Raw genomic sequence first — 115,343 nt, 5'->3', positions numbered from 1 at the left:
GTTGATACTCGACTGCGGCTGCGGCGCCGACGCGATGGCGCGGGCGGCTTCGAGCGCCGGATTTTCGTGCATGCTGGCATACATCAGGCCGCCGCCTTCAGAGAGACGCTGCGCGGCAGAGCGATCAGACATTCGCCGTCGACCATCAACACGTCGACGCCGCAGGGCGGCGCGGCGTTCGCGGCGGCCAACGCGTGGACGGCCACGGTGTCCAGCGCGACGTGTGCGGTCGTCGTCCCGGCGATGCCCGGTCCGGTCAAGCCCACCGGGGCCGGCGCACCCGTCGCCGCGATCACCAGCGTCGCACCGTTTTCCGGCGTCAGGCGGCTGCCGCGGCGGGCCCGCGATATCGCGTCGGCGGCGGGGCCGTGCACCAGCACCCAGTCGGAATCCTCGATGTCGCCCTGCGCCGCACCGCACGTGCCCGCCACCGTCGCCGTGATGCCGTGCGCGGCCTCGCCGCCCGCGACGCCGAGTGCGAGCCCGCGATCGAGAAGGGCCAGCAGAACCGCTGCGGCAGCGTCGAGTTCGGCGACGGGGGTGATTCTCGGCCGGCTCGGCAGCTCGATCGGTGTGCCGGGGGCACACATCGCACGCATGCACGCCAGAAAGACCGACCGGCTGTCGTGCACCGGATCCCACGTCATGAGTTGTCCAGCCCGGTGGCGGCGACCAATCGGGCACGGGCGGCTGCCCGCGCCGCGCGATCGCGTTCGGCGGCTTCGCACAACTGCTCCACCCGGCCGGCCAGCGGCCCACCTCGGTGCGATTCGGCGTCGCACACCGCCGCCGCGACCGCGCCGGTCAGGTCATGGCCGGCGCGGATCCCGTCGCCACGCGTGCCGCCCAGCTCGACCGTGCACCGGGTGAGGGCGACATGGCCGAGGACGACGGTGGTCTCGGCACAGCCGGGCACCGCGACGCGCACGGGCGTGCTGATCGATTCCGGGCCCGCCGTCACCGAAATGTCGGCTCCGGTGGCCAGTATGGCGTCGGCAAGCTCCTCGAGCTCGGCGGCATCGGCGCCCGCGAGGGCCGCATAGCGTTGTTCGGCCGTCACAGCAGATCCACCGTGAACTGCACCCGCTCGCCGCGGAATCGGTGTTCCACGACCGCGACCGGGACACCGTCCTGATCGACGTTCAGCCCGCGCATCTCCAGCAGGGGCGCGCCTATGCGCACCTGAAGCTGTTCAGCTTCAAAGGGTTCGGCGAGACCGGCCGCGAACGTCCGGTACGCGCGTTGCATCCGCACGCCGTGACGTTCCAGCAGGAAGTCGAACAGCGAGGTGTCGCCGGCCCACTGCGCCACCAGATCCGGGAACCGGTCGGTGTGGATCGAGGTCATCGAGACCGACCACGGTTCGTCGTCGACGAGCCGCAATGTACGGCACACCAATACGCCGCCGGTCGTGTCGAGTTCGGCCTGCAATTCCGGTGTCTGCACGATGTCGGCCGACAGCAGCCGGATGCTCACCCGGTGCCCGAGCTCGCGCATGCTGCGGGTGAAGCTCGCGTCACGGCCCGCCGAGACGTCGTACCGGACCCGTGGCGCGGCGACGAACGACCCCTTGCCGTGGACGGTTTCGATCAGGCCGCGCTGGCTGAGTTCCTCGAGCGCACGCCGCACCGTGAGGCGATTGACGTCGAACTCGCGGGACAGCTCCGCCTCGCTCGGGAGCCGGTCACCCGGGCGGGCCTCCTCTGCCAACCGGGCTTCGAGGAGATCGCTGAGCTGACGGTAGATCGGCCGATCGGCGTAGCGGTTGATCATCTCCAGATCGTGACTCATCTTCCCCACCTCTCCCCCGAGACTTTCCCGAGAACACGCCGACGGATTGCCGCCGAGACCCGTTCGAACACGACGACGACACCGAGAATCGCCAGGATGATGGTGAGGGCCTCGTCGTAGCGCAGCAGCGTCATCGACGTCGCGAGTTCGATGCCGATGCCACCGGCACCGACCAGACCGAGCACCACCGACGACCGGGCCGACGATTCGAGCGCGAACATCGACGTGGTCACGAACGACGGCAGGCATGCCGGGATCACCCCGCCGAGCAGGACCCCGGCGTGTGACGCCCCCAGCGCGCGCAGCCCCTCGATGCGCCCGGGGTCGATGTCCTCGATGCTCTCGGCGAAGAACCGGCCGCAGAACCCCATCACGTCGACCGCAATCGCCAGCACGCCCGCCTCCGGGCCGAGACCGACTGCTATCACGAAGACCAGGCCCCATACGAGATCGGGAATCGTCCGGCTCACCGTGATGACGCCGCGGCTGGCCGCATACAGCGACCAGTGCGGTGTGGTGTTGCGGGCCGCTAGCACGGCGAGCGGCAGGCTCAGCGCAACCCCGATGATCGTTCCCAGCAGCGCCATCTCGACGGTGACCAGCAGCGCCTTGAGGATGGGGCCGATGCGTTGGACGTCGGGTGGGACCGCGTCCTGCGCGAACTCGCCGAGTCGGAACATCCCGGTCAGCAGGGAGTCCGGGCGCACGGCGGCACCCTGGGTCCAACCGTGCACCAGCAGTCCGCCGACGACCAGCACGATGACGAGCGTCAGCAGGCTGGGCCTGCGCACCCGCGGCGGCTGCGTCGGTGGATGCGGTGTCCGGGTCGCGGTGGACGTCACGAAACCGCCTCAGCGAATACCGGATTCAGTTGCGCGGCGTCGCATTCGGCTGCCGGACGGTCGAATTCCACGACGCCGTTGCGTAGCCCGACCACCCGGTCGGCGTAGCGCAGGGCCAAATCGATCTGATGCAGCGCCATGATGACGGTGACATCGCGCTCGGCGGCGATCGAGCGCATCAGTTCCATGACCGCTTGCGCCGACGCCGGATCGAGGCTCGCCACCGGTTCGTCCGCGAGGATGAGGCTGGGCCGCTGCATGAGCATGCGGGCGATGGCCACACGCTGCTGCTGGCCGCCGGAGAGGGTGTCGACCCGGCGATCCGCGAAGGCACTCAGCCCAACGCGCTCAAGCGAAGTCATCGCGTCGGCCCGGACCTCGCGGGGGCTCGTCAGGGTCCAGGCACACCGCGTACCACGGTGTCCCATCGCACCGTGGACGACGTTGTGGAAGGCGCTGAGCTGCGGGATCAGATGGAACCGTTGGAACACGAAGCCGACGTCGCGCCGGACCGCGCGTAGCCTGCCCCGCGACAGCGCTGTCACGTCGGTGCCGTGGATGACGACGGCTCCCTGCGTCGGTTCGATGAGGCGCACCAGGCACCGCAACAGGGTGGACTTGCCCGCGCCGTTGGTGCCGATCAATGCGACCGTCTGCCCCGGTGGGACTTTGAGGTCCACGCCGCGCAGGGCCTCGGCTCCGCCGCGCCCGTAGCGGACCCTGAGGTTGGCCACTTCGAGTGCCGTGGCGCTGGCGGTCACGGCGTGGGTGTCGGATAGTGCGGTGCCTGCGCCCATGTCAGTCGCCCAGGAATTCGGAGAAGTCGTCGACGCCGACCGCGCGGTACATCGACCGCACCTCGTCGTAATCGGCATCGGTGACCGAAACCAGTTTGGCGTTCTCGTACTTGGCGTTGTCCTTGCCTTCGAGCATCGCGGGCAGCAGGGTGTCGAAGTGCTCGTTGAAGGTGTCGCGAATCGTCGTGACGGTCTGTTCGTCCAGGCCGTCGCGGCCCATCAGGAGGTCGGGTGGCAGCGTGGGGCCCTCGGCGAGCATCCGATACTGCGCCGGGTCGTCGGTGCCCATGAATTCCTCGTAGTCGTGGTAGCCGATGCCGACGGCGGCGACGTCACCGCGTTTGAGTGACTCGTGCACGGCGTCGCCCACGGTGAGCACCTCGAGTTCGGAGGTCGGTTCGATTCCCGCGTCGACGAGCATCTGCGACGGTCCGAGGTGACCGCTCGTCGAGCCGACGTCGGACATGGCGACCTTCTTTCCGCGCAGCTGCCCGAGTTCGGTGATCCCGCTGTCGGCCTTGGTGTAGATGCACGAGTGGTAGCCGTCGCGTTCGATCGCGACGATCGGCTGGGCGCCGGTGCGCTCGTGGATCACGACGTATTCGGCGGGCCCGGTGAACACGACGTCGACACGGTCGGCCTCCAACGCGGCCGCGGCGGCCGTCCGGTCGGTGACGGCGAAGAACTCGAGGTTCAGCCCGGACTGCTTCTCGAACTCCTTCTCGAAGGCGCCGAACTCACGTTGGAGTTCCTCAAGGCCCTGAAGATCGGTCACCGCCATCCGGACGGTCCCGGGCTGTGCCGAGTCCGACGACGGACTGCTACAGCCGACCGTCAGCGCTGCCGCCGACAACAGCGCCACCGCACCTGTGACCATCTTGCGTGCAGACATCGGGCTTCCCATCTCTTCGCGTCGCCATTTGGTGTCTACATGTCTAGATAAGCATTGCGAACTGCAAGTAAACGGCGACCGACGCCTTCCGCAACCTCTCGTGGCGGGCGTGCCGCGCGCCGGCCCCGGCGCGCGGGCGGCCTGTTCGCGGTGTGCTCGTGGCCTGACGATAGGGTCGGCTGGCGATGGCACACCTGCTCGGGGGCGAAGCCCTGCATCTTGAGTACCCCACAGGGGTGGTTTTCGATTCGGTGACCGTCGGCGTCAGCGAAGGCGACCGGATCGGCATCGTCGGACGCAACGGTGACGGCAAGTCGACGCTGCTCGGTCTGCTGACCGGCCGCATCGCCCCGCATTCGGGCCGCGTCACGCGCCGTGGCGGTTTGCGCGTCGGCTCGCTCGACCAGACCGACACCCTCGATTCGGACAAGACGGTGGGCTGGTCGCTCGTGGGCGATCGGGCCGAACACGAATGGGCAGGCGACCCGCGGGTGCGCGACGTGATCGGCGGGCTCGTGGCCGACATCCCGTTCGACACCCGCGTCGGGACGCTGTCGGGCGGTCAGCGGCGCCGGGTGCAACTGGCCGCGCTGTTGATCGGCGACTGGGACGTGGTCGCGCTCGACGAACCCACCAACCACCTTGACATTCAAGGCATCACCTGGCTGGCCGAGCATCTCAAGCAGCGCTGGGCGCGCGGCGCGGGCGGACTGTTGCTGATCACCCACGATCGGTGGTTCCTCGACGAGGTGGCCACAGCGACGTGGGAGGTACACGACCGGATCGTCGAGCCGTTCGAGGGCGGTTACGCCGCCTACGTACTGCAGCGCGTGGAGCGTGACCGTCAGGCCGCCGCCGCGGAAGCCAAGCGGCAGAACCTGATGCGCAAGGAACTGGCCTGGCTGCGCCGAGGGCCACCGGCCCGAACCTCCAAACCCAAGTTCCGCATCGACGCGGCCAACGCGCTCATCTCGGATGTGCCGCCACTGCGCAACACCGTCGAGCTGTCCCGGGCCGCGATGGCCCGGCTCGGTAAGGACGTCATCGACCTGCTGGATGTCTCGGTCGCCTATGACGGCCGAGAAGTGTTGCGCGACATCGAATGGCGCATCGCCCCTGGCGAGCGCACCGGCATCCTCGGCGCCAACGGGGCAGGCAAATCGACCCTGCTCGGTTTGATCTCCGGAACGGTGACACCGACGTCGGGCCGGGTCAAACGCGGCAAGACGGTGCGGCTGGCGATCCTCGATCAGCAGTCGCGCGAGCTCGAGGCCGTCGCGGGCGACATGGTCCGTGAAGTCGTGGGGCGGTTGCAGACCAGCTACCAGATCGATGGCAAGGAGCTCACACCGGCGCAGCTGCTGGAGCGGTTGGGCTTTGCGCGCGAACAACTCTCGGCGCGCGTGGGCGAACTGTCCGGCGGTCAGCGGCGGCGGCTGCAGCTCATGCTCGTGTTGTTGTCCGAGCCCAACGTGCTGGTGCTCGACGAGCCGACCAACGACGTGGACACCGACATGCTCACCGCGACCGAGGATCTGCTCGATTCCTGGCCGGGAACCCTGATCGTGGTGTCGCATGACCGGTATCTGCTCGAGCGTGTCACCGACCAGCAGTACGCGATCCTCGACGGCCGCCTTCGCCATCTCCCCGGCGGGGTCGACGAATACCTGCGACTGTCGGCGCAGCGTCCCGACACGCCTTCAGCACGGCCGGAAACAACTGCCACACAAGGGTTGTCCGGTGCCGAGCTGCGCAGCATCGAGAAGGAGATCGCCTCGATCGACCGGTCACTGGCCAAGCTCTCCGACCGGATCACCGCCAAGCACGATGAGCTCGCCGCACACGATCAGTCCGACCACGTGGGCCTCGGCCGGCTCACCGGGGAACTGCGCGAACTCGAGAAGCAGGTGGCCGAGTTCGAGGCTCGCTGGCTGGAGCTGTCGGAGCAGCTGGAATAGCGCTAGACCACGCGGCGAAGGAAGGCCAGCTGATCGGTGACGACCCGGTCCCGGACATCGCGGGTGTAGAAGTCGAAGTGCGCGACGGGGTATTCGAGCAGCTCGCCGCGCGGCGCCGCCGCGGCCAGCGCGGCTGCCATCTCGGGCGTCGTCTCGGCGTCCTCGGTTCCGATGCACACCAACAACGGGCACGCCACCCGCGTCGCGAAATCTCCAGGGCGGTAACGCATCATCTCGATCAGCCCGCGGGGCGCCACCTCGTTGCGCCACGTCGGACTCGTCATGCCGGCGATGGCGCGCTGGGCCCCGGCGCCGGTCATCACCGCGAGCTCGCCCGGTCCCCCGACAGCCCGAATGTAGTGCGGCGGCAGGCCCAGCCTGCCGCGCAGCCAGTCACCGGCCATGACCCCGAGCAGTTTCAAGGTCGACAGCGTCGAGCGGCCCTCGACCTTCTTGGGAAACCCGTTGAACGGAATCTGGGCGATCACCGCCGCGACGGCGGGATCGCGGGCCGCCGACGTGACCACGTGCCCGCCGCCGAGCGAGGTTCCCCACAGCACCACGCGGTTGCGGTCGACGTGGTCGAGGCCGCGCGCGCAGCTGACCGCGGCCGCGATATCGGCCAGTTGACCTTCGATGCCGACGACTTGGCGTGGCTGCCCACCGCTTTCGCCGAAATTGCGGTAGTCGAACGTCATGGCGTGAAATCCGGCCGCCGCGAATGCCTCGGCGGTTGCCACGACCGACGGGGTGTCCTGAGTTCCACCGAACCCGGTACACAGCACGACGCATGGACCCGTTCGGCCGCCGGCACGTCGCAGGTATCCGACGCAGTCGGATCCTCCGGATTGGAACACCACCCGTTCGGCCATGCCTGCCACTGTACGTACGGGCCTATCGGCGCAGCCGGATCCGCAACTCCGCCATCGACTCCCGGACCACCCCGAGCTGTTTGGCGACCTGGATCGGCGCAGTCCCACCGCGCGCGTTGCGAGCGTTCACCGACCCCTCGACGGTGAGCACCTCGCGAACCTGCGGGGTGAGCGCGACGTTGATCGAGGCGAACTCGTCGTCGGTGAGTTCGTCGAGCCCCACCCCGCGTCCCTCGGCCGCCTGCACCGCGGCGCCCGCGGCCTCGTGCGCGACCCGGAACGGAACACCTTGGCGGACAAGCCATTCGGCGATATCGGTGGCCAGGGTGTAACCGGCGGGCGCCAGCTCGGCCATGCGGGCCTCGTCGAACGTCAACGTGGCGACCAAGCCCGCCATCGCCGGCAGCAACAGTTCGAGTTGCGCAACCGAATCGAAGACCGGCTCCTTGTCCTCTTGCAGATCGCGGTTGTAGGCCAACGGCTGCGCCTTGAGCGTGGCCAGCAGACCGGTCAGGTTGCCGATCAGTCGCCCGGACTTGCCGCGCGCGAGCTCGGCGATGTCGGGGTTCTTCTTCTGCGGCATGATCGAGCTGCCCGTCGACCACGAGTCGTGCAGGGTGACGTAGCCGAATTCGGTTGTGCTCCAGAGGATGATGTCCTCGGCGAGCCGCGACAGATCCACCCCGATCTGCGCGAAGATGAACGCCGCCTCCGCGGCGAAATCCCGTGCCGCGGTGGCGTCGACGGAGTTGTCGGCCGCCGCGGCGAACCCGAGGTCGTCGGCGATGGCGTCGGGGTCCAGGCCGAGCGATGAGCCGGCGAGCGCACCCGAGCCGTACGGTGACACGGCGGTGCGGTCGTCGAAGTCGGCGATGCGGTCGACGTCGCGCAGCAGCGGATGCGCGTGCGCGAGCAGATGATGGGCGAGCAGGATGGGCTGAGCCGCCTGCAGATGCGTCTTGCCGGGCATGATCGCGGTCGGATGCGCGGCGGCCTGGACGGCGAGGGCGTTGACCACCTCGAGCACTCCGTCGGCGACGCGGCGCACCGCGTCGCGCAACCACATCCGAAACAGCGTGGCCACCTGGTCGTTGCGCGACCGCCCGGCCCGCAGCCGGCCGCCGAGATCCGGCCCGACGCGGTCGATCAGGCCGCGCTCGAGTGCGCCGTGCACGTCCTCGTCGCTGACGAGCGGCTCGAAGCTGCCGTCCGCGACGTCTGAACCCAGGCTGTCGAGACCGGCGAGCAGGCCGTCGCGCTGTTCGTCGGTGAGCAGCCCGGCCCGGTGCAGCACGCGCGCGTGTGCCTTGGACGCCGTGATGTCGTAGGGCGCCAGGACCCAGTCGAAATGCGTCGATTTGCTCAGCGCCGCAAGGGCATCCGACGGTCCGTCGGCGAACCGGCCGCCCCACAGCGAACCCTCGTTGGTGGTTCCGTCGTTGGTGCTCATCTCATCCAGCTTCCTGCCGCGCGAGCGACCGTGTGGGTACGTCAAAATGCGGCGTGTCGCCGTACAAACACGGTCGCTCGCGGTGCGAAGTTCTCGCGGTCCGAAGTTACAGGCCCAGGTCGCGCTTGGCGGAGATCTTGGAGCTCAACCCGTGCACGTGCACGAAGCCCTTGGCCGAGGACTGGTCGAAGCTGTCGCCCTCGTCGTAGGTCGCGAGGTTGAAGTCGTAGAGGGACTCCGCGCTGCGCCGGCCGTTCACCGCGATGTGGCCGCCGTGCAGCACGAGCCGGATCTCGCCGCTGACGTGTTCCTGCGTGTGCTCGACGAAGGACTCCAGCGCGCGCTTGAGCGGCGAGTACCACAGGCCGTCATAGACCAGCTCGCCCCACTTCTGGTCGGTGGTGCGCTTGAACCGGCCGAGCTCCCGCTCAAGCGTGACGTGCTCGAGTTCGGTGTGGGCGGTGATGAGCACCATCGCGCCAGGCGCCTCGTAGATCTCGCGGCTCTTGATGCCCACGAGCCGGTCCTCGACCACGTCGAGCCGCCCGACACCCTGAGCGCCGGCGCGCCGGTTGAGCTCCTCGATGGCCTGCAGCACCGTGACGGGCCGACCGTCGATCGACACCGGAACGCCCTTCTCGAACCCGACGATGACCTCGTCGGGCGAGCTCCAGTTGACGGTCGGGTCCTCGGTGTAGTCGTAGACGTCCTTGGTCGGGGCGTTCCACAGATGCTCCAGGAAGCCGGTCTCGACCGCACGGCCCCACACGTTCTGGTCGATCGAGAACGGCGAGCGCTTGGTGACGTTGATCGGGATCGCGTTCTCCTCGGCGAACGCGATGGCCTTCTCCCGGGTCCAGGCATAGTCCCGGACCGGGGCCAGCACCTCCAGATCGGGGGCCAGCGAGGCGAAGCCGACCTCGAACCGCACCTGGTCGTTGCCCTTGCCGGTGCAGCCGTGGGCGACGATGCCGCCGCCGTGCTCGCGGGCCGCCTTGACCAGATGCTTGACGATCAGCGGGCGGCTGATCGCCGACACCAGCGGATAGCGGTCCATGTAGAGGGCGTTGGACTTGATGGTCGGCAGGCAGTACTCGTCGGCGAACTCATCGCGCGCGTCGACGACGACGGCTTCGACGGCCCCGCAGTCGAGCGCGCGTTGCCGGACCACTTCCATGTCCTCGCCGCCCTGGCCCAGATCGATGGCGACGGCGACGACCTCGCGGCCGGTCTCCTTGCCGATCCAGCTGATCGCCACCGAGGTGTCCAGACCTCCGGAGTACGCCAGGATGACGCGTTCGGACCCCGACGTTTGTGGCATGAGCAATCTCCTTCGGTTCAGCTCTGATTCAGGTTCTCGATGGTGCTGGCGAGCTCGGCACCGGTCATCGGCTCCCTTGCCACCACCAGGATGGTGTCGTCGCCGGCGATGGTGCCGACGACATACGGCAGGGCAGCACGGTCGATGGCGCTGGCCAGGTAGTGCGCGGCCCCGGGCGGGGTGCGCAGCACGGCAAGGTTAGCGCTGGCATCCGTGGACACCAGCAAGTCCCCCAGCAACCGGGCGACCCGTTCGGTGCCGCCCGACACCCCGCGCACCGGGCTGCCGTCCTCTGGCACCACGTACACGCCGACCCCGCCGTCGGCGCCGCGCAGCTTCACCGCGCCGAGCTCCTCCAGATCGCGCGACAGGGTGGCCTGCGTGACCTCGATGCCTTCCTCGGCGAGCATGGTGGCCAGCTCGCTCTGGCTGCGCACCGAGTGCGACGACAGCAGCGTGACGATGCGGGCCTGCCTGCCGGCCCGGGTTGCCGCCGTCATGTCCCTACCGCTGGCATGGTCACCGGTTCTCCAGCAACCACACCAGCAGCGCCTTCTGTGCGTGCAGACGGTTCTCGGCCTCGTCGAACACCGCACTCTGCGGTCCGTCGATCACGTCGTCGGTGATCTCGTGGCCGCGGTGGGCCGGAAGGCAGTGCAGCACAACGGCTGCCGGGTCGGCGAGCTTGAGCAGCTCGGCGTTGACCTGGAACGGCCGGAACGGGCGCACCCGGTCCAGTCCGTCGTTCTCCTGCCCCATCGAGGTCCAGGTGTCGGTCACGAGTACGTCGGCACCGTCGGCCGCGGCGTTCGGGTCGGCGGTGAGCGTGACCGACGCCCCGGTCTCGGCGGCGCGCCGCTGGGCGGCGTCGACGAACTGCGGGTCGGGCTCGAAGCCGGCCGGGGCGGCGATCGTGACATGGATGCCCGCGGTGACGCCGCCCAGCATGAGCGAGTGCGCCATGTTGTTGGCGCCGTCACCGAAGTAGGTCATGCGCAGACCGGCCAGCTTGCCCTTGCGTTCGGCGAGCGTCTGCAGATCGGCCAGCACCTGGCACGGGTGGAACTCATCGGACAGTGCGTTGACGATCGGGACGGTCGACCCGGACGCCATGGCCGTCAACCGCTCCTGTGCGAACGTCCGCCACACGATGGCGTCGACGTAGCGCGACAGCACCGCACCGGTGTCCTCGAGCGTCTCCTCCCGGCCCAGCTGGGTACTGCGCCCGTCAACGACGACCGCGTGGCCGCCGAGCTGGGCGATACCCATCTCGAACGAGAACCGCGTGCGCGTCGAGTTCTTCTCGAAGATGACCGCGACGCCGCGCGGACCCTCCAGCGGGCGCCGCGAGAACGGCGCCTTCTTGAGTTCGGCGGCCAACGCCAGCACGTCGGCCTGTTCGTCGGGCGACAGATCGTCGTCACGCAGGAAATGCCTGATCATGAAACCTCCACGGCGGTGTCGAGCACGGCGGGCAGTGCGGTGAGGAACGACTCGATCTGGCCGTCGGTGATCACCAGCGGCGGCGCGAGCCGAACGACGTCGGGCGCGGCCGCGTTCACGAGGAACCCGGCGTCGCGGGCCGCGCTCTCCACGGCCTTGGCCGATGGCGCGGTCAGCACGATGCCCTGCAGCAGGCCTTTGCCCCGGACCTGGCCGACCAGCGGATGGTCGAGCTCCTCGATGCCATGGCTCAACGTCTTGCCGAGCACCCCGGCGCGCGCGATCAAATCCTCATCGGCCAGCGCCTTGAGCACGCCGAGCGCCGCCGCGGTGCACACCGGGTTCCCGCCGAACGTGCTGCCGTGCAGGCCAGGGGTGAGCAGATCACCCGCGGGGCCGACGGCCAGGCACGCGCCGATCGGCAGGCCGCCGCCAAGGCCCTTCGCGAGGGTCACGATGTCAGGGGTGATGCCGTCGTGCTGATGGGCGTAGAAGGAGCCGGTGCGGCCGACACCGGTCTGCACCTCGTCGAGCACCAGCAGCGCGCCGTGTTCTGCGGTGATCTCGCGGGCCGCGACGAGGTAGCCGGCCGGCGGGACCACCACGCCGCCCTCGCCCATGATCGGCTCGAGGAACACCGCCGCGGTGTCCGAGTCGACTGCGGCCCGCAGTGCCGCCACGTCGCCGTACGGCACATGGGTGACATTGCCGGGCAGCGGTTCGAACGGGGCCTGCTTGGTGGGCTGGCCGGTCAGCGCGAGCGATCCCATCGTGCGACCGTGGAATGCGCCTTGTGCGGCAACGATGTTCGTCTTGCCGGTGAGCCGGGTGATCTTGAAGGCGACCTCGTTGGCCTCGGTCCCCGAGTTGCAGAAGAACACCCGGGCCGCGGTTCCGAGATACCCGACGAGCGCTTCCGCGAGCGCGATACCCGGTTCGGTGGCGTACAGGTTCGAGGTGTGCCCGAGCGTGTTGAGCTGAGCGGTGACGGCCTCGATGACCGCCGGATGCCGGTGGCCCAGCAGGTTGACCGCGATACCGCCGAGCAGGTCGAGGTAATCCTTGCCGTCCGCGTCGGTCACCACGGCGCCCTGACCGCTGACCAGCGCCAGCGGCGGAGTGCCGTAGTTGTTCATCATCACCGCTTCCCAGCGGTCCTGCAGTGTCATTTCACCACCTTCGTCCCGGTCCCCTCGTCGGTGAAAAGCTCGACCAGCACGCAGTGTTCGACGCGGCCGTCGATGACATGCGCGCTCGGCACCCCGCCCGTCACGGCCCGCAGGCAGGCCTCGATCTTGGGCACCATGCCGGATTCCAGTGACGGCAGCAGCTGCGTCAGGGCGCCCGTGTCGATCTCGCTGACGAGCGAGGTGCGGTCGGGCCAATTGGTGTACAGACCTTCGACATCGGTGAGCATGACCAGCTTCTCGGCGCCAAGCGCCTCTGCCAGCGCGGCCGCCGCGGTGTCGGCGTTGATGTTGTACACCACGCCGTCGGCATCGGGCGCGATGGTCGACACGACCGGGATACGGCCTGCGGCAATGAGATCCAACAGCGACCCGGCGTTTACGTGCTCGACGTCGCCGACCAGGCCGATGTCGGTGGCCACGCCGTCGACCGTCACACTGCGCCGCACCGCGGTGAACAGGTGGGCGTCCTCACCGGTGACGCCGACCGCGTACGGGCCGTGCGCGTTGATGAGCCCCACGAGTTCCCGGCCGACCTGGCCGAACAGCACCATCCGGGCGACGTCGAGCACCTCTGGTGTGGTGACCCGGAAGCCGCCTTTGAAATCGCCTGCGATACCGAGCTTTTTGAGCATCGCGCTGATCTGCGGGCCACCGCCGTGCACCACCACGGGGTGAATGCCGCAGTTGCGCAGGAACACCATGTCGGCCGCGAACGCCGCCTTGAGCGTGTCGTCGGTCATGGCGTTGCCGCCGTACTTGACGACGACGATCTTGCCGTGCAGCTGCTTGAGCCACGGCAGCGCCGCGGCGAGCACGTGAGCCTTGACCCCGCGCTCGATGGCCGGTGTGCTCATGAGCTGTACGCCGAATTCTCTTCGACGTAGCCGTGGGACAGATCCGTGGTCCGGATCGAGGCTCGACCCGAACCCGACGCGAGGTCGACGACGACGGCGATGTCCTCGCCCGACAGGTCTACATCCCGCGCTCCCGGCGCTCCGGTGCCGTCGACACACACCGGGAAACCGTTGAAGGACACGCTGATCCGCTCCGGGTCGAGCGTCACCGGGGCGATGCCGACCGCGGCCAGCACCCGCCCCCAGTTCGGGTCGGACCCGAACAGCGCGGTCTTGACCAGGCTGTCTCGCGCGATCGTGCGGGCCGCGACGAGTGCCTCGTCCTCGGAGGCCGCGCCGGTGACGGTGACCGTGACGCGCTTGGTGACGCCTTCGGCGTCGGCCTGCAACTGAGCGCACAGGTCGTCGCACACCCGCAGCACCGCCGCGTCGAGATCGTCTTGGCTCGGCGCGATCTCGCTCGCGCCGGACGCCAGCAGCAACACGGTGTCGTTGGTCGAACAACTGCCGTCGACGTCGAGCCGGTCGAAGGTGAGTGCGGTGGCGCGGCGCAGCGCGGTGTCGAGGGCGTCCGGGCTCGCGACGGCGTCGGTCGTGAGCACGCACAGCATGGTGGCCAGCGACGGCGCGAGCATGCCCGCGCCCTTGGCCATGCCGCCCATCGTCCAGTTCTCGCCCGATGCCACGGAATGGTGCAGCGCAACCTGTTTCGGCACGGTGTCGGTGGTCATGATGGCCCGTGCGGCGTCGTCACCGCCGCTGAGCCCGCCCGCGAGCTCGTGCACGATCTCGGTGACCCCGGCCAGTACCTTGTCCATCGGCAACCGATCACCGATCAGGCCCGTCGAGCACACCGCGACCTCGACCGCGCCGGTCTCGGTGCCCCAGTCGCTCAAAGCGGCTGCCACGGCCTCTGCGGTCGCATGCGTGTCCTGGAACCCGAGCGGGCCGGTGCAGGCGTTGGCACCACCGGAGTTCAGGATGACGGCGCGCAACCTGCCGGTGGTCAGCACCTGCTTGGTCCACAACACCGGTGCGGCCTTGACCTTGTTGCGCGTGAGCACACCCGCCGCGGCGTAGTCGGGCCCCTCGTTGAACACGAGCGCGAGGTCCGGCGCACCGGACGCTTTGATACCGGCGGCGATGCCCGCGGCACGGAATCCGGCCGGTGCCGTGACGCCCTGGGTGCGGATCAGCTTGGTGTCCGACGTCGCCTGCGAGCTCACGGTGCCACCCCCACGATCGACAGTCCCTCGGTCTCCGGCCAGCCCAGCGCAAGGTTCATCGACTGCACCGCGGCGCCACCGGTGCCCTTCACCAGATTGTCGATCGCGGCGATCGCGACGAGTGTCTGCGCGGCTTCATCTACGGCCACTGCCAGCTGCGCGGCGTTGCTGCCGATCACCGAACCGGTCTTCGGCAGCTGCCCCTCGGGCAGCAGATAAATGAACGGCTCTGCGTCATAAGCCTTTTCGTAGGCCGCTCGGATCTCCGATGTGGTGGCCGATGTCCGCGCCGTGCAGGTGGCCAGGATCCCCCGGGATGCCGGGATGAGCACCGGGGTGAACGACACGGTCACCTTTCTGCTCGTGACGGCCTGCAGGCCCTGCGCGATCTCGGGCGTATGCCGATGCTTGCCGCCGACGTTGTAGGCACGCGCGGAGCCGATGACCTCCGAACCGAGCAGGTCGACCTTGGCCGATCTGCCTGCGCCCGACGTGCCGCTGACGGCCACCACGGTGACCGCGGGCTCGACGAGGTCGGCGGCGACGGCGGGCAGCATGGCCAGCAGTGCGGCGGTCGGATAGCAACCAGGCACGGCGACCCGCTTCGTGCCGCGCAACCGCTCCCGCGCACCGGGTAGTTCGGGCAGCCCGTACGGCCAGCTTCCGGCGTGTGCCGAGCCGTAGAACCGTTCCCAATCGGCGGCGTCGGTGAGCCGGAAGTCTGCGCCGCAGTCCACGATGAGGGTGTCCGGACCGAGCTGCTCGGCCAGGGCCGCCGAGTGGCCGTGCGGCAGCGCCAGGAACACCACGTCATGGCCGGCGAGCACCGACACGTCGGTGTTCTCCAGCACGCGCGACGCCAACGGCAGCAGGTGCGGGTGGTGCTCGGCCAGACTGGTACCGGCACTCGAGGCCGCGGTCAGCGCCCCGATGGTCAATCGGCCGTCGGCATATGCGGGGTGACCGAGAAGCAGCCGTAGAATCTCGCCACCCGCATAACCGCTGGCACCCGCCACCGCTACAGACGTCATGCAGCGATTCTGCATTGTTATGCATGCGAACGCAAACTCATTAATACGGGCGCGAGCGTCACCCCAGTCGGATGTCCGGCACGAGCGCGTGCACCCCTTCTGCCGTCGCGCCCAGCGCCGTCGACAGCCGCCAGGCCACCTCGCGCACCCGGCAGCCGATCTCGGCCATCCGCTCCGGACTCATCCGCACCGCGGGAACCGACGCGCCGATCGCACCGACCACCTGCTGCGTGTGGTCGAACACGGGCGTGGCGACCGCGCAGATGCCAACGGTGCGTTGCCCATTCGATTCGGCATAGCCACGGGCCCGGGTTTCGGCGAGCTCACGTTCGATGGCGGCCGGATCGGTCACGGTACTCGGCGTCAGCCGATCGATCGGCTCGGCGAGATGGCGCGCCCGCTCATCGTCCCGCAGCGCACACAGAATCGCCTTGCCCGGCCCGCCGTACGCGAGCCTGATGGGCACGCCGATGTCGGTGTAGGTGCGGCGCAATTCCTGGTGACTCTCGACCTGGGCCGCGACGATGCGGTGTCCGGACTGCAGCAACTCATGCAGCCCGATGGTCTCGTCGAACTCGTCGCGAAGCTCGGTCATAAAGGGCAGGGCGGCCTCGCGCAGCGTGCGCGGCATGGCACCGGAGTTGGCGAGCTGCAGCAGGAATGGGCCGAGCCCGTAGCGCTTGGTTCCGGTCTGTCTGACCAGGTGGTTCTCCTGCATCGCGGCGAGCAGCCGATGCACCGTGCTGGTCGAGAGGCCGGTCGAGCGCGAGATCTCACTGATGCCGAGCTCGGGCCTGCGCCCGTCGAAACACCGCAGGATGGCGACCGCGCGGTCGATCGACTGCACGCCGTTGCGCCGCGATTCGGCGCGGGCGCCGCCCGTCTCCCCACCCGTGGTCACGCCCCTCATCTTCCACTCCTTCCCCGCGCCCCCGGGAGGGGCTCCGGCCTTCGGTCAGTGACTCGCATCGCACACCAGGGTTGACGTGACTTCAGTCACGGTCGTAACCTTTCCGCACAGCGCAAAACATATCCCACAATGCGGGAAGGATCAATGCGACCACTCAGCGGATTCCGAGTCCTCGACCTGACCAGATTTCTGTCGGGTCCCTACTGCACGATGGTTCTGGCCGAACTCGGCGCCGACGTCATCAAGATCGAGCAGCCCGGCACGGGCGACGACTCACGGCGTATGGCACCGAAGGTGAACGGCGAGAGCTACCCGTTCGCAATGCCCAACCGCAGCAAGCGGTCGGTGGCCCTCGACCTCAAGTCCGAACGCGGCCGGGAACTGTTCCTCGAGCTGGCGGCCGGCGCCGATCTCGTCATCGAGAACTTCCGGCCCGGAGTCGCACGGCGCCTCGGCATCGATTACGACGCCCTTCGCGCGCTGCGCGAGGACATCCTGTACTGCTCGATCAGCGGGTTCGGTCAGACCGGTCCGTACCGGGACCGGCCCGGTTTCGACATCATGGCCCAGGGCATCGGTGGCTTCCTGCGGATGACCGGTCACCCCGACGGCAAGCCGACCAAGGTCGGCATCGCGATCAACGACATCGCCGCGGGCGCCACCGCGATCTACTCGATCCTCGCCGCGGAGCTGAACCGGCGGCAGACCGGCTCGGGGCAGTACATCGACATCTCGCTCGTCGACGCCGGTCTCGCGTGGACGGTCTGGGAGTCCGGGGCCTACTTCGGTGACGGCGAGATGCCTGCCCAAACCGGCACCCGGCACCGTCGCTCCGCCCCGTACCAGGCCTACCGGACCGCCGACGGCTACGTCACGATCGGCGCCAACACCGATCGGCTGTGGCTGCGTCTCATCAACGACGTCCTCAAGCGCCCCGACTGGGCCGACGACCGGCGCTTCGTCGACCTGCCGGCCCGCATGGCACACCTCGACGAATTGGAAGCCGAGATCGAGGCCATCACCACCACGCTCCCGACGAGCGCCTGGGTCGACCGGCTCGACTCGGCCGGCGTACCGGGCGGACCGGTGCTGACGTACGACGAGACCCTCGACGACCCGCACGTGCAGGCGCGCGGCATGATCGTCGATCTCGAGCATCCGATCATCGGCCCGATGCGGACCATCGCACCGCCGACCCGGTTCTCCGACCTCGATTTCAGCGTGCGCTCCCCCGCGCCGTGGCTGGGTCAGCACACTGCATCCGTCCTCGCCGAACTCGGCATCGATCGCGACGAGATCGACCGCCTGTTCTCCGACGGCACTCTCTACGACGCCCACCCAGAACTCCAGGAAGGCCGATCCGCATGAGCGACAAGACCATTCGCGTCGAGCGCGACACCGAGACCCCGAGCATCGCGACCGTCGTACTGAGCAACCCCGACAGCCACAACGCGATCTCGCTCGGCATGTACCAGCGCATCCCGGAGGTCTTCGCCGAACTCGACGCCGATCCCGCGGTCAAGGTCGTGGTCGTGCGGGGTGAGGGCACCCGCAGCTTCGCGTCCGGCGCCGACATCAGCGAGTTCGAGCAGGTGCGCGGCAACAGTGAATCGGCCAAGGCCTACAACGAACAGGTCGCGGCCGCCGAGCACGCCGTCGAGGGCTGCTCCAAACCGACCATCGCGATGGTGCACGGCTACTGCATCGGCGGCGGCTGCGGGCTGGCACTGGCCTGTGACCTCCGCTTCGCCGACGAGCGGTCGCGCTTCGGGATCACGCCGGCCAAGCTCGGTCTGGTCTACAGCCTGGAATCCACCAAGCGCCTCGTCGACGTTGTCGGCCCGTCCCGCGCGAAGTGGATCCTGTTCTCCGGCCAGCACATCTATGCCGATGACTCGCTGCGGCTCGGCCTGATCGACGAACTCGTGCCTGCCGAGGATCTGGAGAAGCACACCTATGAGTTCGCGCGCCTCGTCACCACCCGCGCGCAGTTCAGCGTGCGGTCCTCGAAGCGGATCGTCGAACTCGTACTCGGCGGACAGAGCATCGACGACGACGTGACCGTCGACATCCGCAATTCGTCGTTCGACACCGACGACTACGCCGAAGGCGTCCGGTCGTTCCTGGAGAAGCGCCCGCCGAGGTTCAGCTGGTCATGACCACCACCGATCCACTGCGCACCACCGAGGATCCGGTCGCGGCCGCGCGCTACGCGGCCGAGGTCGCCGAGCCGAAGTTCGGTCAGTACTTCCTGATTCACTTCCTCGGCCTGTCGATCGACTACCTCGACGACGAGCACGCCTGCACGGTGCACCTGCCGTTCGGCCACCATCTGTGCAACGCAGGCGGCGGCGTGCACGGCGGCGTGCTGTCCACTGTGCTCGACATCTCGATGGGCCATGCGTGCAATCGCTACCTGTCCGCCGGCTCGACCATCGAGATGCAGATGAGGTTCCTGCGCCCGGTCACCTCTGACGTGAGCTGTACCGGGCGGATCGTCCACGGCGGACGCCGCGTCGTCCAGCTCGAATCCCGGATGCACGACGATGCCGGACGACTTGTCGCGACCGCCAACGGCTCCTGGTTCCGCCACCCCACCACTCAATGAGGAGAAACAACCATGCGACTGAAGAGCCTGAAGAGTAGGCCCAACATCATCTTCGCCGTGCTGGTCGCTGTCACCGCTCTGGTCCTGTCGGCCTGCAGCGGCGCCGGGGGCGGCGGCGAGTCCGCCGAGGCATATCCGTCCAAGAACCTCGACTGGACAATCGCATTCGGCCCGGGTGGCGGCAACGACCTCATGGCGCGCAAGCTCGTCCAGGTCATCCAGGAGGAGAAGCTCTACCCGGCCGACATCGCCGTCGAGAACCGCGAAGGCGGAAGCGGCGCGACCGGATGGGGTTACCTGCTGAGCAAGCGCGGAAGCGGCTACGACGTCTCGACCACCTCGGGTTCGTTCCTCACCACCCCGCTGCAGGCCAACCCGGGCTGGACCTACAAGGACTTCACCCATGTGGGTCTGCTGGCCACCGACGATGCGCTGCTGCTCGTCGACGGCAAGAGCGACATCAAGACCTTCGAGGACTGGGTCGGATACGCCAAGAACAAGGGCACCGTCGTCGTCGGCGGAATCGGCACGGTGAACGTCGACTTCATCCTGCAGTCGATCATCGCCGAACATGCCGGCTACGACATCGAATACGTGCCCTACAACGAGGAGGGCCAGGTCCAGACGTCGCTGCTGTCCGGTGCGCTCGACGCGATGATCTCCAACCCCGGTTCGATCCTGGGCCAGGTGGAGTCCGGTGACATGCGCCCGCTGCTGTTCACCGGGAAAGAGCGGCTCGCGGCACTGCCCGACGTTCCGACCGGTGAAGAGAAGGGCATGACCGACCTGCCGTCGATGCCGCGCGGCTTGATCCTTCCCCCGGACGCCCCCGACTACGCGCGGGACTGGTGGATCAAGACGATGCAGAAAGTGGTCAAGAGCGAGCAGTGGGGCAAGTTCCTCGCCGACAACCACCTCACCCGCGACGAACGTTGGGGTGCCGACTTCACCACCTATCTCGATCAGACCACGGCTGAATTCGAATCCACGCTGAAAGAGCAGGGCGCCCTATGACCGCGACGACCCCTGCCACCACACAGTTGAACGTGTCAGCACCGGCCGCCTCGACGTCCCGGCGCAAACGAGTGGTCAACTGGCCCAAGCTCGCGTTCCTCGGGGTGCTCCTGATCGGTTTCGCCTTCTACACCGAGATGGCGATGGGCATGGAATGGCGGACCGTGGCCGGCCGCATCGGCCCCGGGTTCTTTCCCCGCATCCTCGGCGGCATCGCGATGGTGATCACCGTGATCGCCCTGGCCCGGGAGTTTTTCGCCAGGCCGAGCGACAAGCCGTCGTCGGCGGCGGAGGCGGCCGAGGAGGCCGCCGAACCCGACCTCGGCAGGCACCCGCGTGCGCTCGTGGCGTTCGTCGTCGCCGCGGCGGTGTTCGTCGCGCTGTTCGGGATCCTCGGCGCCGCCGTGTCCGGTGTCCTGTTCCTCGGCGTCACGCTGTGGTTCCTGGACCGCGAACACCACGTGCGCGCCTTGATCATCGCCATCAGCGTCCCGGTCCTGCTGTACCTGGCATTCGAGACCGGGCTGAACGTCGGTCTGCCACAAGGCATCCTGCCGATCGGCTGAGGAGCAACATGAGTCAACTGCTGGACGGCATCGCCGCCATCCTGACAATGCAGAACCTGCTGCTGCTCGTGGGCGGCGTTCTGATCGGCATGATCGTCGGGGTCATCCCCGGGGTGGGGCCGTCCGCCGGCCTGGCGATCCTGCTCCCCGTCACCTTCGGACTCGATCCGACCGGGGCCATCGTGATGCTGGCCGCCGTCTACTACGGCTCGATGTACGGCGGCACCATCACCTCGGTGCTCATCAACACACCAGGCGAATCAGCCACCGTAGCAAGCACATTCGATGGTTATCCGCTCGCCAAACAGGGCCGGGCGGGCCCGGCGCTCGTGATGGCGGCGCTGGCGTCGTTCGTCGCGGGCACCATCGGCGCGGTGTTGCTGTCGTTCGCGGCACCCATCACCGCCGAGTTCGCCAAGACATTCGGCCCGCCCGAGTACTTCTTGATCGTTGTCGCGGGCCTGCTGACCGTGATCGTGATCCTGCGGGGCAACAAGCTGCTCGGGGCACTGTCGGCGCTGATCGGGTTCGCGATCGGAACCGTCGGCATCGACATCGGCGGGGGCGAACAGCGCTACACGTTCGGTTCGGTCAACCTCATCAACGGGGTCGACTTCATCCCCGTGGCGATCGGGCTGTTCGCGGTCGGCGAGGTGCTGCACACCCTGTGGCGCGGCGGGCATCTGGAGAAGCTCGACTTCTTCGGGGTGTCGGCGCGCCAGCGCGGATTCTGGCCGACCCGCAAGGACTACCGCGAGTCCGTCGGGCCGTCGCTGCGGGGTTCGTTCCTCGGGTTCGGCGTGGGCATCACGCCCGGTGCCGGTGCGACCGTCGCCTCGTTGATGGCCTACAACGTCGAGAAGTCGATCTCCCGTACCCCCGGGAAGTTCGGTAAGGGCGCGCTGCCCGGACTCGTCGGACCGGAGGCCGCCAACAACGCCGCGTCGTCGGGCGCCATGGTGCCCCTGCTGACGCTGGGCATTCCGGGCGGCGGCGCGACCGCGGTGCTGCTGGGCGGTTTCCTGATGTGGGGTCTGCAGCCGGGCCCGTTGCTCATGGAGCAGAATCCCGAGTTCGCGTGGGGCCTGATCGCGAGCATGTTCCTCGGCAACGTGATGCTGTTGCTGGTCAACGTGTTCTGCATCCCGGGCTTCGCGAGCATCGCCCGCGTGCCGTTCCGGATGCTCGGCCCGATCGTCATCGTGCTGTGCGTCCTCGGCACGTTCGCGGTCAACAAGAGCCTGCTCGACGTCCAGATCATGCTCGTGTGCGGCGTGCTCGGGTTCTTCATGCGGATCTACGGCCTGTCCCCCGCGGCGCTCGTCATCGCGCTGGTCCTCGGCCCGCTCGCCGAGGAGTCGCTGCGCCAGACCATGGTGATCTCGGGCGGCAACCTCGACGTGTTCCTGCAGCGCGGCACGTCACTGGCCATCCTGTGCTTCATCGTGTTCCTGTTCATGATCCCGCTGATCAAGGACCCGTTGCGGCGCGCCAGTCAGAGTGCACTGCAACTGGTTTCGGCTCGACGCCGAGCCGGCAGGGCCGAAGACGCACGTGATGACAACGAGCGGGAAAGCGTGTGATGAACCTCGGCACACTCCTGCTCACGGCGACGGCGGCCGTGGTGGGTGCGGCAGTGGCCACCCTGTTGCACCTGCCGGCCGCGCCGCTGCTCGGCGCCATGGTGGGAGTCGCACTCGTCAACATTCTGAGCACCTCGGCGTTCGAGATACCGGCCGCGGGCAAGTGGATCGTCTACGTCCTGCTCGGCTGGCTGCTCGGTACCGGCGTCACGCACGAGACGCTGACGCAGCTTCGTGCGGCCGTGGTGCCGATCGTCGTGACGGTCGTGGCGTTCCTGGTGTTCGGTTTGGTTGCGGCACTGCTGTTGTGGAAGTTCACGCCGTTCGACTCGATGACCGCACTACTGGCCACCGCACCGGGCGGCATCGCGCAGATGGGTGCGCTGTCGGCCGGTGCGGGTGCCAATGTTCCGATCGTGCTGACCGTGCACGTGCTGCGGATCACCTCGGTGATCGTGCTCATGTCGGTCGGCCTGAAACTGATGGGAGGACGCGGGTGACGAATCGTCGACCGCTTGCCGATATCCGGGTCGTGGATCTCAGCCGTGCGCTGGCCGGCCCCTACGCGACCATGATGATGGCCGACGCCGGTGCCGATGTGATCAAGGTCGAGCCACCGGGTGGTGACGACAGCCGCGGCTGGTTGCCCTACGTCGACCGCAACGGCCACCGGGAGTCGGCGTATTACATGAGCGCCAACCGCAACAAGCGGTCGGTGGTACTCGACCTCAAGTCGGCCGGGGACGCGGACCGGCTGCGCTGGCTCGTCTCGCAGGCCGACGTGCTCGTCGAGAACTACCGGCCCGGTGTGCTCGACCGGTTGGGGCTCGGGCTGGACGGCCTGCGCGAGCTCAACCCGCGGCTGGTCACGTTGTCCATCACCGGATTCGGCAAGGGCGGCCCCGACGGCAACCGGCCCGGCTTCGACCAGATCGTGCAGGCCGAGGGCGGCCTCATGACGCTCACCGGCCGGCCGGGCGGGCCGCCGCAGCGCGTCGGCATCCCGATCGCCGACCTGCTGGCCGGCCTGTTCGGCGCGTTCGGCGTGATGACGGCCCTGCGTGCCCGTGAACGGACGGGCCGCGGACAGCACGTCGAGACGTCGCTGCTGGCCGCGGTCGTCGGCGTGCACGTCTTCCATGGCGTCGGGTGGCTGGCCGCCGGCGTCGAACCGGTGCTCACCGGTAACCGTCATCCGTCCATCGCGCCGTACGGGGTGTTCGGCTGTGCCGATGCCGATATCGTGATCGCTGTCGGCTCAGAGGCCTTGTGGCGCAAATTCGCACCGATCGTCGGTCTCGACGCCGCCCGGCCGGACATCGCGACCAACGTCGACCGGGTCAGCCGGGCCGACGAACTGCAGAAGGAGATCGACACGCTGCTCGCCGACCGTCACGCCGACGACGTCCTCGCCGCGCTGGACGCCGCGGGCGTGCCTGCGGGTCGCATCCGCACCGTGCCCGAGGTCTACGACTGGGAGCAGGTCCGCGCGTCGATGGTCACGACGTTGACACACCCGACGCTGGGCGACCTCGACATGCCTGCGTCACCGCTCACGTTGTCCGACCATCGCGAGCCGCGCTGCGATGCCCCGCCGGCACTCGGTGCCGACCAGGATGAGGTGTTCGCCGGGTACGCACCAGCCGGAGGTGGCCGATGAGTCCGATACCGAAACGGGTTGCCGTGGTCGGCGGCGGCATCGTCGGGGCGGCCGTCGCCCGTGAACTCCTGCAGCGTCAGCCCGACGCTGAGGTCACGGTCTTCGAGAAGGAGGACCGGCTCGCATCGCATCAGACCGGCCGCAACAGCGGTGTCGTCCACGCCGGGCTGTACTACCAACCCGGTTCGGCGAAGGCACTGTTGTGCCGGCGTGGTGTCGGGCTGCTCGAGGAGTACTGCGCGCAGCGCGGAATCCGCCGGATCGCCTGCGGCAAGGTGCTTGTCGCGCTCGACGATGTGGAGCGTGCGCGGCTTGCCGACATCGAGGACCGAGCCCGGGCCAACGGGGTGCCCGGCATCCGCGTGATCGGCCCCGCCGAGCTGCGCGAACTCGAGCCCCACGTGCGGGGTGTCGCCGCCCTGCATTCGCCGTCCACATCGATCGTGGACTTCGCCGAGGTCACCCAGGCGCTCGCGGCGGACGCCGCCGGCGCCGGTGCGAAGATTCTGCTCGGCCACGAGGTCATCGGCATGCGGGCCACCGGTACCGAGGTGGTGATCACCGTCCGAACCGGAGGCGGCACCGATCACGCCGCATTCGACCAGGTGATCGCGTGCGGCGGGCTGCAGAGCGACCGGTTGGCCGAAATGGCGGGCGACGGGCCGGATCCGGTGATCATGCCGTTCCGCGGGGAGTACTACGCGCTCAAGCCGGAGCGCCGCGGGTTGGTCAACGGGCTCGTGTACCCGGTGCCCGATCCGCGCTATCCGTTCCTCGGGGTGCACGTGACCCCCCGCGTGGACGGCGAGGTGCTGATCGGCCCGAATGCCGTTCTCGCCCTTGCCCGTGAGGGCTACACGTGGAAGAACGTCTCGGTCTCGGACCTGGCCGGGGTCGCCCGCACGCCCGCGTTCTGGCGCTTCGCCCGCCGGCACTGGCGTACCGGTATCCGGGAGATGTACGGCTCGCTGAGCAAGCGGCGGTTCGTCGCCGCGGCCCGTGCCTACGTCCCCGAACTCGCCGACGACGACGTGGTGGCAGGCACCGCCGGTATCCGGGCCCAGGCGCTCGACGCCGACGGCGGCCTCGTCGACGACTTCCGCATCAGCATCCGCGACCGCATCGTGGTGCTGCGCAACGCCCCGTCCCCCGCGGCGACCTCGGCGCTCGCCATCGCCGAGCACGTCGTCGGCACACTGGAAAGCGAAACGTGAACACTGTTCTTGCTCATGGGCTCTGGGGCGTCCTGGCCACCCCGTTCGACGAGCATCTCGACATCGACCTCGAATCGTTGCGCAACGAGGTGGCATCGTTTTCCGGCGACGGCTGCGACGGGCTTGTCGCGCTCGGCGTGTTCGGTGAGGCGGCGTCGCTGGAACCGGCAGAGGCCGACGCGGTTGCCCAGACCGTCGCCACCGCAACCGACCTGCCCTACGTGCTCGGGCTGTCCGAACGCGATCCGGATGCCGTGGTGGCACAAGCACAGCGGTTGCTCGGCGCGGTGTCGCGTCCACCCGCCGCACTGATGGCTCAGATCGGTGACGCCAACCCGGCCGTGGCCGCGGAATCGCTGCGCCGCCTGCACGATGCGACGGGTATCGGTGTGCTGATTCAGGATTACCCCGTGGTGTCGGGGGTGAGTGTCACCGACGAGCAGGTGGTCGCCCTCGTGCGGGCGTGCCCGTTCGCGGTCGGCGTGAAATCCGAGACGCCGCCGACCTCGGCGGCGATCGCCCACCTCGCGCCCCGGCTCGATGTGCCGGTGTTCGGCGGCCTCGGCGGTGTCGGCCTACTCGACGAGCTCGCGGCCGGATCGGCGGGTGCGATGACCGGTTTCAGCCATCCGGCCGTACTGGCCGCGGTGTTGCGCGCGTACCGGGATGGCGGATTCGCCGCTGCGCGTGAGGTTTTCGCACCGTGGCTGCCCCTGGCGAACTTCGAGGGGCAACTGCGCGTCGGCCTTGCCATCCGCAAGGAGGTGCTGCGGCGGCGCGGGGTGATCGCCGGCAGCCGCGTGCGCCGCCCCGCGATGCCGCTACCGGCGTCGCTCGTCGGCCTCCTCGACCAACATCTCGCCACCCTGCCCCACCACGCATCGCGCTGAGGAGTATTCATGGATCTCGGGATCACCGGACGCACCGCGCTCGTGCTCGGCGCCAGCGGCGGGCTCGGCGGCGCCATCGCGGTGCGGCTCGCCGAGGAAGGCGCCAACGTCGCGGTTGCGGGACGTTCGGCCGACGCGCTCGCGGCCACCGCGGCCCGCATCGAGCAGGCGGGCGCCAAAGCCCTTCCGCTGGTGTGGGATCTGGGTGACCGCGACCGCATGGAGCCGGCCGTCTCGGAGGTCGAGCGCACGCTCGGCCCGGTCGACATCCTCGTCAACAACACCGGCGGCCCACCGCCGACCCCGGTCGCCGGCCAGGACTCCGGTACGTGGGTCGACAGCTTCGAGAAGATGGTGCTGGCCGTCATCGTGCTCACCGACCGGGTGGTCCCCGGGATGCGTGAACGTGGCTGGGGCCGCGTCTTGACCTCGACGTCGTCGGGTGCGCTGAGCCCGATTCCGAACCTCGGGCTGTCCAACACGCTGCGGGCCAGCCTGCACGCGTGGTCCAAGACGCTGGCCGACGAGGTCGGCCGCGACGGCGTCACGAGCAATGTCATCGTGCCGGGCCGGATCGCGACCGACCGCACGCGTTTCCTCGACGAACGCCGCGCCGAGCGTGAACAGCGCAGCGTGGAGGACGTGGCGCGGGACAGCGCCGCCACGATGGCGCTGGGCCGGTACGGCAGGCCCGACGAGTACGCCGACGCCGCGGCGTTCCTGTGCAGCGACCGGGCGTCCTACATCACCGGCGCGATTCTGCGCGTCGACGGCGGACTGATCCGCAGCGTCGTCTGAACTTTCGGTACCACAACAACTTTCATAGGAGTTTCATGCGTCTGCGCACTGTCCTACTCGATGACCACCCGATCGCATGCGTCGCACTGGCCGACGGTCGCCTCGCGCGCGTCGACAAAGTTCTGGCGGGCGCGCCCGCCGATCTGCTGGCGCTGCTGGCGGCCGACACCCTCGAAGCGCTGGCGGCCGCGGTTGCCGCCGGGGTCGCCGAGGACGCGTGCGTCGCGGGAGATACGCCGGTGCTCGCGCCATGGACCCGGCCGCGCAAGATCCTCGGCATCGGGCTCAATTACGGCGCGCACGCCGGTGATCTCGGCGAGCAGGCACCCCGCACATCGCCCGCGTCGTTCCTCAAAGGCGACCACACCATCGTCGGCCCGGGGGATCCGATCGTGGTGCCGCCGGGCATCGGGAAAGTGACCTCGGAAGCCGAACTCGGGCTCGTGATCGGAAAGCCGTGCTACCAGGTCAGCGTCGAGGACGCGATGTCATACGTCGCCGGTGTGGTGCCGGTTCTCGACCAGACCGCCGAGGGAATCCTGCTGGAGAACCCGCGCTACCTGACGCGGGTCAAGAACTATCCGTCGTTCTTCGCGTTCGGCCCGGACCTCATCACGCTCGACGAGGTGCTCGCGCACGGGCCGCTCGAAAAGCTCAGGGTCGCAACGATTCACAACGGTGCCGTGCATCGCGAGGACACCGTGTCGGGCATGACGTTCTCCCCCGCCGAGTTACTGAGCTTCCACAGTCAGGTGATGCCGTTCTATCCGGGCGACATCCTCTCGACCGGCACACCGGGTGCGGTCGGCATCGCGCCGGGCGACATCGTGCGCTGCGAGCTCGGCGACGGGCTGGCCTCGCTGACCAACCCGGTGAGTTAGCGGTCACCCCACACCCGCGAGCAGACGCTTGGGTACCCGAAATGTCGCAGTTTTGGGTACCTGCGCGTCTGCTCGCGCAGGAGAAGTCAGCCCCGCAGCACCGCACCGACACGGTCGGCCGCGGCGGCCACGGCCGCGTCGCGGGCAGCGCTGGCCTCGTCCTCGGTCAGCGTGCGATCGGCGGCGCGGAACCGCAGCGCGAGGGTGAGCGACTTGCGGCCCTCCCCGATCTGCGGGCCGGTGTAGACGTCGAAGAGCCGGACATCCTCGAGCAGCTCACCGGCTCCGTCGCGGACGGCGTCGACGACGGCCGCCGCCGCGACCCCATCCTCGACGATCATGCTGATGTCCTGGAAGACCGCGGGGAACGGCGAAACCGACGGCGCGGGCAGCGTTTCGGTGATGGGGATGGCATCGAGGTCGAGTTCGACGGCGCAGGTGCCCTTGGGCAGGCCGGCCCGCTCGACCACCGCCGGGTGCAGCTGGCCCGCGTAGCCGACGGGCGTGTCACCGACGAGCACCTCCGCGCACCGGCCCGGATGCCACGGCAATTCCTGGGCGGCACGCAGTGTGAGCTCGATGCCGGCGGCCCGGCCGATCACGCGCACGGCCTCGAACGCGTCGGCGGCCTCGACCGGACGGCCCGGCCCCCACGGGCCCGCGGGTTCGCGCAGGCCGGTGAGCACCGCGGCGACATGTTGCGGCTGGCGCGGCAATGACGCATCCAGTCCGGCGATCTCCTCGTCGGTCGGCCTGCGGTCGGTCGGGATGAGCTCGACGGCCCTGGTCTGTTCGGTCGGCTCGACCACCTGCGCGATCGCGAACAGCGCGACGTCTGCGGTGCCACGGGACACGTTGCGTCCCAACGCCTCAAGCAGGCCGGGCAGCAGCGTGGTGGCCAGCTGGGGGCGGTCGGCCTCCAGCGGGTTGAGCACGTTGGTGGTCGTGCGCCGCGGATCGTTGGCCGCCAGACCCCACGCGTCGAACACCCCGGCAGGCAGGAACGGCGTCGGGAGGATCTCGACGAATCCGGCCAGCGCGAGCGACTTTCCGATGGCGCGGCGGCGCTTCTGGACCGGCGTGAGGCCACGCCCGGCGGGAGCCGTCGGCAGCACCGACGGGATGACCTCCAAACCCTCGAGCCGCAGCACCTCCTCGACCAGGTCGGCGCGCTGGCGCAGATCGGGCCGCCAGCTCGGCGGGGTCACGGTCAGCGGATCGGTACCCGTGACGGCTGCACCGATCTGGGTCAGCCGCCGCGCGGTGGTACCCGCGGCGTACTCGACGCCTGCCGTGCGGTCGGGCAGGTCGGCGGGGATGTCGATGGCCGGATGTGACCAATCGGCACGGTCGCCGTCGCGCCAGTCGGTCAGCTTCGGCTGCACGGTGCCGCCGGCGATCTCGGCCAGCAGGGTCGCGCAACGATCCAGTGCCGCAACGGATATCGCCGGATCGACGGAACGTTCGTAGCGCCTGCCCGCCTCACTCGCCAGATGCAGGCGGCGTTGCGTGCGCGACACCGCGGCCGGATCCCACACCGCGGCCTCGAGCAGCACGTCGGTGGTGGTCTCGCGCACCTCGGTGGTGCCCGCACCCATCACCCCGCCGATCGCGGCGGTCGCGACGTCGTCGACGATCAGCACGTCGCCGGAGTTCAGCGTGCGCTCGACGTCGTCGAGGGTCACAACCTTCTCGCCGTCGCGGGCGAACCGCACGTCGAAGCCGCCGGTGATCAGGCTGCTGTCGTGGGCGTGCATCGGGTGGCCGAGTTCGAGCATGACGTAGTTGGTCACGTCGACCGCGGGCGAGATGGCCCGGATGCCGCTCAGCAGCAGTCGCCGCTGCATCCACCACGGCGACACCGCGGCCGGATCGATCCCGGTGACCGGACGCAAACCGAACCGCTGCACGCCCGTGCCGGGCTGAACGGTCAGCGGCCAGGCTTCACCCTCGACCGGCAGCGGCGCGACATCGGCCGGGTCGACATAGTCGAAGTCGTAGGCGCATGCGATTTCGCGGGCCAGACCGCGCACCGAAAGGCAGTAGCCACGGTCCGGGGTGATCGCGAGGTGGAACACGACGTCGTCGAGGCCGAGAACGCCCGCGGCGGGCGTGCCGGGTTCGGCGGTACCTGGCGGCAACACCAGGATGCCCGAGTGGTCGACGCCGAGGTTCATCTCGGCCGACGAGCAGATCATGCCGTCGGAGAGCCTGCCGTAGGTCTTGCGCGACCCGATGGTGAAGTCACCCGGCAACGTGGTTCCCGGCAGCGCCACCACAACGAGATCGCCGACCGCGAAGTTCGTTGCACCACAGACGATGTCGCGGAGTTCGGCTTCACCGACGTCGACCTTGCAGGCCCGTATCGGCTTCTTGAACTCGGTGAGCTCCTCGATCTCGGCCACCCGGCCGACGGTCAGCGGACCGCTCACCGGACCGATCGGGATGATCTCCTCGACCTCGTGGCCGATCCGGATGAACGTCTGCTCGAGTTCCTCGGGTGTGACGTCCCAGCCCGGCGCCCCGGCGCGGACGACGTCACGCAGCCAGCTGTAGGGAACGCGCATCAGGCGCCCACCCCGAACGGCAGCGAGAAGCGGACATCGCCCTCGACCATGTCACGCATGTCAGGAATCCCGTTGCGGAACTGCAGGGTTCGCTCCAATCCCATGCCGAACGCGAAGCCGGAGTAGACATCGGGGTCGATGCCGCACGCGCGCAACACATTCGGGTTCACCATGCCGCAGCCACCCCATTCGACCCAGCCCGGTCCGCCCTTCTTGTTGGGGAACCAGATGTCCACCTCCGCCGACGGTTCGGTGAACGGGAAGAAGTGCGGCCGGAACCGGGTGCGGCCCTCCGGGCCGAACTGGGCGCGCGCGAACGCATCGAGCGTGCCGCGCAGATGCGCCATCGTCAGGCCCTTGTCCACCGCAAGCCCCTCGACCTGGTGGAACACCGGCGTGTGGGTGGAGTCCAGTTCGTCGGTGCGGAACGTCCGGCCGATCGAGACGATGTAGACGGGCAGCTCACGCTCGAGCAGCGCGCGGATCTGCACCGGCGACGTGTGGGTACGCAACACCTGACGCGAGCCGTCGGGCGCGATCTGGAACGTGTCCTGCTCGCTGCGCGCCGGATGGTCGGGCGGGAAGTTCAGCGCGTCGAAGTTGAACTGCTCGGTCTCGACCTCGGGACCCTCGGCCAACTCCCAACCCATCGCCACGAAGGTGTCGGCGACGTTCTCGGCCAAGATCGTGATCGGGTGCCGGGCACCGATCGGCTGGCGCGTCGACGGCAGCGTGACGTCGATGCGCTCGGCGACGAGCACCGCGGCGTCACGCTCGGCACGCAGCACGGCCAGCCGCTCGTCGTATGCGCGCTGGGCTTCGCCGCGAGCAACGTTGACGCGTTTGCCGGCATCGGCGCGGTCGGCCTTGGGCAGCGTCGCCAGCGCCTGGCGGGCCAGTGCGATCGGCGCGCGGTCACCGAGGTGCTCGGTTTTGGCGCGCGCCAACGCGTCGAGGTCACCGGCCAGATCGAAGGCATGCCGGGCCGCGCTGACGGCTTTGGTCAGGGCTTCTTCGGAGAGATCACTGGGCTGCTCAGCCACCCGGCGATCATAGGCGATGCACTCACCGGCCTTCGAATGCGTTTCGACGCCGCCGAACGACTATGCGTCCGGCGCCCCGTTGTCGTCCCCGCCGGGCCGTTGCCTCGCGGTTCTGACGCGATACATCACGAGATCTTCCGGAACACCTTCCGGCCGCGCCGAGAACATCGGGCGCCGTTCGCGTTTGACGGTCACGCCCAATGCGGCGAGCTGCTCCTCGGAGATGCCCTCCAAGGTGGTGTGCGACACCACCAGGCCACCTTTCGGCGCACGTTCCATCACCCGTGCGGTGATGTTGACGTCGATGCCGAGCCAGTCGGACCCGAGGCGCTGCGGCCTGCCGGTGTGCATACCGACCCGCATGCGCGGCGTGTAGCCATCGACATCGACGACGGTCAGCGCATCCAGAGCGGTGAGCACCGCGCGCAGCGCGGTCCCTGGATCGGAGAACACCGCCATCATGCCGTCGCCCATACGTTTGACGATGTGGCCGCCCGACTCCAGCAACGGCGGCTCGACCACCTGGGCGACACGGCGCAGCAAACGCAGGGTGGCATCGTCGCCGACCTTCAACGACCACGTCGAAAACCCGACGAGATCGGTGAAGACGAGGGTCACCTCGGGGTTGGGCGGGACACCGGACACCCGCTCGGTGATCGCCTGCCACACCTGCAGCGCACCCAGACTCACCTCGCGCGACGCGGCGCCACGGTCGAGCAAACGGTCTGCCACGCGGGCGGCAGCACGCGGCCCGCCGTCGCCGGCCGCCGAGAGCGGATCGCCGAAGTCCGGGTCGCCGGGCAGGGCCCGGCGCACGCGCCGGACCATGTCGATCACGGCGGGGCTGTGATTGGTGCGCTGCAGCCAACCCAACGGGCCGGGCAGACCACGCGGCTGAACCGGGCGGCCCTGTGGCAGCTCTTCGATTTCCCCGACACGGCCGGATCGTTCATCGAACGATTCGCCATTCACAGCGCCAGCGTAAGTGGCTTTCGGACCGACCGGCAATGACGTGCGCGCAGGGTTTGCTCACACCCGCCGCAAGCCGGCAATGGGCGCTGGTCACGGCGCCGCAGCAACACAATTGCCGGGCGATAACACTGCGCCGCGCCACGCCGCGGCGTCGTAGACAACGACCGTTGTCATCACTATCGTTGGCCTCGACTGTGATACACGTCATGACGAGTCAACGAGGACGCGATGACCACGAGAGCGACAACCGACGACCGGGACGAACCGCTCGGGCCGGATTCTCTGACATGGAAGTACTTCGGCGATCTGCGCACCGGGATGCTCGGGGTGTGGATCGGCGCCATCCAGAACATGTATCCCGAACTGGGCGCCGGGGTCGAAGACCACTCGATTTTGCTGCGCGAACCGCTGCAGCGGGTGGCACGGTCGGTGTACCCGATCATGGGCGTGGTCTACGACGGCGATCGGGCGGCTCAGACCGGCGCGCAGATCAAGGGCTTTCACACCACCATCAAGGGCGTCGACGCCAAGGGCAGGCGCTACCACGCCCTGAACCCGGAGACGTTCTACTGGGCGCACGCGACGTTCTTCATGCTCATCATCAAGACGGCCGAATACTTCTGCGGAGGCCTCACCGAGGCCGAGAAACGCCAGCTGTTCGATGAACACGTGCAGTGGTACCGCATGTACGGCATGAGCATGCGCCCGGTTCCGGCGACCTGGGACGAATTCCAGGAGTACTGGGACGCCAAGTGCCGCGACGAACTGGAGATCAACCGCGCGACGCTCGACATCTTCAGCATCCGCATCCCCAAGCCGTGGTTCGTGCTGATGCCGACGCCGGTCTGGGACCAGTTGTTCAAACCCCTGGTGGGAGCGCAACGCTGGATCGCCGCCGGACTCTTCGACCCCGCGGTGCGCGAGAAGGCAGGCATGCGCTGGACGCCAGGGGACGAAGTGCTGCTGCGAATATTCGGCAAGATGGTCGAGCTCGCGTTCGTCGCGGTACCGGACGAGATCAGACTGCACCCGCGAGCCATCTCGGCGTACCGCAGGGCGGCCGGTCGGCTGCCGGCCGACGCGCCGCTGGTCGAGGCGCCCGGCTTCATGGCACCGCCGCGCGATCGGTGGGGGCTGCCGATGCACTATGTGCCGCAGCGCAAGACCCTGCTGGACCGGGCGGGATCACTGGTGCACACGACGTTCTCGCTGCCCGCGCTGCGGCCCGCCCGACGGCCCGCACCGCGCCGCAATTCCGCGGCATAAGGTAGCGGAATGCTTGATTGGTCAGACGTCGACATCGCCGTGCGCGACGCCGTACGCGAATTCGTGGACAAGGAAATCCGCCCGCACCTCGACGAGCTCGAGAGCGGTGACATGGAGCCCTACCCCATCGTCCGGAAGTTGTTCTCGGCCTTCGGAATCGACGCGATGGCCAAGGAGGCGCTCGACAAGCGGCTGGCCCGGCTGCGGGAGGGCGGCAAGCCGTCGTCGGGCGGCGGTGGGATGTTCGGCGGCGGCAGCGCGTCGGCCGGAATGGGTTTCGTGCTGATCAGCGAGCTGTGCCGGGTGTCGATGGGCCTGGTGACCGGCATGGGTGTCAGCCTCGGACTGACGGTGCCCACCATTCAGAGCCGCGGAACGCTGGCACAGCAAGAACGGTGGCTGCCCGGCCTGGTGACCTACGAGAAGATCGGCGCGTGGGCGATCACCGAGCCCGACTCCGGTTCGGACGCGTTCGGCGGCATGAAGTCCTACGTGGTCCGTGCCACCGATGGATCAGGCGATTACATCCTCAACGGCCAGAAGACATTCATCACCAACGGCCCCGACGCCGACGTCGTGGTGGTCTACGCAAAACTGGACGAGGGCGATGGCGCGGACAAGCGCGGCCGCAAGGTGCTCACGTTCGTCCTCGACAAGGGCATGGAGGGCTTCGTGCAGTCGAAGCCGTTCCGCAAGATGGGCATTCACAGTTCCCGCACCGGCGAGCTGTTCTTCAACAACGTCCGCCTGGGCCGCGACCGGCTGCTGGGCGAGACCGAGGACAACGAATCCGGCGACGGCCGCGAAAGCGCCAGGTCCAGCTTCTCCGCCGAACGCATCGGCGTGGCCGCCATGGCGCTCGGCGTCATCGAGGAGTGTCTGCGGTTGAGCGTGGACTACGCGAAGAGCCGCACGCTGTGGGGTCAGGAGATCGGCCAGTTCCAGCTGATCCAGCTCAAACTGGCCAACATGGAAGTGGCCCGGATGAACGTGCGCAACATGCTGTTCCGGGTCATCGAGTCAGCGCAGAGCGGTCAGCAGATCTCGTTGGCCGAGGCGTCGGCGATCAAGTGGTACTGCTCGCAGGCGGCAACCGACGTCGCGATGGATGCGGTGCAGTTGTTCGGTGGAAACGGCTACATGACCGAGTACCGGGTCGAGCAGCTGGCGCGCGACGCCAAATCGTTGATGATCTACGCCGGCAGCAACGAAGTTCAGATCACCCACGTGGCACGGGGTTTGCTGAGTTAGATCAGCGGCCGGTATGCGCCACCGGCACACCGTCAACCTCCGACGGACCGGTGCGCGCGGGCGCTCTGATACAGGCAGATCGACGCCGCCGATGCGATGTTGAGGCTCTCGGCACGGCCGGGCATCGGGATGTGCACGCGGTGGTCGGCCATCGCGGCGAGTTCGCCTGGCAGACCGTGAGCTTCGGGGCCGAACAACCACACGGTCGGCATGCTCAGGTCCGCATGGTCGAGATCCACCTCGCCGTCGACGGTGGTGGCGAGCACCTGTAATCCGGCCGCGCGCAGCCGCTGCACGGCGCCGGCCTCATCGGGTTCGCTGATCACCGGGATCGAGAAGATGCTGCCTGCCGAGGCGCGCAGGCACTTGCTGTTGTACGGGTCGACGCTGTTGCCCGCCAGCACGACTGCGGCGGCGCCCATCGCATCGGCGGCCCGGATCAGGGTGCCGGCGTTGCCCGGCTCGGAGATCTGCACGGGTACCGCGATCAACTGCGGCGCGGCGGCCAGAACCTCGTCGAGCGACACCTCTGGGAGCCGGCACACCGCGACGAGCCCGACGGGAGTCACGGTGTCCGACAACGCTTTCGCCGCGCGTTCGGTGACCAGCTCCACCGCGGCGCCGTCGAGCATCGCGCCGAACCGGTCGAGTGCGGATTCGGTGGCGAACACCTCGGAAACGAGTCCGCGCCGCAACGCTGCCTCGACGAGGTTGGGCCCCTCGGCAAGGAAACGTGCGGCGCGGCGGCGCCCGACGTGGCGGTGCAGCTTGACCGCAGCCGCCACCCGGGCAGAACGCTCGGTGAGCGTCAGGCGGCTTCTCCCGAAGGCGCGTTGACGTCCTCGGGCAGAGCGGCCTTGGCGGCCTCGACCAGCGCGGCGAACGCGGTCGGGTCGCTCACGGCGATCTCGGCGAGGTTCTTGCGATCCACCTCGATACCGGCGGCCTTGAGGCCCTGGATCAGGCGGTTGTAGGTGATGTCGTTCGCGCGGGCGGCGGCGTTGATCCGCGAGATCCACAGCTTGCGGAACTCGCCCTTACGGGCACGGCGGTCCCGGTAGGCGTAGGTCAGCGAATGTAGCTGCTGCTCTTTGGCTTTGCGGTACAGCCGGGACCGCTGGCCACGGTAGCCCTTGGAGGCCTTCAGTACTGTGCGCCGCTTCTTCTGGGCGTTGAGTGCGCGCTTCACGCGTGCCATGGAATGTTCCTATTCTCGTTCGTCGGATAGCGGGCGGTACTTAGCCGTTGAGCATCTTGTTGATACGGCCGTTGTCGTTGGTCGCGACGACCGTGCGACCGTCGAGACGGCGCGTGCGCTTGCTGGGCTTGTGCTCGAGCAGGTGGCGACGGTTGGCCTTCTGCCGCACGATCTTGCCGGTACCGGTGCGGCGGAACCGCTTGGAGGCACCGCTGTGGGTCTTCGCCTTGGGCATGAATCCTCAGTTCTCTTGTGAATCTAGTTCTGCGATACGTCTGGCTCTTCGGGGGTGGCCTGCTGCCCGACCGGGCGCTCGGCCTGCTCCGCCGCCTTGGCGCGAGTCTTCGCGCCGCGGTGCGGTGCCAGCACCATCGTCATGTTTCGGCCGTCCTGCTTGGCGGACGTCTCGATGAAGCCGTAATCGGCGACGTCGGCGCCCAGCCGCTGCAGGAGCCGGAAGCCCAGTTCGGGCCGCGACTGCTCGCGTCCGCGGAACATGATCGTCACCTTGACCTTCGACCCCGCCTCCAGGAAGCGGATCACGTGACCCTTCTTGGTCTCGTAATCGTGCGGGTCGATCTTGGGACGCAGCTTCTGTTCCTTGACGACGGTCTGCTGCTGGTTCTTGCGAGACTCGCGCGCCTTCTGTGCCGTCTCGTACTTGAACTTGCCGTAATCCATGATCTTGCACACGGGCGGCTTGGCGTCCGGGGCAACTTCGACAAGGTCGAGATCGGCATCCGCGGCGACGCGGAGGGCGTCTTCGATGCGCACGATGCCTACCTGCTCACCACCTGGTCCAATCAGGCGGACTTCGGGTACACGGATGCGCTCGTTGACGCGGGTCTCAGTGCTGATGGGGCCTCCTATAGTTGGTCTGTGTAGGAGACCTACCCCATCCGCACCTTCTGCCCATAGAACAGAAAAGCCCTGCTCAAAGCAGGGCCCAATGCCGACCGATCACGGCTGGCGCCGCCTGCGGGTGACCGCAGAACCAACATCGTGGATGTTGGTGACCGGACCGTTGAACCGGTGTGGTCAACGGTGGGAGTGGGACTCCACTTGCTGTCCCTGGCGTACGCCGGGACGGTCGCGCATGACAGTCTAGCAGGCGTGACCGATGCGAATAACATTCGTGACCTGGCCGATGTTCCCGCCGTCGAGGTGATCACCCGGGCGGCGGTCATGTTGATGAGCGCAGCGGCCGAGAAGATCGGGCTGTCCGCCGAGGATCCCGATGACAGCCCGCACCGAGATCTCGACGAAGCCCGCCGGCTGATCACCGCGCTCGCCGGTCTGGTTACCGCGTCGGCCGAATACCTGGGGCCACACGCTGGGCCGGTACGCGATGGACTCAAGAGCCTGCAACTGGCATTCCGGGAAGCCAGCGCCGCCCCGGACGAACCGGGTAAAGGCCCGGGCGAGAAGTACACCGGCCCCGTCTGGTAGCCGGTTGCCCGTCGGGCCGCGTGAGCTCCACCATTTTCCCGGGTTGAGCGCCTATTCTCCCGGCGTATGACCGTTACCAGCCGCGCCACCACGCGGCCGACATCCAGGTTCTCCTGGGTTCCCGCCGCAGCGGGCTGGACCGTCGGTGTCATCGCGACCCTCTCCTTGATCGCGAGCGTCTCGCCGCTGGTGCGCTGGATCATCAGGGTGCCGCGGGAGTTCGTCAACGACTACGTCTTCAACTTCCCCGACACGAGCTTCGCGTGGGCCTTCGTCCTGGCCTTGCTTGCCGCGGCCCTCGCGGCCCGCAAGCGCATCGCGTGGTGGATTCTCGTGCTCTACATGGTGGGCGCGGTCGGCTGGAACCTCGGCGACCTCGTCGGCGGCGGCAACACGGCCGCCGAAGACGTCGGCGAATCGATCGGCCTGGTGTTCCACGCCGCGGCGATCGCGTTCCTCGTGCTGGCCCGCAACCAGTTCTGGGCCAAAGTGCGCCGCGGCGCGCTGTTCAAATCGGCCGTGGTGCTCGTGGCCGGGATGGCGATCGGCATCCTGGCGGCGTGGGGCCTGCTCGAGCTGTTCCCCGGCACACTGGCGCCGGAATGGCGGCTGCCCTACGCGATCAACCGCGTCAGCGGTTTCGCGACCGTGCCGACCGAAGTGTTCGAGGGGTACTCGCACACGTTCCTCAACGACATCTTCGGCCTGTTCGGCGCGCTGGCGCTGATCGCCGCGGCGATCGTGCTGTTCCAGTCGCAGCGGGCCACCAACGCCCTCACCGGTGAGGACGAATCGGCCATCCGCGGCCTGCTGACGCTGTACGGGAAGAACGATTCGCTCGGCTACTTCGCGACCCGCCGCGACAAGTCCGTGGTGTTCGCACCGAACGGCCGGGCCGCCGTCACCTACCGCGTGGAGATCGGGGTCTGCCTCGCCAGCGGCGACCCCGTCGGCGATCCGAAAGCCTGGCCGCAGGCCATCGAAGCCTGGTTGCAGTTGTGCCAGACCTACGGTTGGGCACCGGGCGTGATGGGTGCGAGTTCGACGGCTGCCGAGGCGTTTCGTGCGGCGGGGCTCAACGCGCTGCAGCTCGGCGACGAGGCCATCCTGCATCCGGAGAACTTCCGGCTGTCCGGGCCCGATATGCGCGCGGTGCGCCAAGCCGTGACGCGCGCACGCCGGGCCGGCGCCTCGGTGCGGATCCGGCGCCACCGGGAACTGTCCGAGGCCGAGATGGCCGCGGTGATCGAACGCGCCGACGCCTGGCGCGACACCGAGACCGAACGCGGTTTCTCGATGGCGCTGGGCCGGCTGGGCGATCCCGCCGACGGCGACTGCCTGCTGGTCGAGGCCGTACAGAACGACGGGCACAAAGACGCTGTGGTCGCGATGCTGTCGCTGGTGCCGTGGGGTTCGAACGGCGTCTCGCTCGACGTCATGCGCCGCTCGCCACAATCCCCGAACGGCACCATCGAGCTCATGGTCAGCGAACTGTGCATGCAGTCCGAAGACATTGGGGTCAGCCGTATTTCGCTCAACTTCGCGATGTTCCGATCGGCCTTCGAGCAGGGTGCCCAGCTCGGTGCCGGGCCGGTGGCACGGATGTGGCGCGGGCTGCTGGTGTTCTTTTCGCGGTGGTGGCAGCTGGAGACGCTGTACCGCTCGAACATGAAATACCAGCCGGAATGGGTGCCGCGCTACGCGTGCTACGAGGACGCCCGCCTGGTCCCCCGGGTCGGAGTGGCGTCGGTGATCGCCGAAGGCTTTCTCGTGCTGCCGTTCTCCCGGCGCAACAAGCAGCACACCGGCGACCATGTCGCCGCACCGGCCGATCTCGTCCAGTCCGGACGGTTGCACCGCGACGGCAGCACGCCCGACATGGCCGGGATCGAAGCCGACACCACCGACGACACCGAGCCGCCACGGCTGCCCGAACAGGTGCGCGTACGCATGGCCAAGCTCAAGGCGTTGCAGGACAAGGGTGTCGATGCCTACCCGGTCGGCCAGGCTCCGAGCCACACCGTCGCGGCCGCGCTCGACACCGCCGACGGCGAGGCCCTGACGGTGGCGGGCCGCGTGCTGCGGGTACGCGACTACGGTGGCGTGCTGTTCGCGCAGTTGCGCGACTGGTCGGGTGAAGTGCAACTCCTGCTGGACAATTCGCAGCTGACCGATGGAAACACCGCCGACTTCACCGCGACCATCGATCTGGGCGACCTGGTCGAGGTGACCGGATCGATCGGTGTGAGCCGCAACGGCACCCGGTCGCTGATCGTGACCAGGTGGCGGCTGATCGGCAAATGCCTGCGCCCGCTGCCGGACAAATGGAAGGGCCTGACCGACCAGGAGGCGCGGGTGCGGGCCCGCTACGTGGACCTTGCCGTCAACACCGAGGCCCGTGATCTCATCCGGGCTCGCAGCGGTGCGCTGCATGCCATCCGGGAAACGCTGTACGCCAAGGGTTTTCTCGAAGTGGAGACCCCGATCCTGCAGCAGATCCACGGCGGCGCCAACGCCCGACCGTTCCTGACCCACATCAACGCCTACGACCTCGATCTGTATCTGCGGATCGCGCCGGAGCTCTACCTCAAGCGGTTGTGCGTGGGCGGGGTCGAGCGGGTTTTCGAGCTGGGGCGGGCATTCCGCAACGAGGGCGTGGACTTCAGCCACAACCCGGAGTTCACGCTGCTGGAGGCCTACCAGGCCCACGCCGATTACCACGTCTGGATCGACGGCTGCCGCGAACTCATCCAGAACGCGGCACAGGCCGCCAACGGGGCGCACGTCTTCCTGCGGCCGCGGGAAGACGGCGTGCTCGAACCTGTCGACATCTCGGGCGAGTGGGCCGTCAAGACCGTGCACGACGCGGTATCGGAGGCCATCGGCGAGCACATCACCGCCGAAACCGACCTGGCGACGCTGCGCCGGCTGTGCGATTCCGCAGGCATTCCGTATCTCACGCACTGGGACGCCGGTGCCGTGGTGCTGGAGATGTACGAGCACCTGGTCGAGGACCAGACCACCGAACCCACGTTCTACAAGGACTTCCCGACCTCGGTGTCGCCGCTGACCCGGCCGCATCGCAGCATCCCCGGAGTGGCCGAGCGGTGGGACCTGGTGGCCTGGGGTGTCGAGTTGGGCACGGCGTACAGCGAACTCACCGACCCGGTCGAGCAACGGCGCCGGCTCCAGGAGCAGTCACTGCTGGCCGCGGGCGGCGATCCGGAGGCCATGGAACTCGATGAGGATTTCCTGCAGGCCATGGAGTACGCGATGCCACCGACCGGCGGGCTCGGCATGGGAGTGGACCGCGTGGTCATGCTGATCACCGGGCGCAGCATCCGCGAAACCTTGCCGTTCCCGTTGGCCAAACCGCGGTGACAGCAAGCTCACAGCCGACCGCAAGGATCTGCGGCCACGATTAGCCGGTGACCTTCAACCACCATCTGTCGCTGATGCACGGCTGGGTCCCGACGACTGTGCAGGCCGTCACCGTCGCGGTCCTGATCGCCGCGATCGGCTGGCGCGCCTGGCGCTGGCAACGCGTCTGGCTTCCGGTGGCCGCCCTCGTCGGCGGTGTTCTCGCGGCAGGCACCTACTGGTACATCCAGAGCGAAGGACTGGCCGGTAACCCGGCGCCGCGGTCGCTGTGGGTGTGGGTCGCGGTGAGCGGGGCGGCCGTCGTGGTTCTGGTCGCGGGTTGGCGCGGTAGCCGGTGGTGGCGGCGCGGCGCCTCGGCACTGGCGATCCCGCTCAGCGTGTTGTGTGCGGCGCTGGCCCTGAACCTGTGGGTGGGCTATTTCCCGTGGGTTCAGACCGCGTGGAACCAGTTGACGGCGGGGCCACTGCCCGACGAGACCGATCTGGTCACCGTCGCCGCCATGCAGCAGGAGGGCTCGATCCCGGTCAAAGGCACCGTCGTCCCTGTCGAAATCCCCAATACGGCATCGGGTTTCCGGCATCGGGGCGAGTACGTCTATCTACCGCCGGCGTGGTTCGGGACCAATCCCCCGCCCAAGCTCCCGACGGTCATGATGATCGGTGGCGAGTTCAATACGCCTGCGGACTGGATGCGGGCGGGCAACGTCATCAAGACGATGGACGAATTCGCCGGCGCCCACCACGGTTACGCGCCGGTGCTCGTGTTCGTCGACCCGGGCGGCGCGTTCAACAACGACACCGAATGCGTCAACGGCATCCGGGGCAATGCCGCCGATCACCTCACCAAGGATGTCGTGCCGTACATGAATGCCCACTACGGGGTGAGCCCGGCCGCGGCCAATTGGGGCATCGTCGGCTGGTCGATGGGCGGCACGTGTGCGGTCGATCTGGCGGTCATGCACCCCGATCTCTTCAGCGCGTTCGTCGACATCGCGGGTGACCTCGGACCGAATTCGGGTACCAAGGCCCAGACCATCGAGCGGCTGTTCGGTGGCAACGCCGCCGCCTGGGACGCGTTCGATCCGACCACGGTCATCAACCGGCACGGCCAGTACCAGGGCGTGGCGGGCTGGTTCGACGTCAACGACTCGCAGGCGACCGTCAAACCCGCGGGCCGGTCCAACGACCAGGCCCGTGCCGCAGACTCGCTGTGCGCGTTGGGTTCTGCGCACGGCATCGCGTGCGCGGTGGTGAGTCAACCCGGCACCCACGACTGGCCGTTCGCCACCCGCGCGTTCTCGGCGGCCCTGCCCTGGCTGGCGGGTGCCATCGGGACGCCGCAGGTGCCCGCCATCGGACTGCCCGCTCAGCCCGCCTCGCCTGCGTACGTGCAGACGGCCGCCAAGTAGCAGCGCCTCAGTAATCGGATTCGGCGGCCAGGATCTCGGCCAGGTAGGCATCGTCTCGCGGTGCGGCGAGGCGAGCTCGGGCGAACGCCCGCACCCGGTCCCGGGTCTCGGCGGATTCGGTGGCGGCCGCGCCGATCCGGACGTCGGCTGACGACCAGTCCACGTTCCAGGCCTGGGTTTCGGTCAGCGCTTGACCATCAGAGCCGAACACCGGCAGCACCGCACGCCCGGCGTCGTCGAGCACCCCGGCGCCACGATGGTCGCCGCAGCGTACCTGCGCGCCGATACCCGCGGCGTGATTCGGACCCGACACCGCGACGTGCACAACGACATTCACGGTTCCGGGCGTGGCGACGACCGACCATTCGACCGTGCCCTCAGCCGCGTCGAAGACACCCGGCGGCACCGCCGACCAGTTGACGGTCGCGACGCCGACGGCGATCGCGTCCCGCGACGACGATCCGCCGGCCCCGGCCGCCAGGGCGTAGTCGTCCCGGCGCCGCACGTCGGCCATGTCGGCGACCCAGGTCACGCCGATCTCGGCGGCCAGCTCGCGGCAGTCGTCCACCATCGCGATTACCCGCGGGTCGCCTTGTGCGGCAAGGGCGTTCAGTGCCGGGATATGCGGCTGTAGCAGGCCGGCCACCTCGGCATCGAGGGTGTCGTCGGTGAAGTAGTCCTCGGCTGCCACGGTCAGCAGCGCGATCTCGGCGTCCAACACGGCCGGGTCGAGTGCCGCGATGCCGTCGCGAGCACTGGCCGGCCACCAACGCCGCAACCAGTGCCCGATGGCCAGTCTGCGGGCCGCGGCCACCGAGCCTGCCTGTACCGCGACGCCGGTCAGGTCGAATGGCTCTCCCGAGTGGCGGTACCGCAGGGCATCGACGACGGCGACGTGGCCGGCTTCCCCGAGCACGCGCCAAAGCCAGTCGGCCCGTAGCGGATCGGTGAACGCGATCACCGGCGGTTCGGCCGGATCGGCGTCCACCGTCCAGGACAGCACGGCCCCGCTGACCTCGAGGAGGGCGAGAAGCGGTGGCGGGTCGGGCAGCGATCCGGTGCTCCACAAGCCGGAGTCGATCCGCAGTGTCATCGAAGTCATCCGGCTACCTGCACTTCCAGCATCGCCTTGATGCGCTGCCGGTGGTCGAGACTCACCGATCTCGCCACGCCCTCCAGCACCGACCGCATGTCATCGACGTCCTCGCAGGATTCCTGCCAGACGTCGCGACCGTGCAACCGCGCCCACAGCCGGCTCAGGTACGGCCGGGCGAACGCGCCGAGATCGTCGACCACCTGCTGCTGGCGCGGGTGGATGGGACCGCCGTCGGCCAGATAGCGACGGGCGTGCAAGACGTAGGCCTCCTTGGCCAGTCGCGCCTGGATCCGCCCGGACAGCTCATATCGGGCCGATGTGTGCGGCGCCAACGGCCGCAGATCGACCGCGACCTCGATACCGGTGAGCAGGCCGGCCTGCTTGTCCTCGGCCAGCAGGCCCCACGGGGCGCAGGCCCGGTCGACCTCCTCGGCGCACAGCAGCGGAACGTCGGGCAACTCGTCGCGGTCGAGCGCGCGCCGCAGGGTTGCCCGCACCCGATCGACCACGCTGCGGTCCAGCGGCCGGTCCCCCTCGGTCTCCCCGTCGATCACCGGAGGCTGTTGCGGCGCAATCGAACACAGCCCGATGTCGACGAGCGACCACGGCAGCCCGACCGAACGGCGTGCCTTCGCGCCGAGGTTGTACGGGGTGGCGTCGGCGACCAGGGCCGACCACACGCGCTGGCGCGCCATCGCGGCGCGGTGGCTGTCGGCCGGGCCGAGCACCGTCGCGAGCCCGGCGAAGAACGGGCCGGTGATGGCGGGCGTCGGCTGTACATCGCTCCAGCTGCGATCGAGTTGGCGCCGCAGCTTCGCGAGCACCTGCGGGTCGCGCACGTACCGGTTGAGCACCTCGATCGCGGTTCGGTCGCGGCCTTCGTGGATGTCGGCGAGCACCGTGGCCGCGGTGCTCGACGCGTCTGCGGCCGGGGCGCCGTCGGTGACCGCGAGTTCGAAACACACTGGGAAATACAGTTCCTGCGCGTTGCCCGTCGTGATGCGCTGACGCCGTCGCTCCTGCTTGAGCAGGACGAACCATGCGGCGGCGGCACGCAACTGGGCTGTGTGCCCCACGATCGTGGCGTACATCGCGTCGGCCACTTCGGCGTCGAGCACGGCCGCCGAGTATTGCGTGTTGCTGCGCAGCCGCAGCACGAGCGGGTCGATGATCCGCTTGACGGTCCGCCGCAACGGGCCGCCGTCGTCGCCGCTGAGCACCTCGACCCCGGGGCCGATCGCGCGCCAGGCCCGGTCGATCACCGCACGGCGGGGTTGGGCGGTGTTCACCCGGTCCGTCGCGCCGGCGGACGCTGTGTCGGAACCGGTGCTCACCGGCACCAGGATAGAGCGGCCCAACTTGGGTTCGGTAGCTCGCACCCGGCCCGATGCTCATCGCATGACCGACGCCATGATGATCACCGCCCTGTGCTTGCTGTGCGGTGGGGCCGCCAGTGCCGTGCTCGCCGCTGCCCGCCGTACCCGCTGCGCTCGCCCCGACGACGAGGCCACCGAGCGACTGGCGACCATCGAGGAGCTCGTGGCCGAGTTCGACCTCATGCTGATCCGCAAAGGCTTGCTGACGAGCACGCAGCTCGCGTTGATACGCAACGGAATCCGGTCCCGCGGGATCGTCACCGGCATGCGTCCCACCGGCGCCATGCGGGAGGATTTTCGTGAGGTCGAGCTCGACCTCATGGTCAGCAGGCCCGGCGGCGGGCAGTTCCCGGCCCACCAGACGGCGTTGATACCGGCGTCGTCGTTGCGGAAGGTGACGCCGGGCAGCGTGATCGACACGTACTTCCGGCCCGGCGACGAGAGCGCCATCGCAGTGTGCGTATCGCCGGGGTGAGTGTCAGCGGGCGCCGTCGACCGCAAAGGTGGCGAGCGCTGCCCAGTACAGCGGGCTCGCGGTGGCGTCTCCGGCTCGCCAACGCCGCAACTGCGCACGTTGCCAGCGGTTCACCGCGACGCCCGCATCGTCCTCGCGATGCGCGAGGTCGACGCCCACGACGATGTCGGCCATCGGATCGACGGCGGAATCCGTTGGACGCGGTGCGAATTGACGGTAGCCCGCAGTCGTCGGCAGCGACCACAGGGTCGCGGTGACCAGCTGCGCACCGCCCAGGATCATCGCCGCGACCAGGCCGGTGGCCTCGTCGAACCGGTAGTCCCCGCCGGAGGCGCACGCCAGCAGCCCCACGCGCGGCGGGACGGGCAGCTGTACGGACATGACGTCGCCCGCGGTGAGCGGATGTTCCTCGGCCAGGTGCAGCGCGGCGCGGTCGGCGTGGCCGGCGTCATGCTCGGCGGCGCTGGCATGCCCGACGTAGAGCAGCCGCGCCGGGGCACGCGCACAGGCCTCGGCAAGCCAGCGCCGGTCGGTGTCGGTGCGGCGGAACAGTTCCACGGCATCCGCGACCGCAGGCAATGCCTGTTCACCGGTGAAACCGCTGAAGTGACGAGCCAGCGGCGTCTGCGGCGACGGCCGCCCCAGCACCGAACCCAACGCGGAATCCGGCCGCTGCCCGGGGATGCGCGGGTCGAGGACCAGGACCGCCGGGCCGTCGCGACGCTCGGCCCAGCGCGCCGGGCGCCGTGGCCCATGCACGATGTTCGGTGGCACCGCCATCAGCACGTCCACCAGCTCCATCAACCGGAATCCGTCCGGGCCCGGAACGGCCAACTGTCCCCACGGCACCCGGCCGAGCCGCGGGCTCGGTGTCACGAACAGCACGGCCCGCGGCGATGCGACGCAGTCGGCCAGCAGCTGCCAGCCGGCCACCCCGATCAGCTGGGCCCCGAGCGTACGGGCCAGATCCAGTTCGGCACCCGGGTCGGCGAAAGCCCCGGTCGCCACCGCGCGTTGAATGGCCTGTGCGGGCGTCTCGGAACCGCAGGGGTCGGGCAGCGCGTTGTCCAGCGCGTCGCAGGCCGCAGTCAGATACGGTTCCTCGACCACCCAGGTGACCGACCGCTGCGGGTCCCCCACCACCCGCAGGGTCGCGTATGTGGCGATGCCGACGTCGGCGAACCGCAGCACCAGGGTCTGTGTCACGGCCACGTCGTCCATTCGGTCTCTTGTGCCGTGACCTCGCGGCCGTAGCGCTGCATCGCGAGTTCGCGGTACCGGTTCAGGATCGGCGCGCTGTGCGGGTCCATCCGCAACGGCGGCAACGGTCCGAGTCGTGTGAGCACACTGCCGCCGACCGGCGCGGCGGCCGCGGCGATCGCGAGTTCGGGTGCCATCTCCGCTTCGACGGGAACCGCGGCGGTGGCGGTGGCGGTCCAGTCCCCGGCCTGCTGAGGTGCCGGCTCCGGGGTGAAAGTGCCGCGTGCGCTGTGATACTCGACCAGTTCACAGATCAGCTGGGTGTTGTCGGACTCCCAGGCGACTGCGAACGCACCGGCCAGCATCGGCGCGGATACGCTGCTCGCCCAACGCATGCGGGCCCCGGCATCGCCGATCGTGTAGCGCACCGAATCGACTGCGAGCGCCGCCGGCACTTTCAGATCGGCGGCCCGCTCGAGTTTGACCATGGCGCTGCGATACTCGGGACTGCCGGGCTCGCAGCTGAAGACGCCGGTCCCGGCGGCATGCCTGGCCTCGACCTGATGCCAGTCCTGCCCAGGCTCTCCGAGCCCGTCGAGTCCCATCTCCGCGAGCGCCTCGGCCCGCCAGATGTTGCCGAGGTGCGAATCGAGCCGGGCGTATTGCAGCCAACTGTGCCGGGGTGACGTGTCGAGCCATTTCCTGGCCTGGCCCACCAGGTCTCTGGCTTCGGCGAAGGCACCGCGAAAGATCGCGATCCAACTGCGCTGCAACAGTATTCGATGGATATGCAGGGGTTTGCCGAGTTCGCGCCAGTGCCGCTCGGCGTGCTCCCAGCACTGGTCGGCCTCCTGCAGTGCGCCGATACCCAAACGGATCAGCCCGAAGTACAGCCAGCTTCGCGATACGTCGTGTGCCCTGGCGTGATCGGCGATCACCGGGTACGCCTCGGTGACGAGCCGTTGGGTTTCGGCGTACTCACCCGTCGACCAGCACGCCGCGGCCCGTTCGAGCTTGCAACGCGCGGCGGCGAGCTGCCAGCCGCGGGCTTCTGCTCTCGCACCGGCGCGGCGCAGCCACGGCTCGGCCTCGTCGAGCCGGCCGGACTCGACGCAGAACCGCGCGTATCCCAGCGCCCCGGTGACGAACAGGTGATCGGTCTCGGCCGTGCCGTCGCCCGGCCGGTCGATGTCGTCGAGCACGGCGTCCCACAGCGGGACCGAGCGTGCGTACAGGTCGTCGTCGCACAACCCCGCCGCCACCAATGTGCGGCTGTGGCAGACCAGCCGTCGGTACTCGACGTCGAGATCCTCGAAACCTTCATCGGCATCGATCAGCGCGGCCAAATGCGTTGCGGCGCTGTCATGATCTCCCTGGGCGGCGGCGAGTCCGGCGTCCAGGAAGTCGGCCCGCCGCGCGTACCGGCGGATCATGTGATCGACCTCGGCGTCGGTCATCGTCACCTGATCCGCGGCTTCGGGCATGCGCCCGGCCCGGATCGCGGTGTAGATCGCCAGACAGTCGCGGATACGCCGGATGCTCTCGGCCACACCGTCATAGGCGCTGCGCACGAGGTAGATCTCACCCAGCTGGGCGAACACCTCCAGCGCGTAATCGTCGCGGTCGGCCCGTTCGATCCTCGGCAGGAGCCCGACCAGCAGGTCGCGCGCCGAGCCCTCGTCGCCGGCCAGCGCAAGGTGACGGGCGCGGTCCAACTCCCCGACGATCGTCACCGTCGCATCATAGGAAGCGGCGGGCACCCACCGGGTGCCCGCCGCCGTCGGGATGGGTCAGCTGCAGGTCACCGTGATGGTGAACGGCTTGTTTATCATCCCGGCCATCGGGTTCTTCATGTCGGCCCCGGAGGCCTCGCCGGTGATCGTGTAGGTGTCGCCGTCGACCTTGACCTCGGCTGAGCCGACCTTGACGCCCATGTTCTCGCTGACGGCCAGCGCGCTGCCGTCGTAGACCAGGCCGAGCGACTCGACCTTCGGTGTCGCCTCGTCGGTCATCACGACCCCGAGCCCCTGCTGACCACCGATCGCGGCGCTCGCGACGTTGATCTTGCCGCCCTGCTTGACGCAGGTCACCGAGTTGACGTCGAGTCCGGCCAGATCCTTGCCGTCCACCTTGACCTGGGTGTTGCCGCCCGTGCTGACCTCCGATGCACCAGCGGCCGCTGCGGGCTTGTCGCCCGAGGACACCGGCTCGGCCTTGTCGTCCGAGCAGCCCACCAGCACTGCGCCGGTCGCGAGCAGTCCCATGGCGCCTGCGATGACTCGATTCATCTTCGTCGTCCTTCCATTCGTGTTCCGCGTCGCCCCGATGGCTCCGTCGTGCCCTCAGTCAAGGCGGGCCGACCGGCTACCGATCCCAAGAAAAGTCGGTCGCCGCGGGTACGGTGAATTCATGACGGAGCAGCCCGAGCAGTCCGCGGAATCTGACGAAACCGTCGTCGAAGGCGAGGTCGTCCCACCCGCGACAGGCTCGATCCCCACGCCGACATCCCATTCGCCCGAGACCGGCTACACCCCGGCCGGTGTGCCGACGTTCGAGTCCGTGCGGGAGAAGATCGAAACCCGTTACGGCACCTCGATCGGGGCGTCGGAGCTGGCTGCCGACACCCCCGAAGGCCGCGCGGTCGAGGAGCAGTACGACGCCAGGCAACGGGCCGCGGCCGAGCGTCTCGAGCAGATCCGGCAGTCGATGCGGGACGACGACAGCGAGAAGTCCTGAGCGGTGCGCACTTTCACTGCCGCCGAGCGGCGGGCGCGGCTGGCTCGGCGCCATTTCCTGACCGCGCCTGCCGATTCCATCACCGGCACCGCCGCCGGCCTGGTCGGGCTGCATTCCACCGATCCGGCGACGCCGTACCTGTCGCTGTGGGCTCGGCTGCCCGGCTTCGCGATCGCCGACCTCGACACCGAACTGTACGAGCGCCGCTCGGTGATCAAGCACTTGGCGATGCGGCGCACCTTGTGGATGGTGCACACCGGCGACCTCGCCGCGATTCAGGCCGGTGCCAGTGACCGGGTCGCCGGCAACGAACTCCGCAAGCTCATCGGTGACGTCGAGAAAGCCGGGGTCGCACCGGACGGCGCACGTTGGGTGAGCGCGGCGTGCGCGGCCGTATTGCGACACCTCCGGCAGCACGGGCCGACCAGCGCGAAAGAGTTGCGCGCGGCGCTCCCCGAGTTGTCGGGCAGCCACGACCCCGCCCCGGGCAAGCGGTGGGGTGGTGAAATTCCGCTGGGTCCAAGGGTTTTGACTGTGCTCGGGGTGCAAGGCGAGATCGCGCGGGGACCCAACGACGGCGCGTGGACCGTTTCACGGCCCCGGTGGACCACCACCGCGGACTGGCTGGGCGCGAAACCGGAACCCATGTCGGAGGACGCGGCCCGCACCGAGTTGGTGCGCCGCTGGCTTGCCGCATTCGGTCCGGCCACCGTCACCGACATCAAATGGTGGTTCGGCAACACCCTGACGTGGGCCCGCACCGCGCTGCGCGACCTCGAGGCGGTCGAGGTCGATCTCGAAGGCATCCCGGGCTATGTGCTGCCCGATGATCTCGAGGTGGAGCCGGATCCTGGACCCTGGTGCGCCCTACTCCCCGGTTTGGACGTCACGACCATGGGATGGTTCGACCGCGACTGGTACGTCGGGCCACACCGCAGCCAGGTGTTCGACACCAACGGCAACGCCGGCCCGACGGTGTGGTGCAACGGCCGCATCGTCGGCGGCTGGCGGCAGGACGAGAACGGGCGCGTCGTGCTGTGCCTGCTGGAGGAGACGGGCAGCGCGATGAACCGCGCGTTGCAGCGCAAGGCCGACGAGCTCACGGAATGGCTGGCCGCGGCACGCGTCAACCCGCGCTTTCCGTCTCCGGTGTCTAAGCGCTGACCTTGCGCCGCTTGCGCCGCGGCGACGGCACATCAAGCAGTTCGGCCAGGAACTTGCCGGTGTAGCTGTCGGGGTTGGCCGCGACGTCCTCGGGGGTGCCCTGCGCCACCACGGTGCCGCCGCCTGCCCCGCCCTCGGGTCCCATGTCGACGATCCAGTCCGAGGTCTTGATGACGTCGAGGTTGTGCTCGATGACGATCACCGTATTGCCCTTGTCCACAAGGCCGTTAATGACCTTGAGCAGCTTGCGGATGTCTTCGAAGTGCAGGCCGGTCGTGGGCTCGTCGAGGATGTAGATCGTGCGGCCGGTCGACCGCTTCTGCAGCTCGGCGGCAAGCTTGACGCGTTGCGCCTCACCGCCCGACAGCGTCGGCGCCGGCTGCCCCAGCCGCACGTACCCCAGCCCGACGTCCACCAGGGTCTTGAGATAACGGTGGATCGAGCTGATCGGCTCGAAGAACTCCGTGGCGTCCTCGATGGACATGTCGAGCACCTCGGAGATCGTCTTGCCCTTGTAGTGCACCTCGAGCGTCTCGCGGTTGTAGCGCGCGCCGTGGCACACCTCGCACGGGACATACACGTCGGGCAGGAAGTTCATCTCGATCTTGATGGTGCCGTCACCCGAGCAGGCCTCACATCGGCCGCCCTTGACGTTGAACGAGAACCGGCCCGGTTGATAGCCGCGTACCTTGGCTTCGGTCGTGGCCGCGAACAGCGAACGGATCTTGTCGAACACGCCGGTGTAGGTGGCCGGGTTGGACCTGGGGGTACGGCCGATCGGCGACTGGTCGACGCGGACCAGCTTGTCGAGCTGGTCGAGCCCGTTGACCCGCGTGTGCCGGCCGGGCACCAGGCGGGCGCCGTTGAGCTTGTTGGCCAGCACCGATGCCAGGATGTCGTTCACGAGCGTCGACTTGCCCGAGCCCGAGACCCCCGTCACCGACGTGAGCACGCCGAGCGGGAACGCGACGTCGATCTCGCGGAGGTTGTTCTCCCGGGCTCCCACCACCGTGACCTGACGACGCCGGTCGGTCGGCCGCCGGATCGCCGGGACCTCGATGCTCTCCTTACCGGAAAGGTAAGCGCCGGTGAGCGATTCGGGGTTACGCAGCAGTTCGTCGTAGGGGCCGCTGTGCACGATCCGGCCGCCGTGCTCGCCGGCCGCGGGCCCGATGTCGACGACCCAGTCGGCGTGCGCGATGGTGTCGAGGTCGTGTTCGACGACGATCAGCGTGTTGCCGAGGTCGCGCAGCCGCACCAGGGTGTCGATGAGCCTGCGGTTGTCGCGCTGATGCAGGCCGATGGACGGCTCGTCGAGCACGTAGAGCACGCCGACGAGCCCGGAGCCGATCTGGGTGGCGAGCCGGATGCGTTGTGCCTCACCGCCCGACAGGGTGGCCGCGGCCCGAGACAGTGACAGGTAGTCCAGGCCGACGTCGAGCAGGAACCCGAGCCGGGACTGGATCTCCTTGAGCACCTGACCGGCGATGGCCTGCTCACGATGCCCGAGTGTCAGGGCGTTGAGGAAGTCGGCACAGTCGGCGATGGAGAGTTCGGCCACCTGCGCGATGGACTTGTCGCCGTACTCGCCTGCGGCCAGCGTCACCGCCAGGATCTCGGGCTTGAGCCGGGTGCCGTCGCATTCCGGGCACGGGATGTCGCGCATGAAGCCCTCGTAGCGTTCCTTCATCTGCTCCGAATCGGTCTGCTCCATGCGCCGCTGCAGGAAGGCCATGACGCCTTCGAAGTCGGCGTAGTACGACCTGGTACGGCCGTACCGGTTCTTGTACCGGACGTGAACCTGATGGTCGGAGCCTTCCAGGATGGCCTTGCGCGCCTTGGCCGTCAGCTTCTTCCACGGGGTGTCGATGTCGAAGCCCATCTGGTCACCCAGGCCCGACAGCATGCGGGTGAAGTACTCGGCACTCTGCCCCACCGCCCACGGCGCGATGGCCCCCTCGGCCAGCGTGAGCTCCGGATCGGGGACCACCAGATCGGGGTCGACCTCTTTGCGGATACCGAGGCCTGTGCACTCGGGGCAGGCGCCGTAGGGCGAGTTGAACGAGAACGAGCGCGGTTCGAGGTCGTCGACTGCGAGATGGTGGCCGTTCGGGCACGCCAGCTTCTCGGAGAACCGCTGCTCGCGATGGGGATGGTCGTCCTCACGGTCGACGAACTCGAGCACCACGATGCCGTCGGCGAGGTTCAGCGCCGTCTCCACCGAATCGGTGAGCCGCTGCTTGGCGGTGGCCTTGACCGTCAACCGGTCGATGACCACCTCGATGTCGTGCTTCTCCTGCTTCTTGAGCTTCGGCGGATCCGTCAGCGGGTGCACGACGCCGTCGACCCGGACGCGGCTGTAGCCCTGGGTGTTGAGCTTGTCGAACAGATCGACGAACTCACCCTTACGGGTCCGCACGACCGGCGCCAGCACCTGGAACCGGAGCCCCTCGTCCATCGCCAGCACCTGGTCGACGATCTGCTGCGGGGTCTGCCGGGCGATCCGCTCGCCACAGACCGGGCAGTGCGGCGTGCCCGCGCGGGCGTAGAGCAGGCGCAGGTAGTCGTACACCTCGGTGATGGTGCCGACCGTCGAACGCGGGTTGCGGTTCGTGGACTTCTGGTCGATCGAGACCGCCGGGGACAGCCCTTCGATGAAGTCGACGTCGGGCTTGTCCATCTGGCCGAGGAACTGCCGCGCGTACGCCGAAAGCGACTCGACGTAGCGGCGCTGCCCCTCGGCGAAGATCGTGTCGAAGGCCAGCGACGATTTGCCGGAGCCGGACAAGCCGGTGAACACGATCAAGGAGTCGCGGGGCAGGTCGAGGTCGACTCCGCGCAGGTTGTGTTCCCGCGCACCCTTGATGATCAGGCGTTCAGACACCCGGTTCCTTTCCACGAACAGACTTCACACCCATGCTATGTGCGGGTACCGACAAGCCCGATACGGTGGCGATATGACCCCAACCAACATCACGGTCGACGACACCTACACCGGTCACGTGGATCCGGGAACCGCGGCGCGGCGCACCCTCGCCAACGCCTCGATCATCAAGGTGTCGGTGGGTCCCATGGACAACAACTGCTACCTGGTGACCTGCACGTCAACCGGCGAAACACTGCTGATCGACGCGGCCAACGACGCCGACGTCCTGCTGGAACTCATCAAACAGTACGCGCCCGAGCTCGTGCTGATCGTGACGAGCCATCAGCATTTCGACCACTGGCAGGCGCTGGAGGCAGTGGCGAAGAGCACAGGCGTGCCCACCGCGGCGCACCAACTCGACGCCGAGCCGCTCCCGGTGACGCCGGACCGCATCCTCGCCGACGGCGACACCATCCGCGTCGGCGACCTGTCCCTCGACGTCATCCACCTGCGCGGGCATACGCCGGGTTCGGTGGCGCTCGCGCTGTCCGGCGCCGACGAGTCCGGAGCCACCCATTTGTTCACCGGCGACTGCCTGTTTCCCGGCGGGGTCGGCAAGACGTGGCAGCCGGGTGACTTCGAACGGCTCCTCGGGGATGTGACCACCAAGGTGTTCGACGTGTACGACGACAACACCGTCGTCTACCCCGGCCACGGCGACGACACGTCATTGGGTGCCGAGCGTCCCAGCCTGGCTGAATGGCGCGAACGCGGCTGGTAGAACGCCGCGCTAGCTGGTGTGCACGATGAGCACGTCGGTCTTCGACCGGCGGGCCACGTTCGCGGGTACCGACCCGAGCAAGCGGCCGGCGATCGTGCTCAGGCCCACGTTGCCGACGACCAACAGGTCGGCCTTGACGTCGTCGGCCAGTTCGACGAGCGCATCGACGGGTGCGCCGACGATCGGGCGCTCCTCGATGTCGGTGGCGCCTGCGGCCTTCGCCCGGTCGGTCGCCTCCCGCAGGATGGCGTAGATGGGAGCGTTGCCCGCCATCTTGTAGCCCTCGTCCTTGAGCACGTCGGCAGCGCGCTGGTCTTCGCTTTGAGGGAAGTACGCCGTCGCAATGATCAGCTTCGCGTTAGACCCGGCGGCAATCTGACCGGCACGGTCCACCGCACGCAGTGACGAATCAGACCCGTCCGTACCGACCACCACGGTTCGATAGGCGCTCATCCATATCCTCCCACTGTCAGTTCCAACGCCACCCGAGACAGTAACCCGTACCCGCTGGACAGGGGCGCGAATCACGACACCCGTACGTGCAGCTCACAAATCGGTCGGGTATCCGGCTCGGTGACGTTTATCGGCACTGATGTTAACCACAGCTTGCCGAAAATCGGTGCCGACCGTGACACAGGTGACGCCGCGCCGCGCCGAGTTGCCGGCAGCCACCGCCGGCGCAGAAGTGACCGGGCTCATGGTCGTGCGCCAAAATCACACCCGCAGAATGGTTTTCACGACCGAATGCGAGCCTGCGACCCGGCAGGAACTCCGCCGACCATGAGCCACGGTACGCCTGACGAACACCTCTTCACGCAGGCGACATGTCCGCGGGTTACGGTTTTGCCGTCTGGGGGGAGGTAAACGGCCATTCACGCAGAGCTCTCACTGAACACTGCGCGCGCCACCGGTCTCGGCGCGCGGCACCGCGCCGGCCGTTTCGACGCCATACCGGTCGCGATGTTCGCGATCGCGCTGAGTGCGGCCGGGGCGGCCAGGCCGTCCCTGTGGTTCGACGAGGCCGCCACGATCTCGGCGGCCACGCGGCCGGTGCCCGAACTCTGGGCGCTGATCGGCAATATCGATGCCGTACACGGCCTCTACTACCTGGCCATGCACGGGTGGTTCTCGGTTTTTCCGGTCACCGAGTTCTGGTCGCGGTTCTCGAGTTGCCTTGCGGTCGGCGGCGCAACGGCCGGTGTCGTGACGCTGGGTCGGCAATTCTCGAGCCGCACGCTATCGGTGTGCGCCGGAATACTGTTCGCGATCCTGCCGCGGGTCACCTGGGCAGGCATCGAAGCCCGCTCGTATGCGTGGACAATGTTGGCTGCGGTGTGGTTGACGGTGCTTCTCGTCGCCGCGATCCGGGCGCGCCGCGGCATGCTGTGGGCGGCATACGGTGCGGCGCTTGCCCTCTCGACGCTGCTGAACATCTTCGTCGTGTTGATCGTGCTGCCCCACGCCGTCGCCGTGATGCTGCTGTCGCGCCGTGCCGTTGGGCCGTGGCTCGCCGCGTCGGTTCCGGCGGTGTCGGCGGTGACACCGTTCATCTTGTGGTGCCGCTCGCAGAGTTTCCAGGTGGGCTGGATCTCGCCGTTGGGCTCCCACACGTTCGCCGAGGTGGCGCTCGAACAGTATTTCGACCACAGTGTGGCGTTCGCGCTGTTGGCCGCGGTGGCACTGGCCGCACCGCTGCTGGTGCGGCGAATCCGCCCGGCGGATACCGGAAGTCGGCAGTTGGCGGTGATCGCCGCGGTGTGGGTTGTCGCGCCCACCGCGGTTCTGCTCGCCTATTCACCTGTTGCGCAACCGCTTTACTATCCACGATATCTGTCCTTCACCGCTCCGGCGGCAGCCCTTCTGCTCGCGGTGTGCGTCGTCGCGGTTGCCCGGACCCGGGAATGGATCACCGCGGTGCTCGCGCTGTTCGCGCTCGCCGCCACGCCCAACTACCTGGTGGTGCAGCGCGGGCCGTATGCCAAGGAAGGCATGGACTTCAGCCAGGTCGCCGACGTCATCACCGCCCACTCCTCCCCCGGCGACTGCCTGATCCTCGACAACACCACGAGCTGGAAACCCGGGCCCATCCGGCCCATCACCGCGGCCCGCCCCACCGCCTATGCCCACCTCGTCGATCCCGGCCGCGGACGAACGGCCGTCGAGCGAAACCGGCTGTGGGACGCCCACCTCGGCATCTGGGGCGTTGCCGAACAGGTTCGCCGATGCACGGTGTTGTGGACGGTGTCCGAACGCGATCCGTCGGTGCCCGATCGGCAGAGCGGTGAAGCGCTCGATCCGGGGCCGCGCCTCGAGCGGGCACCGGCCTACCGCGTGCCGGAAGGGTTCGGCTTTCACATCGTCGAGCGGTGGCAGTTCAGCTTCGCCCAGGTGGTCAAATCGACCCGGTAGGCGTCAACCGCGCCGATCGCGGCCGAAGTAGATCTCCTGCGTTGCCGTGCACACGAGCTGCCCCGCCCGGTTGTACATCGTCCCGGTTGCCAGCCCACGCCCACCGATACCGCTGGGCGACACCTGATCCGACAACACCCAGTCGGACAGGTCGGCCGGACGGTGAAACCACACCGCGTGGTCGATGAGCGCCGAGAACGAGTCGATCTGCGTGGTGCGCCGCATCGTCACCGAGGTTTCGAGCATCGTGGTGCCGGTGACGTAGGTGAGCAGACAGCAGTTGACGAGCGGATCGTCGGTGACGGGTTCGGTTGGCCGCCACCACATCCGCGTGTGCTGCGGCGGGTCGGGCATATCCATGGCCAGCCGTGGCGGGGCATCGACATACCGGCGCGCGATCCACTGCGGGCGCACCCAGAACCCGTGGTGTTCGTCGGCGTAGGCACTCAGCTGATCCTCGACCGGGGCCAGCGCCTCGGGGGCGGGCACATCGGGCAACGGCTGGTGATAGTCCATCGCCTCGACCGGGGCGGTCAGCGAGACAAGGGCTTCCAACAACACCTCACCGCCCTGCTGAGCCCGCACCTGCCGCGTCGACAACGCACCGCCGTCCCGAAGGTTCACGACCTCCATGTCGACGGGGTAACGCGCGTCGCCGGCCCGCAACAGATACACGTGGACGCTGTGCGGTAGCCGTCCGGGTGCCGTGCGGCTTGCCGCCATCAACGCCTGCGCGGCGATGTGGCCGCCGACGATGTGGTGGTTGGCATTGTCGAGCTGAGTCGCGACGAACGTGTTGTCGCCGGAGCCGGCAAGGTCGAGTGTGGCCAGGATGTCGGCTAACTGCGGCAGGGGCACCGCAGCATTATGCGCGGTGCCCCTTTGCCCATGCCCAAGCGGTGAGTCGCCAACCATCGCCGCCTCGGCGCAGCGCAACCGTGAAGACGGAATCCCTTTGCATCACTTGTTGTCCTCGAAGGTCGAACGCCATCGTCGCGGGCACGACCACATAGGCGTAGTCGCCCGTCACGTCGACATGCGTTGGTTCGGCGAGCGTTATGTAGTACCCGGAGGCCCCCAAGTGCTCGCCTTCGGCAAGCACGTCTCGCCACCAGTCCTGGGCCGCTGTCGGGCCCTGCCACACATGCGGCGACATCCCGTCAAGAATCTGCATCGTGTCGTGACATGCGGCCTGCTGTTCCTCGGCGTCTCCATTGTTGAAAGCGTCGACGTAACGGCGCACCACAGCCATCGGATCAGTGCCAGTCACGCCGTGATGCTAACCAGCTTGACCACGTGATGCGGCGAATTGTCTACGCCGCCCGGTGCATACTTCCTTGTGCACGGGGCGGCGCAGACGTGCTGGAGCGAGTGACGGGATTCGAACCCGTGTAAACGGCTTTGCAGGCCGGTGCCTAGCCACTCAGCCACACCCGCATCAGGTCAGACTGTGCCAGGAGTGCGGACACCGGCCCAGGTTTTCAATCGTGGTGATTGCATTCGTCGGCGGGACCGGCAAGGGGCATGCCTGCCGCGATTCCGCCCTGCGGCCATCCGGCAGGCGAGTCCTCCCACGGCTCCTGGCGCCCATACGGCGTCAGATCGAGGAACGGATACCCCACGGACGAGTGGTCGAGACCGCGGGCGTACGCCGAGTACGTGTGGAACACCTCGTCGCCGCGCCGCAGGAAGACGCTCGCGCCCGGCCAGTCGCCGTGCAGGTCGTCATCGCTGAAGCCGGCGGCATGCAGGTCGTCGAGAGATTTGTAGTTGTACTCGATCGGCGCCCGGGCCGGATCGAGGGTCACGTGGTAGTCGTACGTGAAGTCGCTGTCGCGCGACGAGTACCACGGGAAGGTCCAGCCGTGCTGGTCGCGATAGCGCGCAATGCTGGAATACGGCGCGCGCGACACACACGCGAAGGTGACGTCCTTGGCGTTCAGCAGGGCTCGGTCTTTCTCGGTGAACGTGAGATCGGCCGCGGCCGTGCAACTCGGGCAGCCGGCATCGTTGGCATCGATCCACATGAAGTGGTGGATGTAGAGCTGGCTGCGTCCCTCGAACATGTCGAGCAACCGGACTTCGCCGTCCGGACCTTCGAACACGTAGTCCTTTTCGACCTTCACCATCGGCAACCGGCGTCGTTCGGCGTTGACGGCATCGCGCAGGTGGGTGACTTCGCGCTCGCGGGCCAGCAGTTTCTTGCGGGCGGCAAGCCAGTCGTCACGCGTGGCGACGTCGGGATATGCGGTGGGCTGTGCAGACATGAGCATCACTCCTCGTCGGAAAATCGCCTCGCTGGTATGGACTCGCTCAGCACCCGAAAGTCATCGCATCCGCGCTAATTTGTTCGGCATGGATCTCTGGCTGGCCGACCCGCCGTTCTTCGGCGGACCGGGGCAAGGCACGCGACAGTTGATCGAGTTGTTCGTCGCGTTCGGGCTGACCGCGTTGATCGGCCTCGAACGGGAGGTCCAGGGCAAGAGCGCGGGCCTGCGCACGCAGACGATCGTCGGTACCGCAGCCGCGCTGATCCTGCTCGTGAGCAAGTACGGGTTCAGCGACGTGCTGGCCGAAGGCACCGTGGTGGTCGACCCATCTCGTGTCGCCGCCCAGATCGTCTCCGGCATAGGTTTTCTCGGGGCAGGCATCATCATCTTCCGCCGCGGCTCGGTGCACGGGCTGACGACCGCGGCCGCAGTATGGGAATCGGCGGCGATCGGCATGGCCGCCGGCGCCGGGCTGCTGTTGCTGGCGTGCACCGTGACCGTGATGCATTTTGTGATCGTCCTCGGGTTCATGCCACTGGCCCGGCGGCTGGCCGCGCGCCTCAGCGGGTCGGTCCGCATGCACGTCACCTACGAGGAAGGACGTGGCGTGATGCGCGAACTCCTCCAGGCGTGCGACCGCCGGCAATGGCAGCTGACCGACCTGGCCACCGACGCACCGGGCGAGCCGCTCGGCGCCGACGGCCGCTCCGGTGTGGTCCTGACGTTGTCGGGCAGCGGCATCCTCAACGCACCGGCGGTCCTCGCCGCGATCGATGGCGTCACCGCGATCCACCAACTCGACGAAGACCCCGACTGAGAGACGCCCATGGTCACGTATCGCAACCCCGGTCCGATCTCATTCGACGCGGTGATCGAAAAGCCCGACCGCCCAGGCGCTTACGTCGAGTTTCCGTTCAGTTCAGTTGAACTGTTCGGCGTCCGCGCACGGGTGCCGGTTCACGTGCGTTTCGACGACACGGTCGACTACACCGGATCGCTGGCCCCCTACGGCGGCAGGCACATCCTCGGCGTGCGCAAGGAGATCCAAGACACGCTCGGGAAGTCGCACGGCGACACCGTGCACGTCGAATTGTCGCTCGACACCGATCGTGCCGAGGTCGCCGAGGACTGACTCATGCTGGCCGGCAGTCTGTTTCAGGCTTCACGCGGACGAGCGTCCGCAAAATGCCGCCAATTCACGGCGTGTCGCCGTACAGACACGGTCGCTCGCGGTGCTAGCGAGGACGTCCAGAGCGGAACGACGCGATTGCGCCGGCAGTGGCGAGCACGGCGAACGCGCCGAAGAGCCAGCGGGCCGCCGATGCGTCGCCGGTGTCGGTGAGGTTGACGACGACCCCGGCCAATCCGGCCCCGAAGGCCCCGCAGATGAGCTGGACGGTGTTGATTGCCGCCGCCGCGGCGGGTCCTTCTGCGGGATCGTCGACACTGCTCATCGCCCACGCGGACAAATGCGGCCACGCGATACCGATGCCAGCGCCGGTCACGAGCAGGCCCAGCGCCCACAGCACGACGAGCCAGACCGGCATGCCGTTGCGAATCAGGATGGCGCCGGCCGTCAGGCCGACCGCCATCACGAGCGGTGCGATCGCGACAGTCCGCACGATCACCCGGCGGTTCTGCACCGATGCGCTGGCGATCTCGCCCACGGTCCAGCCGACTGACAGCACCGCGCCGAAGAACCCGGCCACCACGGGCGTCAGATGCGCAAGCCGTTGCCCGAACAACGGCACGTACATGTCGACCATGGTGGCGGCCATCAGCACACCCAGCGTGAGGTAGATCCACTTGAGTGGGCCGGCGCCGAATGTGCTGGGCGGCAGGACCGATGCCTTCGCGCGCCGGTCGACGACCACGAAGGCGACCACAAGCGCGATGCCCAGCGTCAGCAGCGCAGCGGTGGCTCGCGCATCGTGCGGTATGCCGGCCACACTGACGGCCATGGCCGCCGAACCCAGCAGTGCAAGGGAGGCCACCGGTATGCCGGGCGCTCCGGCCGTTTCGTCGCCGCGCCCCGGCAGTGCGATGGGAACCAGCACGGCCATAGCAAACGTGAGGATCACGAGCACACCGAACGCCCACCGCCAATGCCCGTACTGGGCGAACAGTCCCCCGGCGGCCGGGCCGACGAGGGTGCCGACCCCCCACATCGCCGATACGAGGGCAGAGGCCTTGGTCCACAACGTATTCGGCAGCGCGGTGTTGATGACGGCATAGCCGAGCCCGGCCAACAATCCCCCCGCGAACCCCTGGACCGTGCGGCCGGTGAGCAGGATCTGCATGCTCGGTGCGAGCGCACAACCCAGGCTGCCCGCGCCGAACACCGTGAGCGCCGACAGGTACGCAAACCGCGGGCCCATCCGCATCAACACCGAGTGCACGGTCGTCGCGGCCATGACCGAGGCCACCAGATAGACGGCCGTCACCCACGCGTAGAAACGTTGGCCCCCGATATCGGCGACCGCGCTGGGCAGCAGACTGATGGTCAGAAACTCGTTGGTGGCGTACAACAACACGCCGCCGGCGAGCACGGTCGACGCACCGAGGTTCCGGGGACCCAGCAGCTGACGCCAAGTTCCGGTCGCTCCGTTTGTCGCGGTCGTCGCGGTGTCGGTCACGCCGCTGACGCTAGATCCTCAACCGCCGTTGAGGTCAAGGCCGGCTTATTTGAGCCCCGCCGCGTCCATGCCGCGCAGTTCCTTCTTGAGATCGGCGATCTCGTCACGGATGCGGGCGGCCAACTCGAACTGCAGATCTCGCGCCGCTGTCATCATCTGTTCGGTCAGATCCTTGATGAGGTCGGCCAATTCGGCCCGAGGCATGTTGGTGGTGTCGCGCCCCTCGACAATCCCGCCACTGACCGCCCGGCCCGGTGCACCCTGGGCACGACGTCCGCGCGAGGCGTTCCGCCCGGAACCGCCGATCTCGACGGTCTCGCTGTCGTCGGCCTCCCGGTAGACCTGGTCGAGGATGTCGGCGATCTTCTTGCGCAACGGTTTCGGATCGATGCCGTTGGCTTTGTTGTACGCGATCTGCTTCGCGCGGCGCCGTTCGGTCTCGTCGATCGCCTCACGCATCGAATCGGTGATCTTGTCGGCGTACATGTGGACCTCACCCGACACGTTGCGCGCGGCTCGGCCCGTGGTCTGGATCAAGCTGCGGGCATCGCGCAAAAAGCCCTCCTTGTCGGCGTCGAGGATCGACACCAGCGACACCTCGGGCAGGTCGAGACCCTCACGCAGCAGGTTGATGCCGACCAGCACGTCGTATTCACCGAGGCGCAGTTGGCGCAGCAACTCGACCCGGCGCAGGGTGTCGACCTCCGAATGCAGGTACCGCACCTTGATACCGAGCTCCAGGAGGTAATCGGTGAGGTCCTCGGCCATCTTCTTGGTCAGCGTCGTGACCAGGACCCGCTCGTCGGCTTCGGCCCGCTTGCGGATTTCCCCGATCAGGTCGTCGATCTGGCCCTTGGTCGGCTTGACGACGATCTTCGGGTCGACCAGGCCGGTCGGGCGGATGACCTGTTCGACGAACTCACCGCCGGTCTGCGCGAGCTCGTAGCGCCCGGGAGTCGCCGACAGGTACACCGTCTGTCCGATCCGATCCGCGAACTCCTCCCAGGTCAGCGGTCGGTTGTCGACCGCTGACGGCAGCCGGAAACCGAAGTCGACCAGGTTGCGCTTGCGGGACATGTCGCCCTCGTACATGCCACCGATCTGCGGGACGGTGACGTGCGACTCATCGATGACGAGCAGGAAGTCCTCGGGGAAGTAGTCCAGCAGCGTCGCCGGCGCCGAACCCGCAGGCCGGCCGTCGATGTGGCGCGAGTAGTTCTCGATGCCCGAGCAGAAGCCGACCTGGCGCATCATCTCGATGTCGTAGTTGGTGCGCATACGCAACCGCTGAGCCTCCAGGAGCTTGCCCTGGCCCTCGAGTTCGGCCAGCCGCTCCTCCAGTTCCTGCTCGATGGTCGAGATCGCGTGGGCCATGCGCTCCGGACCGGCCACGTAGTGGGTCGCCGGGAAGATCCGCAGCGAATCGACCTGGCGGACCACGTCACCGGTCAGCGGATGCAGATAGTAGAGCGCCTCGATCTCGTCGCCGAAGAACTCGATCCGTACCGCGAGCTCCTCGTAGGACGGGATGATCTCGACGGTATCGCCCCGGACCCGGAACGTGCCGCGCGTGAACGCGGTGTCGTTGCGGTTGTACTGGACGTCCACCAGCAGCCGGAGCAGACCGTCGCGCGGCACCTCGTCACCGACGTTGAGCTCGACCGAGCGGTCCAGGTAGGACTGCGGCGTGCCGAGGCCGTAGATGCACGACACCGATGCGACCACGACGACATCGCGCCGCGACAGCAGACTCGACGTGGCCGAGTGGCGCAGCCGCTCGACATCGTCGTTGATCGAGCTGTCCTTCTCGATGTAGGTGTCGGTCTGCGCGATGTACGCCTCGGGCTGGTAGTAGTCGTAGTACGACACGAAGTACTCAACGGCGTTGTTCGGCAACATCTCCCGCAACTCATTGGCCAGCTGCGCGGCGAGCGTCTTGTTGGGCGCCATCAACAGCGTGGGCCGTTGCAGCCGCTCGATGAGCCAGGCCGTGGTGGCCGACTTGCCGGTGCCGGTGGCGCCCAGCAGCACCACATCCCGCTCCCCCGCCTTGATCCGGCGTTCGAGCTCGTCGATGGCCGCGGGCTGATCGCCGGCCGGCTGGTATTGGCTGACCACCTCGAACCGGCCGCCGGCACGGACCAGGCCGTCCACGGCGTCGACCGCCGGCCGGTACTCCGAATGCGCGAGCACGGGATGTTCGGTAGCGAAAGCCATGTTCACCAGGGTAGAGCTGTGCACCGACAAGTTCCGGGTGTGTTCGCCGACCGCGTAGGCTGACGCCATCCACGCACCCAAGCACGAGACATTTGACCTGGTCGACCGCACGAATACGGATCCGAAGGGGATCGTGCGGGCCGTTGACGTCTACACGGTCGAACCATGGGGTCTGTACATGGCGCGGCCGACACCGGGGCGGGCTCAGTTCCACTATCTGGAATCCTGGTTGCTCCCGTCGCTCGGGCTGCGGGCCAGCATCTTCCATTTCAACCCTGGCCACGAGCGAGACCAGGACTATTACCTCGACGTCGGCCGGTTCACCGCGGGGCCCCGGTCCTGGCACTCCGAGGATCACTACCTTGACCTGGTCCTTCGCACCGGAATCGGCGTGGAACTCTGCGACGTCGACGAGCTGCTCACGGCGGTCCGGCACGGCTTGTTGACGCCCGAACTCGCCGAAGACGCCGTCCAGACCGCCGCGGCGACGATCGACGGCCTCGCGCGGCACGGCTACGACCTCGACCGGTGGCTTGCTGGCAACGGCATGGCCCTCACGTGGCAAGGGTTGTAAGGTCAAGATTCATGAGGTCAACTAAGTACGCGTGCGCGGTGGCTGCTGTGCTGGCAGGCCTGCTGTCCGGCGCGCAGTTGGTGCCCCCCACAGCGCTGGCCGAGCCTGAGATGCCACCTCAGCCCGAGGTCGAGCCCCAACCGGATCAGCAACTGCACAACGTCACGTACAAGGCGAGAATCGACGGCGTTTCCCGCAACGCGCAGATCACCTACAAGATCGACGACAGCCAGGTCAACACCGCCGATCCGACGATGCTGCCGGGCCGGACGTTCGAGGCCACCGGCGTCGTGTCGGACCCGCAGTTGGCGGGCATGACCGTGCGCATCGACTGGCCGTACTCGGCCAATCTGCATTGCGAGATCCTCGTGGACGACCAGATCGTCGCCCAGGCCGACACCTGGGTCGCGCCGCGGCTGACGCGGCCGAACAACGATCCCGGCTACGGGAGCCTGCCCTGCGGCGCCAGCGTGGACGTCCTCGGCACCGCGCCGGTCGTCCCGGCGGCGCCCGTCGATCCCGCCGTGCCGGCACCGCCTGCCGCTTAGAACACCGACCAGCCGGCCAACCGCGCGAACTCCTCGATCGCGGTGACTCCCCCTGCGGAGTTGCCGTCCCCGTCGAGCGGTGGGCTCCACACGCACACTGTGCCGCGCCCGGGCATCACCGCGAGCACGCCACCGCCGATACCGCTCTTGGCCGGCAAACCGATGCGATATGCGATGTCGCCTGCCGCGCCGTACATACCCGAGGTCAGCAGCACCGCGTTGACCCGGCGCACCGTCGCCGCATCGAGCACAACATGCCCGGCGGTGCGATCGGCCAGGAACAAGCCGGCCCGCGCGATGGTCTGCACCGAAGCCGTGATCGCGCATTGCGCGAAGTATTGCGGCAGGATCCGATCGATGTCGTTGATCAGCCGCCCATGCTCGGCCAGCACGTGGGCGATGGCCGAATTGCGGTGATCCGCAACCATTTCCGACTGCGCCACTAGTGGGTCCGAGTACACCGGCGCCCCGGGATGGCCGCAGCGGATCAGCTCGATCGTGGCATTGACGGCATCGCCGGTATGCGTCAGGAGCCGGTCGGTCACCACGAGCGCCCCGGGGTTGACGAACGGGTTGCGCGGGCGCCAGTGGTTGCGCTCCAGATCGGCGACCGAGCCGTAGCCGGCGTCGGTCGGGCCCCACCCCACATCGGTCCAGGCGTCGGGATCGTGCCGCAGCAACGCGCACAACGCGAAGAGCTTGGACACGCTCTGATGGAAAACCCCGTGTCGGAGTCACCGATATGGGCATGGGCACCGTCGACGGTCGCGACCGCCATCGCGAACCTCGTTGCCGCGACGTCGGCAAGTGCGGGCACCTGCCGGGATACGTGGCCGGTTCGGGCGGCTTCGCGTCCTCTTTCCTGCGCTGCCAGCAGGTAGTCGCGCAGCCGCGCACCCGCCATCGAGTCACCAGACAACCGCGTGCCGGGCATCGTCACCCTCCCATGAGGCTCGTCCGGCCAATCAGAAGACAATTGGCCAAAATCACCAGTCTTTAGACCAAAACAGTTCCACGCTCAAAACTGTTCGTGTAAACGTTATGTCACGCGCGACCCTATTAGGTCTATGGGCCTTGTCTTTAGACCTTTTCAATCCTAGGCTCGCGGCAACCGATTGAAAGGCAGGTGGCGATGGCAGTCGACTTCGACCAGGGAACGGGGGCGGCGCGATCCGCACCCAAGGGCGGCCCGGCCACCTTGAAGCGTGGCGCGATCGGGCTGGCCGGTGTGGTTTTCATGGTGGTCGCCTTCTCGGCTCCGATCACCGCGATGACCGGCAACCTCCCCGTCGCGGTGGGGTTCGGCAACGGGCTGGGGGCGCCCGGCGGATTCGTGATCGCGACCATCGTGCTGACGATCTTCAGCATCGGATTTGTCGCCCTGGCCCGCCATATCACCGCGGCAGGCGCCTTCTACACGTTCGTGTCGCGGGCCTGGTCGAGGATCCCGGGGCTCGCTGCGGGCGTGCTGCCCGCCTTCACCTACATGACGATGGAAGCCGGCCTCATCGGTATCTTCGCCGCCTTCGCCGATCAGGCCTTCACCGCGCAGTTCGGAATGGACCTGCCGTGGGAGGTCTATGCGGTGTTCGGTCTCGTCGCCATCGCCGCGTTGTCGCACTTCGACATCTCGGTGGCCGCCAAAGTTCTCGGCGTCGTGCTGGTATCCGAGATCGCCATGCTGTCGATCACCGCGATCGCCGGGCTGATCCACCATCCCGACGGCATGAGCTTCACGTCCCTGAGCCCGCTCACCGCGTTGAGCACCAACGGCGTCGCCGGTGGTGTCGTCGGACTTGGACTGTTGATGGCCTTCTGGTCATGGGTCGGATTCGAGTCGACTGCGATATACGGCGAAGAGTCCAAGAACCCCAAGCGGATCGTCCCGTTGGCCACCATGATCGCCGTGATCGGCATCGGTGTGTTCTACACGTTCATCTCCTGGGGCGTCGTCGTCGGCAATGGCCCGGCCAGAGCCGTGGAGCTGGCGTCCGGGCCGACGCCCTTCGACCTGCTGTACGCACCCACCGCACAGTACGTCGGCCAGTGGGGCGTAACGGTTTTCGAATGGCTCGTGGTCGGTGGCTCGTTCGCCTGCGCATTGGCGATCCACAATTCGGCGGCCCGCTACCTGTTCGCATTCGGTCGCGACGGCCTGCTGTGGCGTCGCCTGGGTGAGGCACATCCGAAGCATGCCTCACCGTGGGTGGCATCGCTGGCACAGAGTGTGTTCGCCGCACTTCTGGTGACGGTCTGCTCGGTCACGGGCTCGGATCCCTACGCAGACCTCTTCGTCCTGGTCGCGATCCTCGCGACGCTGCTGCTTCTGATCGTGCAGACGATGTGCTCGATCTCCACGGTCGTGTACTTCCACATCAAGAAGCAGCATCCGGAGACGGCGTCGTGGTGGCGCACCCTGCTGGCACCGATAGTCGGCGGCGCGGGAATGCTCTACGTCATCTACCTGATGGCGTCGAACATGCAGGCGGCCGCCGGAGCCGCCTCAGACACCTTGTTCTTCAAGGCCATTCCGTACCTTGTCGTGCTGCTCACGCTCGGATCGATCGCGCTCGCGCTGTACTGGCGCAACGCCAGGCCGGACCGGTACGCGCGCATCGGCAGCACGATCTTCGACGATCACGATCCCGTCCGCGAGCCCGCCGTCTGAGTTCGACGCGGACGCGCGCCCGGTGCGATCACGATTACCCCCCCGATGGGTCGCACCGGGCGCTTCCAAATCGAGGAAAGATCAACGCTTGAGCCAGGACTCGATCGTGTGCCGAGTGTCGTTGATGTGGGCCTCCATTCGGGCGGCGGCCAACTCGGGCTCCCGGTTCTCGATCGCTTCGAGGATCGACTCGTGGTAGTCGTTCGCGTTGGGCTCCAAGCGACCGAAGATCGCACCGACCGGAAGCCACATCCGCCGGCGAGCGTCGGCGACCGCATCGAGCAGGCGGTCGTTCTGCGCGGCCTGGGCGATGCCCAGGTGAAACGCCGAGTCCAGGGTCTGAAAATCGGTGGTGTGCTGGGCCGATTGGTCTTCGAGCGCCGTCTGGAGCGCCGAATCCATCCCGGTCAGCAGCTTGTGCAGCTCGGTGAGGTCGACCGCTCGGCGCCGGTCCGCGGCAAGCCGGGTGGCGCCGGTCTCGACGATGATGCGGTAGTCGAACGCATCGCGGATGGCCCGCTTGTTGCGGCGCATCTCGCGCCGCATCTCGACGGGGTCATACTCGGGCGCCTGCACGGTGAACCCACCACCACGCCCGCGACGCACCGCGATCAGGCCCTCGCGCTCCAACACGGCGACTGCCGTGCGGACCGTCGTCCTCGACACGTCGAGCATGTCCGACAGCTCGCGCTCGGTGGGCAGCCGGTCGCCCGGGCGGAACTGCCCGAGTTCCAGAGCCCGCCTCATCTGGTCGACGACCAGTTCATGGGCCGGGATCTGCCGGACCGGAACCAACGCTGGTTTCGCTGCTGACATGCCAGCCCCCCCTTCGGATGCCCACAGGTTACCGCATACCCGCTGATAACAGCGTTTGCCTTACCCAATAGACCAAACGAAAATTTAAAGTCCTAAAAACTTGACCTATAGCCCTTTAACGGCGAAACTCGGTGGAGTACAGGGCAGCTGAGCACAGATGAGGATCATCGATTGAGTAACAAAGTGATCGTGACGGGCGGAGCCGGCGTGATCGGCCAGGCGATCTGCCGCCGGCTGTTGCAGAGTGACTACGTCCCCGTGGCTGCCGACCTCAAACCAGCCGTCGACGCACTCGACCTCGAGCAGTCCGGCCTGCAGGGCACGGTGCCGGTGGCGATGGACGTCGCCGACCGCGAGAGCATCGAGAGCGCGGTGACATCGGTGGTCGACGACGGCGAGACCATCAGCGGCCTGGTCAACTGCGCTGGCATCCTGCGAGATTCGTTTCTCGGCGAACTCGACGAAGCCAAGCTCGAGTTGATGTTCCAGGTGAACATCGCCGGGATGGCACGGGTGACCGACGTGGTGGCACCCCGACTGACCCAGGGCAGCGCGATCGTCAACATCGGCTCGTTGACCGGGCATTTCGGTCGGTTCCGCGGCGCGTCGGTGTACGGCGCCACGAAAGCCGGAATCGCCGCCTACACCCGTTATCTCGCCGAGGAGTTGGCCCCCCGCGGCATCCGGGTCAACAACATCGCTCCCGGGGTCATCCGTGCGCCGATGAGCCCCTCGATGGCCAGGGTGTCGGGTGGCGAGGAGGTGAGCGCCGGTTACGCGATGCTGGGGCGCATCGGTGAGCCGGAGGAGGTCGCCGAGGCGGTCGAGTTCATGCTGTCACCACGTGCGTCGTTCATCACCGCGCAGACCCTGCTAGTCGACGGCGGAGTGGTGGCCTGGTGAGCACCCAACTCGACACCACCGTCCTCGACGTCGAGGCCGCCAACGCCGCGGCGTTCGCGCACCTCGACGAAGCCGATCCATGGGTCATCGACGTGGCGCCGGCCCGCGAGGTCCTGCCGGGCTTCCGCGACAACCTGGTCCTCACCTCAGGGGCGCCCATGCCGTGGTCGGCCTACACGGGTGGGCAGCGCGAAGCTCTCATCGGTGGCGCCCTGTTCGAAGGTCTCGCCGCCACCCGCGAGGAGGCGATCGCCGCTTTCGCGGACGGCCGCATCGAGGTGGGCGCATGCCACGATTTCTCCGCGGTCGGCTCGCTTGCCGGGATCTACACCGCGTCAATGCCGGTGTTCGTCGTGGTGAATCGCACACGCGGCAACCTGGGGTTCTGCAATTTCTACGAGGGTAAGGAACCCAGGCGGCTCAACTACGGCTGTTACGACGACGGCGTGCGCGACCGGCTGCGCCACGTCAACGACGTGCTGGCACCCGTGGTCGGGGAGGCGATCCGCCGTCAGGGTGGCATCGCGCTCAAACCCTTGATCGCCCGCGCACTGCGGATGGGCGACGAGGTACACAGCCGAAACGCCGCCGCCTCGATCCTGTTCAACCGCGAGATCCTGCCGGCGATCCTCGACATGGTCGACGCCAAGGTTCCCGGTGTGCGCGACACCCTGCTGCACCTGGCCGAGAACGACTACTTTTTCCTGCGGCTTTCGATGGCAGCCGCCAAGGCCTCGGCCGACGCGATGTCGGTACCGGGCTCGACCCTGGTGTCGGCGATGGCATTCTCCTGCCGCGGTTTTGCGATCAAACTGGCCGGGCTCGGCGACACCTGGTTCGAAGGTCCACCACCGATCCACCAGGGCAAGCTCTTCACCGGCCACACCGAGGACGAGATCACCTGGATGGGCGGCGAATCCCCGATCACCGAAACCGTCGGCCTCGGCGGCTTCGCGCAGGCATGCGCGCTGTCCCTGCAGGAGTACCAGGGCGGCTCACCCGAGATCATGATCGAACGCAACCGGGAGATGTATGCCATCACCCACGGCGAGAACAGCGCCTACCGCATCCCGCTGTTCGGCTTCCGCGGCACGCCGACCGGTATCGACGCCCGAAAGGTGCTTGAAACCGGAGTGCTGCCGGTCATGGATGTCGGACTGGCCGGCCGCGACGGCGGCCAGATCGGTGCGGGCGTGATCCGCGCACCACGAGAATGCTTCGTCGACGCCATGGCCGAGCATGCTCTCAGGTTCGGTCCGCGATGACGGCGCCGAAATCGCTCGCCTTGACGTTCAGCGGCGGTGACGCCGTGGTCACCGGCGCAGCATCCGGCATCGGGGCTGCCACAGCGCAGCAGCTGATGTCGGCAGGCATCCGGACGATCCGGCTCGATGTCCTTACCCCCCAACCGGATTCCTGCTACGGAGCCGACCTTCAGGTGTGCTGTGCAGCCGACGTGCGCGACGCCGACCTGTTGTCGGTGCTGCGAGATCAGAACGTGTCCACCGATGCGGTCAGCTACGTGGTCAACTGCGCGGGCGTCCTCGACAACACCGGATTCAGCGGCGTCGCGCGTGAACAGTGGTTGCGCTGCCTGGAGATCAACCTGGTCGGCGCCTATAACGTCGTCGACGCGCTCACACTGGCGTTGCGCCGCAACGCACCGGCCGCGATCGTCAACATCACCTCGATCGAGGCGTCGCGTGTCATCGCGCTTTCCGATCCCGACCCCACTCCGCAATACGCGGCGTCGAAGGCCGGACTGCACATGCTCACGCAGACCAGCGCCCGCGCCCTCGCATCCGATGGCATACGGGTCAACAGCATCTCCCCCGGTTTCGTCGCCACCCCGATGGCTGCCGCGCACGGCGACACCGGCCGCCTGCCACCGGCCCTGGCGCCACGGGTGCCGGCCGGAAGGTTCGCCGATCCGGACGAAATCGCCTCGGCCGTCGCCTATCTGCTCAGCGACCAGGCCGCCTATGTCACCGGGTCCGAGCTGCGCATCGACGGCGGGTTCGGGCTGACATGACACGCACCCACATGCCCGTGGTGGCATACGAACCGTCGTTGGGCCGCAATGCTCGTGTCGGCGACTGGGCCGAACTCGCCCGCGGGACGTTCCGCAGCGCGATCGAATGCGCGGAGCGTCACGACTGGGAAGCCGCCGCGCAACTGGTCGAGGTGTCGGTGCTCGAAGCCGATGAACTGCGCGACATCTACGACCGCTGGCCCGAGGCAACACTGCAGTGGATCCGCGCGCACGGCGCCGGCGGGGCCGACCTCGACAGCGCGGTGGCGCGGCTCGCCGGACTCGTCGGATCGCAAGCTGTGGCCGGTATCGGCCCCCGATGGCCCACCTATCTCGGCGCCGTCACGGACGCCGCCCGCGCGTGCCGCGATCAAGATCCGGAGGCGGCCGCGCTGATCGAAGCGGCACGGCTGGCGTGGCAACACATTCACGACCACGCCGTCGACCGGGTGGCCGGGATGATCGACATCGCGGTCAAACTCGTCGGTGAACAGTCCCTCGGTGCGCTGTGGGACTTCCTGATGAGCGACTGGTACGAGATCCATGCGCGCCGTTACGCATTGGACAACCAGCCCTGGACCGAATCGGCACATCAGTTGATGATCGCGATCGTCGACGGCTTCCACGCGCACCTCGCCGGCACCGCACGCCAAGGCGACATCGAGCTGATCTCAGAACCGGGCCGCACCGGATTCCGGTTCGCGCCATGCGGATCCGGCGGCCGCTCACTCGACGGCCGGATCACCGAAGGAACCCCCCGGTCCGGTGCACCGTACGGATTCGCCGTCACCACCGAGCCACACGACTGGGCGTGGAACACCGTCGGCATCTGCTCCTACTGTGTGCACTGCTGCCAACTCAACGAGGTCATGCCCATCGATCGGCTGGGCTACCCGACCCGCGTGATCGACCCACCGACGTGGACACCGACCGACCCGACGACCTCGTGCACATGGTGGGTCTACCACGATCCCGCCGACGTTCCCGACCACATCTACCACCGGGTCGGGCGCGACCCGGCCCGCCGACCGCGCCGAACGACGAGGAGCGATACGCATGGCTGACACCGTGGCGATGACACAGCTCGAAGTGGCCGACTACGACCTCGGCCTGCGCGGCAAGCTCGTGCGCTCGGCCAAGACGCGGGGCGGCACCCACCTGGCCTTCTGCACGATCGTCTACGGCTTGTCGCTGACGGACGATGTGACCGACACACCGTTCAGCAGCGCGGGCAACGGATACCCCGATGCCCTGCTGAAGCCCGATGAATCCACGCGTGTTCGGCTGCCGTGGCGCCCCGGCACCGACGCCGTGATCGCCGAGCTCGTCGACACCGACGACCGGCCGTTGGACCTCTCGCCCCGCGCCGTGCTCGGCACTCTGACCGACCGATATGCCGACCTGGATCTGGCCCCCGTGCTGGGCTTCGAATACGAGCTGTGGATCTTCTCCGCCGACCCGGCGCACACCCCCCACGGCCGCACCGAGAATGCCTACAGCCTCACCCGATGCGCCGAGATCAACAGTTTGGCAACCGAATTCGTCAACCGGATGGATCAGGTGGGCATCGAGGTCGAGATGTTCCACGCCGAACTGGGCCCGGGCTTCTTCGAGTTCACCCTGGCGCCCGCACCCGCCGTGCGAGCTGCGGACAACGCCGTGCGGGCCCGACAGTACCTGCGCGACCTGTGCGCCGAGCACGGACTGCACGCCAGCTTCATGGCAAAGCCGTTCGCCGACAAGTCCGGAGCCGGTGGCCACGTGCATTCGAGTCTGAACCGCGAAGGCGTCAATGTGTTCTCCGACGGATCGGGTGTGTTGTCAACCGAAGGCCGCCACTACCTCGCCGGATTGCTGGCGGGCATGGCGGACACGGTGCTGATGCTCAACCCGAATGTCAACTCTTACAAGCGCATCGACCCGGAGATGTTCACACCCGCGACGGCCAGTTGGGGTTACGACGACCGTGGCACCGCAGCGCGGGTCATCGTCACCGACCCCAAGTCCGCGCGCGTCGAGCACCGCAGGCCCGGTGCCGACGCCAGTCCCTACATCGTCGGGGCCGCACTGCTGGCGGCCGGTCTGCACGGACTGACCGAGGAACTGGCGCTGCCGGACCGTGCCGCCGAGCCCGCCGAGCTGCCCGGCGACCTGGGCGGCGCGCTCACGCAGTTCGAGAGCTCGACGTGGCTGGCCGACCTACTCGGTAAGCCGTTCACCACGTCGTTCGGCGCCACCCGCCGTGCCGAACTGCAACGCTATGAACGTTGGCTACGGAGCACCATCACCAGCTGGGAACTGCATCGACACCTGGAGCACCAATGAGCACCGCACCCGCACTGGACCTCGACCGATTCGAGGAGCTGGCCGCGGCCGGCGAGATCACCACCGTGGTCTGCGCCGCCCCCGACCCCTACGGACGGCTGGTCGGCAAACGGCTGACCATCCCAGCCTTTCGAAGCCTGGGGCTTGACGGCAGCGGCATCAACGCCAGCAGTTTCATCTTCGCGGTCGATCTTGAGATGAACCCGCTCGACCTGCCGGTGTCCAACGCGGCCAACGGCTGGGTGGACATCCGCCTGGTACCGGACCTGTCGACGTTGCGCCGCGTGCCGTGGGAGCCGACCGCCGCGCTGGTCATCTGCGACGCCTACCACATGGATTCCGACCAACCGTTGGCCGTGGCACCGCGCACGATCCTCCGGGCTCAGCTCGAACGGGCCGCGCAGCACGGTATGTCCTTCAAGTTCGCCTCGGAATTGGAGTTCTACCTGGCCGCCACACCGCCGCGCGAGGCGTGGGAGTTGGGGTACCAGAACTTGAAGATGCTCTCGGACTACCGATCTGACTACCAGATGATCCAGGCCGCGCGTGACGACTGGTTCATCGAGCGGATCCGCAATCAGATGCCCGAGTTCGGGGTGCCGATCGAATCGTCCAAACCCGAATGGGGCCTGGGACAGCAAGAGGTCACCCTCGACTACTGCGACACGCTCGAAATGGCCGATCGGCACGTGCTGTTCAAGTACGGCGTCAAACAGCTGGCCAACGCCGCCGATCTGACGGTGACGTTCATGGCGAAGCCGAAGATCGACGAGGTCGGGTCATCGTGCCACCTGCACGTCAGCATGTGGTCGGACGACAGCGGCGAATCGCTGTGCTGGTCGCCCGAGCACCACGGCATGTCCGACCGGTTCGGCTCCTTTGTGGCCGGCCAGCTCCATCACGCCGCCGACATCAGCCTGATGTTCGCACCGACCATCAACTCCTACAAGCGTTTTCAGCCCGACCAGTTCGCCGGAACGGCGATCGCCCTCGGCAACGACAACCGGTCGTGTGCATTCCGGCTGGTCGGCACCGGTCCGGCGTTCCGGGTGGAGAACCGGATACCCGGCGCCGACGTCAACCCGTACTACGCCTACGCGGCGACGATCGCGGCCGGGCTCGACGGCATCGAACGCGAGCTTCCCGCTCCCGGCATATTCGACGGAAATGCCTGGACGGGAAGCGGTGTCACGACTGTGCCCACTGCACTGCACCGATCGCTCGATCTGTTCGCCGAAAGCAAGATGGCCCGAACCGCGTTCGGCGACGAGGTGTTCGAGCACCTCTTGGCGTCCGCGCAGAGCGAACTCGAGGCCTTCGACTCCCACACCGTGACGGATTGGGAGTCCCGCCGCTACTACGAACGCGTCTGAAGGAGAAGCTCATGCCGATCGACCCCATCGCCCAGAAGATGCTCGACGACACCAAGGCGTCGGGCCGCCCCAACGCGCACCTGCTGCCGGTGCCGACCGCCCGGGAGAATTTCGAGAACACCTTCGCCGCACTGGCCAAACCAGAGGTCCACCGCGTCGTCGACGTCACGATCGAAACCCGCGACGGCACAGGCATTCCGGGCCGGCTCTATCTGCCCACCGGCGATGCGGACCTGCCACTGACCGTGTACTACCACGGCGGCGGCTGGCTGCTGGGCAGTGTCGACTCCCACGATGTGGCAACGCGACTGCTTGCCAACGCCTCCGGCGCGGCGGTGCTGTCGGTGGGATATCGGCGCGGTCCGGAGGCTCGGTTCCCGACCGCGGTCGACGACGCGATCGACGCGGTCGAGTGGGCGCGCAGACCATCCTCCGGGCTCGGCGTTGACGTCACCCGCCTCGCGGTGGCCGGTGACAGTGCCGGAGGTAACCTCGCGGCCGCCGTTGCGCTGCACTACCGCGATGCGGGCGATCCGGTGGTGCGTCATCAGCTACTGGTCTATCCGGTCACCACCACCGACCTGGGCCGCGGCATGGATTCGGCCTACGACGGCGTGATGCTGGAACGCGACGAATTGCAGTGGCACCAGGACAATTACCTGCCCAGCCCGGACGCCGCGGGCGATCGGCGGGTCAACGTGCTCGACGCCGATCACACCGGCTTGCCTGAGGCGACCATCATCCTCGCCGAGTGCGATCCCATTCGCCCGCAGGGAGAGCTGTATGAGCAGGCGCTGCGGGCGGCGGGCGTCGCGGTGCAGAGCCACTCGACGCCGGGCATGGTGCACGGATTCTTTGGCCTCGACGAGGTCTTTCCGACCGCAGGCGCGGCCATGACGTTCGCGGGCGAGCGCCTCGCCGCGGCCCTGTCCCGCACCGATGAGCCCGTCCGATGATCGCACTGGTCACCGGGGCAGGTGGCGGGATCGGTTCGGCCACCGTGCATCGCCTCGTCAAGGATGGTGTGGACGTCATCGCCACGGATGTAGGCGAGCGGGCACCAGGACTGCCCGCCGAGGCCGATTACGTACGCTTCGATCTGCTCGACGGCGATCCGGCCGAGCTGTTCGGCCGGTTGGATGGGCGGGGACTCGACTATCTCGTGAACGCCGCCGGGGTCGCGCTGTTCGACCGCGATGGGTCGACGCTCGACATCGACGAGTCCGTCTGGGATCTCACGCTGGGAGTGAATCTGCACGGCCTGCGAAGAGTAACCACAGCGGCTGTTGATCATCTGCGCCGTGGGAACGGTAAGAGCATCGTCAACGTCGCGAGCACCGCGGGCCTGAGGGGCATGGATTCCCCGCTGGACGCCTATCAGGTGAGCAAGGCGGCAGTGGTGTCACTGACGAGGGCGTTGGCCTTGCAACTCGCGCCGGAGGGAATCCGGGCCAACACCGTGTGCCCGGGCGCGATTCTCACCCCGATGATCGATTACCTGTACGTCGACAGTCCGGCCCGACGAGCCGACATGGAGAGCCGCACACCACTGCGACGTCTCGGGATGCCTGACGAAATCGCCAACGCCATAGCGTTTCTGCTGTCTGCGGACGCCTCGTTCGTCACGGCCACCGATCTCGTCGTCGACGGCGGCTGGACAGCTCAGATCAAGTAACAGCGAAACCCCCGGCATGGCCGGGGATGTTGACAATCCAATTTTTGGTCTAAACACGCGACCTATAGTTCTTTAGACGGGAGTCAGGATGAGCGGGCCAACGATGCCGCGAGTCGCCATCATAGGATCGGGTTTCAGCGGTATCGCCGCGGCGATCGCCCTGCGTAAGAAAGGCATCGAGGACTTCGTGATCTTCGAGCAGGCGCCCGCGCTCGGCGGCACCTGGTGGCACAACCGATACCCCGGCGCCGAAGTCGACCTCGAATCTCATATCTACTCGTTCTCGTTCGAGCGCTACGACTGGACCCGCACGCACGCGGGCTGGCGGGAATTGCAGGGCTATCTCAACCACGTCGCGAACAAGTGGGATCTCCCCCGCCGCATCCGGTTCAACGAAAAGGTTGACGACGTCGCCTGGTCCGACATCGACAAGACCTACACCGTCAGCACCGAATCCGGTGTCGACCACGGCCGGTTCACCGCTGTCATCAGCGCGGTCGGTTTTCTCAACATCCCGCTGATCCCGCCGTTCGCCCGCGAGCACAACGACTTCGGTGGCGCCATCTGCCACACGTCGCGCTGGATCGACGGACTCGACATGTCCGGCAAGAAGATCGGCGTGGTCGGTACCGGCTCCTCTGCCGTTCAGGTGGTCACCGAGGCCGAGCGGGTCGGTGCGGAAGTGAAGATCTTCCAGATCGAACCGAACTGGATACTGCCGAAAAACAGCCACGATTTCACGCCTGCCGAGCGCCGGCTCAATCGGCTCGCGCCGGTGTACGCCTGGCGACGGCTCAAGCTCTACCTCGGCTACGACCTTCGCCAGTACCGCTCCAGCCATGCCAGGTCCACCGGCTGGACGAACCGACGAAAGCACCGGGCCGCAGCCGAATACCTCCGCCGTGAGCTCGGCGACCGGCCCGATCTGCTCGAGCTCGCCACGCCGTCATTCCCGTTCGAGGGCAGGCGCACCGTCGTCAGCGACACCTACTACCGGTCGCTGCGCAACCCGAAGGTCACGCTCGTCCCGCATGCCGTCAAGGGTCTGTCGCGGACCGGCGCCGTCGACGCCAACGGTGACGAACACGAACTCGACATCATCGTGCTGGCAACAGGATTCGATGCCGCCAACTATCTCGGCAACTACGAGGTGCGCGGGCGCGGAGGCGCAGCACTGCACGAACAGTGGCAGGGCGAACCCGAAGCGTTTCTGGGCATGATGGTTCCGAAGTTCCCGAACTTCTTCATCATGTACGGCCCGAACACCAACTCGATTCCGCTGGTGTCCTTCTACGAGGCACAAGCCGGCTTCGCCGCCGGCCTGATCTCGCGAGCGGCCAACACCGGTGCGACCACGATCGAGGTGCGCCGCTCGGCATTCGTCATCTACAACGACTGGGTGCAGGCCGCCCTGTCGAAAACCGTTTGGGCCCAGGTCAACAACTACTTCCAGGCAGGCAGCGGCCGAATCGTGTCACAATGGCCGTTCGGCGCGACCCCCTACATCCTGGCCACCAAACTGCTCCGCAGGATCGCAGTCCGCCTGAGCTAGGGCCGCCAGCCCGTCTCGTCCGCCCACTCCCAGGCCCGCCGGTAGGCGTTGTCGAGGTCGGCACCCGGGTTGGCCCGCAACCAATCGGTGAACAGCAGCGCGTACTGCTGATTGGGCCAACCCGCCACCCGCAGGTGGACGTTCGTGGGCCTGCCGGGGTCTGCCGAGGCGTGCAGGCGGCTGCGCCACAGCGCAGCATCGTCGGAATGGTCGAACGCCGCGACCGTGCTGCGGGCATCCGACTCGACCGCGTCGATGCCGTCGGCGAGCGGGAGATAGCCGACGGCCCGCAGGGCACCGGACAGCTCATCGGCGACGTCGAGGGACTCCACGGTCACCTGGACGTCGATGACATCGGGCGCGTCCAGCCCAGGGACCGCCGTCAACCCGACATGGTCGACCCGCACAACGCGGTGACCACACGCCGTCTGCAGCCGCGCGACGATGCGGCGCGCCTCACCGGCCCAGCCCGCATCGAAGGAGACCGGCTGCAGCGGCGCCGCGACGGGTTCACCCGCCTGGATGTTGCGCGCGAACGGCAGGATGCGGTTGAACCACAGCTGTTTTGCTCGTTCCACGAGATCGGCCTGGCTGCCCGAGTTGTCCAGCCACACATCGGCAACGGCGCGCCGCTGCTCGTCGGTCGCCTGAGCGGCGATCCGTGCCCTGGCATCCGCCTCGGGCATGCCGCGATGCTCGACGAGGCGGCTCACCCGGGTTTCGACGTCGGCGTGCACGACGACGACCAACGGGAACAGGGGTGCCATCTGCGATTCGACGAGCAGCGGGATGTCCTCGACGATGACGGCGTCGTCGGGAGCCGCCTCGATCAACTCGGTGCGGCGCCGGCCGACCAACGGGTGCACGATGCCGTTGAGCACCGCCCGTTTCTCGTCGTCACTGAACGCCACCGCCGCGAGCGCGGGCCGGTTCAGCGCGCCGTCCGCCAGCAGGATCTCCGCACCGAACGCCTCGACGAGCCGCCCCAGGCCCTCGGTGCCGGGTTCGACGACCTCCCGGGCGATCACGTCGCCGTCGACGACGATCCCGCCGCACTCACTGAATGTGGCCGACACTGTTGACTTCCCGGCGCCGATACCGCCGGTTAATCCAATACGAAGCACCGCATCAGTCTCTCAGGACGCCAGCCCTTTACGCGAATGTGAAGGAAATGGCGAGGTTTTGGCGATTTCTCGCCATCGAGTTCACGTTCGGCGGGCGAAACGCCGAACGCCCCGGCACTTGCCGGGGCGTTCGGTTCGATCTCTGACTAGGCGCTGCCTGCGAGCTTCTCCCGCAGAGCGGCGAGCTGCGCGTCGCTGGCCAGCGTGCCACCACCGGTGGACTCCTCCGACCGCGAAGACCCGTTGGAAACCGGAGCGTTGGCGGCCTCTGCCTCGGCAGCGGCGAACTTCTCCATCTGCGCGGTGTGCATCTTGTGCCGGCGCTCGGCCTCGGCGTAGCGGCTCTCCCACTCTTCCCGCTGCTTGTCGAAGCCTTCGAGCCATTCGTTGGTCTCGGGATCGAAGCCCTCGGGGAAGATGTAGTTGCCCTGCTCGTCGTAGCTGTCGGCCATGCCGTACTTCGACGGGTCGAACTCGTCGGTGTAGTCCTCGTTGGCCTGCTTGAGGCTCAGCGAGATCCGGCGACGCTCCAGGTCGATGTCGATGACCTTGACCATCGCGTCGTCGCCGACCTGGACCACCTGGTCGGGAACCTCGACGTGGCGCTCGGACAGCTCCGAGATGTGCACCAGGCCCTCGATGCCCTCTTCGACGCGGACGAACGCACCGAACGGCACCAGCTTGGTGACCTTGCCCGGTACGATCTGGCCGATCGCGTGGGTGCGGGCGAAGTGGCGCCACGGGTCTTCCTGAGTCGCCTTGAGCGACAGCGAAACCCGCTCGCGGTCCATGTCGACGTCGAGGACCTCGACGGTGACCTCGTCGCCCACCTGGACAACCTCGGACGGGTGGTCGATGTGCTTCCAGGACAGCTCGGAGACGTGGACCAGACCGTCGACACCGCCGAGATCGACGAACGCGCCGAAGTTGACGATCGAGGACACGACACCCTTGCGGATGGCGCCCTTCTGCAGCTGGTTGAGGAACTCGCTGCGCACCTCGGACTGCGTCTGCTCCAGCCAGGCGCGGCGGCTCAGCACCACGTTGTTGCGGTTCTTGTCGAGCTCGATGATCTTGGCCTCGATCTCCTTGCCGATGTACGGCTGCAGATCGCGGACACGACGCATCTCGACCAGTGACGCGGGCAGGAAGCCGCGCAGGCCGATGTCGAGGATCAGGCCGCCCTTGACGACCTCGATGACGGTGCCCTTGACGGCCTCGTCCTTTTCCTTGAGCTCCTCGATGGTGCCCCAGGCGCGCTCGTACTGTGCGCGCTTCTTGGACAGGATCAGGCGGCCTTCCTTGTCCTCCTTGGTGAGAACGAGGGCCTCGACCTCATCGCCCACGGAAACGACCTCGTTGGGGTCGACGTCGTGCTTGATGGAGAGTTCGCGCGAAGGAATGACACCTTCGGTCTTGTAACCGATGTCGAGGAGGACCTCGTCACGGTCAACCTTGACGATGGTTCCCTCGACGATGTCGCCATCGTTGAAGTATTTGATGGTTTTGTCGATGGCGGCGAGAAAGTCCTCAGCCGAGCCGATGTCGTTGACGGCTACTTGCGGCGAGGTGACGGAGGGACTTGGCATGTGGTGGGTTGCTCCGGACAGGTTTGATCGTAGGGACAGAATTTTGTGTTGCTCCGGCGCGGACGCCGGGTTGTGCTGGTGTCGCCTGCGGCGCCGACGAGCTGTGCACACAGGTACGTACCGAGGGTACTCGACCCGGTACACGCAGGACAAACCGCCTGCCCGATAGGGCACCGCCGCTACCCTTCGATGGTGGCGTACTCCCCGATGCAACACCCGGCCCCACCACCGTGGTTCCCGGTGGCCGCACCGCTGCCCCGTCCGGTCCGCAAGGTCGGCGCCCCGCTGGCCGTGATCATCGTCCTCGGTGTCATCACCGGCGGCTTGATCCTGCTGTTCACAGCGCTCAACCCGGTCGGCGCGATCATCGGCTTCGTCCTGTCGAGCATCGCCATGACCGGCGTCGTGTTCGCCTACCTGTGGCTGGACCGCTTCGAGCCGGAACCGCCCCGGCTCCTGCTGCTGGCCTTCGGCTGGGGCGCATCGATCGCGGTCGTGCTGTCGGTCGTGCTGAGCCTGCTCGGCGACGCGCTGTTTCCCCCGAACCCGGCCCTGCCGGACGGGTTCGCCTCCACCGCGATCCGGGCGCCGCTGATCGAGGAGGCCGCCAAAGGGCTGTTTCTGCTGATCATGATGACCGGGCGGCGCCGCAACGAACTCAACTCGCTGACCGATTGTCTGGTCTATGCCGGCATGGTCGGCATCGGTTTCGCCTGGCTCGAAGACATCATGTACATCGCCAGCGCCGACTCGGTGGCCGGATCGCTGGTCACCGCGGCGATGCGGCTCATCATGGCGCCGTTCGCGCACTCGCTGTTCACGACGATGATCGCGATCGGCGTGTACTTCGCACTGCACCGACGCGGTTTCGTCGCCAAAGCCGGTTGCATCCTGCTCGGCTACCTCGCGGCGGCCTTCATCCACGGGTTGTGGAACGGCTCCTCGCTGGTGGGCATCGAGACCTACTTCGTCGTGTACGTGGTGTGGATGGTGCCGATCTTCGCGCTCGTGATCGGTCTGGCCATCTGGAGCCGCCGTCGCGAACAACGCATCGTCGCCACCAAACTGCCCGGCATGGTGTCCGCCGGCCTGATCACTCCCAACGAGGCCACCTGGCTCGGATCGCTGCGGGCCCGGCGCGCCGCGATCGATCAGGCGACCCGGGCAGGCGGGCGGCCCGCGGGCAAGGCGGTCGCGAGATTCGCCGCCGCCGTCGTCGAGCTGGCGTTCGTGCGGGACCGCATCGACCGCGGCTTCGGCGATGCCCGGGTGTACGCGCTGCAGAACGAGGAAGTCCACGCCGTCGCGGCCGCACGGTCGCACGCGCCGATCCTCGGATGGCTCGCCAACTACCGCGCGCCGCGCTGACGCGCCAGTGCGCGGCCCCGGCCGATGCGCCGCTAGTGTGCGGCGGCGGCCGATGCGCCGCTAGTGCGCGGCGGCGTCCCAGCTGCGGCCATACCCCACCGACACCTCCAACGGCACATCCAGCGGATAGGCCGCACCCATGTGCTCACGGACCAGTTTGTCCAAGGTGTCGCGCTCACCCTCGGCGACCTCGAACAACAGCTCGTCGTGCACCTGCAGCAGCATGCGTGACCGCAGGCCCGCGTCCTTGATCGCCTTGTCGACGTTGATCATCGCCACCTTGATGATGTCGGCCGCGCTGCCCTGGATCGGCGCGTTCAGCGCGGCGCGCTCGGCGGCCTCGCGCACCTGGCGGTTGCTGCTGTCGAGCTCGGGCAGGTAGCGGCGGCGACCGAGCACGGTCGAGGTGTAACCGTCCTTGCGGGCCTGATCGACCACGTCGCGCAGGTAGTCCCGCACCCCGCCGAACCGGTCGAAGTACTGCTCCATCTGCACCTTGGCCTCTTCGGTGGAGATCTTGAGCTGAGAGGCCAGGCCATAGGCCGACAGACCGTAGGCCAGGCCGTAGGACATCGCCTTGACGCGGCGCCGCAGTTCCGGCGTGACCTCGTCGATGGGCACCGAGAACGCCCGCGACGCCACGAACGAGTGCAGGTCCTCACCGGTGTTGAAAGCTTCGATGAGGCCTTCGTCGCGCGACAGGTGGGCCATGATCCGCATCTCGATCTGGCTGTAGTCGGCGGTCATGAGCTCGGCGTAGCCCTCGCCCACGACGAAACCGTCGCGGATCCGGCGACCGGCCTCGGTGCGGATCGGGATGTTCTGCAGGTTCGGCTCGGTGGACGACAGCCGCCCCGTCGCCGCGATCGTCTGGTTGAACGTCGTGTGGATCCGACCGTCCGAGGCGACCGAGTTCAGCAGGCCGTCGACGGTGACCTTGAGGCGCGTGGCGTCGCGGTGGGCGAGCAGATGCTGCAGGAACGGATGCCCGGTCTTGTCGAACAGTGACTGCAGCGCATCGGCGTCGGTGGTGTAGCCGGTCTTGGTGCGCTTGGTCTTGGGCATCTCCAGCTCGTCGAACAACACGACCTGCAACTGTTTGGGTGAGCCGAGGTTGATCTGCTTGCCGATCACGCCGTAGGCGGCTTCGGCGGCGTCGCGGATCTGGTCGGCGAATTCGCCCTGCAGTTCCTGCAGGTGGTCGAGGTCGACTGCGATGCCCGCGTGCTCCATCTCGGCCAGGACCTGCTGGACGGGCAGCTCCATGCGGCCCAGCAGCGACGACGAGTCGATACGGGCGAGTTCCTCGTCGAGGGCGTTGGCAAGATCGAGCACCGCACTGGCCCGCAGGATCACGGTCTGCACCGCCTGCTCGTCCACCCCATCGGAGTCGTCGAGCAGCGAAAGCTGTTGTTGCTCCGGCGTTTCCGCGCGAAGTTCCCGGCGCAGATAGCGCACCGACAGATCGTCGAGGGCAAAGCTGCGCTGACCGGGCCGCACCAGATACGCGGCAAGCGCGGTATCGGACGTGACGCCACGCAGCGTCCAGCCGCGCCCGGCGAGATCGTGCATCGCGAGCTTGGCCTCGTGCAGCGCCTTCGGCGGGCCGGGATCGGCAAGCCAGGACGCCAGCGCGGCCTCGTCCTCGGGTGTCAGCGTGGCGGTGTCGATGTAGCGGCCGTCGCCGTCGGCCGACACGATCGCCAACGCGGTGGCGTCGGCGTCGTAGGCCAGGTGCGTGCCCACGACCGCGAGTCCGAAGCGGTTACCCAGGCTGTGATCGGACAGCCACGCGGCCAGTTCACCGGGCTCCAGCGCGCGGCCGCGCACGTCGAATCCGTGCTCGACTTCGGGCTCGACCGCGACCAGCGTCTCGAACAGGCGGTCGCGCAGCACCCGGAACTCCAGGTCGTCGAACAGCCGGTGAATCTGATCGCGGTTCCACGGCTGAACCCGCAGGGTGTCGGGGGTCTGCGCGAGCGGCACATCCCGGACCAGATCGGTCAGCTCACGGTTGAGCACCACGCTGGACAGGTTGGCCCGCAGCGCGTCGCCGACCTTGCCCTTGACCTTGTCGACGTTGTCGACCAGCGCCTGCAACGACCCGTACTCGACGATCCACTTGGTGGCGGTCTTCTCCCCCACGCCCGGGATGCCGGGCAGGTTGTCGCTCGGGTCGCCGCGCAGCGCCGCGAAATCGGGATACTGCGCCGGGGTCAGGCCGTACTTCTGGAGCACCGCGTCGGGCGTGAACCGCGTCAGCTCACTGACACCCTTGCGCGGGTAGAGCACGGTGACGTCGTCGCTCACCAACTGCAGCGAGTCCCGGTCGCCGGTGACCACCAGCACGCGGTAGCCGCCCTCCTCGGCCTGGGTGGCCAGCGTGGCGATGATGTCGTCGGCCTCGAACCCCGGCTCGGCGAGCACGGTGATGCCCAGCGCGCCGAGCACTTCCTTGGTGATGTCGATCTGGCCGCGGAACTCGTCGGGCGTCGCCGAGCGGCCCTCTTTGTACTCGGGGTACTTCTCCTTGCGGAACGTCTGCCGCGATACGTCGAAAGCCGCCGCGACGTGGGTGGGCTGCTCGTCGCGCAGCAGGTTGATCAGCATGGCCGTGAACCCGTACACCGCGTTGGTGGTCAAACCGCCCTGCGTCTTGAAATTCTCCGCAGGTAACGCGTAGAACGCCCGGAACGCCAGCGAATTGCCGTCCAGCAGCATCAGTGTGGGCTTGTCGGTCGCTGTTTCGGTCTTGGCAGTCGCGGTTGGGCTCACGGCCATAACTCTATGCAGGCGCTCCGACAGCCAGTAACCGCCGCGCCATCTTCACCAACTCGCGGGCAGCCGGACTCATCGGCCCGCGCGACCGCCACGCCAGCACCAGCCGTCCGCGCATCGGCGGTTCGATCGTCAGCGCATGCAGTCCGGGCCGGGAGCGGGACACCGAACTCGGCAGGATCGCCACGCCCAATCCGCGCTCGGCCAGATCCGCGAGTGCCGGCGGCGTGCTGGCCTCGAACGCGATCCGCGGGGTGAAGCCCGCGGCTGCGCACGCGGCGTCGAGCTGCCTGCGAATGCCCGTGCCCGGCGGCAGTGAGATCAGCGGCCACTCCCGCAGGGCGGTCAACGAGACGACATCGTGTGCCGCGAGGTCGTCGCCGGCACCGACCGCGGCTTCGATCGCCTCGTCGGTGACCACCTCGGTCGCGATGTCATCGAGTTGTTCGTCCGGACCGATCGACACGATCGCCAGATCCAGCCGTCCGGTGCGGAGCCGCTCCAGCAGCACATCGGAATTGTCCGCGCCGAGCGTGATCTCGACGGCCGGGTGGGCGGTGTGGAACTGCGCCAACAGCGAAGGTATGTCGACGTCGTGGGCCGTCACCGTCGCGATGGCGACACTGCCGCGCACAAGGTCGGCGAGCTCGTCGACCGCGGTGCGGGCGCCCGCGACGGCCGCCAACGCCGCCCTGGCATACGGCAGCACCGCCGCCCCGGCCGCCGTCAGCCGGACGGCCCGGCGGGACCGGTCGAGCAACTCCTGACCGAGCTCACGTTCCAGCCGCTGGATCTGCGCGCTGACCGCGGGTTGCGCCACCCGCACACGTTGCGCGGCGCGCGTGAAGTTCGCTTCTTCGACCACCGCGACGAAGTACTCGAGCTGTCGCAATTCCATAAGCAATGATTATAGTTACGCAACTTAAGTGGTATTGGACTTATAACTGCCGGCGGCCGACGCTGGGGTCATGACCGAAATACTCATCGCAGGCGCCGGTATCGGCGGGCTGACCACTGCCCTTGCCCTGCGGGCCCGCGGCATCCCGGCGACCGTCATCGAACGCGCCCGCGACGTGCGGCCGCTCGGGGTCGGCATCAACCTGCTACCCCATGCGGTGCGCGAGCTGTGCGAACTCGGGCTCGGCGACGCGTTGGCGGACATCGCCGTGGCCCCGGCGGCGATCAGCTACTACGACGCCACCGGCACCTTGCTGTTTCGTGAACCGCGCGGCATCGACGGTGGCTACGGCCATCCGCAGTACTCGGTCCACCGGGGCGAACTGCAGATGCTGTTGCTTTCGGCACTCGGGCCGGACCGCGTCCGCACCGGCACACAACTGATCGGGTTCGACGACGACGGCGCGCACGTCACAGTTCGGACCTCGGCGGGCGACTTCGATGCCGCGGCGCTGGTCGGCGCCGACGGCATCCACTCGGCGGTGCGCGCACAACTGCATCCCGGCGCCGATCCGCTGCAGTGGTCGGGTGTGCGGATGTTCCGCGGCGCCGCGCCCGGCGAGCCGTTCCTCGACGGCCGGACCATGGCCATCGTGAAAGACGATGCGGCCGAACTCGTCGTCTATCGCATCGGCGGCGGGCTGACGAACTGGGTGGTCCTGCTGCCCGAGTCCGAACCGGGACCGCTGCCCGGTGACGCGCGGTGGAACCAGCCCGGCGACCGGTCGGAAGTGCTGGCCCACCTTGCCCGCTGGGACCTCGGCTGGCTTGATGTCGCCGACGTGATCGCGCGGACCGAAACGGTGCTCGAGTACCCGATGGTCGACCGCGACCCGCTCTCGTGGTGGGGCGCCGGACGCGTCACGTTGCTCGGCGACGCCGCCCATCCGATGTATCCCGTTGGAGCGAACGGCGGTTCGCAGGCCATCGTCGACGCCCGGGTGCTGGCCGACGAGCTCGCCCGCGACGTCGAAACGGGGCTGCGGCGCTACGAGGACATCCGCAGGCCCGAGACCGCCGACGTGGTCGCGGCCAACCGCGCGATGCACCACATCGGCACGTCCCGTCCCGAGGAACTCGCGCGCGTCACCGCCGACTATCGGCGCGACACGAACGCAGATCGGAGCCTCACATGACGACCTATGTGCTTGTTCCCGGCGCCTGCCACGGCAGGTGGTACTACGACGAGCTGGCCGCGCGACTGCGCGACCACGGGCACCGCGTGCTGGCCATCACGTTGACCGGGGTGGCCGAGCGCGCCCACCTCGCGCACGCGGGCGTCAACCTCGAGACCCACATCGCCGACGTGCTGGCCGAACTCGATGCGCAACAGGTGACCGACGCCGTGCTGGTCGGACACAGTTATGGCGGCATGGTCATCACGGCGGTGGCGGATCGTGTTGCCGCCCAGATTGATTCACTGGTGTACCTCGACGCGTTCGTGCCGGCCGACGGTGACTCGTGCTGGAATCTGGTGACCGACGACTTACGCGACTGGTATGCCGACGTCGACGCCACCGGATACGGCGTGCCTCCCCTGCCGTTCTTCGACGAGCGCGCCACCGCCCACCCGCTGGCATCGTTGATGCAGCCGATCCGGTTGACCGGAGATCTGTCGAGGTTTCGGCGCCGCGTGTACGTCTATGCCACTCAGTGGGACGGCGAGCCGCCGTTCGCGGCCCTGTTCGAGAGGCTGAACCAGGACCCGTCGTGGACCACACATGCGCTGGACAGCACGCACAACCTGCTGGCCGGCCATACCGACGAGGTGCTGCAGATCCTGCTCGATGTCGCCGGCCACCAAGGAATGAATGCGCCATAGACCTCGTTGACGGCCTCGGAGCCGACGAAGGGAAACGCATGCGGCGCTGGGAGATGGACAGCATCGGCCGGGATCAGTTGGCACTGCGGGAGGTGGCATCGCCTGAGCCCGGACCCGGACAGGTGCTGGTCGATGTGGCCGCGGTGTCGTTGAACTACCGCGACAAGATGGTGATCGAGACCGGACGCGGGCTGCCGCTGCAGTTTCCGTTCACGCCCGGATCCGACCTCGCGGGAACAGTCGTCGGCATCGGTGAGGGTGTCACGCGGCTTCAGATCGGCGATCGCGTCGTCTCGACGTTCACACCCGACTGGCGCGACGGCGCCCGTGGCGGGGACGCGCGCACACCGTCGTACCGCACGCTGGGAGGGTATTACCCCGGCGTGCTCGCCGATCAAGTCTGCTTTTCGGAGGAGTGGTTCGTGCGGGCGCCCGCGACGTTGTCGTCGGCCGAAGCCAGCACGCTCCCCTGCGCCGGGCTGACGGCGTGGTTCGCGCTCGTCGAACGCGGTCGGGTTCACGCCGGTGACACCGTGCTCGTGGAAGGTACCGGCGGCGTCTCGTTGTTCGGCATCCAGATCGCGAAGGCGCACGGAGCCCGGGTGATCGTCTCCGGTAGCACAGGAAAGCTGGACCGGGCTTTGGCGCTGGGAGCCGACGATGGCGTCGACCGACGGCGAGAGGACTGGGTGGAAGCCATCTACGAACTCACCGACGACCACGGCGCTGATCACGTTCTCGAAATCGTGGGCGGAGCGCATCTGGGCCAGGCCGTTCAGGTCACCGCCGTCGGCGGCACGATTCACCAGATAGGGGCCTTGGAAGGGTTCGAGATCAGCGCGCCCGTGGCGCCACTGCTGTTCAAGGACATCGTCATTCAGGGCATCGGCACCGGTCACCGGCGTGCGCTGGAAGACCTCGTCGCAGCCGTCGACCGCATCGCCCTGAAACCGGTCATCGACTCCCGCTACACACTTGCCGACCTTCCGAGCGCCTTGGATCGCCTCGACCGCGGGCCGTTCGGAAAGATCGTCATCGAATTCGACAGGTGAGTCCCGTCGGCACCGAGGCAGCCTCCCGGCAGTCGGGACAAAACTGCAACACGTTTCAGTTTCTGGGTGGATCTCGGCTAGTCTGACCGACGTGCCAGCAGCTTCTACGCAACCCGCAATCGAAGGGTGGTTCGCCGCCGACGATTCCGGCGCGACTCATCTGATCGGCGGCAAGTGCTCACAGTGCGCCACCTACGTGTTCCCGCCGCGCGAGAACAATTGCCCGAACCCGGCCTGCGACAGCGACGTGCTCGACCTCGTGCCACTGTCGCGGCGGGGAAAGGTGTGGAGCTACACCGAGAACCGCTATCCACCACCGGCGCCCTATCCGGCACCCGACCCGTTCGAGCCGTTCGCCATCGCCGCGGTGCAACTCGCCGACGAGGGGCTGATCGTGCTGGGCAAAGTCGTGGAGGGCACCCTTGCCGCCGACCTCAAGGTCGGAATGGACATGGAGCTCACCACGATGCCGCTCTACACCGATGCCGACGGCGTCGAGCGCACCACCTATGCCTGGAGGATCGCACCATGAGCACCCCCGAACCGCTTTACATCCTCGGCGCGGGCATGCACCCGTGGGGCAAATGGGGCCGTGACTTCACCGAGTACGGCGTCGTCGCGGCGCGCGCGGCGCTCGCCGAGGCCGGGCTGGACTGGCGCCAGATCCAGCTGGTGGCCGGCGCCGACACGATCCGCAACGGCTACCCCGGATTCATCGCGGGATCGACCTTCGCGCAGAAGCTGGGCTGGAACGGCGTCCCCGTGTCGTCTTCGTACGCGGCGTGCGCGTCGGGCTCGCAGGCACTGCAGAGCGCCCGCGCTCAGATCCTGGCCGGATTCTGCGATGTGGCACTCGTGATCGGCGCCGACACCACGCCGAAGGGCGCGTTCGCACCGGTCGGCGGTGAGCGCAAGAACGATCCCGACTGGCAGCGGTTCCATCTGATCGGGGCGATGAATCCCGTGTATTTCGCGCTGCTGGCCCGGCGCCGCATGGATCTCTACGGCGCGACGGCCGAGGACTTCGCGCAGGTCAAGGTGAAGAACTCGCGGCACGGTCTGCAGAACCCGAATGCCCGCTACCGCAAGGAATCCGCGGTCGAGGACGTGCTCGCGAGCCCCGTCGTCGCCGACCCGCTGCGCCAGCTCGACATCTGCGCGACCTCCGACGGCGCGGCCGCGCTGATCGTGGCCAGTGCGGACTTCGCCCGCAAGCACCTGGGATCGCTCGAGGGGGTGCCGTCGGTGCGCGCGATCAGCACCGTGACGCCGCGCTACCCGCAGCATCTTCCCGAATTGCCGGACATCGCAACGGATTCCACCGCGGTCGTCGAGGCGCCCGAGCGCGTGTTCAAAGATCAGATCCTCGACGCGGCATATGCCGAGGCCGGTATCGGCCCCGAGGACGTCAGCCTGGCCGAGGTGTACGACCTGTCCACCGCGCTCGAGCTGGACTGGTACGAGCATCTCGGACTGTGCGCGAAGGGCGAGGGTGAACAGCTCCTGCGCAGCGGCGCGACCACGATCGGTGGCCGGGTTCCGGTCAACCCGTCGGGCGGTCTCGCGTGCTTCGGTGAGGCCATCCCGGCCCAGGCCATCGCGCAGCTGTGCGAGCTGACCTGGCAGCTGAAAGGTCAAGCGACCGGCAGGCAGGTCGAAGGGGCCAAGGTCGGCGTGACGGCCAACCAGGGTCTGTTCGGCCACGGCTCGTCGGTCGTCGTCGCGCGCTAGAGCGAGGCGCCGAACGTGAACAACATGTCGAGTTTTCCTCGAAAGTTCGCACAGTTCTTCACGTTCGGCGAGGCATGATCACAGTCCGAGTCAAGCCCGGTAGTCGCAAAGGGCCTCTGGTCGAGGTCGCCGACGACGGCGCGCTGACCATCTACGTGCCTGAGCGCGCGGTCGACGGCAAGGCCAATGAGGCCGTCACGAAACTGCTTGCCGCACATCTCGGCGTGCCGCGCAGCCACGTCGAATTGGTCTCGGGTGCGACGGCGCGGGTGAAGCGTTTCCGCATCAGTTGACCGCCGCGAGCGACCCCAAAATGCCGCCCGAACACGGCGTGTCGCTGTACAAACACGGGCGCTCGGCGGGCCAGGGTTACCCGAGATTGCGGTTCCACTCCAGCCAGCCGACGCCGGTGCGCCCGTCGGCGGTGCGCACGGTCGCCCACGCGCGGGGGAACTGGCTGACCTTGCCGTCGGGTGAGGTCAGCAGGACGGGTGCGTGGCCTTGGATGTCGACGGTGACCTCGATGTCGCAGGGCTGCAGCGACAGTGTCGTCGTGACGGGGAGATCGTCGTCGCCGAGGGTGTGCTGTGCGGCCACGGATTGCAGTTCGACGAGCGGTTCACCCGCCCGCTGGGTATAGCCGATGCCGATCGGCGGCATGCCCGGTATCCGGATGTCGACGCCGTGCAGGTGGGTGCCGTCGTCGAGATGCACTGCGCTCCAGACCCATTCCATCGACCACCAGTCCCGCACACCCCACGAGTGGTCCCGCTGACCGGGCACGGCCTCGACGGTGTGGGTCTGGTCCCCTATCGTCACCGTGCCCGAGACGGTGCACGGCAGTTCGTAGCGGGGCGTGATGCGGTACTGGTACGGCGTCGCCGCGGTGGTCCAGGTGAGGTCCATCGTGACCGCCACGGGGCTTCCGGCCTCGCCGCGCAGCAGCGCCGCCGGATCGTCGTAGGACTGCCCACTGCCCGACGCCCTGATCCGGTAGGTCTGCAGTGGCTCGATCGGCAGCAACGCGAGCTCGACATCGGCACCCCGAACTTCGGCGATGTCAGCCGGCAGGGCGGCGTGAAAGTCGTTGAGCGCGATGGTCGGCAGTCCCGGGCCCGCCAGCAGCACGTTGATCCACGCGGTGTCCTGGTTGGGTATCAGCCCCAGGCGCACCCAGCCGCCGAAACCGGCTGACGTGTCGACGAAGTCGAAATACCAGCTCTCGTTCCACAACGCTTCGTCGGTGGGCTCGTGTGCGGCCTCGTCGGCGGCCGCAGGCACCAGCGGCTCCCGAATCTGCGGTGGGGCAAGGATTTCCAGCGCACCGGTGTCCAGCACGTGGCTGCAGTGGCGGTCCAGCATCGTCATGAACATCTGGTCGCCACGCTCGGTGCGTTCGACGAGCATCGAGGAGATGATCGCCATCATCACCCCGAAGAAACTCTGCCTGCGCACCCCGTCGCGGACCTGATCCAGGCTCAGCGCCGGGTCCGGTCCGAGCGCCGCGTGGTAGGTGCGCAACAACGCGTCATAGTGTTCGCGGCGCCGCTCGACGGGCAGCGCACAGCCGATGAAATACGCGACATCGGTCAGCGCCGGTCCCCAGGTGACGGTCTGCCAGTCGACCACGGTCAGCACTCGATCGGCGCCCGGATCGCCGAACAGCATGTTGTCCATGCGGTAATCGCCGTGCACCAGGCCGAGCGGGCGTCCCGGTTCGCCTTCGGCGGCGATGTAGGCGTCGAAGCTCTCCACGAGCCGCTCGCACACGCGGCGCTGTTCGGCGGTGATCATGCCGTCGTAGCGCTCGGCGAACGCCGCGTACAAGCCCGCGATCATCGCCTGGTTGACCGGCGCGTCGCGGTTGAGCCACTCGGCCCGGCCCAGCTCGGGGTCGGCCAGTATCGGGCCGTGCACGCGGCCGAGTTCGGCCAGCGCGGCAGTGGCCTGTTCGACTGTCGCACCGCGGATCTCGTCACCGACCGTGGCCGGGGCGGCATCGCCGAGCAGCAGGTCGAACGCCCCGCTCTGCGGGTCGAACGCGGCGTGATGGCACGGCGCCACCGGACCGGCGGGCAGGCCGGGCGCGATGTCGGTGTAGAACCGCACCTCACGTTCGTAGAGGCCAAGCGCGAGCCCGGTCTGGCGGCTGCTGGGATCGGTCGCGGCGACCTTGAGCACGACGGACGCCGGACCGGTCGCGCCGTCGCCGTATGTGAGTGACACGCGGTAGCACTCGCTCATCTGACCGGTGCAGATCCGTTCGAAACCGAATCCGGTGACGGGGCCCGCGCCGATCGCGGCGGTCAGCCAGTCGCAGGTCAGGTCGTCGGGACGCTCGAGCACGGCGTTCTGAGTCGGTTGCACACACGCAACTTAGCAGTGGCCGGGATCACACATGACAGGTGTCAACTAATGGTGTGCCGACCTCGCGTCGGTGTGGATGCAGGCGTCCGGCGGCGACGCGGGCACGTCCAGTGCCGGGTTACGGTCGAAGAAGCCGTACGGCTTGAGCCAGAAGGACACGACGTCGACGGGCATCACCGGCCAGTCCTCGGGCCGGGTGATGTGGTGGATGCCGAACACGTACCACAGCACCACGTCGGTGTTGTCGATCGATCGGTTGGCCTTGGTCCACACGCCCAGCCCAGTGTCCGCGGCGGATTGATTGACGAATTCTCCTGCGGGCCAACGTTCGTCGGGATGGTTCGGGGTCACCCACAGGGTGTGCCCGATGACGTTGGCGCGCTGCAGCACCGGTGAGGCCGGATCGAACATCGGCGGTATCGCGCCGGTGGGCACCAGTTTGTACGACGGGTGGGTGCCCAGTCCGTTGAGGACGTTGGTGTTGACCACCTTCCAGGCTCGCTGGGTCGCGAAGTCGACGTCCTGTTTGCCTTCGTCTTCGGTGCGCAGCGCCTCGTCGTGCACCACGAGCGACAGCCCGTACGGATTGTCGGGGCCGATCGGTTCGGCATACGACTCCGTCCGGTAGACCGTGTTGTCGGTGCCGTCGACATCGAGATCGAGCCGCGCGATCAGGAAATGCTGATGGAAGGGCGCATAGGTGCGCTCGTCGACGAGGGTGCCGTTCGGATTGGGTCGGCCCGGCGCCAGCGGTGTGGTGACCATGATGCCGGTCGCGCGGACCTCGCACTCGATGTTGCCGTCCTGGTAGAACCGCCAGTACACGAGGTACTCGTAGTTCGCGACGGTGACGTGAAACGACAGCGTCAGCCGGCGCATCCTGCGCACTTCGGCGCCCGCGTCGTGGTCGACGTGCTTCCACAGCACCGCGTTGTCTTCCTCGTGGATGCAGATCGCGTTGGTGATGGTGTAGGGCTCACCTTTGCTGTTGTGCAGAACGGCATCCAGATAACGGATCTCACCGAGGCAGTCGCAGCCCAGTTCGAGCGATGTGGTCATGAAACCCAGACCCCACTCGCCGATGTCGAACGCTGTGCGCCGGTAGTGATCGACCGACGGATCGCGGTAGGGCACCACCATCTCGGCGAACGACATCCGGTGCGCCACCGAGCGATTCACCTCTCCGTCGCGATACCGCACGGTGTGCAGGGTCATGCCTTCGCGGTGATTGAACCCGACCCGCAGCGACCAGTTCTGCCAGCGCAGCAGGTTGCCGTCGAGGGTGAACGACGGCCCGTCCGGCTGCGTGATGTGCAGCGGTGCGAGCGGCTCCCGGTTCCACGCCGACCGGATTCGCTGCGGGATGTGGCGTGGCACGTATTCGCCCATGACATCCGGCTTTTCGTTGCTCCCGTCGTCCTCGACACGGAGCAACTCCATGGTGTTGAGGTCGACGACGCAGTGCAGGCCGCTGACCGGGTGTGCGTACGGGTTGGCGCCCGACGCCGACTTGTACCAGGTGTCGGACCATCCGATGCGCCGGTTCCGGTACTCCGGTGGCGCGACGGCATCGCCGTAGGTCCAGGTGTCCATGAACACGTTGTCGATGTCGGTGATGCCGCGGTTGGCCAGTGCGGCGATCACATCCGGATGGTGGCGCAGCATCTGATCGCATTCGGCGAACTCGTCGACGGTGAAGTTGGCCTGCACCCCCGGGATGTGGTCGAACGCCTCGACGGCGTCACCCGTCAACGTTACGACGCCTTTGTACGTGGCGTTCTCGGCCCGGTCGAGGCAGATGACCGCGGCACGGCGCGGCGGCGCGGCGCCACCTCGTTCGAAGGCGGCCAGTTCGGATTTGGACGGTTCGGCCAGTTCCACCGACGCGATCCGCCACCCGTCTCCGACACCGTGTTCGCGCCGCAATATCGCTGCCACCGCGGTGAACTCGTCGGCCGACAGCGGATCGAGGGGATGGTCCACCCGATCACGCAATCACACCGGATGCGCCGCGCGCAGCCGATCGCCCAGAGTCAGCTCTCGGCGAGCGTGAAGCCCTCCCACGCGAGCCGGCGATCGGCATCCGGGTCGTACTCGACGCGCGGCGTGCGATCGAACACGTACACCGCACGCTTGTCCGCGTCATAGCCGGGCCAGCCCGCACCAGGCACGCCGGTGCGGCTGAACTCGCGCCACCGCGTCTGCACGTCACGGCTCACGAACCGGGCCGACTGCCGATCGGCGGCCGCCGTCAGCATCGCGCCGTATCGCGTTCGGTAGGTGTCGAATACGGCCAGCAGCTCCATGGCGTGGGTGGCGCCGAAGCCCGCCCAGCGCAGCGCCCTCGGCGTGTAGTCGTAGCGGTACACATAGGTGGGCGCATGACGGCTGTGGGCCTCGGCGATCTGCCAGGTGGCCGAGCCGAACGCGAAGTCGCCGCCCAGTCGCACACACGCCGACCTGCTGGGATAGCCGGGGTACGCCGCGACGATGCGCTCCCGGTGCTCGGGGGCGGCATCGGCGAACAGCTTTTCGATCATGGCCTCATTGGTCGGCAACAACGGCAGGAAGCGCGTGAACAGCCTGCCCTCGTCGGCGTTGTTGCCGACGATCAACGGCAGACGGTGCGCGGATCCGTCGGCCATGGCCGCCACCGGATCGGCGGGCAGAAACTCGGTGCCATACGTCGGACCGACCGGGAACGCGCCCGGCATGTCGGTCATGCCGCGGGAGATGAGTTGTTCGAGCGCCCTGCCCAGTTCGGCGGCGCGCGCGGTCTTGAGCGTCGCTGCCGCATCGCCGCCAGAACCGAGCAGGCCGGCGAACTGGCCGGCGAGCCGCGCCGCCGCGGCAGCCGAGCTGACCATACCGCTGGCCGGGCTCTCGGAGATGACCCGCGCGAACAGGCCCTTGGCCGCGGGCACCGCCAACAGTGTGGCGACGGCCTGCGCGCCTGCGCTCTCACCGAAGATCGTGACGTTGTCGGGGTCGCCGCCGAACGCGGCGATGTTGTCTTTGACCCACTGCAGGGCCAACACCAGGTCCCGCAGGAACAGGTTGTCGTCGATCGGATGCTCAGGCGTGGACAGCGACGACAATTCCATGCAGCCCAGCACGCCGAGGCGGTAGTTGACCGACACGTAGACACAGCCGCGGCGGGCCAGGGCGGCGCCGTCGTAGATCGGCGTCGCCGAACTGCCCAGAATGTAGCCGCCGCCGTGCACGAAGATCATCACCGGCAGTGGACCTTCGGGCGGGGATTGCGGCGCAACCACGTTGAGCGTCAGGCAGTCCTCGCTCATCGGCTGGTACTTGCCGACCCCGACCATGGTGTAACGGCGTTGTTGCGGCGCGCAGTACCCGAACCCGTGGCAGTAGCGCACGCCCGGCCAAGGCTCCGCGGGCTGCGGCGCACGCAGCCGCAAGGACCCGACCGGTGGCCGCGCGTAGGGAATGGAGCGCCAGCGGTGTACGCCGTCGCGCGTGAAGCCCTCGATGATCCCGGTGCTGATCTCTGCGCGGACGGTCCGTTCGTGCATCACTCGACGGTAGCGAACATCGCTCGCCCACGACGCGCCTGGTCGGCGCACGCGAACTCGACCGCTAGCCTGGCGGGATGCGCATTGCTGTGATCATCGCGGCGTCTGTGCTGTTGGCAGCGTGCTCGCCGGGTCGGGAAGCCGAACCGACGTCGCAACCCCGGTTGTCGGTGCCGACCGCCACGACGCATCCGAGCGCCAAACCGTCACCGACGACGACAACCTCGCCGCTGCCCACAACGGCTCCGGCCGCGGGAACACCGATGCCGCAGGTGATCAAGTGGGTTGAGGCAGGAAAGCCGGTCGACGCCGCGGGTTTCCACACCGCCACGCGCGACGGCGAAACCACCGATCTCGGTGACGACGTCGCGTTCGTCGCAGCGGGTACCCGCTGTGCGACCGACAAATTGGTCGGTGGCCAGCTGTCGTGCCTGGTCGACGCCGACGGGCTGCCGGACAAGCCGTCGGACGTCGAGGGCAACTGGGTCGCCGGCTGGGTCGACTTCGCCGGCCCGACGGTGGACATCGGCGCACTGCGCGGCGATCCGGGGCGGTTCACCTACGGCGACGGCGCCGAACTGCCTGCCGGGCAGGCACTCGGGTTCGGTGACTACCGGTGCCGCGCCGACGCCACCGCCCTGCTGTGCGTCAATTACGCACACCAGTCGGCCGTCCGGTTCAGCGCCACCGGTGTCGAGCCGCTCGGCTGCCTGCAGCCAGCCCCTCCGCCGGTCGGCGTGGGCAGGCAGTTCAGCTGCCCGCCGGACTAGGCGACGCCTTTGCGTCTGAGGATCGGCAGCACGCCTTCGGCAAACCAGTACGCCTCTTCCAGATGCGGGTAGCCGGACAGGATGAACTCGTCGAAGCCGAGTGAGTGGTACTCGTAGATGAGGTTGGCGACCTCCTCGTGGCTCCCGACCAGCGCGGTTCCCGCGCCGCCGCGGACCAGGCCGACACCGGCCCACAAGTTGGGGTAGATCTCGAGCTGGTCCACCCGGCCGCCGTGCAACGCCGTCATCCGGCGCTGCCCTTCCGACTCCGACTTGGCATGCAGCGCAGTCGCTTTGGCGATCTGCTCCGGGCTGAGCTCGGCCAGCAGCTCGTCGGCCACGGCCCACGCGGCGGCCGAGGTGTCGCGGGAGATCGTGTGCAGCCGGACGCCGAACTGTACGGTGCGGCCACGTTGTTCGGCCAGTTTGCGGACCTGTTCGACCTTGGCGGCGGCGGCCTGCGGCGGCTCACCCCAGGTGAGGTACACGTCGACGTGCTCGGCGGCGATCGGCAGTGCGGCCGCCGACGAGCCGCCGAAGTAGATCTGCGGCAACGGGTCCGGCGGCGCCGAAACCCGCGCGTCGGCCACCGAGTAGTACTCGCCCTTGTACGTCAGCGATTCGTCGGGCCCTTGGCGCCACAGCGAATTCACGATGTGGAGGAATTCCCCGGTACGCGCGTATCGCTCGTCGTGGCTCAGCCAGTCGCCGAACCGGCGTTGTTCGACGTTGTCGCCGCCGCTGACGATGTTGAGCAGCACGCGGCCCTCGGAGAACCGCTGCAGCGTCGCGGCCTGCTGCGCGGCGAGCGTCGGCGGAACCAGGCCGGGCCGAAACGCGACGAGGAACTTGAGCCGCTCGGTCTCGGCGAGCAGCGCCGACGCGGTCAGCCACGCATCCTCGCACCACGTCCCGGTCGGCGTCAGCACCCCTTCATAGCCCAGACGATCGGCCGCGCGCGCGATTTCGGCGAGGTAGCGACGGGTGGGTGCACGGTAGTTGTCCGGGATGGTGTGATGCGTCGAGGCGTGCGACGCCCCGACGATCGAGCGGCTGTCTCCATTGGTGGGCAGGAACCAGAAGAATCGAGCGGATGGCTGGACTGTCACGGACGTCCCCTTCCTAGTTGCGGTTGAGGTACAGGGGCTGCAGCTGATCGGCGAAGCGGCGGTCAACCCAGTTGGCGAACTCGGGTGCGGCGGCGATCTGGCCCGATTGGGCGAACAGGTCGGCCATTTCCTGTTCGGACGCGATCAACTGATCGGAGAGATCGGTGGGCAACCGCAGGCTGCGGCCCTGCGCAACGGTCGCCACCGCGGGGTCGAGCCCGACCTCGGCGGCGTAGCGCGACACCCACTGGTCGCGATGATCGTTGGCCCATCGGACCGCCTTCGCGTAACGCACCAGCAGATCGGCCAGCGCGGTGTTGCGTTTCGGATCGGCCAGCGCCGCATCGGACGCGACGCCGAATCCGGCGCCGTTGGTGACGCCCGTCGCGCGCGCGATGCTGCGCACCGGAAGCTCCTGCTCGGCCTGGGCGGTGTAGGGATCCCACACGGCCCAGACGTCGACCCGGCGCTGCGTGAAGGCCGACAACGCATCGGCGGGTTGCAGGAACACCAGCTTCACGTCGGTCGGGCTGAGCCCGGCACGGCTCAGCTGAACGAGCGTATGGCCGTGCGCTGAACTGCCTTTCGCGATCGCGATGCTCTTGCCGCGGAGATCGGCGACGGTCTGGATCGGCGAGTCGGCGTGGACGAGGATCTGATCGCCGAACCCGCCGCCGTCGTATGCGGAGACCACCTTGACCTTGGCGTTCGACGCCGCACCGAATATCGGTGGGGTGTTGCCGGTGATCGCGAAGTCGATCTTGCCCGCGGTGGCCGCCTCGATCTGCGGTGGGCCCGAGGTGAACGTCGAGAACGCCACCTTGTACGGCAGGTCGTCCAGCGCGCCCGCGGCGCGCAGCAACGCTTCGGTGCCGCCTTTCTGGTCACCGATCTGCAGCGTCACCCCCGCGAGCTCTGAGAGCGGCACCGTCGCGGGAGCCTGCTGAGGAGCCGAATTATCTTGCCGGGACACGCAACCCGTGAGCAATCCGGTGACAAGCAGCAGCGCCGCGAACATACGGCTGGATGCGGGCATACACGTTCTCCTCACGTCAGAGCGCGACGCCGAGGCTGTCGAGCAGCTCGGCCCGGTAGCGTTCGGTGTTGTCCGATGGATCGCCCGGTGATCGCCGGGCGTCGGTGATGTCGAGCGTGTGGACCACCCGGCCGGCCTCCAACACCAGGACACGGTCAGCCAGCGCAACCGCCTCGTCGACGTCGTGGGTGACCAGCAACACGCCGAACCCGTGTTCGCGCCACAGATCGAGCAGCAGCTTGCGCATGCTCAGCCGGGTCAGCGCGTCGAGCGCGCCGAACGGCTCGTCGAGCAGAAGCAGCTCGGGCTCGGCCACCAGGGCCCGCGCCAGCGAAACCCGTTGTGCCTGTCCGCCGGACAAGGTCAACGGCCAGGCGTCGGCGCGATCGGCCAACCCCACATCGGCCAGCGCCCGCTCGGCCCGGGCCAACGCCTGACCGCGCGAGAGCCGGCTGCGGGTAAGGCCGTAGGCCACGTTGGTGCGGACGTCGCGCCATGGGAACAACCTCGGTTCCTGGAAAGCCAACGCCGGTGCGCCGGACACCACTCGCTCCCCCGTGTGGTCGGTGGACAGCCCCGCCAACACGCGCAGGACCGTCGACTTGCCGGATCCACTGCGTCCGATCAATGCGACGATCTCACCGCCGCCGATACGCACCGACACGTCGCTGAGGACGTGATGTTCGCCGTACCACTTGTTCACGCCGCGCAGTTCACCGGCCAGCTTGGTCGTTCGATCCGATATCACGGTCATGTGCGGTACCTCAGGGCTCGACGTTCCAGCATGCGGACAATGGCATCGGTGCCGATACCCAACAGCGCATAGACGATCAGCCCGAAGATGATGATGTCGATGCGCAGGAAGTCACGGGCATTGTTGATCAGGAAGCCGATTCCCTTGTCGGCGTTGATCTGTTCGGCCACGATCAGGGTGAGCCAGGCGATCGCCAGCGACTGCCGGAATCCGACGAGTACCTGGGGTGCCGCACTCGGCACGATGATCGTGCGGAACCGCTGTCGGAACGAAAAGCCAAGCACCTGAGCGGTTTCGAACAGTTTCGGGTCGACCTGACGAATCGCCGAGAAGGTGTTCAGGTACAGCGGGAAGCTCACGCCCAACGCGACAAGCAGCACCTTCGGCAGCTCACCGATACCGAACCACAGGATGAACAACGGGATCAAGCCGAGGTGTGGCAGCGCCCGGATCATCTGCATCGGCGGATCGACCGTGGCCTCCAGCCAACGCGACAGCCCCACAGCGGTTCCCAGTGCGACGCCGACAACCCCGCCCAGCAGCAGGCCGACGACCACGCGGATCCCTGACACCTGCAGCGCGTCGGCGAGCTGGCCGTTGCGGATGAGTTCGATTCCGGCCTCGAGGATCAGCGACGGCGCGGGCAGGACGTCCTGCGATATCACCCCGACCGCGCTGCCCAACTGCCACAGCGCAAGCAGGACAACGGGCGAGATCAACCGGATGACGCCCCATTTTCGTTCGCTCGACCGGCGACTGGCGACGGTTGCCGCAGGGGCGGCCAATTCGGTGGGACTGGTCACGGTGATTCGACGTTACGCACCCCGCCCGCCACGGGTAAGAATTGAAATCGGACTGAGCGAAACCGGATGACACGGCGAAATCGCCGGAATGCCATGCCGCGGCAGCGGGTTACAGCGAACTATGAAGGCTATCGGTGTCTATGAATTCGGCGGCCCCGATGCGTTGGAGGTCATCGATCTACCCGAACCGCAGCCCGGTCCGGGTGAAGTCCGTATCCGGGTACACGCGGCTGCCGTCAATCCGACCGACGTGCTGCTTCGCACCGGTGGACACGCAGTCCGGATGCCCGACCGCCTGCCGCCGTTCGTGCCCGGTATGGATGCCGCGGGCGTGGTCGACAAGGTCGGTCCCGACACCGACGGCCGGCTCACCGTCGGTCAGCGCGTCATCGCCATGGTGCTCTTCACCGGTCCGCACGGCGGTAGCTACGCCGAGCAGGTCGTGGTGCCCGCCGCGTCGGTGGTGCCGGCACCCGCCGGCGTCGGGTTTCCCGCCGCATCGACTCTGCTCATGAACGCATTGACGGCCCGGGTCGCGTTGGACGCCTTGGGCTTGGCACGGGGCGGAACCGTCGCGGTGACCGGTGCGGCCGGTGCCGTCGGCGGATACGCGATCGAGTTGGCGAAGGACGACGGGTTGACCGTGATCGCCGATGCGGGGCCGGGCGACACCACGCTCGTTCGCGGTTTCGGCGCCGATCATGTCGTCGAACGCGGCGCCGGTGTCGCCGATCGAATTCGCGATGTCGTCCCCGAAGGTGTCTGCGGCCTCGTCGACGGCTCGATGCAGACCACCGACGTGATCCCGGCGATCGCCGACGGCGGCACATTGGCCGAGCTTCGAGGCTGGCCGGGGCCGGCACCGCGCGGCATCCGGGTGTGCCCGGTGATGGTGTCGGACCGCATCACCGATACCGCCGCGCTCGACACCCTGCGACGCCAGGCCGAGGCCGGTACGTTGACGCTGCGCGTCGCCGAGGTGTTCGCGGCCGATGACGCGGCCGCGGCGCACCGCATGCTGGAGGCCGGGGGCCTGCGGGGGCGGCCGGTATTGGACTTCTCCTGAACACGAAAATCCCCGCCGGATGCGTTCCGGCGGGGATTGGTAGGTGCGGCAACGCCGCTCAGCCGAAGCGCGTGTTCCCGGTCACGAGCGAGGCGACCACGTCGTGGCCGTTGATCTTCGAGGTGAACGTGCCGTTCTGCAGCCGCACCAACTGCTGGGCCTGCTGGAGCTTGCGCTTGTTGCGCACCTGGGACTGGAACTGCTGGGCGTTGAGCTGTTGGAGCTCAGCCTGTTCGAAGTCACGACCGCTGATGCCGCCGTTGAACTGCACACCGACCGCAGAGCCGTCGGGACGCACGACCCACGACGCGCGCACGCCCTCGTAGTCGGCGGTGTACATACCGGCCGGGTCTGCTACTGCCGCCGCGGTGAACTTGTAGTTCACGCCGTTCATCGTCAGGTCGCCCGTGGCGTCGGTGGCGGTGAAGTCCGCTTTGAGGGTGTCGCGGAACTTCGAGGTGATGTCGATGTTCCCGTCGGTCTGGTTCCCGAAGAACCAGGCCTCGTCGTCCACGCCGTTGCACGCGTAGGCGGTGACGTTGTTGCCGTCGACGGAAATGCCGATGGTCATCTTCTTGCCTTCGGATTCCATGTCGGCCATGTAGCGGACGGAGGCCGGAAGGGGGGCGGCGGCCGAGGTGGTGGTCGGAGCCGCCGATCCAGACGTTTCGGCCTCGGTCGACGATCCGCCAGAGCAGGCGGGGATGGCGCCGAGGGCGATGATCGCACTGACGCCCACAAGGAGGTTGCGCAGGTGTTTTCTCATGTCACCAGCATGTATGGCGACGTCGTTACGCACATGAAGAATGCATGGAGATTGCATGGAGAACCGAGGCGAACCACGGTCGTCAGCCCGCGAGGAATGCCTCGACCTCCGCGCAGAAGACGGGCCAGGCCGGCTCGGTGGCCGTCAGCAGGTGGTTGTTGCTCGCCAGGGCGACCAACCTGGAGTCGTCGATCAAACTGGCCAGCTCCTCGCCGAACTGCATCGGCACCCGGTGGTCGTCGCGGGAGTGCATGATCAGTGTCGGGCAACGGACTTCGCTGGCCGCGTCACGCACGTCGATGCGGGCGAACTCCTCCAGGAACCGCACCGCGTTCTCGGGCGAGGTGGTGCGCCGCTGCAGCTGATCGAACGCCGCCCAGTCGGCGCGGGTGCCGTCCGGTAGGAACTGCGCGGCGAACACCTGCCGGAACGCCGGATCGTCACGTCCCCAGCCGACGCGTGCCAAATCGAGATCCAGTGCGGCGGCGCGTTTTTCCTCATCGCCGACGGCGCGTACGGCGCGTCCCCGCGCGTACGCACCGCACAGCACCAGGCGGCTGACCCGCTCCGGGTGCCGCGCCGCGTACGCCACCGCGACCGCACCGCCTTGCGAGACCCCCAGCAGCGGAAAGTGTTCCAGCCCCAGGGCCTCGACGACCGACTCCAGATCGGCGACCCAGTCCTCGAAGGAGAAGTCGGTGGCTTCCCAGTCCGACAGGCCGCAGCCGCGTTCGTCGTAGCGAATGAACGTGTGGTTGCGGGACAGATCGCGTACCCAGTGGCTCCACACCGGGCTTTCGATGTCGTAGCCGAGATGGGTCATCCAGTTCGCCGCGCGGACGAGTGGCGGGCCCTCCCCCGCGACGGCGTACGCGAGCCGGACCCCGTCGGCGGCCCGACAGAACGCGATGTGCTGGCGCGGCGGCGGCTCCGGGTTGATCGGTTGCGGCGCGACGGGATGCGGCGCGGGCCGGTCCTGCGGTGCGGCGATGGTGCCGACGAACTGATAGCCCCGGCCGCGGACGGTACGGATGTAGCGCTGCGATTCCCCGTCGTCGCCAAGCGCGCGGCGCGCCGCCTTGATGCGGCTCGTCAACGCTGCTTCGCCGACGAACCGCCCGCCCCACACCGAGTCGAACAGTTCCTCTTTGCTGACGAATCGATCGTGATGACTGATCAGTTGGGTGAGCACGTCGAACACCTGGGGCTCGACCCGGATCACCTCGTCGTCACGGCGCAACTCATAGCGCCCGGTGTCGAGGACGAAGTCGTCGAATCGCCAGGTGCGGGGCGATTCGGTGCGTTCAGGATCGGATGTGGCGGCCACCGACGCAATCGTAGGGCCCCGCGCATGTGAGGAGCAGATCAGACCCCGCGCAGATCAGACCTATCGCCAGCCGTCAGCGGCCTTGGCCGCCTGCATCAACGCATCGCACAGCTGGCGGAGTTCGTCGGCCCCGGCGCCCTCGTCGACCGCCGTCGCGAGATCCTCGGCCGCACAGCGGACCTGATACACCCGATCCGACAGTTGCGATGCCTCGTCGGCACTCAGCACCACCGAATCCGGCGCGAGCGACGTGCCCTTGACCATTGCGCGTTGTTCGTAGGCGCGCTGCCGGCAGGACTGTCGGCAGTACTGGCGGCGGCGTCCCATCTGAGCGTCGGAGACTTCGCGCCCGCACCACCGACACGGCTGCGGACGGTGGCGTCTGCTGTTCCCGGTGGCCATGTGTCCTGACTGTAGACGGACCCTTGCCGCATCCGGCGTATCATGGACGGTCGAGTCGGGAACTTGGCAACGCCGTTGTGCGTTGTGTTATCCGGGCCAAATCGCGTGATGAGGAGTGTTTGACGATGGCTGATCGTGTCCTGAGAGGCAGTCGCCTCGGAGCCGTGAGCTACGAGACCGACCGCAACCATGACCTGGCGCCGCGTCAGGTCGCGCGCTACCGCACCGAGAACGGTGAAGAGTTCGACGTTCCGTTCGCCGACGACGCAGAGATCCCAGGTACCTGGCTGTGCCGCAACGGCCTGGAGGGCACTCTGATCGAGGGTGACGTGCCGGAGCCGAAGAAGGTCAAGCCGCCGCGCACCCACTGGGACATGCTGCTGGAGCGTCGTTCGGTCGAGGAACTCGAAGAATTGCTCAAGGAGCGTCTCGACCTGATCAAGACCAAGCGTCGCGGTAGCTGAACGACGTAGACAGAAAGAACCGCGAGCGTGTGTACGCTCGCGGTTCTTTTTGCGTCTGGGCAGGTGTGCGCTAGCGGACGACACCGCGGGCGCGGTCGAGGCGGCCGCGGATGCCCCACTCGGCGACCTTGAACATCGCCTCGCGGATGTTGGATCCGCTCATCTTCGACACGCCGAGCTCGCGCTCGGTGAACGTGATCGGGACCTCTACGACGGTGAAACCGTTGTTGATCGCGCGCCACGTGAGGTCGATTTGGAAGCAGTAGCCCTTGGAGTCCACCGCCGAAAGGTCGATCTTCTCCAGCACCTCGCGCCGGTATGCGCGATATCCGGCGGTGATGTCGTGGATGTCGACGCCGAGCAGGAACCGGGAGTAGGTGTTGGCGGTCTTGGACAGCGCCAGGCGCCGCCACGGCCAGTTGCGCACGGTGCCGCCGGGGACGTACCGCGATCCGATGGCCAGGTCGGCGCCCGCATCGACGGCGTCGAGCAGCCGGCTGAGCTCTTCCGGCGCGTGACTGCCGTCGGCGTCCATCTCGACCAGCACCGAGTAGCCGCGACCCAGGCCCCACTCGAACCCGGCCAGATAGGCCGCGCCGAGCCCGGCCTTGCTGGTGCGGTGCATGACGTGGACGCGATCGGGGTCGGCGAGTGCCAGCTCGTCGGCGAGCTTGCCGGTGCCGTCCGGGCTGCCGTCGTCGACGACCAGGATGTGAACCTCAGGGCAGGCGTGGTGCACGCGCCCGACGATCAGCGGCAGATTCTCCCGCTCGTTGTAGGTGGGGATGATCACCAGAGTGCGCTGACTCGGGCTCATGTTGCTCCTTCATCATCGCCGGCGTTTGCCGCCCGGCGCCGAAAACTTTTTGGCACGAACCTTCCATTGTGCATCATCGCGGTGAACAACGCGGTGACAGCTACCCAGAGGACAGCGCCGAAACCCGCGATGACCAGCACCGCCTGCACGATCGGACCCCACTGCGTCGCAGGCGTCAGGTCGGACTTCAGGCGAATCTGGCTGTCGAGGTACGCGGGCTCGAACCACTCGGTGCGGGCCAGCTCACGGCCGTCCGGGGCGATCACCGCGCTGATCCCGGTTGTCCCGGCAACCACCACGTAGCGGTTGTGCTCGACGGCGCGCAGTTTGCCGAACGCCAGCTGCTGGGAACTCATGGCCTCGTCGAACGTGGCGTTGTTGGTGGGCACTGTCAACACCTGGGCACCGTTGAGCACCGACTCCCGCGCCGCCCGGTCGAAGATGACCTCCCAGCACGTCGTGACCCCGATCGGGACTCCGGCCGCATGCACGACACCGGTGCCGTTCCCCGGGATGAAGTAGCCGGCCCGGTCGGCGTAGGACGACAGGTGCCGGAAGAACCCGCGCCACGGCAGGTACTCGCCGAACGGCTGCACGATCTGCTTGTCGTGTCGCTCGCCGGGGCCGTCGGTGGGGTTCCACACGATCACGGTGTTGTTGGCGACCGGATTGTCCGGGGTGTAGCCCGGCGCCTTGACCACACCGCCGACGAGGATCGGCGCGTCGATCGCCTCGGCCGCCGCGGTGATTTGCGCGGAGGCGTCGGCATTGGCGAGCGGATCGATGTCGGAGGAGTTCTCGGGCCACACGACGAACATCGGTTGTGCGGCACGGCCGGCCCGGACGTCGTCGGCCAGCCGCATCGTCTCTTTGACGTGGTTGTCGAGCACCGCGCGCCGCTGTGCGTTGAAATCGAGCCCGAGCCGCGGCACGTTGCCCTGCACCGCGGCCACTGTGACGGACGGATCGTCGCCTGCGCCCATGCCGGAGTGGCGCACACCCGGCCACAGCAGAGCGGTCGACAGCAGCACCACGGCGACCGACACGCCGGGCAGCAGAACAGCGGGGGCGGGCACCCCGGGCTTGTGTCCGTGATGCCACCACCGCACGATCTCGAGCGCCACCACAGTCAGGCTGAACCCGGCCAGCGCGACGGCGAACGACAGCAGTGGCGCGCCGCCCAGGCGTGCGATGGGCAGTAACGGACCGTCGGTCTGCCCGAATCCGACCACACCCCACGGGAATCCGCCGAACGGCACGGTCGACTTGAGCCATTCCTGGGCGGCCCACAGCGCGGCGAACCACACGGGCCAGCCCGGCAGCTGTCTGATCACAACAGCGAGCACACCGAACAAACCGCAGAACAGGGCCTGCGCCGTGGCCAGCGCCAGCCACGGCACCGCCCCGACCAGACCGCTGATCCATGGCAGTAGCGGCACGTAGAACGCCAGGCCGAACAACAGTCCGTACCCGAAACCACCCGCGCGCGTCGTCGACCGGAGGGTGAGAACCCAGGCCAGCAGGCCGAATCCGGCGAACGCGGCGAACCACCAGCCCACGGGCGGGAAACTCACCCACAGCGCGAGGCCGCCGCCGATCGTCGCGGTCAGTTGCGGCCATCGGTCCGCCACCGCGCGGCCGAACCGGCCGGCCCACGCAGATCGCTTGGCCTTCTCGTCCTTGGCGGCGTCTTTGTCTTTGTCGACGTCCTTGTCGAGGTCGTCGGGCAATGAATCGTGGTCGAAGTCGTCGGCAAGTTCGTCATCGACGGGTTCGTCGTCGCCGATCGCCGGTATCACCTCGGTGACCTCGTTGGGCCCCTCCCGGAGCCGGTCGAACCGGCTTCCCGAATGCCTCGGCCGGTCGCTAGCCATGGATGGTGACACCTCGGCGGACCGTTTGACGACAACGGGGCAGCGCAACGCCGGCAGCCAGTCGCGGCAGTGCCGGGACGCGGGAGCGCGGGTCGGTGGACCAGCGCTGCGCGGCGTTAGCGGGTGCGCTGACCTCGAGATCGTCGGCGTCCCATACAGCAAAGCTGGCGGCCGCACCGGCCACCAGTGTCCCGGTGACGCCGTCACGCACGCCGCCCGCGCGCCACCCGCCGCGGGTGGCGGCGGCGAATGCGGCGCGGGCCGACACCGCACTCGACGGGGTGCGGTGCTCGATCGCGGCCCGGACCGTCTCCCAGGGGTTCATGCTGGTGACCGGGGTATCGGAGCCGAAGGCGAGGGGCACGCCTTCGGATGCTAACAGCGCGAGGGGGTTGAGCCGATCGACTCGATCAGGGCCGAGACGCTGCGCATACATGCCGTCGCGACCACCCCACAAGGCGTCGAAGTTGGGTTGCATGCTCGCCGCGACACCCCACGTCCCGAGTTGGCGGGCCTGCTCGGGAGTGACCATCTCAAGGTGCTCCAGCCGGTGGCCACACCGCGCGACGGCCGGTGCCCCGAGCCGGTCGACGACGGTCGCCACGGCGTCGACGACGGCCGTCACGGCCGCGTCACCGATAACGTGGAACCCGGCCGGGATGCCGGCCTCGGTGCAGGCGTGCACGTGCGCCGCGATGGTTTCGGCGTCGAGGTAGCGGTTGCCGCACGTGTCGGGGGCATCGTGGTACGGGGCGTGCAACCAGGCCGTGCGCGAACCCAGTGCGCCGTCGACGAACAGGTCGCCGGCCAGCCCGGTGGCGCCGGTCTCGGCGATGAGCGCCCTGGCGTGCTCGGCGTCGTGTGCGGGTTCACCCCAGTAGCCGATCACCTCGACGCCGTGGTCGAGCTCACGCAGTTCCTGCCAGTCGACGAGGCCGCCGATCTGTGGCCCGGCGCATTCGTGCACGGCGACGATCCCGAGCGCGGCCGCGTGGTCGAGCGCCGCGACGCGCGCGTCGTGGCGTTGCCGTGTGGTCACGCGGTCCCGGGCCGCGGCGCGGACCAGGTGGTGGGCGTCGGCGCGGAGCGGCTGCTGCGGCGAATAGCCCTCGGCTGCGGCCAGTTCGGGGACCAGCCGACGCAGCGCCGATGTTGCGACCGCCGAGTGGACGTCGACCCTGGCCAGGTAGGCGGGCCGGTCGCCCAGCACCGCGTCGAGGTCATCGGTGGTCGGCGGGGTGCGCTCGGGCCAGCCGGATTCGTCCCACCCGTGGCCCCACAGCGGTCCGTCCGGATGCTTCGCGGCGTGGTCGCCGATCAACCGCAGACAGTGTTGTAGCGAGGTGGCCGTCCGCAGATCGAGGCCGTGGAGGTTCAGCCCGGTGGCGGTGACGTGGACGTGACTGTCGACGAACGCCGGTGCCACGAAACCGCCGTCGAGGTCGACGATGTCGGCGCCAGGGAATTGTGCGCGGCCGACGTCATCGCTGCCGAGCCACGCGACCACACCGTCGCGCACCGCCATGGCGGTCGCGTCGGGATGGCTCGGGCTGTGGATGTGCCCGTTGAGCAGCAGCGTCGTCACGCTCAAGAACGTACTTGGCGGCCGGTGAGGGCTCGTTATTCGGGCTGGGGCCTGATCGCCGGACGGGTTGGCGTCCAGGTGCCGGGTGCATCGTGGACGTCGATGACCTCGCCGTCGATGTAGTCGCGGCGCGGGGTGATGAACGTGACGTGCCGCGCGACGCCCCGCGCGGCCAGGCCCGCCGCCAAGGGACGCACCGCCGAGCGGGTGAGCGGGACGAGCATGAGCAGGCCCACTGCCGTGGTCACCAGGCCCGGGACGAACACCAGAACGGTGCCGAGCGCCACCAGGGCGCTGTCGGTGACCTGGGCACCGGGGTTGGTCGTGCCGCGGCGCAGCGTGGCGAGCTGCTTGCGCAGCTGCGAGCCGGCCAGCGCCAGCCCGACGACGAACGCGCCCACGAGGGCCAACAATGTCCAGCCGACGCCGATGGTGGCCGCGAGCGCGACGATCACCGCCATCTCCACGATCACGTAGAGCAAGAAGTACCGCATCAGCATGCAGTGACAACGGACGAGCGACGCCCAGGGTTCCGCCCGCGCTCAGATGTCGATGGCGGCGTGCGTTACGCCACGGCCCGGATTTCGAGCGCCACGTTGTTCTTCATGCCGCCGCGCAGCTTGGAGAAGAAGTTGAACGTCTTGCCGAGCAGCCCGTAGCGGCTGCCGATGGCGCGATAGGCGTCGCCCGTGCGGACTGCGTTGACCGCCGCGACCGCTTCCACCGGCTCGCTCTTGGGGTTGCCGCGCATGTCGCACTTGGCGATCGTGACGCGCGGGGTGTTGCGGATCCGCTTGACCTTCCAGGACTTTTCCTGCGTGATCACGATCAGGCCGTCGCCGTCCGGGGCGGCCCAGATCGGCGTCGGCTTCTCGCGGCCGTCCTTGGTGAACGTGGTGAGCAGGATGTATTCGGATCCCGCGACATCGGCGAAGGTGAGGGCCATGCCACGAACTTAGCGTGGGCTCACCCTTCGAGCTCGCCTTCGGTTTCCAGCAACACCTGTCGCAGCCCGTCGAGCGTGGCCTGCTCGGGTTGTGCCCACATGCCACGGCCCGCGGCCTCCAGCAGGCGCTCGGCCATGCCGTGCAGCGCCCACGGATTGGATTCGGCCATGAACTTGCGGTTCTCGTCGTCGAGCACGTACTCGGCCGACAGCCGTTCATACATCCAGTCGGCCATCACGTGGGCCGTGGCGTCGTAACCGAACAGGTAGTCGACGGTCGCGGCCATCTCGAAGGCACCCTTGTAGCCGTGGCGGCGCATCGCGTTGATCCAGCGGGGATTGACGACGCGCGCCCGGAACACCCGGTTGGTCTCCTCCGACAGCGTGCGCGTGCGCACCGCGTCGGGGCGGGTGTTGTCGCCGATGTAGGCCGCGGGCGCTTTGCCGGTCAGCGCGCGCACCGTGGCGACCATGCCGCCGTGGTACTGGAAATAGTCGTCGGAGTCGGCGATGTCGTGTTCGCGCGTGTCGGTGTTCTTGGCCGCCACGGCGATTCGGCGGTAGGCGCGGTTCATGTCGTCGGCGGCCGGTGCACCGTCGAGTCCCCGCCCGTACGCGAAGCCACCCCACGCGGTGTAGACCTGCGCGAGGTCGGCGTCGTCGCGCCAGTTGCGACTGTCGATCAGCTGCAACAGCCCGGCCCCGTACGTGCCGGGCTTGGAACCGAAAATGCGTGTGGTGGCGCGCCTTTCATCGCCGTGCTCGGCCAGGTCGGCTTGGGCGTGGGCGCGGACGTAGTTGTCGGCGGCGGGCTCGTCGAGACCGGCCACGAGCTTGACCGCGTCGTCGAGCATCGTGACGACGTGCGGGAACGCGTCGCGGAAGAACCCGGAGATACGCACCGTGACGTCGATGCGGGGCCGGCCGAGCTCGGCGAGCTCGATGGGCTCGAGGTTGACGACGCGCCGCGACGCGTCGTCCCACACCGGCCGAACGCCCAGCAGGGCAAGCACTTCGGCGATGTCGTCGCCCGCGGTGCGCATGGCCGATGTCCCCCACACCGAAAGCCCGACCGACTGCGGCCAGCGGCCGTGATCGGTGCGGTAGCGCTCGAGCAGCGAATCCGCCATGGCGACACCGGTTTCCCAGGCGAGCCGCGATGGCACGGCCTTGGGGTCCACCGAGTAGAAGTTGCGGCCGGTGGGCAGCACGTTGACCAGGCCGCGCAGCGGTGAGCCCGACGGCCCGGACGCGATGAAGCGGCCGTCGAGCGCCCGCAACACCTGGTCGATCTCGCGTTCGGTTCCGGCCAGCCGCGGGACGACTTCGGTCGCGGCGAACCGCAGGATGCGCGCGACCTCGGGGTTGTCCGTCAGCCGGTCGACAGCGCCTGGGTCCCAACCGCTTTCCTGCAGGGCGGCGACCAGCTCACGGGCCCCGGCCTCGGCCGCGTCGACCGCGGCGCGATCGTCGGAACCGTCCTCGGTCAGGCCCAGCGCCTGCCGCAGGCCCGGCACCGTCTGTTCACCGCCGAACAGCTGCCGGGCCCGCAGGATGGCCAGCACCAGGTCGAGTTCCCCTTCGCCGGTGGGTTTCTGGCCGAGTACATGCAGGCCGTCGCGGATCTGCACATCCTTGATCTCGCACAGCCAGCCGTCGACGTGCAGCAGCATGTCGTCGAACGAATCCTCGTCGGGACGGTCCTCGAGCCCCAGGTCGTGGTCCATCTTCGCGGCCCGCATGAGCGTCCAGATCTGCTGACGGATCGCAGGCAGCTTGCCGGGGTCGAGGGCGGAGACGTTGGCGTGCTCGTCGAGAAGCTGCTCCAGACGCGCGATGTCGCCGTAGGTCTCGGCGCGCGCCATCGGCGGGATCAGATGGTCGACGAGCGTCGCGTGGGCACGCCGCTTGGCCTGTGTGCCCTCCCCCGGATCGTTGACCAGGAACGGGTAGATCAACGGCAGGTCGCCGAGCGCGGCGTCAGTACCGCAAGCCGCGCTCATGCCAAGGGTCTTGCCGGGCAACCACTCCAGGTTGCCGTGCTTGCCGAGGTGCACGACGGCGTCGGCTTTGAAGTGGGGGTACGAGTCGCCGAATTGCCCGTCCAGCCAACGGTAGGCGGCCAGGTAGTGATGGCTGGGCGGCAGATCGGGGTCGTGGTAGATGGCCACCGGGTTCTCGCCGAAACCGCGCGGCGGTTGGACCACGATCACGACGTTGCCGGCCCGCATCGCCGCGATGACGATCTCGCCGTCGGGGTCACGGCTGCGGTCGACGAACAGCTCACCCGGCGGTGGACCCCAGTGCTCGACGATCGCGTCGGCCAGTTCGGCGGGCAGCGTCGCGAACCACGCGCGGTAATCCTTGGCGGACACGCGGATCGGGTTTCCGGCCAGTTGGCCATCGGTCAACCAATCCGGGTCCTGGCCGCCGCGCTCGATGAGTGCGTGCATCAGGGCATCACCGTCGCCGGACTCCAGACCGGGGATGTCGTCGGCCTCGCCCAGGTCGTATCCGGCCTCCCGCATCGCGCGCAGCAGCGCGAGCGCGCTCGCCGGGGTGTCGAGACCGACCGCGTTGCCGATTCTGGCGTGTTTGGTGGGGTACGCCGAAAACACTAGGGCGACATGCTTTTCGGCGGCCGGGACGGAACGCAGCCGGGCATGCCGCACGGCCAGTCCGGCCACCCGTGCGCAGCGTTCCTCGTCGGGCACGTAGGAGATCAGGCCCTCGTCGTCGATCTCCTTGAAGGAGAACGGGACGGTGATGATGCGGCCGTCGAACTCGGGCACCGCCACCTGGGTCGCGACGTCGAGCGGGGACAGGCCGTCGTCGTTACCCGACCACTGCTCACGCGAACTGGTCAGGCACAGCCCTTGCAGAATCGGAACGTCCAGTGCCGCGAGGTGAGCCACGTTCCACGAGTCGTCGGCTCCCCCGGCGCCGACCGTGGCCGGGGTCGACCCACCCGCGGCGAGCACTGTGGTGATCAAAGCGTCTGCGGTGCCGAGCAATTCGAGTAGTTCAGGTTCGGCGGTCCGCAGCGACGCGCAGAAGACCGGGAGCGGGCGCCCGCCGGCGTTGTCGATGGCGTCGCACAGCGCGTCGACATAGCCGGTATTTCCGGCCAGCTGCTGGGCGCGGTAGAACAGGACCGCGACGGTCGGGCCGTCGGCGGCGGTGTTCGCCCGTTCCAGCACGTCCCAGTTCGGCGTGCTGACCGGCGGCGCGAAGCCGAAGCCGGTCATGAGCAACGTGTCGGACAGGAACGCGTGCAGGTTGCGCAGATTCTCGACGCCGCCCTGGGCGAGATAGATGTGGGTTTGCAGGGCCGCACCCTGCGGCGCGGTCGAACGGCCCATCAGGTCGGCGTCGGGTGATTGTTCGCCGCTGACGACGACGGCCGGCACGCCACTGGCCACGACCGTGTCGATGCCGTCCTGCCAGGCGCGGTAGCCGCCGAGGATCCGCACGACGGCGACGTCGGCACCGGCGAGCAACTCCTCCAGCTCGCCGCCGACCAGCCTCGACGGATTGGCCCACCGGTACTCCGCGCCGCTGGCGCGGGCAGTGATCAGATCGGTGTCCGACGTCGACAACAGCAGGACGGTAGGAGCAGCGGACGCGGTCGGATCAGCCGGATCAAGTGGGTCAGACACTCACCATTCGTACCGCACCGGCTGCGGCAGTGGTGCAGTCGGTGCGGTACGCGCCGGTGTCAGCGCTGGATTTCGCCGAAGCGGTCGTGCCACGACTGCCGGTACGGCCGGCCCGTGGCGGCCACGAGCACCAGTACGAACGCGACGAAGACGCCAAAGGCAAGCATGGTCGCTCCTTTCTAGAACCGGTTTCAACTTGCGGTACCGGTGGTCCCGGGTACTTGCCGCAAACGTACGCCCAAAGCCGCCGAAAATCGTCGATCTGTAAGGGACGGAACAGCTTTCCAGTTCTGTGACGGATGTCACATCTGACGGTAGTTGGCCGCGGTCCAGCGCTGCTCACCGATGAACGGGCGCAGCGCCAGCAGGTACACGACACCCGCCACCAGTGGGGCGAGCAACGGCACCCACGGCACCGTCACAGGCAACGCGGCAGCCGCCAGCGCCAGCACGGTGAATCCGATGGCGGTGAGCATCGTGGGGCGCGTCGTCGTCACCACCTCCGGGGTGCCGACCGCGTACCTGATCACGAGATACGCCACTGCCGAAAGACCCGCGAGGGCCGCGAACACCGGCTCGGGTTCGGACAGCGCGAGTGCGGACGCGGCTGCGACGACAGCAGCCGTCGCGACGGGCCGCAGCAGCAGTGCGACAAGAACGCCCACGGCGGCGAGCGCCGCTGCCACCAACGCCGGACCGTCCGCCGGAGCCGCCGTGGCGGCAGCCATGAGCAACCCGAACACCGTCGAGAACGCACGCGGGGCCGGTTGCGCCGACATCGTCACAACCGCCGGTGCACGTGCCGGTGCCGGTCGGGTATCAGGCGCATCGCGTCCTGCAACGGGCCGTCGCTTCGCCAGTGCACGACGTCGACGCCGATCGTGCTCATGTCGCGGTACATCGCCGACCGCTGCAGCGCCCACATCCGCGCGATCAGCGGATCCAGTTCGCCGTCGAACGGCGCCCCCTCCAGCACGTCGACGGCGACGACGTGGTGGCCGCGCTTGGACAGTTCGATCAATGCCAGCGCGAATTCGGTGCTCAGCAGCGTCGAGAAGGCCACGACGATCGCACCGGGTGGCACGGCCGCGCGCGGGGCCAATGTGCCGGTCGTGGTTTCGAACCCGCTGCCGACGCCGAGCACGGCGTCGAGCACGCGGTAGAACTGCCTGCGCCCGATGTCGAGGCCGAGCCAGCGCGGCCGGCGACCGCCCAGCGCGACGATTCCCGCGCGATCGCCGTTGCGCAGCGCGCTCTGCACCACCTGGGCCGCGCCGCGGGCCGTACGTTCGGTGGCCTGCGTTGCCGGTCCGGGCGCCTGGTCGTGCGTGTCGATCAGCACGACGACGTCGGCCCCGCGGTCGGTGAGCCGTTCGGTGACATGCAACCGTCCCCGCCGCGCGCTCACGGGCCAGTTGACGGTGCGCAGATGGTCACCCGGCACATAGGGCCGCACGTCGGCGTACTCGACGCCGGGCCCGGTGTGCCGGGTCAGGTGGGTGCCGAGCCGATCGGGCAGTTCAGCGCGCGGGATCGGGGTGCCCTGCGGCGCGGCAAGCGGGAACACGTACAACTCGGCGGCCTCGACGGTCGCTTCCCCGACCATCAGCCCGCCGGGC

106 protein-coding genes, 1 tRNA gene and 1 pseudogene (2 of these 108 only partly in view) are annotated in these 115,343 nt (G+C 68.0%); 47 read left to right on the top strand and 61 right to left on the bottom strand.

Features of this window, described 5'->3' with window-relative positions:
- The 7 genes in view from AWC31_RS34045 to AWC31_RS34015 are tightly spaced (at most 1 nt apart) and all read right to left on the bottom strand, a layout consistent with a single transcriptional unit that may run on beyond the window.
- Positions 1-132 carry the beginning of a carbon-phosphorus lyase complex subunit PhnI gene (locus AWC31_RS34045; RefSeq protein WP_234817082.1) on the bottom strand. The gene continues 921 nt to the left of window position 1, outside the view, so the window shows 132 of its 1,053 coding nt (coding positions 1-132); the start codon lies at positions 130-132; its stop codon lies off the left edge, out of view.
- Positions 84-647 (bottom strand): phosphonate C-P lyase system protein PhnH, encoded by a 564-nt coding sequence (gene phnH, locus AWC31_RS34040; protein ID WP_085149839.1) that lies wholly within the window; start codon positions 645-647, stop codon positions 84-86. The genes AWC31_RS34045 and phnH overlap by 49 nt, the downstream gene beginning before the upstream one ends.
- Entirely contained in the window at positions 644-1,060 is a 417-nt protein-coding gene (locus AWC31_RS34035) for a phosphonate C-P lyase system protein PhnG (protein ID WP_067852671.1), read from the bottom strand. The genes phnH and AWC31_RS34035 overlap by 4 nt, the downstream gene beginning before the upstream one ends.
- Positions 1,057-1,791, bottom strand: coding sequence for a GntR family transcriptional regulator (locus AWC31_RS34030; RefSeq protein ID WP_085149988.1), 735 nt, complete (start codon positions 1,789-1,791; stop codon positions 1,057-1,059). The genes AWC31_RS34035 and AWC31_RS34030 overlap by 4 nt, the downstream gene beginning before the upstream one ends.
- Positions 1,788-2,633, bottom strand: a complete 846-nt coding sequence (gene phnE / locus AWC31_RS34025) for a phosphonate ABC transporter, permease protein PhnE (protein ID WP_067852673.1) — start codon at positions 2,631-2,633, stop codon at positions 1,788-1,790. Before phnE ends, AWC31_RS34030 begins: the two co-directional genes overlap by 4 nt.
- Positions 2,630-3,430, bottom strand: coding sequence for a phosphonate ABC transporter ATP-binding protein (gene phnC / locus AWC31_RS34020; protein WP_085149837.1), 801 nt, complete (start codon positions 3,428-3,430; stop codon positions 2,630-2,632). Before phnC ends, phnE begins: the two co-directional genes overlap by 4 nt.
- Position 3,431: 1 nt before the next feature.
- Positions 3,432-4,322: a phosphate/phosphite/phosphonate ABC transporter substrate-binding protein gene (locus AWC31_RS34015; RefSeq protein ID WP_067852675.1), complete on the bottom strand. Its 891-nt coding sequence runs from the start codon at positions 4,320-4,322 to the stop codon at positions 3,432-3,434.
- 185 nt (positions 4,323-4,507) lie between these two features.
- Here AWC31_RS34015 and AWC31_RS34010 point away from each other — a divergent pair, with 185 nt between their 5' ends.
- Positions 4,508-6,280, top strand: a complete 1,773-nt coding sequence (locus tag AWC31_RS34010; protein ID WP_085149835.1) for an ABC-F family ATP-binding cassette domain-containing protein — start codon at positions 4,508-4,510, stop codon at positions 6,278-6,280.
- Positions 6,281-6,282: 2 nt separating this feature from the next.
- On the opposite strand, the gene AWC31_RS34005 is transcribed toward AWC31_RS34010, so the two are convergent.
- The 10 genes from AWC31_RS34005 to AWC31_RS33960 form a co-directional block, all read right to left on the bottom strand.
- Positions 6,283-7,152 (bottom strand): alpha/beta hydrolase, encoded by an 870-nt coding sequence (locus tag AWC31_RS34005; protein ID WP_085149833.1) that lies wholly within the window; start codon positions 7,150-7,152, stop codon positions 6,283-6,285.
- A 22-nt stretch (positions 7,153-7,174) separates the two neighbouring features.
- Positions 7,175-8,602 carry an argininosuccinate lyase gene (gene argH, locus AWC31_RS34000; RefSeq protein ID WP_085149831.1) on the bottom strand — a complete coding sequence of 476 codons (1,428 nt, stop codon included), beginning with the start codon at positions 8,600-8,602 and terminating at the stop codon, positions 7,175-7,177.
- Positions 8,603-8,708: 106 nt separating this feature from the next.
- Positions 8,709-9,923, bottom strand: coding sequence for an argininosuccinate synthase (locus AWC31_RS33995; RefSeq protein WP_067852681.1), 1,215 nt, complete (start codon positions 9,921-9,923; stop codon positions 8,709-8,711).
- A 17-nt stretch (positions 9,924-9,940) separates the two neighbouring features.
- Positions 9,941-10,423, bottom strand: a complete 483-nt coding sequence (locus tag AWC31_RS33990) for an arginine repressor (RefSeq protein WP_067852683.1) — start codon at positions 10,421-10,423, stop codon at positions 9,941-9,943.
- A 19-nt stretch (positions 10,424-10,442) separates the two neighbouring features.
- Positions 10,443-11,366, bottom strand: a complete 924-nt coding sequence (gene argF, locus AWC31_RS33985; RefSeq protein ID WP_067852685.1) for an ornithine carbamoyltransferase — start codon at positions 11,364-11,366, stop codon at positions 10,443-10,445.
- Positions 11,363-12,535 (bottom strand): acetylornithine transaminase, encoded by a 1,173-nt coding sequence (locus AWC31_RS33980; RefSeq protein WP_085149829.1) that lies wholly within the window; start codon positions 12,533-12,535, stop codon positions 11,363-11,365. Before AWC31_RS33980 ends, argF begins: the two co-directional genes overlap by 4 nt.
- A complete protein-coding gene (argB, locus tag AWC31_RS33975) occupies positions 12,532-13,410 on the bottom strand; it encodes an acetylglutamate kinase (protein ID WP_085149827.1) in 879 nt (292 codons plus the stop codon). The genes AWC31_RS33980 and argB overlap by 4 nt, the downstream gene beginning before the upstream one ends.
- Positions 13,407-14,636: a bifunctional glutamate N-acetyltransferase/amino-acid acetyltransferase ArgJ gene (gene argJ, locus AWC31_RS33970; protein WP_085149825.1), complete on the bottom strand. Its 1,230-nt coding sequence runs from the start codon at positions 14,634-14,636 to the stop codon at positions 13,407-13,409. Before argJ ends, argB begins: the two co-directional genes overlap by 4 nt.
- On the bottom strand, positions 14,633-15,682 hold the full coding sequence (gene argC, locus AWC31_RS33965; protein ID WP_085149822.1) for an N-acetyl-gamma-glutamyl-phosphate reductase: 1,050 nt from the start codon (positions 15,680-15,682) through the stop codon (positions 14,633-14,635). The genes argJ and argC overlap by 4 nt, the downstream gene beginning before the upstream one ends.
- 43 nt (positions 15,683-15,725) lie before the next feature.
- A complete protein-coding gene (locus AWC31_RS33960; RefSeq protein WP_085149820.1) occupies positions 15,726-16,577 on the bottom strand; it encodes an IclR family transcriptional regulator in 852 nt (283 codons plus the stop codon).
- Between the two features lie 144 nt (positions 16,578-16,721).
- Here AWC31_RS33960 and AWC31_RS33955 point away from each other — a divergent pair, with 144 nt between their 5' ends.
- From AWC31_RS33955 to AWC31_RS33900, 12 genes are read left to right on the top strand one after another with little or no spacing between them, the layout of a single operon-like run.
- Positions 16,722-17,945, top strand: a complete 1,224-nt coding sequence (locus tag AWC31_RS33955; protein ID WP_084356810.1) for a CaiB/BaiF CoA transferase family protein — start codon at positions 16,722-16,724, stop codon at positions 17,943-17,945.
- Positions 17,942-18,736 (top strand): enoyl-CoA hydratase-related protein, encoded by a 795-nt coding sequence (locus AWC31_RS33950; protein WP_085149818.1) that lies wholly within the window; start codon positions 17,942-17,944, stop codon positions 18,734-18,736. Before AWC31_RS33955 ends, AWC31_RS33950 begins: the two co-directional genes overlap by 4 nt.
- Positions 18,733-19,185 (top strand): PaaI family thioesterase, encoded by a 453-nt coding sequence (locus AWC31_RS33945; protein ID WP_085149816.1) that lies wholly within the window; start codon positions 18,733-18,735, stop codon positions 19,183-19,185. The genes AWC31_RS33950 and AWC31_RS33945 overlap by 4 nt, the downstream gene beginning before the upstream one ends.
- A gap of 12 nt (positions 19,186-19,197) precedes the next feature.
- Positions 19,198-20,199, top strand: coding sequence for a tripartite tricarboxylate transporter substrate binding protein (locus AWC31_RS33940; RefSeq protein ID WP_085149814.1), 1,002 nt, complete (start codon positions 19,198-19,200; stop codon positions 20,197-20,199).
- A complete protein-coding gene (locus tag AWC31_RS33935; RefSeq protein ID WP_085149812.1) occupies positions 20,196-20,765 on the top strand; it encodes a tripartite tricarboxylate transporter TctB family protein in 570 nt (189 codons plus the stop codon). The genes AWC31_RS33940 and AWC31_RS33935 overlap by 4 nt, the downstream gene beginning before the upstream one ends.
- A gap of 8 nt (positions 20,766-20,773) precedes the next feature.
- A complete protein-coding gene (locus tag AWC31_RS33930) occupies positions 20,774-22,348 on the top strand; it encodes a tripartite tricarboxylate transporter permease (RefSeq protein WP_084356803.1) in 1,575 nt (524 codons plus the stop codon).
- Complete coding sequence (locus AWC31_RS33925; protein ID WP_067852706.1) at positions 22,348-22,848, top strand: AbrB family transcriptional regulator; 501 nt, start codon at positions 22,348-22,350, stop codon at positions 22,846-22,848. Before AWC31_RS33930 ends, AWC31_RS33925 begins: the two co-directional genes overlap by 1 nt.
- Positions 22,845-24,008 (top strand): CaiB/BaiF CoA transferase family protein, encoded by a 1,164-nt coding sequence (locus AWC31_RS33920; RefSeq protein ID WP_085149810.1) that lies wholly within the window; start codon positions 22,845-22,847, stop codon positions 24,006-24,008. Before AWC31_RS33925 ends, AWC31_RS33920 begins: the two co-directional genes overlap by 4 nt.
- 5 nt (positions 24,009-24,013) lie before the next feature.
- Positions 24,014-25,222, top strand: a complete 1,209-nt coding sequence (gene lhgO, locus AWC31_RS33915; protein ID WP_085149986.1) for an L-2-hydroxyglutarate dehydrogenase — start codon at positions 24,014-24,016, stop codon at positions 25,220-25,222.
- Positions 25,219-26,112, top strand: coding sequence for a dihydrodipicolinate synthase family protein (locus AWC31_RS33910; protein WP_067852710.1), 894 nt, complete (start codon positions 25,219-25,221; stop codon positions 26,110-26,112). Before lhgO ends, AWC31_RS33910 begins: the two co-directional genes overlap by 4 nt.
- 9 nt (positions 26,113-26,121) lie before the next feature.
- Entirely contained in the window at positions 26,122-26,910 is a 789-nt protein-coding gene (locus AWC31_RS33905; RefSeq protein ID WP_085149808.1) for an SDR family oxidoreductase, read from the top strand.
- 35 nt (positions 26,911-26,945) lie between these two features.
- Positions 26,946-27,791 carry a fumarylacetoacetate hydrolase family protein gene (locus AWC31_RS33900; protein ID WP_085149806.1) on the top strand — a complete coding sequence of 282 codons (846 nt, stop codon included), beginning with the start codon at positions 26,946-26,948 and terminating at the stop codon, positions 27,789-27,791.
- Positions 27,792-27,877: 86 nt separating this feature from the next.
- Here AWC31_RS33900 and pheT read toward each other — a convergent pair whose 3' ends face one another.
- Genes pheT through AWC31_RS33885 form a run of 3 tightly spaced genes read right to left on the bottom strand, consistent with a single transcriptional unit; the run spans position 27,878 to position 32,373 of the window.
- Entirely contained in the window at positions 27,878-30,358 is a 2,481-nt protein-coding gene (pheT, locus tag AWC31_RS33895; RefSeq protein ID WP_085149804.1) for a phenylalanine--tRNA ligase subunit beta, read from the bottom strand.
- Positions 30,358-31,401, bottom strand: a complete 1,044-nt coding sequence (pheS, locus tag AWC31_RS33890) for a phenylalanine--tRNA ligase subunit alpha (protein ID WP_067852718.1) — start codon at positions 31,399-31,401, stop codon at positions 30,358-30,360. The genes pheT and pheS overlap by 1 nt, the downstream gene beginning before the upstream one ends.
- 60 nt (positions 31,402-31,461) lie before the next feature.
- A complete protein-coding gene (locus tag AWC31_RS33885) occupies positions 31,462-32,373 on the bottom strand; it encodes an adenylate/guanylate cyclase domain-containing protein (protein ID WP_085149802.1) in 912 nt (303 codons plus the stop codon).
- A gap of 228 nt (positions 32,374-32,601) precedes the next feature.
- Here AWC31_RS33885 and AWC31_RS33880 point away from each other — a divergent pair, with 228 nt between their 5' ends.
- Together AWC31_RS33880 and AWC31_RS33875 are read left to right on the top strand one after the other, a co-directional pair.
- Positions 32,602-33,639 carry an oxygenase MpaB family protein gene (locus AWC31_RS33880; protein WP_085149800.1) on the top strand — a complete coding sequence of 346 codons (1,038 nt, stop codon included), beginning with the start codon at positions 32,602-32,604 and terminating at the stop codon, positions 33,637-33,639.
- Between the two features lie 9 nt (positions 33,640-33,648).
- A complete protein-coding gene (locus tag AWC31_RS33875; protein WP_085149798.1) occupies positions 33,649-34,890 on the top strand; it encodes an acyl-CoA dehydrogenase family protein in 1,242 nt (413 codons plus the stop codon).
- 32 nt (positions 34,891-34,922) lie between these two features.
- On the opposite strand, the gene AWC31_RS33870 is transcribed toward AWC31_RS33875, so the two are convergent.
- The 4 genes from AWC31_RS33870 to infC are packed head-to-tail and all read right to left on the bottom strand — an operon-like array spanning position 34,923 to position 36,958.
- Positions 34,923-35,675, bottom strand: coding sequence for a TrmH family RNA methyltransferase (locus tag AWC31_RS33870; RefSeq protein WP_085149796.1), 753 nt, complete (start codon positions 35,673-35,675; stop codon positions 34,923-34,925).
- Between the two features lie 23 nt (positions 35,676-35,698).
- Positions 35,699-36,088 (bottom strand): 50S ribosomal protein L20, encoded by a 390-nt coding sequence (gene rplT / locus AWC31_RS33865; RefSeq protein ID WP_067852728.1) that lies wholly within the window; start codon positions 36,086-36,088, stop codon positions 35,699-35,701.
- Between the two features lie 40 nt (positions 36,089-36,128).
- Positions 36,129-36,323, bottom strand: coding sequence for a 50S ribosomal protein L35 (rpmI, locus tag AWC31_RS33860; RefSeq protein ID WP_067852730.1), 195 nt, complete (start codon positions 36,321-36,323; stop codon positions 36,129-36,131).
- 23 nt (positions 36,324-36,346) lie between these two features.
- A complete protein-coding gene (infC, locus tag AWC31_RS33855; RefSeq protein ID WP_234790945.1) occupies positions 36,347-36,958 on the bottom strand; it encodes a translation initiation factor IF-3 in 612 nt (203 codons plus the stop codon).
- A gap of 243 nt (positions 36,959-37,201) precedes the next feature.
- On the opposite strand from infC, the gene AWC31_RS33850 reads away from it, so the two are divergent.
- The 3 genes from AWC31_RS33850 (at position 37,202) to AWC31_RS33840 (ending at position 42,327) form a co-directional block, all read left to right on the top strand.
- Positions 37,202-37,537, top strand: coding sequence for a DUF1844 domain-containing protein (locus AWC31_RS33850; protein ID WP_067852949.1), 336 nt, complete (start codon positions 37,202-37,204; stop codon positions 37,535-37,537).
- 66 nt (positions 37,538-37,603) lie between these two features.
- Positions 37,604-40,918, top strand: coding sequence for a bifunctional lysylphosphatidylglycerol synthetase/lysine--tRNA ligase LysX (gene lysX / locus AWC31_RS33845; RefSeq protein WP_085149794.1), 3,315 nt, complete (start codon positions 37,604-37,606; stop codon positions 40,916-40,918).
- Positions 40,919-40,992: 74 nt separating this feature from the next.
- Positions 40,993-42,327: an alpha/beta hydrolase gene (locus AWC31_RS33840; RefSeq protein ID WP_067852951.1), complete on the top strand. Its 1,335-nt coding sequence runs from the start codon at positions 40,993-40,995 to the stop codon at positions 42,325-42,327.
- A 7-nt stretch (positions 42,328-42,334) separates the two neighbouring features.
- Here the strand turns inward: AWC31_RS33840 and AWC31_RS33835 are convergent, their stop codons facing one another.
- Both AWC31_RS33835 and AWC31_RS33830 read right to left on the bottom strand, forming a co-directional pair.
- Positions 42,335-43,420, bottom strand: a complete 1,086-nt coding sequence (locus tag AWC31_RS33835; protein ID WP_110775405.1) for a hypothetical protein — start codon at positions 43,418-43,420, stop codon at positions 42,335-42,337.
- Between the two features lie 5 nt (positions 43,421-43,425).
- The gene (locus AWC31_RS33830) at positions 43,426-44,757 is read right to left on the bottom strand and encodes a hypothetical protein (RefSeq protein WP_207626472.1); all 1,332 of its coding nucleotides are present in this window, start codon (positions 44,755-44,757) and stop codon (positions 43,426-43,428) included.
- A gap of 76 nt (positions 44,758-44,833) precedes the next feature.
- On the opposite strand from AWC31_RS33830, the gene AWC31_RS33825 reads away from it, so the two are divergent.
- Complete coding sequence (locus tag AWC31_RS33825; protein WP_374214047.1) at positions 44,834-45,274, top strand: hypothetical protein; 441 nt, start codon at positions 44,834-44,836, stop codon at positions 45,272-45,274.
- Between the two features lie 3 nt (positions 45,275-45,277).
- Here AWC31_RS33825 and AWC31_RS33820 read toward each other — a convergent pair whose 3' ends face one another.
- The 3 genes from AWC31_RS33820 to AWC31_RS33810 are packed head-to-tail and all read right to left on the bottom strand — an operon-like array spanning position 45,278 to position 48,762.
- Positions 45,278-46,495: a CHAT domain-containing protein gene (locus AWC31_RS33820; protein WP_085149792.1), complete on the bottom strand. Its 1,218-nt coding sequence runs from the start codon at positions 46,493-46,495 to the stop codon at positions 45,278-45,280.
- Positions 46,477-48,207: a hypothetical protein gene (locus tag AWC31_RS33815; RefSeq protein WP_085149980.1), complete on the bottom strand. Its 1,731-nt coding sequence runs from the start codon at positions 48,205-48,207 to the stop codon at positions 46,477-46,479. Before AWC31_RS33815 ends, AWC31_RS33820 begins: the two co-directional genes overlap by 19 nt.
- Positions 48,208-48,264: 57 nt before the next feature.
- Positions 48,265-48,762: a lipoprotein LpqH gene (locus AWC31_RS33810; protein ID WP_085149790.1), complete on the bottom strand. Its 498-nt coding sequence runs from the start codon at positions 48,760-48,762 to the stop codon at positions 48,265-48,267.
- A gap of 121 nt (positions 48,763-48,883) precedes the next feature.
- On the opposite strand from AWC31_RS33810, the gene AWC31_RS33805 reads away from it, so the two are divergent.
- The gene (locus tag AWC31_RS33805) at positions 48,884-49,210 is read left to right on the top strand and encodes a hypothetical protein (protein ID WP_165766099.1); all 327 of its coding nucleotides are present in this window, start codon (positions 48,884-48,886) and stop codon (positions 49,208-49,210) included.
- A gap of 3 nt (positions 49,211-49,213) precedes the next feature.
- A complete protein-coding gene (locus tag AWC31_RS33800; RefSeq protein ID WP_085149788.1) occupies positions 49,214-50,374 on the top strand; it encodes a winged helix DNA-binding domain-containing protein in 1,161 nt (386 codons plus the stop codon).
- On the opposite strand, the gene uvrA is transcribed toward AWC31_RS33800, so the two are convergent.
- The gene (gene uvrA, locus AWC31_RS33795; protein ID WP_067852746.1) at positions 50,364-53,258 is read right to left on the bottom strand and encodes an excinuclease ABC subunit UvrA; all 2,895 of its coding nucleotides are present in this window, start codon (positions 53,256-53,258) and stop codon (positions 50,364-50,366) included. The two genes, AWC31_RS33800 and uvrA, sit on opposite strands and share 11 nt — an antisense overlap.
- A gap of 73 nt (positions 53,259-53,331) precedes the next feature.
- Between uvrA and AWC31_RS33790 the strand changes: the two genes are divergently transcribed.
- Complete coding sequence (locus tag AWC31_RS33790; protein WP_067852748.1) at positions 53,332-54,021, top strand: MBL fold metallo-hydrolase; 690 nt, start codon at positions 53,332-53,334, stop codon at positions 54,019-54,021.
- 9 nt (positions 54,022-54,030) lie between these two features.
- On the opposite strand, the gene AWC31_RS33785 is transcribed toward AWC31_RS33790, so the two are convergent.
- Positions 54,031-54,474: a universal stress protein gene (locus tag AWC31_RS33785; RefSeq protein WP_067852751.1), complete on the bottom strand. Its 444-nt coding sequence runs from the start codon at positions 54,472-54,474 to the stop codon at positions 54,031-54,033.
- Between the two features lie 507 nt (positions 54,475-54,981).
- On the opposite strand from AWC31_RS33785, the gene AWC31_RS33780 reads away from it, so the two are divergent.
- On the top strand, positions 54,982-56,430 hold the full coding sequence (locus AWC31_RS33780; protein WP_110775380.1) for a glycosyltransferase family 39 protein: 1,449 nt from the start codon (positions 54,982-54,984) through the stop codon (positions 56,428-56,430).
- 3 nt (positions 56,431-56,433) lie between these two features.
- Here the strand turns inward: AWC31_RS33780 and AWC31_RS33775 are convergent, their stop codons facing one another.
- The 4 genes from AWC31_RS33775 to AWC31_RS33760 all read right to left on the bottom strand — a co-directional run bounded on the left by AWC31_RS33775 (position 56,434) and on the right by AWC31_RS33760 (position 58,697).
- The gene (locus AWC31_RS33775) at positions 56,434-57,288 is read right to left on the bottom strand and encodes an acyl-CoA thioesterase (RefSeq protein WP_067852755.1); all 855 of its coding nucleotides are present in this window, start codon (positions 57,286-57,288) and stop codon (positions 56,434-56,436) included.
- 7 nt (positions 57,289-57,295) lie between these two features.
- Positions 57,296-57,700, bottom strand: a complete 405-nt coding sequence (locus AWC31_RS33770) for a YybH family protein (protein ID WP_234817081.1) — start codon at positions 57,698-57,700, stop codon at positions 57,296-57,298.
- A gap of 93 nt (positions 57,701-57,793) precedes the next feature.
- Positions 57,794-57,867, bottom strand: a tRNA-Cys gene (locus tag AWC31_RS33765).
- 44 nt (positions 57,868-57,911) lie between these two features.
- Positions 57,912-58,697 carry a DUF899 domain-containing protein gene (locus AWC31_RS33760; protein ID WP_085149978.1) on the bottom strand — a complete coding sequence of 262 codons (786 nt, stop codon included), beginning with the start codon at positions 58,695-58,697 and terminating at the stop codon, positions 57,912-57,914.
- 88 nt (positions 58,698-58,785) lie between these two features.
- On the opposite strand from AWC31_RS33760, the gene AWC31_RS33755 reads away from it, so the two are divergent.
- Together AWC31_RS33755 and AWC31_RS33750 are read left to right on the top strand one after the other, a co-directional pair.
- A complete protein-coding gene (locus tag AWC31_RS33755; protein ID WP_085149782.1) occupies positions 58,786-59,517 on the top strand; it encodes an MgtC/SapB family protein in 732 nt (243 codons plus the stop codon).
- A 9-nt stretch (positions 59,518-59,526) separates the two neighbouring features.
- Positions 59,527-59,832, top strand: coding sequence for a DUF1905 domain-containing protein (locus tag AWC31_RS33750; protein ID WP_067852759.1), 306 nt, complete (start codon positions 59,527-59,529; stop codon positions 59,830-59,832).
- A 103-nt stretch (positions 59,833-59,935) separates the two neighbouring features.
- Here the strand turns inward: AWC31_RS33750 and AWC31_RS33745 are convergent, their stop codons facing one another.
- Both AWC31_RS33745 and uvrB read right to left on the bottom strand, forming a co-directional pair.
- The gene (locus tag AWC31_RS33745; protein WP_085149780.1) at positions 59,936-61,336 is read right to left on the bottom strand and encodes an MFS transporter; all 1,401 of its coding nucleotides are present in this window, start codon (positions 61,334-61,336) and stop codon (positions 59,936-59,938) included.
- 45 nt (positions 61,337-61,381) lie between these two features.
- Positions 61,382-63,553, bottom strand: coding sequence for an excinuclease ABC subunit UvrB (gene uvrB / locus AWC31_RS33740; RefSeq protein ID WP_085149976.1), 2,172 nt, complete (start codon positions 63,551-63,553; stop codon positions 61,382-61,384).
- Positions 63,554-63,620: 67 nt separating this feature from the next.
- Between uvrB and AWC31_RS33735 the strand changes: the two genes are divergently transcribed.
- Both AWC31_RS33735 and AWC31_RS33730 read left to right on the top strand, forming a co-directional pair.
- Positions 63,621-64,127 carry a ribonuclease FAU-1 family protein gene (locus AWC31_RS33735; protein ID WP_198538943.1) on the top strand — a complete coding sequence of 169 codons (507 nt, stop codon included), beginning with the start codon at positions 63,621-63,623 and terminating at the stop codon, positions 64,125-64,127.
- Between the two features lie 11 nt (positions 64,128-64,138).
- A complete protein-coding gene (locus tag AWC31_RS33730) occupies positions 64,139-64,675 on the top strand; it encodes a hypothetical protein (RefSeq protein ID WP_207626471.1) in 537 nt (178 codons plus the stop codon).
- On the opposite strand, the pseudogene AWC31_RS33725 reads toward AWC31_RS33730, so the two are convergent.
- A pseudogene (locus tag AWC31_RS33725) lies at positions 64,672-65,453 on the bottom strand (glutaminase). The gene AWC31_RS33730 and the pseudogene AWC31_RS33725 overlap by 4 nt on opposite strands.
- Before the next feature lie 354 nt (positions 65,454-65,807).
- Between AWC31_RS33725 and AWC31_RS33720 the strand changes: the two are divergent.
- Entirely contained in the window at positions 65,808-67,343 is a 1,536-nt protein-coding gene (locus AWC31_RS33720) for an APC family permease (RefSeq protein WP_207626470.1), read from the top strand.
- A gap of 81 nt (positions 67,344-67,424) precedes the next feature.
- On the opposite strand, the gene AWC31_RS33715 is transcribed toward AWC31_RS33720, so the two are convergent.
- On the bottom strand, positions 67,425-68,159 hold the full coding sequence (locus AWC31_RS33715) for a FadR/GntR family transcriptional regulator (protein WP_067852768.1): 735 nt from the start codon (positions 68,157-68,159) through the stop codon (positions 67,425-67,427).
- A gap of 171 nt (positions 68,160-68,330) precedes the next feature.
- Between AWC31_RS33715 and AWC31_RS33710 the strand changes: the two genes are divergently transcribed.
- The 9 genes from AWC31_RS33710 to AWC31_RS33670 all read left to right on the top strand — a co-directional run bounded on the left by AWC31_RS33710 (position 68,331) and on the right by AWC31_RS33670 (position 78,019).
- Positions 68,331-69,062 (top strand): SDR family NAD(P)-dependent oxidoreductase, encoded by a 732-nt coding sequence (locus tag AWC31_RS33710; RefSeq protein WP_207626469.1) that lies wholly within the window; start codon positions 68,331-68,333, stop codon positions 69,060-69,062.
- Positions 69,059-70,327, top strand: a complete 1,269-nt coding sequence (locus AWC31_RS33705) for a YlbE family protein (protein WP_085149771.1) — start codon at positions 69,059-69,061, stop codon at positions 70,325-70,327. The genes AWC31_RS33710 and AWC31_RS33705 overlap by 4 nt, the downstream gene beginning before the upstream one ends.
- The gene (locus AWC31_RS33700; protein WP_085149769.1) at positions 70,324-71,094 is read left to right on the top strand and encodes an SDR family NAD(P)-dependent oxidoreductase; all 771 of its coding nucleotides are present in this window, start codon (positions 70,324-70,326) and stop codon (positions 71,092-71,094) included. The genes AWC31_RS33705 and AWC31_RS33700 overlap by 4 nt, the downstream gene beginning before the upstream one ends.
- Complete coding sequence (locus AWC31_RS33695; RefSeq protein ID WP_085149767.1) at positions 71,091-72,158, top strand: hypothetical protein; 1,068 nt, start codon at positions 71,091-71,093, stop codon at positions 72,156-72,158. Before AWC31_RS33700 ends, AWC31_RS33695 begins: the two co-directional genes overlap by 4 nt.
- On the top strand, positions 72,151-73,419 hold the full coding sequence (locus AWC31_RS33690) for a glutamine synthetase family protein (RefSeq protein WP_085149765.1): 1,269 nt from the start codon (positions 72,151-72,153) through the stop codon (positions 73,417-73,419). Before AWC31_RS33695 ends, AWC31_RS33690 begins: the two co-directional genes overlap by 8 nt.
- Complete coding sequence (locus tag AWC31_RS33685; RefSeq protein WP_085149763.1) at positions 73,416-74,792, top strand: glutamine synthetase family protein; 1,377 nt, start codon at positions 73,416-73,418, stop codon at positions 74,790-74,792. The genes AWC31_RS33690 and AWC31_RS33685 overlap by 4 nt, the downstream gene beginning before the upstream one ends.
- An 11-nt stretch (positions 74,793-74,803) precedes the next feature.
- Positions 74,804-75,748 carry an alpha/beta hydrolase gene (locus tag AWC31_RS33680; protein WP_085149761.1) on the top strand — a complete coding sequence of 315 codons (945 nt, stop codon included), beginning with the start codon at positions 74,804-74,806 and terminating at the stop codon, positions 75,746-75,748.
- On the top strand, positions 75,745-76,467 hold the full coding sequence (locus tag AWC31_RS33675; RefSeq protein ID WP_085149759.1) for an SDR family NAD(P)-dependent oxidoreductase: 723 nt from the start codon (positions 75,745-75,747) through the stop codon (positions 76,465-76,467). The genes AWC31_RS33680 and AWC31_RS33675 overlap by 4 nt, the downstream gene beginning before the upstream one ends.
- A gap of 88 nt (positions 76,468-76,555) precedes the next feature.
- On the top strand, positions 76,556-78,019 hold the full coding sequence (locus AWC31_RS33670; RefSeq protein ID WP_085149757.1) for a flavin-containing monooxygenase: 1,464 nt from the start codon (positions 76,556-76,558) through the stop codon (positions 78,017-78,019).
- Here AWC31_RS33670 and coaE read toward each other — a convergent pair.
- Positions 78,016-79,143, bottom strand: a complete 1,128-nt coding sequence (coaE, locus tag AWC31_RS33665) for a dephospho-CoA kinase (protein WP_085149755.1) — start codon at positions 79,141-79,143, stop codon at positions 78,016-78,018. The genes AWC31_RS33670 and coaE overlap by 4 nt on opposite strands.
- Before the next feature lie 146 nt (positions 79,144-79,289).
- A complete protein-coding gene (gene rpsA / locus AWC31_RS33660; RefSeq protein ID WP_067852789.1) occupies positions 79,290-80,732 on the bottom strand; it encodes a 30S ribosomal protein S1 in 1,443 nt (480 codons plus the stop codon).
- 207 nt (positions 80,733-80,939) lie between these two features.
- On the opposite strand from rpsA, the gene AWC31_RS33655 reads away from it, so the two are divergent.
- A complete protein-coding gene (locus tag AWC31_RS33655) occupies positions 80,940-82,100 on the top strand; it encodes a PrsW family intramembrane metalloprotease (protein ID WP_067852792.1) in 1,161 nt (386 codons plus the stop codon).
- Between the two features lie 60 nt (positions 82,101-82,160).
- On the opposite strand, the gene polA is transcribed toward AWC31_RS33655, so the two are convergent.
- Complete coding sequence (gene polA, locus AWC31_RS33650) at positions 82,161-84,875, bottom strand: DNA polymerase I (protein WP_085149974.1); 2,715 nt, start codon at positions 84,873-84,875, stop codon at positions 82,161-82,163.
- A 10-nt stretch (positions 84,876-84,885) separates the two neighbouring features.
- Positions 84,886-85,776, bottom strand: a complete 891-nt coding sequence (locus tag AWC31_RS33645; RefSeq protein WP_085149753.1) for a LysR family transcriptional regulator — start codon at positions 85,774-85,776, stop codon at positions 84,886-84,888.
- A 70-nt stretch (positions 85,777-85,846) separates the two neighbouring features.
- Here AWC31_RS33645 and AWC31_RS33640 point away from each other — a divergent pair, with 70 nt between their 5' ends.
- From AWC31_RS33640 to AWC31_RS33615, 6 genes are all read left to right on the top strand, one after another.
- Positions 85,847-86,971: an FAD-dependent monooxygenase gene (locus tag AWC31_RS33640; RefSeq protein ID WP_085149751.1), complete on the top strand. Its 1,125-nt coding sequence runs from the start codon at positions 85,847-85,849 to the stop codon at positions 86,969-86,971.
- Positions 86,968-87,657, top strand: coding sequence for an alpha/beta fold hydrolase (locus AWC31_RS33635; protein WP_085149749.1), 690 nt, complete (start codon positions 86,968-86,970; stop codon positions 87,655-87,657). Before AWC31_RS33640 ends, AWC31_RS33635 begins: the two co-directional genes overlap by 4 nt.
- A gap of 38 nt (positions 87,658-87,695) precedes the next feature.
- Positions 87,696-88,709 carry a zinc-dependent alcohol dehydrogenase family protein gene (locus AWC31_RS33630; RefSeq protein ID WP_234817080.1) on the top strand — a complete coding sequence of 338 codons (1,014 nt, stop codon included), beginning with the start codon at positions 87,696-87,698 and terminating at the stop codon, positions 88,707-88,709.
- Positions 88,710-88,800: 91 nt separating this feature from the next.
- The gene (locus AWC31_RS33625; RefSeq protein ID WP_085149747.1) at positions 88,801-89,241 is read left to right on the top strand and encodes a Zn-ribbon domain-containing OB-fold protein; all 441 of its coding nucleotides are present in this window, start codon (positions 88,801-88,803) and stop codon (positions 89,239-89,241) included.
- Positions 89,238-90,440: a lipid-transfer protein gene (locus tag AWC31_RS33620; protein ID WP_085149744.1), complete on the top strand. Its 1,203-nt coding sequence runs from the start codon at positions 89,238-89,240 to the stop codon at positions 90,438-90,440. Before AWC31_RS33625 ends, AWC31_RS33620 begins: the two co-directional genes overlap by 4 nt.
- A gap of 74 nt (positions 90,441-90,514) precedes the next feature.
- Positions 90,515-90,733, top strand: a complete 219-nt coding sequence (locus AWC31_RS33615; protein ID WP_067852804.1) for a DUF167 domain-containing protein — start codon at positions 90,515-90,517, stop codon at positions 90,731-90,733.
- 76 nt (positions 90,734-90,809) lie between these two features.
- On the opposite strand, the gene AWC31_RS33610 is transcribed toward AWC31_RS33615, so the two are convergent.
- The 3 genes from AWC31_RS33610 to AWC31_RS33600 are packed head-to-tail and all read right to left on the bottom strand — an operon-like array spanning position 90,810 to position 96,346.
- Entirely contained in the window at positions 90,810-92,807 is a 1,998-nt protein-coding gene (locus AWC31_RS33610) for a DUF7064 domain-containing protein (protein ID WP_085149742.1), read from the bottom strand.
- Positions 92,808-92,852: 45 nt separating this feature from the next.
- A complete protein-coding gene (locus AWC31_RS33605) occupies positions 92,853-94,790 on the bottom strand; it encodes a primary-amine oxidase (RefSeq protein ID WP_085149740.1) in 1,938 nt (645 codons plus the stop codon).
- A 50-nt stretch (positions 94,791-94,840) separates the two neighbouring features.
- Complete coding sequence (locus tag AWC31_RS33600) at positions 94,841-96,346, bottom strand: carboxylesterase/lipase family protein (protein WP_085149737.1); 1,506 nt, start codon at positions 96,344-96,346, stop codon at positions 94,841-94,843.
- 77 nt (positions 96,347-96,423) lie between these two features.
- On the opposite strand from AWC31_RS33600, the gene AWC31_RS33595 reads away from it, so the two are divergent.
- Positions 96,424-97,116 carry a hypothetical protein gene (locus tag AWC31_RS33595; RefSeq protein WP_085149736.1) on the top strand — a complete coding sequence of 231 codons (693 nt, stop codon included), beginning with the start codon at positions 96,424-96,426 and terminating at the stop codon, positions 97,114-97,116.
- Here AWC31_RS33595 and AWC31_RS33590 read toward each other — a convergent pair.
- Genes AWC31_RS33590 through AWC31_RS33575 form a run of 4 tightly spaced genes read right to left on the bottom strand, consistent with a single transcriptional unit; the run spans position 97,113 to position 100,818 of the window.
- Positions 97,113-98,225 (bottom strand): LLM class flavin-dependent oxidoreductase, encoded by a 1,113-nt coding sequence (locus AWC31_RS33590; protein ID WP_085149733.1) that lies wholly within the window; start codon positions 98,223-98,225, stop codon positions 97,113-97,115. The two genes, AWC31_RS33595 and AWC31_RS33590, sit on opposite strands and share 4 nt — an antisense overlap.
- Positions 98,226-98,238: 13 nt before the next feature.
- Positions 98,239-99,261: an ABC transporter substrate-binding protein gene (locus AWC31_RS33585; protein ID WP_085149731.1), complete on the bottom strand. Its 1,023-nt coding sequence runs from the start codon at positions 99,259-99,261 to the stop codon at positions 98,239-98,241.
- A 16-nt stretch (positions 99,262-99,277) separates the two neighbouring features.
- Positions 99,278-100,015, bottom strand: coding sequence for an ABC transporter ATP-binding protein (locus AWC31_RS33580; protein ID WP_085149728.1), 738 nt, complete (start codon positions 100,013-100,015; stop codon positions 99,278-99,280).
- Complete coding sequence (locus tag AWC31_RS33575) at positions 100,012-100,818, bottom strand: ABC transporter permease (RefSeq protein ID WP_165766098.1); 807 nt, start codon at positions 100,816-100,818, stop codon at positions 100,012-100,014. The genes AWC31_RS33580 and AWC31_RS33575 overlap by 4 nt, the downstream gene beginning before the upstream one ends.
- Before the next feature lie 121 nt (positions 100,819-100,939).
- Between AWC31_RS33575 and AWC31_RS33570 the strand changes: the two genes are divergently transcribed.
- Complete coding sequence (locus AWC31_RS33570; protein ID WP_085149726.1) at positions 100,940-101,884, top strand: NADP-dependent oxidoreductase; 945 nt, start codon at positions 100,940-100,942, stop codon at positions 101,882-101,884.
- 58 nt (positions 101,885-101,942) lie between these two features.
- On the opposite strand, the gene AWC31_RS33565 is transcribed toward AWC31_RS33570, so the two are convergent.
- From AWC31_RS33565 to AWC31_RS33555, 3 genes are all read right to left on the bottom strand, one after another.
- Complete coding sequence (locus tag AWC31_RS33565; protein WP_085149723.1) at positions 101,943-102,650, bottom strand: hypothetical protein; 708 nt, start codon at positions 102,648-102,650, stop codon at positions 101,943-101,945.
- 82 nt (positions 102,651-102,732) lie between these two features.
- On the bottom strand, positions 102,733-103,977 hold the full coding sequence (locus AWC31_RS33560; RefSeq protein ID WP_085149721.1) for an alpha/beta hydrolase: 1,245 nt from the start codon (positions 103,975-103,977) through the stop codon (positions 102,733-102,735).
- A gap of 60 nt (positions 103,978-104,037) precedes the next feature.
- Entirely contained in the window at positions 104,038-104,379 is a 342-nt protein-coding gene (locus AWC31_RS33555; RefSeq protein WP_085149719.1) for a hypothetical protein, read from the bottom strand.
- A 125-nt stretch (positions 104,380-104,504) separates the two neighbouring features.
- On the opposite strand from AWC31_RS33555, the gene rbpA reads away from it, so the two are divergent.
- A complete protein-coding gene (gene rbpA, locus AWC31_RS33550) occupies positions 104,505-104,843 on the top strand; it encodes an RNA polymerase-binding protein RbpA (RefSeq protein WP_003880369.1) in 339 nt (112 codons plus the stop codon).
- Between the two features lie 70 nt (positions 104,844-104,913).
- Here rbpA and AWC31_RS33545 read toward each other — a convergent pair whose 3' ends face one another.
- The 8 genes from AWC31_RS33545 to AWC31_RS33510 form a co-directional block, all read right to left on the bottom strand.
- Positions 104,914-105,660 (bottom strand): polyprenol monophosphomannose synthase, encoded by a 747-nt coding sequence (locus AWC31_RS33545; protein WP_067852828.1) that lies wholly within the window; start codon positions 105,658-105,660, stop codon positions 104,914-104,916.
- The gene (lnt, locus tag AWC31_RS33540) at positions 105,657-107,534 is read right to left on the bottom strand and encodes an apolipoprotein N-acyltransferase (protein ID WP_085149717.1); all 1,878 of its coding nucleotides are present in this window, start codon (positions 107,532-107,534) and stop codon (positions 105,657-105,659) included. Before lnt ends, AWC31_RS33545 begins: the two co-directional genes overlap by 4 nt.
- Positions 107,527-109,119 carry an amidohydrolase gene (locus AWC31_RS33535; protein ID WP_085149714.1) on the bottom strand — a complete coding sequence of 531 codons (1,593 nt, stop codon included), beginning with the start codon at positions 109,117-109,119 and terminating at the stop codon, positions 107,527-107,529. The genes lnt and AWC31_RS33535 overlap by 8 nt, the downstream gene beginning before the upstream one ends.
- Before the next feature lie 35 nt (positions 109,120-109,154).
- Positions 109,155-109,619, bottom strand: a complete 465-nt coding sequence (locus AWC31_RS33530; protein WP_067852833.1) for an FxsA family protein — start codon at positions 109,617-109,619, stop codon at positions 109,155-109,157.
- 65 nt (positions 109,620-109,684) lie between these two features.
- Entirely contained in the window at positions 109,685-110,065 is a 381-nt protein-coding gene (locus AWC31_RS33525) for a PPOX class F420-dependent oxidoreductase (RefSeq protein WP_085149712.1), read from the bottom strand.
- Positions 110,066-110,085: 20 nt separating this feature from the next.
- Positions 110,086-113,724 carry a cobaltochelatase subunit CobN gene (gene cobN, locus AWC31_RS33520; protein WP_085149710.1) on the bottom strand — a complete coding sequence of 1,213 codons (3,639 nt, stop codon included), beginning with the start codon at positions 113,722-113,724 and terminating at the stop codon, positions 110,086-110,088.
- Between the two features lie 302 nt (positions 113,725-114,026).
- Entirely contained in the window at positions 114,027-114,503 is a 477-nt protein-coding gene (locus AWC31_RS33515; RefSeq protein WP_067852970.1) for a hypothetical protein, read from the bottom strand.
- A 2-nt stretch (positions 114,504-114,505) separates the two neighbouring features.
- Positions 114,506-115,343, bottom strand: partial view of a DUF58 domain-containing protein gene (locus tag AWC31_RS33510; protein ID WP_085149708.1) — the 3' portion only. The gene runs 416 nt beyond the window's last position; only the last 838 of its 1,254 coding nucleotides appear in the window; its start codon lies off the right edge, out of view; its stop codon occupies positions 114,506-114,508.

This window comes from Mycolicibacterium wolinskyi (assembly GCF_002101965.1).
GTDB classification, from domain to species: Bacteria; Actinomycetota; Actinomycetes; order Mycobacteriales; family Mycobacteriaceae; genus Mycobacterium; species Mycobacterium wolinskyi.
The sequence above is the reverse complement of the archived record's forward strand: the minus strand, read 5'-3'. Positions and strand labels throughout refer to the sequence as shown.

Coding starts and splice junctions, on each gene's coding strand:
- phnH (WP_085149839.1), bottom strand. CDS start 647: ATGACGTGGGATCCGGTGCACGACAGCCGGTCGGTCTTTCTGGCGTGC.
- AWC31_RS34030 (WP_085149988.1), bottom strand. CDS start 1,791: ATGAGTCACGATCTGGAGATGATCAACCGCTACGCCGATCGGCCGATC.
- phnC (WP_085149837.1), bottom strand. CDS start 3,430: ATGGGCGCAGGCACCGCACTATCCGACACCCACGCCGTGACCGCCAGC.
- AWC31_RS34015 (WP_067852675.1), bottom strand. CDS start 4,322: ATGTCTGCACGCAAGATGGTCACAGGTGCGGTGGCGCTGTTGTCGGCG.
- AWC31_RS34010 (WP_085149835.1), top strand. CDS start 4,508: ATGGCACACCTGCTCGGGGGCGAAGCCCTGCATCTTGAGTACCCCACA.
- AWC31_RS34005 (WP_085149833.1), bottom strand. CDS start 7,152: ATGGCCGAACGGGTGGTGTTCCAATCCGGAGGATCCGACTGCGTCGGA.
- argH (WP_085149831.1), bottom strand. CDS start 8,602: ATGAGCACCAACGACGGAACCACCAACGAGGGTTCGCTGTGGGGCGGC.
- AWC31_RS33995 (WP_067852681.1), bottom strand. CDS start 9,923: ATGCCACAAACGTCGGGGTCCGAACGCGTCATCCTGGCGTACTCCGGA.
- AWC31_RS33990 (WP_067852683.1), bottom strand. CDS start 10,423: ATGACGGCGGCAACCCGGGCCGGCAGGCAGGCCCGCATCGTCACGCTG.
- argF (WP_067852685.1), bottom strand. CDS start 11,366: ATGATCAGGCATTTCCTGCGTGACGACGATCTGTCGCCCGACGAACAG.
- AWC31_RS33980 (WP_085149829.1), bottom strand. CDS start 12,535: ATGACACTGCAGGACCGCTGGGAAGCGGTGATGATGAACAACTACGGC.
- argB (WP_085149827.1), bottom strand. CDS start 13,410: ATGAGCACACCGGCCATCGAGCGCGGGGTCAAGGCTCACGTGCTCGCC.
- argC (WP_085149822.1), bottom strand. CDS start 15,682: ATGCAGAATCGCTGCATGACGTCTGTAGCGGTGGCGGGTGCCAGCGGT.
- AWC31_RS33960 (WP_085149820.1), bottom strand. CDS start 16,577: ATGAGGGGCGTGACCACGGGTGGGGAGACGGGCGGCGCCCGCGCCGAA.
- AWC31_RS33955 (WP_084356810.1), top strand. CDS start 16,722: ATGCGACCACTCAGCGGATTCCGAGTCCTCGACCTGACCAGATTTCTG.
- AWC31_RS33950 (WP_085149818.1), top strand. CDS start 17,942: ATGAGCGACAAGACCATTCGCGTCGAGCGCGACACCGAGACCCCGAGC.
- AWC31_RS33945 (WP_085149816.1), top strand. CDS start 18,733: ATGACCACCACCGATCCACTGCGCACCACCGAGGATCCGGTCGCGGCC.
- AWC31_RS33940 (WP_085149814.1), top strand. CDS start 19,198: ATGCGACTGAAGAGCCTGAAGAGTAGGCCCAACATCATCTTCGCCGTG.
- AWC31_RS33935 (WP_085149812.1), top strand. CDS start 20,196: ATGACCGCGACGACCCCTGCCACCACACAGTTGAACGTGTCAGCACCG.
- AWC31_RS33930 (WP_084356803.1), top strand. CDS start 20,774: ATGAGTCAACTGCTGGACGGCATCGCCGCCATCCTGACAATGCAGAAC.
- AWC31_RS33925 (WP_067852706.1), top strand. CDS start 22,348: ATGAACCTCGGCACACTCCTGCTCACGGCGACGGCGGCCGTGGTGGGT.
- AWC31_RS33905 (WP_085149808.1), top strand. CDS start 26,122: ATGGATCTCGGGATCACCGGACGCACCGCGCTCGTGCTCGGCGCCAGC.
- AWC31_RS33900 (WP_085149806.1), top strand. CDS start 26,946: ATGCGTCTGCGCACTGTCCTACTCGATGACCACCCGATCGCATGCGTC.
- pheT (WP_085149804.1), bottom strand. CDS start 30,358: ATGCGCGTTCCCTACAGCTGGCTGCGTGACGTCGTCCGCGCCGGGGCG.
- AWC31_RS33880 (WP_085149800.1), top strand. CDS start 32,602: ATGACCACGAGAGCGACAACCGACGACCGGGACGAACCGCTCGGGCCG.
- AWC31_RS33875 (WP_085149798.1), top strand. CDS start 33,649: ATGCTTGATTGGTCAGACGTCGACATCGCCGTGCGCGACGCCGTACGC.
- rplT (WP_067852728.1), bottom strand. CDS start 36,088: ATGGCACGCGTGAAGCGCGCACTCAACGCCCAGAAGAAGCGGCGCACA.
- rpmI (WP_067852730.1), bottom strand. CDS start 36,323: ATGCCCAAGGCGAAGACCCACAGCGGTGCCTCCAAGCGGTTCCGCCGC.
- lysX (WP_085149794.1), top strand. CDS start 37,604: ATGACCGTTACCAGCCGCGCCACCACGCGGCCGACATCCAGGTTCTCC.
- AWC31_RS33840 (WP_067852951.1), top strand. CDS start 40,993: ATGCACGGCTGGGTCCCGACGACTGTGCAGGCCGTCACCGTCGCGGTC.
- AWC31_RS33835 (WP_110775405.1), bottom strand. CDS start 43,420: ATGACACTGCGGATCGACTCCGGCTTGTGGAGCACCGGATCGCTGCCC.
- AWC31_RS33825 (WP_374214047.1), top strand. CDS start 44,834: ATGATGATCACCGCCCTGTGCTTGCTGTGCGGTGGGGCCGCCAGTGCC.
- AWC31_RS33820 (WP_085149792.1), bottom strand. CDS start 46,495: ATGGACGACGTGGCCGTGACACAGACCCTGGTGCTGCGGTTCGCCGAC.
- AWC31_RS33810 (WP_085149790.1), bottom strand. CDS start 48,762: ATGAATCGAGTCATCGCAGGCGCCATGGGACTGCTCGCGACCGGCGCA.
- AWC31_RS33805 (WP_165766099.1), top strand. CDS start 48,884: ATGACGGAGCAGCCCGAGCAGTCCGCGGAATCTGACGAAACCGTCGTC.
- AWC31_RS33790 (WP_067852748.1), top strand. CDS start 53,332: ATGACCCCAACCAACATCACGGTCGACGACACCTACACCGGTCACGTG.
- AWC31_RS33785 (WP_067852751.1), bottom strand. CDS start 54,474: ATGAGCGCCTATCGAACCGTGGTGGTCGGTACGGACGGGTCTGATTCG.
- AWC31_RS33780 (WP_110775380.1), top strand. CDS start 54,982: ATGTTCGCGATCGCGCTGAGTGCGGCCGGGGCGGCCAGGCCGTCCCTG.
- AWC31_RS33760 (WP_085149978.1), bottom strand. CDS start 58,697: ATGTCTGCACAGCCCACCGCATATCCCGACGTCGCCACGCGTGACGAC.
- AWC31_RS33755 (WP_085149782.1), top strand. CDS start 58,786: ATGGATCTCTGGCTGGCCGACCCGCCGTTCTTCGGCGGACCGGGGCAA.
- AWC31_RS33750 (WP_067852759.1), top strand. CDS start 59,527: ATGGTCACGTATCGCAACCCCGGTCCGATCTCATTCGACGCGGTGATC.
- uvrB (WP_085149976.1), bottom strand. CDS start 63,553: ATGGCTTTCGCTACCGAACATCCCGTGCTCGCGCATTCGGAGTACCGG.
- AWC31_RS33730 (WP_207626471.1), top strand. CDS start 64,139: ATGAGGTCAACTAAGTACGCGTGCGCGGTGGCTGCTGTGCTGGCAGGC.
- AWC31_RS33720 (WP_207626470.1), top strand. CDS start 65,808: ATGGCAGTCGACTTCGACCAGGGAACGGGGGCGGCGCGATCCGCACCC.
- AWC31_RS33715 (WP_067852768.1), bottom strand. CDS start 68,159: ATGTCAGCAGCGAAACCAGCGTTGGTTCCGGTCCGGCAGATCCCGGCC.
- AWC31_RS33700 (WP_085149769.1), top strand. CDS start 70,324: ATGACGGCGCCGAAATCGCTCGCCTTGACGTTCAGCGGCGGTGACGCC.
- AWC31_RS33695 (WP_085149767.1), top strand. CDS start 71,091: ATGACACGCACCCACATGCCCGTGGTGGCATACGAACCGTCGTTGGGC.
- AWC31_RS33690 (WP_085149765.1), top strand. CDS start 72,151: ATGGCTGACACCGTGGCGATGACACAGCTCGAAGTGGCCGACTACGAC.
- AWC31_RS33685 (WP_085149763.1), top strand. CDS start 73,416: ATGAGCACCGCACCCGCACTGGACCTCGACCGATTCGAGGAGCTGGCC.
- AWC31_RS33680 (WP_085149761.1), top strand. CDS start 74,804: ATGCCGATCGACCCCATCGCCCAGAAGATGCTCGACGACACCAAGGCG.
- AWC31_RS33675 (WP_085149759.1), top strand. CDS start 75,745: ATGATCGCACTGGTCACCGGGGCAGGTGGCGGGATCGGTTCGGCCACC.
- AWC31_RS33670 (WP_085149757.1), top strand. CDS start 76,556: ATGAGCGGGCCAACGATGCCGCGAGTCGCCATCATAGGATCGGGTTTC.
- rpsA (WP_067852789.1), bottom strand. CDS start 80,732: ATGCCAAGTCCCTCCGTCACCTCGCCGCAAGTAGCCGTCAACGACATC.
- AWC31_RS33655 (WP_067852792.1), top strand. CDS start 80,940: ATGCAACACCCGGCCCCACCACCGTGGTTCCCGGTGGCCGCACCGCTG.
- AWC31_RS33645 (WP_085149753.1), bottom strand. CDS start 85,776: ATGGAATTGCGACAGCTCGAGTACTTCGTCGCGGTGGTCGAAGAAGCG.
- AWC31_RS33640 (WP_085149751.1), top strand. CDS start 85,847: ATGACCGAAATACTCATCGCAGGCGCCGGTATCGGCGGGCTGACCACT.
- AWC31_RS33635 (WP_085149749.1), top strand. CDS start 86,968: ATGACGACCTATGTGCTTGTTCCCGGCGCCTGCCACGGCAGGTGGTAC.
- AWC31_RS33630 (WP_234817080.1), top strand. CDS start 87,696: ATGCGGCGCTGGGAGATGGACAGCATCGGCCGGGATCAGTTGGCACTG.
- AWC31_RS33620 (WP_085149744.1), top strand. CDS start 89,238: ATGAGCACCCCCGAACCGCTTTACATCCTCGGCGCGGGCATGCACCCG.
- AWC31_RS33615 (WP_067852804.1), top strand. CDS start 90,515: ATGATCACAGTCCGAGTCAAGCCCGGTAGTCGCAAAGGGCCTCTGGTC.
- AWC31_RS33600 (WP_085149737.1), bottom strand. CDS start 96,346: ATGCACGAACGGACCGTCCGCGCAGAGATCAGCACCGGGATCATCGAG.
- AWC31_RS33595 (WP_085149736.1), top strand. CDS start 96,424: ATGCGCATTGCTGTGATCATCGCGGCGTCTGTGCTGTTGGCAGCGTGC.
- AWC31_RS33585 (WP_085149731.1), bottom strand. CDS start 99,261: ATGCCCGCATCCAGCCGTATGTTCGCGGCGCTGCTGCTTGTCACCGGA.
- AWC31_RS33580 (WP_085149728.1), bottom strand. CDS start 100,015: ATGACCGTGATATCGGATCGAACGACCAAGCTGGCCGGTGAACTGCGC.
- AWC31_RS33570 (WP_085149726.1), top strand. CDS start 100,940: ATGAAGGCTATCGGTGTCTATGAATTCGGCGGCCCCGATGCGTTGGAG.
- AWC31_RS33565 (WP_085149723.1), bottom strand. CDS start 102,650: ATGAGAAAACACCTGCGCAACCTCCTTGTGGGCGTCAGTGCGATCATC.
- AWC31_RS33555 (WP_085149719.1), bottom strand. CDS start 104,379: ATGGCCACCGGGAACAGCAGACGCCACCGTCCGCAGCCGTGTCGGTGG.
- rbpA (WP_003880369.1), top strand. CDS start 104,505: ATGGCTGATCGTGTCCTGAGAGGCAGTCGCCTCGGAGCCGTGAGCTAC.
- AWC31_RS33545 (WP_067852828.1), bottom strand. CDS start 105,660: ATGAGCCCGAGTCAGCGCACTCTGGTGATCATCCCCACCTACAACGAG.
- lnt (WP_085149717.1), bottom strand. CDS start 107,534: ATGGCTAGCGACCGGCCGAGGCATTCGGGAAGCCGGTTCGACCGGCTC.
- AWC31_RS33530 (WP_067852833.1), bottom strand. CDS start 109,619: ATGCTGATGCGGTACTTCTTGCTCTACGTGATCGTGGAGATGGCGGTG.
- AWC31_RS33525 (WP_085149712.1), bottom strand. CDS start 110,065: ATGGCCCTCACCTTCGCCGATGTCGCGGGATCCGAATACATCCTGCTC.
- AWC31_RS33515 (WP_067852970.1), bottom strand. CDS start 114,503: ATGTCGGCGCAACCGGCCCCGCGTGCGTTCTCGACGGTGTTCGGGTTG.